This window comes from Flavobacterium johnsoniae (assembly GCF_030388325.1).
Taxonomy (GTDB): Bacteria; Bacteroidota; Bacteroidia; order Flavobacteriales; family Flavobacteriaceae; genus Flavobacterium; species Flavobacterium johnsoniae_C.
Map to the genome: position 1 here is coordinate 3,863,994 of NZ_CP103794.1, position 115,343 is coordinate 3,979,336.

Sequence of the window (115,343 nt, forward strand, 5' to 3'; positions counted from 1 at the left end):
ACATGTAACCGTATAATAATCTCAAATTTGCAAAACGTTGCCATTCGTCGCCTGGCATTTTATAAATAAGCGATTGCTTTCCGTAAACGACTTCATCATGAGAAAACGGAAGCATAAAGTTTTCAGTAAAAGCGTAAGTCATAGAAAAAGTCAAATCGTTTTGATGGTATTTTCTATAAACTGTATCTTTTTGAAAGTATTTCAAAGTATCGTGCATCCATCCCATCATCCATTTCATTCCGAAACCTAAACCACCAAAAGAAGTTGGTCTTGAAACCATCGGAAACGAAGTGCTTTCTTCGGCAATTGTTTGAACCCCATGAAAATTAGCGTAGATTACTTCATTAAATTCTTTAAGAAAGCTTATTGAATCTAGATTTTCTCTTCCACCATAAATATTAGCTTCCCATTCACCATCTTTTCTAGAATAATCAAGATATAACATCGAAGCAACGGCATCAACTCTTAATCCGTCAACGTGGTAATTTTGAAGCCAAAAAACAGCGTTACTAATTAAAAAAGCTCTAACCTCATTTCTTCCGTAATTAAACACAAGACTTTTCCAATCAGGATGATATCCTTTTCTACGGTCCGGATGTTCATATAAATGTGAGCCATCGAAATAACCTAAACCGTGTGCATCATCAGGAAAATGCGAAGGAACCCAATCGAGAATTACACCTATTCCTTCCTGATGTAATTTATCTACAAGAAGCATAAAATCTTGCGGTTTTCCAAAACGAGAAGTTGGAGCAAAATAACCAGTTAATTGATATCCCCAAGAAGGATCATAAGGATATTCCATCACTGGCATAAATTCTACATGAGTAAAACCCGTTTCTTTAACGTATTTTACTAAGTCATCTGCCAATTCTAAATAGCTTAAAAAACGATTATGTTCTGCTCGTTTCCAAGATCCTAAATGCACTTCGTAAACAGAATACGGTTTATCTAAACCGTTTTTATCTTTACGGTTTTGCATCCAATTTTCATCTTTCCATTTATAATCTAAATCCCAAACTACAGAAGCTGTATGTGGTGGTTTTTCGCAATATAAAGCGAAAGGATCAGCTTTTTCTGTAACTACACCATTTATGCTAGATTGAATTTTATATTTATAAAGAGCACCTTTTGAAATTTCTGGAATAAATCCTTCCCAAATTCCAGATGAATCCCAGCGAACATTCAAAACATGCTCTCCACTATTCCAATAATTAAAATCGCCCACAACAGAAACAGAATGCGCCGTTGGAGCCCAAACTGCAAAATAAACGCCCTTTACTCCATTAACTTCAGTTAAATGCGCACCTAATTTTTCGTATAATTTAAAATGTTTGCCAGCTTTAAATAAATCAATATCAAAGTCGGTAAAGAGAGAATGTGCGATTACTTTAGTCATGTTAGGTTTTTAAGGCAAAAATTAAAATTGAAATTGAAAATTTATTCTATTCTGAAATTATCTGACAAGGTTACTCCTTTTTTGATAACTACAATTCCGTCTTTAATACTATATAATTCGTTTGTAAAGTTATCTAAATGTTTTCCTCCAGAAATATGTACATTATTTCCAATTCGGACATTTTTATCAATTAAGGCATTATTGATGTAGCAATTTTCACCAATTCCTACGTGAATTTTACTGACACTGCTTTCTTGATTTAATTCATCTAAATCTTGGTAAAAATCGTTACCCATTACGTAACAATTTTCTAAAACAGTTCCTTCTCCAATTCTAGAACGAATTCCAATTACAGAACTTTTAATTTCTTTCGCATTAATAATACAACCTTCAGAAATTAACGATTGATTAATAATTGAATTTCTGAATTTTGACGGAGGAAGTAATCTTGGTCTAGTAAAAATTTTATTTTCGTTATCAAATAAATTGAATTCTGGAATATCAGCCGTTAAACCAATATTTGCTTCAAAAAACGATTCGATATTTCCAATATCAGTCCAATATCCCTCATATTGATAACTTAAAATTTTATGTTTTCCAACGGCTTGCGGAATGATTTCTTTTCCGAAATCTTTCGTTTCCTGATTGCCCATTAATTCTTCCAATAATGGTTTGTTGAAAATATAAATTCCCATCGAAGCAAGGTATTTTTTCCCTTTTTCTTGCATGTGTTCACTCACTTCAGATTCCCATTCAGGCAACAATGAAGCATCTGGTTTTTCGATAAAAGCATGAATATTATTTTCATGATCTGTTTTAAGAATACCAAATTCTGGAGCGTCTTTAGCGTTAACAGGCAAAGTTGCAATAGAAATTTCGGCATCGGCAGCAATATGAGCTTCTAACATTTCATTAAAATCCATTTGATACAATTGATCTCCCGAAAGAATTAACGCATGATCAAAATCGTGTTTTAAGAAATGTGACATACACTGTCTAACAGCATCTGCCGTTCCCTGAAACCAAGTCGGATTATCTGGAGTTTGTTCTGCCGCTAAAATATCAACAAAAGATTGACTAAAAATGCTGAAATTAAACGTGTTTTTGATATGTGCATTTAATGAAGCCGAATTAAACTGTGTTAAAACAAATATTTTAAAAATATCAGAGTTAATACAGTTTGAAATCGGAATATCAACCAAACGGTATTTTCCTCCAATCGGCACAGCAGGTTTTGATCTTGTTTCTGTTAATGGGAACAAGCGCGATCCTTGTCCTCCTCCTAAAATAATGGCAACTACATTTTTCTTTTTAAATTTCATTTTGGCTGAATTATTAAGTTGTATATTTCGATATATTCTTGGCACACTCTTTCCCAGGAATGATCTGCTGACATTCCTCTTTTTAAAACTTTATTGAAATTTTCTTTATCATTATACAATTTTACTGCACGATTTATAGAATAAGTAATATCTGCAACCGAAGCTTGATCGTGACAAATTCCGTTTCCATCGTCTCCATAATCTACAATAGTATCTCTCAGACCTCCAGTTCTTCGCACGATAGGAATAGTTCCGTAACGCATTGCATACATTTGGTTTAAACCACAAGGTTCAACTCTTGAAGGCATTAAAATGTAATCCGAACCTGCGTAAATTAAATGAGCTAAATCTTCATTATAGCCTATAAAAACGTTATAATTTCCTTTATAATCATTTCTTAACTGTGTTAATTGAGATTCTATTTCTGAATTTCCTGAGCCTAAAATCAGAATATTAATTTCTTCAAAATTTTCAGACAAAGCTAAAGCTGAAGCATGTGGCAATAAATCGCCTCCTTTTTCTTCAAACAATCGTCCAATAAAACTAAACAAAGGTTTTGAAGAATCTAAATCAAATTGCTCGCACAGTTTTTCCTTATTCTTTGCTTTTCCTACTTCAAAATTTTCTATAGAATAATTTTCAGCAATCATTTTATCTTTCAACGGATTCCAAACTTCAATATCGATTCCATTCAAAATTCCTCTAGATTTATTTCGAACAGAATTAAATAAAGACTCTAAACCATTAGCATACAGATTAATTTCATTCAGATAGCTTGGCGAAACCGTCGTTACAGCATTGGCACATTTTACTCCAACAGCCAACGAATTAATTGAATTATTCCACTCTAAAAATCCAACATGTTTCAAATCAAATTCTGGCAAATAATACAATTTATCAAAACCAAACCAACCTTGATATAACCCGTTATGAATTGTAATAACCGTTTTTACATCTTTCAGGCTTTCATATTTATAAGCAAATTGTAATAAAAACGGAACTAAACCTGTATGATGATCATGACAATTTATAACATCAGGAACTTTATTTCTGGCAATAATCCAATCTAAAGCAGCAATTTGAAAAGACAGAAATCGTTCAATATCATCTTCATATCCATAAACATTCGGTCTATCAAATAATTCATTAATTTCTATCAGATATAATTCATAACCTAATTTATCGGTAGTTTCTTTTAAAACACTGAACGGAAAAACAAAATTCCCAAGTTTAATTGTCCCCCAATGAACACATTCAAAATCATTTTCCTTTCGAAATTTCGTATCATAACAAGGAACGACTACTCTTACATCGTGACCAGCATTACTCTGGTATTTAGGCAAAGCACCAACAACATCTGCAAGTCCGCCAACCTTTGCCATTGGATAACATTCTGCACTAATATGAAATATCTCCATTCAAAATTAATTTAGGATACTTTTTAAGAAGCGATTATTAAAATACTACTTTTATGTTTTTTAAATTTAGCAAAAAAACAAGCAGAGTTTTGCTCCAAAATAAGTTTTATCGAAATGGCAAAAAAGACAACCAATCCTACTAAATCATTAAAAATTCCAGCAATAATTATAGTATCTGCGAAAATATGCGCATTTATTTCTACAAAATTAGCTACACAATTTGCTGCAAAAATCTTTACAACGCCAATAAAACATAAAGTTCCAAAGCGTGAATATGAAATGGATTCTAAAAGCGTAAAGAAGACAATTTATGTTCCAAGCATTGATAAAAGTGTTATTACCTATTTGTACGGCGAAAGCAAACAAAAAATACTATTAGTTCATGGATGGTCTGGAAGAGGAACTCAGTTATTTAAAATAGCAGATGAACTTTTACAAAAAGGATATTCAACAGTTAGTTTCGACGCTCCAGCTCACGGAAAATCTGAAGGAAAAACTACAATTATGTCTGAATTTATAGCTTCAATTTTAGAAATTGAAAGACAATTTGGACCTTTTGAAATCGCAATCGGACATTCATTGGGAGGAATGTCTGTTTTAAACGCCATAAAAGACGGACTTGTTGTAGATAAAGCTGTAATTATAGGAAGTGGTGATATTGTACAAGACATTTTGGATGAGTTTGTTTTTAAATTAGGTTTGAAAAAAGAAATAAGTCAAAATCTGAGAGATTTCTTCGAAAATAAATATCAAGTAAAAATGGATGATTTTTCAGCATATCGTGCGGCAAAAAAAATTGAAAATCCTGTTTTAGTAATACATGATAATGATGATCCAGAAGTTTCAGTAAAAGCAGGAATTCATATAAATGAAAATCTTAAAAACGGAAGTTTATTTTTAACCACTGGACTGGGACATAGAAAAATTCTAGGAAATCAAAATGTTATTAAAAGAATTCTTGATTTTATCAAAAATCAGTAACTTTACTTACATAAAAAATTGATTTACAAAAACTTATAAGTAAATAAAAAATGGATTTATTTGGAGAAACATTAGATTGGGAAACTAAATTGAAACCCATTTTAAAAAAATATAAAGGAAAGAAACATCCTCTCGAATACCATAGCACTTATCAATTATTAGTGATGGTAATTCTTTCTGCACAAGATTCTGATGCTAATATTAATAACATCGCTCCTATTTTATTTGAAAAATATCCAACTTTAAATACACTTTCAAAAGCTGATTTTGAAACTTTACTTCCTTATATTAGCAAAGTTCGTAATCACGCTACAAAAGCCAAATGGATTTTAGAAATTGCTCAAACTATTAAACAAGACAAAGATATTCCATTAACAATGTTAGGATTAACGTCTCTAAAAGGTGTAGGAAGAAAGTCTGCAAATGTTATTTTAAGAGAAACCAATAAACCTGCAGAAGGAATTATTGCCGATTTACATGTAATTCGTGTCGCGCCAAGAATCGGAATTATTAAAGAGAGCAAAGATGGAAATAAAGCAGAAAAAGATTTAATGCTGGCGCTACCTAAAAACATATGGTCAGAAATTGGAATGGCAATTTCTTTTTTAGGAAGAGAAACTTGCAGGCCAAAACCAAAATGCACAGAATGTCTTTTAACAGATATATGTTTATATTATGCAAACGAAGTAGCGTAGCAATTTATTTTCTTCTAGTATCTATCAAATAAATTACTTTCCAAGATTCCTTTTCTTTAAACAATGTAAAAGCATTAACTCCAGAATGACTTAATTTATCGTTGATATAAAACTCATATGGAGTCCAGACATGTGCCATTGAACCATTAATTTGAATTGAATAACTCAATATTTTCTCTTGAAATTTCATATTCGAAGGAATTGAAGCTATTGATTTATAAAATTCCTTTAAACTTTCTTCATTCAATTTATTTCCTTTGATACTATTCTCACTAATCGATTGCAAAATCATTTTATCTGAACACACAGATTTCATTTTTGTCGAATCTTTTTGATGAAATCCCTCAAAAAAGAGTTCAATAGTTTTTTGAACTTCTTGTTTTTGAGCATTAGAATTTAATCCTAAGAAAATAAAAAAGATTAATATATAAAATTTCATAGAAATAATTTTAAACATTAAATTGAGAAAGATGATGATCTAAATGTTTAGCAAACATATTATTCCATTCTTTTGAAGTTAATTTTCCAAACGAAAGAGATTCCTTTCCTTCGAATTCTTTTTCTCCGAGTTGTTGTGTTCTGTTTATATAATCAATAAGTCTACTTTTTTCAAGTTCAAAATCACGATTATTGCTAATAATAAATTGAGGTGCAGTTCTAATATTCCTAGGATAAGGAATTGCGTTTACTACTTTATTTTTAATAAATGACTTTAAAACGAATCGTAAAAAACTATTAGGTTTTGGATGAACATCATCGTAAACCATTTCATACATAACATTACAATGAGCAAGCATTTGATCTACAGACATTTTACCCCAAATTGGCTGAGAATCATTTTTCAATTGATTAATGCGATCAACAAACTCTTTAGAATCGTCTGTAGAAAAAATATTTTTCATAGTTAAAGAATAATCGATATACGAAAAGTAAAATTATAAAATTTAATGAGTGATGTAGTTTTTTTGGGCAAAAAAAAAACTTCAACTAGCAAAAGCTAATTGAAGTTTTTAGTACTCAGAGCGGGACTTGAACCCGCACGAACATTGCTGTTCACTGGATTTTAAGTCCAGCGTGTCTACCAATTTCACCATCCGAGCATTATGTGGTACCTCCAGGGATCGAACCAGGGACACATGGATTTTCAGTCCATTGCTCTACCATCTGAGCTAAGGTACCTTATTACTTATATTGCTATAAGTAATGATTAGAATAAAAAACCCCGTTATACAAACAGGGTTTTCAAAAGAAAGGCGACGACATACTCTCCCACATGACTGCAGTACCATCTGCGCAGGCGGGCTTAACTTCTCTGTTCGGGATGGGAAGAGGTGAGCCCCGCCGCAATAACCACCTTAAGGTCATTCGCTGCAAGCAGCTTTTTAATTAATAATTGATAATTGACAATTAATAATTAAAACAATATTTTAACATACTGAGATAAAGAAACAAATAAGTGTTTTTAGAAAGTTCTCTCCTCCCGATTGCTCGGGAGGAAAAGGGTGTGCATAAGCTTACGGATTATTAGTACTACTCGACTGTGACATTACTGCCTTTACATCTGTAGCCTATCAACGTGGTCATCTTCCACGATCCTTAAAAGAAATCTCATCTTGTGGTGGGTTTCGCGCTTATATGCTTTCAGCGCTTATCCCTTCCCAACGTAGCTACTCTGCGGTGCCCCTGGCGGGACAACAGATACACTAGAGGTTAGTCCAATTCGGTCCTCTCGTACTAGAATCAGATCCACTCAAATTTCTAACGCCCGCAGTAGATAGAGACCGAACTGTCTCACGACGTTCTGAACCCAGCTCGCGTGCCACTTTAATGGGCGAACAGCCCAACCCTTGGGACCTTCTCCAGCCCCAGGATGTGACGAGCCGACATCGAGGTGCCAAACCCCCCGTCGATATGAGCTCTTGGGGGAGATCAGCCTGTTATCCCCGGCGTACCTTTTATCCTTTGAGCGATGGCCCTTCCATGCGGAACCACCGGATCACTATGCTCTACTTTCGTACCTGATCGACCTGTATGTCTCTCAGTCAAGCTCCCTTATGCCATTGCACTCTACGCACGGTTACCAAGCGTACTGAGGGAACCTTTAGAAGCCTCCGTTACTCTTTTGGAGGCGACCACCCCAGTCAAACTACCCACCAAGCACTGTCCCCCACATCGCGGGGTTAGGCCTCAGATAAACAAAGGGTTGTATTTCAACAATGACTCCACAACGCCTGGCGACGCCGCTTCAAAGTCTCCAACCTATCCTACACATCATTTATCCAAGGTCAATACTAAGCTATAGTAAAGGTGCACAGGGTCTTTTCGTCCCACTGCGGGTAAACGGCATCTTCACCGTTACTACAATTTCACCGAGCTCATGGCTGAGACAGTGTCCAGATCGTTACACCATTCGTGCAGGTCGGAACTTACCCGACAAGGAATTTCGCTACCTTAGGACCGTTATAGTTACGGCCGCCGTTTACTGGGGCTTCAATTCAATGCTTCTCCGAAGATAACATCTCCTCTTAACCTTCCAGCACCGGGCAGGTGTCAGGCCCTATACTTCATCTTACGATTTTGCAGAGCCCTGTGTTTTTGATAAACAGTCGCCTGGACCTCTTCACTGCGGCCCCGATTGCTCGGGGCGACCTTTCTCCCGAAGTTACAGGTCTATTTTGCCTAATTCCTTAGCCATGAATCTCTCGAGCACCTTAGGATTCTCTCCTCAACTACCTGTGTCGGTTTACGGTACTGGTTCTTATTGCCTGAAGTTTAGAGGTTTTTCTTGGAAGCCCTTAGGCGCACTATCTCTTTGTCCGAAGACTCCGAGTACTATCGCATTTCACCAAACTCTCCGGATTTGCCTAGAGAGCCTATAGCTAGGTGCTTTAACGAACTATTCCGTCAGTTCGCGGCGCTTTCATCACTCCGTCACCCCATCACAGCAATAAGAAGTACGGGAATATTAACCCGTTGGCCATCGACTGTCCCTTTCGGGTTCGCCTTAGGACCAGACTAACCCACAGCTGATTAGCATAGCTGTGGAAACCTTAGTTTTTCGGTGTGCGGGTTTCTCGCCCGCATTATCGTTACTTATGCCTACATTTTCTTTTCTGACCGGTCCAGCATACCTTACGATACACCTTCTGCCCTGTCAGAATGCTCCCCTACCACTTTGCATTGCTGCAAAATCCATAGCTTCGGTAATATGTTTATGCCCGATTATTATCCATGCTCGTCCGCTCGACTAGTGAGCTGTTACGCACTCTTTAAATGAATGGCTGCTTCCAAGCCAACATCCTAGCTGTCTGGGCAGACAAACCTCGTTCTTTCAACTTAACATATATTTGGGGACCTTAGCTGATGGTCTGGGTTCTTTCCCTCTCGGACTTGGACCTTAGCACCCAAGCCCTCACTGCTGTGAAACATTATATAGCATTCGGAGTTTGTCAGGAATTGGTAGGCGGTGAAGCCCCCGCATCCAATCAGTAGCTCTACCTCTATATAACTGTCATCAGCGCTGCACCTAAATGCATTTCGGGGAGTACGAGCTATTTCCGAGTTTGATTGGCCTTTCACCCCTACCCACAGGTCATCCGAAGACTTTTCAACGTCAACCGGTTCGGTCCTCCACTGTGTGTTACCACAGCTTCAACCTGCCCATGGGTAGATCACACGGTTTCGCGTCTAACACTGCCGACTAAAGCGCCCTATTCAGACTCGCTTTCGCTGCGGATCCATGGCTTAACCACTTATCCTTGCCGGCAACGTTAACTCGTAGGCTCATTATGCAAAAGGCACGCCGTCACCCCACGAAAGGGCTCCGACCGCTTGTAAGCGCATGGTTTCAGGATCTATTTCACTCCGTTATTCACGGTTCTTTTCACCTTTCCCTCACGGTACTGGTTCACTATCGGTCTCTCAGGAGTATTTAGCCTTAGCGGATGGTCCCGCCAAATTCAGACAGGGTTTCACGTGCCCCGCCCTACTCAGGATACCACTATCTATTATGCTCGTTACCCATACGGGGCTGTCACCCTCTATGGCGCTCCTTTCCAGAAGCTTCCGGTTCCTTGCACATAAAATGCCGTGGTCCTACAACCCCAGCTATGCCGTAACATAACTGGTTTGGGCTAATCCGCGTTCGCTCGCCACTACTTACGGAATCACTTTTGTTTTCTTCTCCTCCGCCTACTTAGATGTTTCAGTTCAGCGGGTTTGCCCACCTATCGGTGTGCTATGCCTTCAGCATAGCGGGTTGCCCCATTCGGATATCTGCGGATCGATCTGTGTGTGCCAGTCCCCGCAGCTTTTCGCAGCTTATCACGTCCTTCTTCGCCTCTGAGAGCCTAGGCATTCCCCATGCGCCCTTATTTTGCTTATTGCACCAATCATAAAATCAATTATGACCGTTTTTTTTGTTTTTCCTATCTGTTAGAATCAGAAAAACGCTTTCTACTTTCTTATTATTTTCTTATCTCAATATGTCAATGAACTTTTTTCCTTTCGGAACTGTGGAGAATAACGGAGTCGAACCGTTGACCTCCTGCGTGCAAGGCAGGCGCTCTAGCCAGCTGAGCTAATCCCCCATTTTGAATCTTAGATTTTAGAATTCAGATTTTAGATTTCTAATTCTTCTCTAATTTCCTTTGGTGAATCCCAGCTTCCAGAATTTCCTTCAAATCAAGCCAAATAGTAGTCCCGGGCAGACTCGAACTGCCGACCCCTACATTATCAGTGTAGTACTCTAACCAGCTGAGCTACGAGACTCTGTTTTACTTAATTTTCATCATTTTTTTAAATTAACAGCAAGAGTAATGCAATCACGATTCCAAACCTACCGTCCGGCATCTTATTTCCCAATCGTGCCTTGCGGCTAACGGATTGGGCTCTAGAAAGGAGGTGTTCCAGCCGCACCTTCCGGTACGGCTACCTTGTTACGACTTAGCCCTAGTTACCAGTTTTACCCTAGGCAGCTCCTTGCGGTCACCGACTTCAGGCACCCCCAGCTTCCATGGCTTGACGGGCGGTGTGTACAAGGCCCGGGAACGTATTCACCGGATCATGGCTGATATCCGATTACTAGCGATTCCAGCTTCACGGAGTCGAGTTGCAGACTCCGATCCGAACTGTGACCGGCTTTATAGATTCGCTCCTGGTCGCCCAGTGGCTGCTCTCTGTACCGGCCATTGTAGCACGTGTGTAGCCCAAGGCGTAAGGGCCGTGATGATTTGACGTCATCCCCACCTTCCTCACAGTTTGCACTGGCAGTCTTGTTAGAGTTCCCGACATGACTCGCTGGCAACTAACAACAGGGGTTGCGCTCGTTATAGGACTTAACCTGACACCTCACGGCACGAGCTGACGACAACCATGCAGCACCTTGTAAACTGTCTTGCGAAAGATCTGTTTCCAAATCGGTCAGTCTGCATTTAAGCCTTGGTAAGGTTCCTCGCGTATCATCGAATTAAACCACATGCTCCACCGCTTGTGCGGGCCCCCGTCAATTCCTTTGAGTTTCAAACTTGCGTTCGTACTCCCCAGGTGGGATACTTATCACTTTCGCTTAGCCACTGAAGTTGCCCCCAACAGCTAGTATCCATCGTTTACGGCGTGGACTACCAGGGTATCTAATCCTGTTCGCTACCCACGCTTTCGTCCATCAGCGTCAATCGATTGGTAGTAACCTGCCTTCGCAATTGGTATTCCATGTAATCTCTAAGCATTTCACCGCTACACTACATATTCTAGTTACTTCCCAATAATTCAAGTCCTGCAGTATCAATGGCCGTTCCACCGTTGAGCGATGGGCTTTCACCACTGACTTACAAGACCGCCTACGGACCCTTTAAACCCAATGATTCCGGATAACGCTTGGATCCTCCGTATTACCGCGGCTGCTGGCACGGAGTTAGCCGATCCTTATTCTTACGGTACCGTCAAGCTCCTTCACGAAGGAGTGTTTCTTCCCGTACAAAAGCAGTTTACAATCCATAGGACCGTCATCCTGCACGCGGCATGGCTGGTTCAGGCTTGCGCCCATTGACCAATATTCCTCACTGCTGCCTCCCGTAGGAGTCTGGTCCGTGTCTCAGTACCAGTGTGGGGGATCTCCCTCTCAGGACCCCTACCCATCGTCGCCTTGGTAAGCCGTTACCTTACCAACTAGCTAATGGGACGCATGCTCATCTTTCACCGTTGTGACTTTAATTATAAGATGATGCCATCCTATAATGCTATGAGGTATTAATCCAAATTTCTCTGGGCTATCCCTCTGTGAAAGGCAGATTGCATACGCGTTACGCACCCGTGCGCCGGTCTCAGATTCCGAAGAATCCTACCCCTCGACTTGCATGTGTTAAGCCTGCCGCTAGCGTTCATCCTGAGCCAGGATCAAACTCTTCATCGTATATTTTTATATTATTATGCGATGCTTTTCCAGTCGGTTCTTTTCGAATCTCTCGATTCCATTACTCTTATTTTTTCTGTTTTGAAATCTCTTTCAAAACGGCTGTCAATTCAATATGTCTACGAACGTGTCTTCTTTTGTTTTTCGCTTATCTCTCAAAGCGGGTGCAAAACTAAAACTTCTTTTTATTTCCTGCAAGAAAAAATTCAAAAAATTTGAAACTTTTTTTTCGTTTCCCTTTTCCCATTTTCCCTTCCAATCTATCAATGAACCTTCCCTGTTTTGCGGGGTGCAAATGTAAAACCCTTTTTCTTTTCCTGCAAGCTTTTCCGAATCTTTTTTTTTTCGAAAATCTCTTCCCTTTCGATTCTTATCCCTTTGCAGTATTTCGATGAGCGTCTTGCTGATTGCGGGTGCAAAAGTAGAACCTTTTTCCAGTTATACAACACTTTTGCACCTCTTTTTTTCGCCTTTTCTCAAATTATTTTTTAACTTATTGATAACGGCTTCTTTACGTTTCGAAGTTTTTCCATCCTTTGTGGCGTTTTTCTGAATCCGCATGCACTTTTGGTTATTTTCCGGGTTTTCCCGACAGCGGTTCTGGGGATTTCCCAACCTTTAAGGCTCTTTTATCAGGAAAGCCTAAATCCTGAAATGCGCTTTTAATCCCTATCTGCTCCCGAAATGGATCTTCAAGCCTCTTTTTCCGCTGATGCTTCTTCCCAAGACGCGATCCATAGCCCCGATAGTCCCGAAGCTTCGGGAGGAAATCCTTTTTGCGGCGGGGTTCGCCCCAAAAAGATTGCAGCGCATAGCGGGAAACAGCTCCTTATAAACATTAAACCAATCAAAATCTTTCCTTTTCTGTTTTCCATATGCTTTGCGCATAAGACGCACTGCCGTGCGCCTCTACGGAAAATCGGAATTTAATTCTGTCCTTATATATATGTATAAAAAGAAAACCGACAGGTTTTTCAAATCTGTCGGGTTTTATACTATATATAATGTAGAAACTTATTTTAGTTGATTCCTTTTATTCCTTCGTGAGTTGGAATCACTTGTTTTATTGTTCCATCTGGATTGAACTCAAATTTATCGATGCAAACTTCACGATGAAAACCTCCAGCACTTCCCATTTTTATTCCTGTTGGGTATGAGAAACGATGATACGTAAAATACCATTCGTCTTTGTTTGGAATTTGCAATACAGAATTATGTCCTGTTGCATAAATTCCTTCTTCTGGTTTTGCTCGAATCACTATATTATTCTCTGGAATTTCTAAAGGCCCTGTCGGAGAATTCGAAATTGCATATCTAACTTTATACTTTGGACTTCTTGTGTCGTCTTCACTCCAAAAGAAATAATATTTTCCGTTTCTGTAAATAACATAAGTTCCTTCGCGGAAAGAATTATTAACGGCTATAATTTTTTGCGTGTTTGGTTTTAAAGAAATCATATCTGAATTTAATTCAGCAACAGCCATATACATATTTCCCCAGTACAAATAGCTTTTTCCAGTTTTTGGATCTGTAAAAACATCTGGATCTATTTCTTGTCCGTCGTTAATTCCTTCTGGCCTTTTAGCTACTATTTCTTTTCCGCCGTCCTTAAACGGTCCGGTTGGATTATCTGAAACCGCTACACCAATTTTTTGTGCTGCAGTAAAATAATAGAAATACTTATATTTTCCTTTTATCTTCTTTTCTACAATACAAGGTGCCCACGCATTTCTATTTCCCCAAGACACATCTTTTTTAAGATCTAAAATGATTCCTTCATCTTTCCAATCGACTAAATTATCAGATGAAAATGTTTTAAAATAATATCCTGACCAATCATTAAATCCATCGCTGGTTGGATATATATAATATTTTTTGGTTTTGTTTGAATATAAAATTTCAGGATCTGCATAGTAGCCTTCGAGAACTGGATTATTCTTGATTTTTGGAAGTTGGCTTGGTAATCCCCATTTCTGAGTGATTCTTTTTAACTCAGAACGCGTTATTGGCAAAATAGTTCCATGACGTGGTTTGAAGTCCATTGAAATATCCTCGTCAATAACGGTGAAATTTTCTAAGTCTTTTGTTTTGGTGAACTGATATTTTCCTTTCGAATACATATCATACATTAAAATATAATCTTCTGAATTATTGAGTTTAAAAATACTTGATCCTTCTACATTCTCTTTTGTTTGCTGTAGATAATTATCATTTTCTTTCCAGTTTCCAGAAGTCAAATCGGTTGTAGTGGCAGTTTTGATGCCAGCAGTTGAAGATTCTGTCTTATAAAAAAGATGATAAATTCCATCTTTCAGAATTATATCTCCGTCTATACAAGCGCCTTTAGATTTAGGAACAAACAATAATTTTGGAGCACTTTCTAAAGCTGTGAAGTTTTCATTCGCGTAAGCGTAATAAATTTTATCGGGTTCTGAACCGTGTTGCATACTAAAATAAATCATGTATTTACCTGCTTTTGCATCATAAATTGTTTGTGGTGCCCAAACTCTTTTCAAATTTCCATTTCCAGGAAATGCTGTCTGAATATTAACAACCGTACTTTTCCAATTTACTAAATCTGTACTTTTAAGCAGAACCATTGCACGATTGCTGTCCCAACCTTTTGAAGAAGTCATATCGGTTAAAACCATATAAAAAATTTTACCATCTTCTCCGCGTAATATATGAGGATCACGAACTCCGCCTGTCGAACTGATTGTTTTACTTTCTAAAACTGGCTTGTTGTTATTTAATGCATAATAATGGTATCCATCTGTGCTTACAGCAAAATTAACTGCTTCTTCTTCTATTTTATTTCCTATAAAATAAACGAACAAATATGCTGTTAAATCTTTCTCTGCAACTGATGGCGGAACTCCTTTTACTGAATTTTGGGCTTGTAAAAAAGTTGAAATTACTAACAATATTACAAGACTAAATTTTATTTTTTTCATTTTATAAAGTTTAATACTATTCTATTTTCTAAAATAATAGAACAGCTTATTTTTTGGTTTTAATACGAATCACAGTAAAGGAATAAGGTGGCAACTCTTTTGAAAAGGCTTCTTTTACCGAAATCATTTGGTTCACTGGTCTTGCATCTGTTTTTTCTGGATTTCCAGTTAATACAGTATAACTAGCATTTTCACCAATCATTAAATTAGATATTTCGATTGAAGGCATAACTGCAACTGGAAGTACATTCACCAATTTAACAATCAAATCTCCCGAAGAACTTTCTTTTAAAACAGATACTCCAATACGTTTATTTGCTTCACTATTGTCTGAAGCTTTTATACTTTTCTCGATATAAATATCGCCTGCGTTTTGACCATAAAGTTTCTGAACGAAATAATTGACAGTTGGTTTCACCTCAGTTCCATTAAAATAAATGAGATCTGGATTCCATTGCGTATGTTTTTCTCTGGCTAGCAAAGGTGCGTAAGAAGCCATTGAAACTACATCTCCATTTCGCTCAATTCCTATTAGGTACAATGCTTCTGCCAAAGCGTTATAAAATTTATTGCCCCATGATGCATATTCTCCTAGATATACTTTAGATTTTGAACGATCATAACTATCGTAAAAATCCTGATTATTGATAAACCATCCTGGAGACTGATAATAATGCTCATCTACAAGCGGCAGTTTTAAATCATCGGCAATTTTCCAGCCTTCTCTATAATCTGTTCCTTCAAAGAATGGTCCGACTGTTCCAATAATCATAATCTCAGGATATTTTTGCTGTACTGCTTTTACTATCATTCGATAGCGTTCTTCGAAAACATCACTGATTAAATCCTCATTTCCAATTCCGATGTATTTTAAATTGAAAGGTTTTGGATGTCCAGCTTCGGTGCGTTTTTTACCCCAAACTGTATTGACACTTCCATTGGCATATTCGATTAAATCTAAAATATCTTTAATGTAATCGTCCATTTCTTCTATTGGAATTCCAAATTGCTGTCCAGAACCTCCGTCTGATGAATTCTGACAAGGAACTCCAGCGGCTAAAACCGGAACGGCTTCAGCTCCTAAATCTTCGCAAAATTGAAAATATTCAAAATAGCCTAATCCCATTGATTGATGATAGCCCCAAATATTGCGCATCGGAACTCTGCTTTCTAGCGGGCCAATTGTGTTTTTCCATTTATAAATATTATGCAATCCATCTCCGTGTGCCACACAACCGCCAGGAAAACGAACAAATTTTGGATGCATGTCTGCAATCGTTTCTGCTAAATCTAAACGAAGTCCGTTTTTGCGATTTTTGAATGTTTGCTGCGGAAAAAGCGAAACCATATCTACTAACGTTTCGCCATTTGTGCTGATTTCTAAATGAGCATCATTTACAGTTTTAGAAGGTTTTAAAACGAGATTAAATTTCTTCCATGAATTATTTGGCGTAAATGTCGCTTCTGCTAAAGTTTCTCCGTTTGGTGTTTTTAAACGAACAATTGCTTTTGCTCCTTTTGCAAAAACACTAAAATCATATTTTTCATTGGCTTTAAGTGCAATTCCATCAAAACCTGAATTAGTAATACTTCCGTTTTTTATTACGGCATAGTTTGGATTGTTAGCATGAATTGGATTGTCTTTTTCAACTTCAAAATTACCGCTCCAAGCCATTTTGGAATTCCATTTTTCATTACTTCCTTTTTTATCATGAAGCGAATATTCGAAATCACGATTCTGAATCAGTTCGCCATATAAACCGCCATCTGCTGCGTAATTGATGTCTTCAAAAAAAACACCTGTAAGCATATTGCTGATTTTTTTTGAGTTCTGACCATCTATTTGAATTGTAGCTTTAACAGGTTTTAAACCTAAAAAAAGCAAACTATCACTTTTTGGAGAAGTATTGTTTTGCTTATCTCTAAACTTAACCGATTCCATATTTTTAATCATGTTTTCGACTAAACTCCATTCAACTTTATGAATTGTTCCTTGTAAAATCTCACCTTGAAATTGAATCTCACTTTTTAATTTCAACTCAGAACCATTAGCATCAGTTACAGCAGAAGAATAATTTTTAAAATCTTTTGTGGCTGAAGAATAATTTTTACCGCTTTCGCTAAAGTGAACCAGATATTTTCCATCTTTCTGACTAACTTGAACATTTAGAATTACTGATTTATCTTGCCCTTTTCCAACAAAATTCTTCATACCCTGAATATAATTTTGTCTTCCCCAATTTATAAGATCTTTACTTTCTGAATGAGCAAAAACGTTATCTCTCACACTCCAAAAGCAATGAAAAATTCCAGCATTATCACGAATCAAAAAAGCTTCAGACATACTTTTACCCGTTGCTCCCCAGCTTCCAAAATCTGATTTTAAGAAACTAAATTCTGGACCAATCGCAAACCAGTTTTTCTGATCTGTACTCCACGCAAAATGAAGTCCGTTTTTGCCATTATTTTTTAAAGTGGAATAAGCAAACAAATACACTTTATCTGGATTTTTCTCTTTTGTTTTAATACTAAATCCAAACATTCCAAAAGTAATAGCAAAAAGTAACATCAGTTTTAAAATGCGGCAAAGCAAAAAACGTTTCATTATTTTTTGCTTTTTAATTGATACAGAACCGAACTATGCGATTTTAAATCTGCATTTATTTCTTTTGAAGTTGTTTTTGATTTTTCACCTGTCCACATATTCAAAACTTCAGCTGAACCTGAAATTCCAAGATCAGAAAGATTTACTGTTACTTTTTGAGTGTCCTTATCTGAAATATTAAACAAAGCAAGATATACACTTCCGTCTTTAGCATTTTTTGAAGTCACAGCAATTTTTCCGTCTTTTTGGAAAAGCTGTTTTACATCTTTACTTTCATTATGCATTTTTACAACATCTTTATTTGTTAGTAGTGAAAGAGTAAAAGCATCATTACTTGGTAAATCTCCACCAAAAAACAATGGCGATTTGAAGATATTGAAAAATGTAATTAAAGTATATTGTTCGTCTTTGGTTAAACGAGTCATACGATCATTTCCGCGTTCACCTCTTATTGAAATACGTCCCAACGGAATCATATCACAATCTGGCCAAGTTCCCGGCGCAATGTGAGGATACCATCTTTGAGCAACATCCATTAAATGTGTTATATGTGGCCAAGTATCCCAAACATCATCAACCATACGCCACATATTAGCGTGCGAAGTTACGTGAGAAGCTGCAGAAATTGGCGTTTCACCAGGCGAAGTACTCAAGACAATTTTACGTCCGCATTTATCAATGGCATTTCTAATTAAATTAATTTCTCCTTCATGATAAGGTCTTGATAAATCATCGATTTTGATAAAATCTACTCCCCATTGCGCATATAATTCGAATATAGAATCATAATATTCCTGCGCTCCTGGCTTGTCAGCCAAAATTGTATAGTTATCTCTTAACCATTCGCATTGTAAAGCTGTCGTATAAATTTGATCTGCAGTAATTCCTTTAGTTCCTTTAATCGGCATTTTGTCTTCAACCGCTTTCTTAGGAATACCACGCATAATATGAATTCCGAACTTCAATCCTTTTTTATGAATATAATCTGCTAAAGGCTTAAAACCCTGTCCGTCTTTTGCAGATGGAAATCGGTTAACGGCTGGCAAATATCTTCCGTATTGATCTATAACATAACGTGGATCTGTTTGATTGTAACCTCCAGCTTTATCATTTTCTACAAACCATCTGATATCAACAACAACATATTCCCAACCGAACTTTTTGAGTTCTTTTGCCATGTAATCGGCATTGGATTTTACTTCGTGTTCTTCTACAGTTGGTCCATAACAATCCCAGCTGTTCCAGCCCATTGGCGGAGTCTGTGCCCATTGTTTAAATTCTTCTTTTTGAAATGTTTTGGTTTGTGCATTAGATAAGACAGATATAAAAAATGTCCCTATCATAATAGTAAGTAAGTTTGTTTTTTTCATTGTGGTTAATTTTATGTGTAAAATTTACATTTAAAAATAATAAAAAAAAATACCCCCTTCTACATTTTTGTTTATTAATAATATTGAAGGGGGGAAATTTATCTAATTTTGTTTTTTGCTTTAATCATTCTTGCCTATTAATTTTACAGAATGCATTCAGCTTTAAACTATATTTTTTATTCATTATAAGCTTCGATAGTATAAGAAGTTCCTTTTTTTGTTTCAAATACAGCAGTATAACCAATTGACGATTTTTTGCTTTGAATATTTAACTTTTGAATTCTAAATGGTTTTGCTGATCTAATTTGGCAAGTTCCACCTACATTAGACACAATTTTACTTTGACTCATTTTTCCGTCCTCCCAATTTATATCGACTGTAAAATTACCTTTTGCTGTAATGCCTTTAATTTCACCGTCTTTCCAAGCATCTGGAAGAGCAGGCAGTAAATGAATTTCCTTATTCTGACTTTGCATCAGCATTTCGATCACACCGGCTGTTCCCGCAAAATTTCCATCAATTTGAAAAGGTGGATGTGCATCAAAAAGATTTGGATAACAACCTCCATGTCTACTATAATTAGGGTCATTATCTTTTGTTAATCTTAATTGATTTTTGAATAATTGATAAGCATGATTCCCATCTAAAAGTCTCGCCCACATATTTACTTTCCAAGCCAAACTCCAACCAGTTCCATCGTCGCCTCTTAATTCTAAAGTTTTTTTTGCTGCGTTAGCTAATTCTGGAGTTTTAAGTGGTGAAATTAAATTAGCTGGATGCAACGCATAAAGATGTGAGGTATGTCTATGATGCGGATCTTCTTCTTCAAAATCCTTGTACCATTCTAACAATTGTCCTTTTTTACCAATTTGAAAAGGAAGTAATTCATTTGCAACTTTGTCTACTTTTTGTCTGAATTCTGAATCAATATTTAAAACTTTTGAAGCTTCGACTGTATTTTCAAACAAATCTTTAATAATTCCGATATCCATTGTAGAAGCGGTTGTTACTGTACCTTTCTTTTTTCCATCATAATAAAACATATTTTCTGGCGAAGTCGAAGGCATCGTTACCAAATGACCATTTTGATCTTTCTGAAGCCAGTCTAAACTAAACTCAGCTGCACCTTTTATAATTGGATATACTTTTTTCAAATAGGCTTTATCTCCAGTATATTGATAATGTTCCCATAAATGTCTGCTTAACCAATTGGCTCCCATATACCAGTTTGCCCACATAGGATCTCCTTTTCCGAAATCGCCAACAGGATTTGTCATTGCCCAGATGTCTGAGTTATGGTGTAAAACCCAGCCGTTGGCATGGTAATAACTTTTGGCAGTTTCTGTTCCTGTTATAGAAGCATTTTTAATGTATTCGTCAAGCGGAAAAAATAATTCAGACAAACTTGCCGATTCTACTGACCAATAATTCATCTGTAAATTAATGTTTGTCGTATAGTTACTGCTCCAAGGAGCACGAAGTTTGTTGTTCCAAATTCCTTGTAAGTTGGCTGGCGCATTGTGTGTACGCGAAGAAGAAATCAACAGATAACGCCCGAACTGAAAAAATAAAGCTTCCAATCCAGCATCTTTTTCTCCTTTTGCATATTGTTCTAATCTTATATCTGTTGGCAGATTAGATTTATTAGTTTCTTTTTCATTTAATTTTAAAGAAACTCTATTAAAGAATTTTTGAAAATCTGTAATATGTTCCTTTAATAAACTGTCATATTTTTTAGCAATTGCTTTTTTAATCGGAGCTTCTGCGAATTTATGTTCGTCTTTTCCTTGACTATCCGGACATTTATCAAATCCGTTGAAGCTTGTTGCTGCCGAAACGAAAAGTAAAATTTCAGATGCATTTTTTATTACTAAATTATTTCCTTCAACGCTTATTTCGCCGTCTTTTACTATTGGTTTAATAATCAATTCGAAACGCATTCCTCTGCATCCAGATGCATCTTCATAAACAACTGGTTCTTTGTTGTAATCAATATAATTTGGATCTGAATGTGAAGGTGCTTTTCCTTTCAAAACCAAAGATTTATCTTTTATTGATTTTTGATTTTTTAAAAGACTAGAAGCGTCAATTGTAAAAGAAAGTTTTTTCAATTGATCTGCCGAAAGCTTAATTACAATACATTGCGCTGGTGCCGAAGCAAATATTTCTCTTTTATAATTAACTCCGTTTACACTAAAATTGGTTATTGCTAATCCTGTTTCAATATCAAGACTTCTATTATAAGATTCTATTTTTTGACCATTAAAATCTTGTTTTAAAATAAGATCTCCCAAAGGCATAAAACTTTCGCTATAAGGCCCCTGCATATTTTTAGTCAGATTATAAGCTTTTTCAAAATCTTCATTTTTCAAAGCTTCTCTAATTAAAGTAAGATTTTGAAAAGCATCAGGATTAACGTTTTTCTGCACAGGTCCGCCACTCCATAAAGTAGCCTCATTTAGCTGAATTAATTCTGAATCTACTCTTCCAAAAACCATTGCGCCAAGTGTTCCATTCCCTACAGGTAACGCTTCTGTCCATTCGACAGCAGGCTGCTTATATTGCAGTTTTAAATCTTGTTGTGCAAAAACAGAAAATCCTGTTAATGTTAACAATAATAAAAGGCTTTTTTTGAGAGAATGATATGGCATGTATTTTATTTTTATAAGAATAAATGATTAGATTGTTTTCAGTTTTAAAACCGTAACAGAATAAGCAGGAAGACTCAATTCTTGTTTTCCTTTTGTAACTTTATATTCACTTTGTTTTGGAGTGATTTTTTTAGGGTCTGCAAAAGTATTTTCATCTTGTAAATTTGCACTTACCAGTCTAATTATGCTTCCTTTTGATCCTAATTTTGCTCCTTTTAAATCAATACTCACTTCAGAAGCTGTTGCAGCTGTATTTACTAATTTCACTATGATTTCTTTGCTGTTATCATCTTTCACAGCCGAAGCATATAAATTATTCTGCCCAATCAAAGCTTTGCCATCTTGAGTAATACTTAATAAATCTGTTCCTTTATTAGTTGAGAATAATTGCTGTACATAATAGTTTGCAGAACCATAAGATTGTAAGTTATTGAACCAAATCATATCTGGTGTCCATTGCCATGCATCTTCATGTGCCATTAAAGGAGCATAAGAAGTTAAATGAACGACTTCTGCATTTCTTTCTAAACCTGTCATAAAAGCAGCTTCAGAAAATGCACATTCCCAATTGTTTCTATTGTTCGGATTTGCACCCGAAACACTTTGTGCTGCATATTCTCCAGCAAAAATCTTTGGTCCTTTTCTATCGTAATTATCATAACGTCCAGCATTTTCTCTAAACCATTTTGGACTTTCGTAATAATGTTCGTCAACCAATTCTGCATTTAATTTTTTAAGTTCTTTCATTGCATAATCAAAATGCTCACCGCTTGGAGAAGGACCGCTTCCAGATACAATAATAATATTTGGATATTTTGCTTTAATTGCTTTTTCAAAAACTTTAAATCTTTCAATGTAAGCCTCGCCCCATTGCTCATTTCCTACTCCAATATATTTTAAATTGAATGGTTTTGGATGTCCCATATTAGATCGGATTTTTCCCCAATTGGTCGTAACTGCTCCATTTGCAAATTCAATTAAATCTAAAGCATCTTGCACATATGGATCCAGCTCGTCCATAGAAGCCAATTCTCCAGTATTGTATTGACACGCCATTCCGCAACTTAAAATTGGAAGCGGTTCTGCGCCAATATCTTCAGAAAGCTGGAAATATTCAAAAAACCCTAATCCAAAACTTTGAAAATAATCTGGAGTCTGTTTGTGGTTGAATTCTACATTCCAACGATTCATCATCGTTTTTCTTTCCTCAACATTTCCAACCGATTTTTTCCATTGATAACGATCTGATAAAGTTCTTCCTTCTACAATACAACCGCCTGGAAAACGCAAGAAACCAGGTTTCACATCATATAAAAGCTGTACCAAATCTTTTCGAAGTCCATTTTTTCTATTCTTCCATGTATCTTCAGGAAAAAGCGAAATCATATCCAAATCAATAATTCCTGTTCCTTCAAAAGTAATTTTCAACTTTGCTTTGGCTTCTGTCTGAGTGGCTGTAAATTGTGCAGTATAATTTGCCCATTGGTCAGATTTTGGAACAATATTCGTTTCTCCAAGCACTTTTTGATCTTTATCAATAAGCTGAAAAACAATCTTTTTGATTGCTCCATTATGGTTGGCAGCTTTTAATGAAAGATTGTATTTCGCATCTTTCTTCACTCCCATTCCTCGGAATCCTTCATTAATTAAAGTATAACCTTTATCATTATTGATTTCTACTCTGCAAAAATTAGTATTATTTGCCGCTACGTTAATTGGAAGCGCAATACCTGATTCTTTGTTTAAAGATCTTCTAGTATTAGGTTGTTCCCATCCCATTAAAGGTTTATCAAATTCAAAAGATCTGTTTTTAATCATTTCGGCGTAAAGTCCCCCATCTGCGGCAAAATTGATATCTTCAAAAAACAAACCGAACATTGTTGGTTCAATTTTAGTAATGGTTTTGGAAGCATCAACTTCTAAAGTATTTTTTTGAGCATTTCCATAAATACTACTAAGCAGTAAACCTCCTATGAATAATGTTGAAATTACGTTTCTTTTCATTTTACTTATTTTATATTGAGAATATACTTGCAATATATTAATTAATCTTTTTAAAGTTTATTTCAAAAGTTTGAAAAGCATCACATCAAAAAACTTTATTGTGACTTTTACACTTATATTTTTTTCAAAGAATAAATTACTTTTTAACTGCTTCATATTTATTTGGAAAAGCTGCTTCTCCATCTAAATTGATTACTTTCAAAACATCCACATTTTTACTTTCTACGGCATATTTAAAGTATTCAGGTTTGTTTTTCCCCCATTGAACCGTGCAATTCTGAACTTTAATGCTTTCGGCAGTATCAAAATAAAATCCAGAAGTACTTCCTTTTACAAAACCTTCCACATTTGCTGGGCGTCTGTCATATAATCCACCAGGAAAAGAAGTGGTTTTATCCATAAAAACACTTACATTTTCAAAAACGATATTCTTGATTTTGTCTTTAGATTCTCCACTCACAAAAACTCCATTTTCTCCCGTACATTGAATATTAGAAAAATAAATATTCTTGATTTCTCCAACTTTCCCTTCTGTCGCTCCTTTTGGAAAACGCCAATTGGCATCTTTATGATTTCCTTTTGCTCTGCTAAAAGCCGTAACGTAAATCGGTTCTGCTTTTCCCCACCAAGTATCGGTATTCAATTTGCTTTCGATAATTATGTTAGAAAAAATTACATCGCTCACTGTTCCTTCATCACGATTCTGAATTCCTAACGCACGATTACTATTTTTAATAATACAATTATTGAAAACAACTTGTCTGATTGCGTCCATATTTTCTGAACCAATTTTAATCGCACAACTGCTGCTCGTCATAGTGCAATTGGTAACGGTAATATTTTCGCAAGCACCAAATTCTTCAAATTCTCTTCTGTTTTTTAGGCATATACAATCGTCGCCGCTTTCAATGTAACAATCGCTGATTCTCACATTTTTAGAATGATCCAAATCGATTCCGTCACTGTTGCGGACTTTTAAGCTATTTAATAAAGTAATTCCGCTGATTACAACATCATTACAGCCAATTAAATGCACAGTCCAATAGGCCGAATTTCCGATATGAACATCTTTGATTCTGATATTTTTTCCTCCAATAATAGTTAAAACGTGTGGTCTTGGATCTAAAACATTGAACGGTTTTAAAACATAAGCATCATCTTCTTCTGCGCCCATAAAAGAAATTCCGTTTCCATCAATTTTTCCGCTTCCGCTAATGGTAAAATCTTCTATATTTTCTCCTCCAATCCAAATAGTTCCCTCTCCAGGATTTGTTCTAAAAGCGCTTTTCGTATACAGTTTTTCATCTGGACTTGCCAATAGTTTTGCACCAGCTTCGATATGTAAATCTACTTTTGATTTTACATCAATTGGTCCTGATAGAAAAGTAAAGGGTGCGGGAATTAAAACTCTTCCGCCTGTTTTACTACAAGCGTCAATTGCTTTTTGAATTGCAACAGCATCATTGGTTTTTCCGTCTCCTTTTGCGCCGTATTTTTTAATATCGTAGATCTTTTGTGCAGTCGCAGTCAGGGAAATACAAAAAATAAGTATCGCGATTATAGATTTCTTTTTCATGTTTTTTATTTTTTTTAATGCCACAAAGACTCAAAGGCACTAAGTTTTTTTAATTTTTTTTAATCTCGCAAAGACGCAGAGTCGCAAAGTTTTCTATTTAAGTTTTTTTGAATAAAACTTTGCGTCTTTGCGCCTTTGCGAGCAATTTTCGGCAGTATATAATAAACTACCTAGCTGGTAATTCAAACTTATTTTGCTCTGGTTCTATTTTTCTTTTTAAAGATTCACTATCCAAATTACTTGATGAAACATCTTTAAAAACAATCTGATTGATTTTATCTGAAGGAACATCAATAGCTTTCATTGTTAGATTTTTTACATCATCAAAAACAAAAGCTGGACGGAAATCTTCTTTATCTAAAACCAATTTTATATTCTTCATTTCGATTCCGTTTACGTGACGAACGTAAAATCCCCAAGAAGGCAATTCACCAAACATGGTAAATTCAGGGTAACCGTTTATATTCTCTTTTACATCTTTTAATCGACTTAAAGGATGATACGCCATTCCTTTTGAAGCTCTTCCTGGATAAATGATTTCAATATTTTCTAAAGTCACATTTTCTATCAAATGCCCCGGAATTCCAGCAATTGAAGAAGGAAACGGATTATGAAAATAATCTACTTCTGGTCCGCGCATATCGTAATCTATATCAGGGCGACCAAACGGAACTTGCACTTTTACATTTTTAACCGATACATTTTTAATATAACCCGGTTTATCTCCATTTCTGTGACCTAAACGGATTAATAAGGCATTTCCAGTATTTACGGCCGTAATATCAGAAACTTTAATATTCTCAATTTCTGCTCCATCAACAGACTCAATTGCAACTGCCGATCTGAAAGTATCAAAAACTTTGATATTTTCAATTGTTACATTTTTGAAACTTCCATAAGAACCTGTACCAAATTTCACTGCATTGGCACTTGATCTAATCGTACAATTTCCAATGTAAATATTGTTATTATGCAATCCCGGAACTTCCGATTTTAAGCAAATTCCGTCGTCGGCAGCATTAACGTTGCAATTTGTTATTCGGGCATTTTCGCAACCATCAAGATCAATTCCGTCATTATTCCAATACGCTCTGCTTTCCACTTTCATAAAATCAATGACAATATTTTTGCATTCTCTAAAACACATTGTCCAACCTGGACTGTTTTTCAAAGTAATTTGAGTCATGGTAATCGAATCGCACTTTACAAACGAAATCAGTTTTCCCCTTCCGTCTTCTGGACGCATTCTTCTATAATTGTATTTTGGATCAATTCTAACTCCTGTATGATGAAGAGAATCAATTGCTAAAGCCAGTTCTCTCCCTTGTCCGTCAATTATTCCCTTTCCGTTTACAGTAATATTTTTGGATTCATTAGCAATAATCAAAGCTCTAATTCCTTCGTATTTTGGATAATCGTCAGGATTGGTGCTTCCTAATAAAGTAGCGCCTTCTTCAAAAAATAATTCCACATCATTTTTTAAAACGATGCTTCCGGACAGAAATGTTCCTTTAGAAAAAACAACTTTTCCTCCTTTACTTTTATTTGCAGCATCAATTGCTTTTTGAATTGCTTTTGTGTTTAACGTCTTTCCATCTCCAACAGCGCCGTATTTTTTAATATCAAAAATCTTTTGCGCCGAAACAGTTAAGGACACGCAAAAAATAAAAAGTGCGATTATAAAATTTCTTTTCATTTCTATTTTACTTTTTTAATCTCGCAAAGGCGCAGAGTCGCTAAGTTTTTTAAGACTTTTCTTTTTAATAAACTTTGCACTTTTGCGTCTTTGCGAGCAATTTTCAATTTAATCTTTTCAAATTTACTTTGAGCCTTAGCGTCTTTGTGGCAAAATAAAATTTACCAGAAAACAGTATACAAAGCCACTAATATTCCGCTGATAATAAACGAACCTACAATAAATTCTGAAGATACTTTAAACATCGATTTATCAACTTCTATTTTATGAATTTCGGCTTCTTCTTCAGAAACTGGATTTGCCAAACTGATACCAATCATGATAAATACAATTATAAAGAAAACTATGGTCATTCTATCTAAGAAAGGATAATCTGGAAAAGCGCCTTCTGTCCACATTGGCAAGAATTTCAATATTGCTGCCAATGGCACAGTTAATAATGCTCCGGCAAGTCCTGCTGCTGGAGTAGTTTTTTTCCAGAACATTCCTAATAAGAAAATTGCTAAAACTCCTGGTGAAAAGAATCCAACATATTCTTGAATAAATTGATACGCTTGATCTAATGATTTTAATGCTGGAGCTACAAAAGCTGCAATAATCATACAAACCACAACGCACCATCTTCCTGTACGAACCAGTTTTTTTTCTGATGCTTGAGAATTAAAATATTTTTTATAAATATCTAAAGAAAAGATAGTCGAAATACTATTTGCTTTTCCTGCTAAAGAAGCCACAATTGCGGCTGTTAAAGCCGCTAAAGCAACACCTTTTAATCCAGCTGGAAGTAAATTCATTAAAGTCGGATAAGCATGATCTGGTTTTAAAACTCCCGCTGCATCAACCATTTCTTGTTGAAACATTCCATTTTCATGCATTACAAACATGGCAATACCTGGAAGAACAGCAATAATTGGAACTAATAATTTTAAGAAAGCAGCAAATAGAATTCCTTTTCGAGCTGTTTTCAAATCGGCTCCTAAAGCTCTTTGAACGATATATTGATTGCAACCCCAATATGCTAGATTGTTAATTAACATTCCACCTACTATAACTGACATTCCAGGCAATTCATTATAATGCGGATTTGATTCATCTAAAATCATGTGCAAATGTCCTGGCGCTTCTTGAGCAATTATAGAAAGTCCTTTTAGAATATCATTTCCAAAACCAAATTGATCTGAAAGCAATGTCAATGCCAAATAAGTCGTTACTAATCCTCCTAAAATTAGCACAATAACTTGAAACATATCCGTATATCCGATAACTTTCATTCCACCCAAAGTAACGATTACAGAGAATAAACTCAAACCAATAACACAAAACTGAAAACTAACAGGCGCTATGGAAGAAATAGCCAAAGCACCTAAATAAATAATTGAAGTAAGATTAACAAAAACATAGATTAACAGCCAGATAATAGCCATAATTGTACTTACGGTTCCACTATATCTTTTGGCTAAAAACTGTGGCATTGTAAATATCTTATTCTTCAAATAAACAGGTAAAATAAACATTGCCACAATAATCAATGTTGCGGCAGACATCCATTCGTAAGAAGCAATGGCAAGACCAATGGCAAAACCAGAACCGCTCATTCCGATAAAGTGTTCTGCAGAAATATTAGAAGCAATTAATGACGCTCCAATTGCCCACCAAGTCAATGATCCTTCGGCTAAAAAATATTCGTTGGAACTAGTTGCTGCAGTTTTTTTGCTTCTGTAAATATACATTCCATAGCTGGTAACAATGACAAAGTAGATAAAGAAAACAATATAATCTGCGGTTTGTAATACATTCATAATAGTGTGGTTATTGTGTGGTTAGATAGTAAGATGTATTTTAAAATTTAATCGATGCTAAATTTTAAGAAACCATTTCTTTTTATAGAGAAAATAAAGTAATAAAAGCTGTATTAATGTAACTGATAAAGCAGAAAAAATCGCCATGTAAGAGACGTAAAATTTATAAGTCCGCCAAAAACGTAATCTGCCGTATGTTTAAAATCGACTAAACCCTCGGCGGCAATGTAAATTAAAATCGAATTTGAGCCGATTAAAATTAAAGGGAAAGCCCATTTCTGGAAACCGAAATAATCAATTATCAAATAAAAAAATACAAAAAACAAAATACTAAATCCGCCAACAAAACAAACAAAAGAACTTGTCCATAAATGTTTATTGATTGGAAAATTAATATCCCAAATCAAACCTGCAATAATCAGAACTGTAGCCGTTAAAGCCATTAAAAGCAATTTCACTTTTATAGAAAACGGACATTTAGCTTTTAAAAATGTTCCGATAAAAACACCCAATAAAGCGGTTGCTATAGCAGGAATTGTAGAAAATATTCCTTCTGGATCATAAACTGTACTATGCAATCTTCCTGGCAAAAGCAAACGGTCAATATATCCTTCTAAAGAACCTTCTTTCGTTAAAACTCCTGCTCCAAAATCAGGAACTGGAATCCATTTCATGGCTACATAATAACCAATTAGAATTCCGAAAAACCAGATTAGCTGTTTTTTAAAATCAAAATTTAAATAAATGATTCCAGCAAAAAACCAAGCCAATCCAATTCTACCTAATACACTTGCAAAACGAGTATGATCGAAACCATCAAATCGTAACAATCCATTTACCACAAATCCGAGAACTAGTAAAATGCAAGTTCTTCTCAGCATTGACAAATAGATTTTTCGCTTTTCGTATGAAGGCAATTGTTGCGGTGTTTTTACTCCTGCCAAAGTCATTTTCTTTTCAAAAGAATAAGGCATAGAAACTCCCGCTACAAATAGAAATACTGGAAAAATCATATCATAAAATGTAATTCCATTCCATTCTGCATGATGCAATTGCGATGACATCCAAATAAATATAGGAATTGGCGCCGCTTTGGCAAGAGCGTGAATAATATGTTCTCCGCTCATAATCCAAAACATCACAAATCCGCGCAAGGCATCTAAAGAAATTAATCTTCCATTTGTAGAGTTATTCATTTTTATAGTATTCAGTGGTCAGTTGATAGTTTTTTTTAGTCTTCTTTTCAGTATTCAGTCACAGTCGCAGTTTTCAGTTCTAACTGTGACTGAAAACCGAGACTGAAAACTGAAACTAAACTTATTTAAGTTAAAGTGGTTTAATAATAAATTTTTAATTTTCAGTCGCAGTCTCAGTATCCAGTGTAAACTGAGACCGCAAACTGAAAACTTATTCAATTGGTTTTATAACAAATCCGTAGTTGTATTCACTTTTCGTTAATACATATTGTTCGTGTGGCGGTAATCCCCAACTATTGTCGCCGCCTACGCCGCGTTGCGTTAAGTCTACACAAACTACTACTTCTTCTCTCGGAGTGATATCACTGGAATGGATATTCTTTTTAGAAATTCCTCCGTCAAAATCACTCGGATAATTGTTCAAAGTACTTATACCTAAAGGTTGCAGACCTTTTATTTCCAAGCCATTTCCTGAATTGCTTGATAATTTAAACCAGCGTATATCTGTCTTGTATCCATTTTCTTGTGGGCGTGTATAAGGCACATATTGGTCTGCAACTTTACTAGTATAAATTCCTTTGAATGATGCTGTTTTTCTATCCGGATAATTTTCTAATGGTCCTCTTCCGTAATAATCTAGATTCTCTAAGGTGTTTTTTAAAGTGAAAATCATTCCGAAGCGAGGCAATTCAGGTACAGCATTCGCACCTTTTTTATAAGCAACCTGTATTTCTAAATCTCCATTATTTCCTAGCGAATATTTAATTGTATAATCAGAAGCAACATCGTTTAGTTTTAATTTCGAAACGATATATTTTTTTCCGTTTTCTTCTGTTTGCTGAATGCTTTCTAAAGAAGTATTTTTTCCAGCTGTTCTCCAAACATTCGTTCTAATCTGCATTTTGTTTCCGATGTCATTATCGGTTGGAGCTCTCCAGAAATTAGGTTCTGGATATTGTTTGAAATATTCTTCGCCTTTTAAACTGTAATAAGAAATCAATCCTGTCGATTTGCTGATTTTCACTACAACATTATCTGAAGTCAATACAAACTGATCTTTCTCATCCTGAATTTTAGCTGAATTTACTTTTTCAGATTTTTGGAAATATTTACCATCTTCAATTACAAATTGTTCTTTCGCAATTTCAAAATTATCAGGAAGCAATTCAGAACTTGTTTTCGTGTAAGCAAAAACATTCAATAAATATTCTGTTCCTTCTTTCGATTCAATTTTTGGCAAATCAAGTTTAAATTGTTTTTTTGTTTTTGGATCTAACGCAACATTAATTTTTCCTTCTTTAATTACTTTTCCATTTTCTAAAACTTCGTATCTAAAGCCGTATTTATTCAAATTTGTAAATCCGAAATCATTATTAATTTCGATTATTCCATTTTTGATATCAACTGCTTTGAATAAAATATTCTGATAAACTTTTTTTACTTCGAATGCTCCAACGTGCGGCGTTCTATCAGCATAAACTAATCCGTTATGACAGAAATTTTCATCGTTTAGATAATTCTGGCTTCCCATATCGCCTCCGTAAGCCCAATATTTTCTTCCAGCTTCATCGGTTCTTAAATAACCTTGATCTACCCAATCCCAGATAAAACCGCCTTGCATATTTTTGCTTCCGCGAATGATATCCCAATATTCCTGAAAATTTCCGCTGCTGTTTCCCATCGCATGCGAATACTCACACATAATATACGGACGAGTCACTTCTTTGCGCGCCGCATATTCCTTCATATATTCTATCGTTGGATACATTGGGCAAACGATATCGGTATTTTCGTTTTCTTTTGCTTGTTCGAACTGAACCAAACGGCTATTATCTCTTTTTTTAATCCATTTGTAAGCTTCGTGAAAAACAGGTCCGTTGGCACTTTCATTACCCAATGACCAAATAATTACCGATGGCATATTTTTATCTCTTTCAACTAGACTATAAATTCGGTCTAAATGTGCTTCTCTCCATTCTGGAAGATAACCTGGATTCGTTTTTGGATTCATCCATTTTAAAGGCTGACCTTCTACTCCCATTCCATGACTTTCTATATTAGCTTCATCGACCAAAAACAAACCGTATTTGTTACAAAGTTTAACCCATAAAATATTGTTCGGATAATGACTGCAACGAACTGAATTGATATTCAATTGCTTCATCATTTTGATATCTTTCATCATCGTTGCTTCGTCCTGATAATGTCCAGTTTCTGGATTATGTTCATGAATATTTACTCCATGAACCATCAATCGAACTCCGTTTACTAATAATTGTCCGCCTTTTAATTCTACTTTTCTGAATCCAATTTGCGTTGAAACCGTTTCTACAATTTCATTTTTTGAATTTTTTAAGGTCAAAACCAACGTGTATAAATTTGGCGTTTCACTGCTCCATAATTTCGGACTTGAAACATTTTGAGAAAAATTTAAAGTCTGAATTTTAGAAGCTTCAAAATTGACATTAAACTCTTTGCTAAAAACATTTTTCCCAGAAGCATCAACCAATTTCGCAACCAACTTTTGATTGTTAACTGAAGTTGAAGTCAGGTTTTTCAAACTAACATCAACACTCAGACTTCCGTTTTTGTATTTCGCATCTAAATCTGGTTTAGCAAAGAAGTCTGAAATACGAACATCTTGAGTACTATACAAATACACATTTCTGTCAATTCCAGAAAGTCGCCACATGTCTTGATCTTCTAGATACGAACCGTCGCTCCATCTGTAAACTTCAACAGCCAAATTATTTTTTCCAGATTTTAAATATTTAGAAATATCAAATTCTGCTGGACTTTTGGTGTTTTCGGTGTAACCAACTTTTTCGCCATTTACCCAAATGTACATAGCTGAAGTTCCTGCTTCAAAATGAAGAAAAACGTGACGGTTTTTCCAATTATCTGGCAATACAAAATCTTTTTTATAAGATCCAACAGGATTATCCCAATGATTAATAAAGGGTGGATTTTTCTCAAAAGGATATGTAATATTGGTATAAATTGGCACACCATATCCGTTTAACTCCCAATTAGAAGGCACTTGAAGTTCTTTCCAGTGTAAAGTGCTAAAATCCGTTTTATAAAAATCCTTCGGACGCTGATCTGGTGTTGGCGACCAAGAAAATTTCCATTTCCCATTTAAAGAAAAATACCAAGGTGAATTTTCATATTTATCGATTATCGCCGAATTTTCGTCTGCGTAAGGAAGAAAAGCAGCTCGTGCTGGTTCTCTATTAATCTGAAATACAAGAGGATTCTCCCAATCGTTACGCTCTTTTTCTTGAGCAGTAACAATAGTTCCACAAAGTAAAAGCAGGCTTAATAAAAGTATTTTGGTTTTGATTATATGCATTATTTTGGTTTTTGATAGCTGGCAATTATTTTTTTTCAACACATAGAAACATAGTTTATTTTTTTCTTAAAAAAGATTAATGAAAAAAACCAGTTTCTAACACATAGCCCCAAAGTTTGTCATTCCGAGGAACGAGACCCGAGCGATAGCGAACAGGCGAAGCAAATCTTCGTAAGTAGCTCTACAAAGATTGTGGATTCTGATTGAGGAGTTTCTCGCGAAGATTCCTCGTTCCTCGGAATGACAAGATTGTGTGGACTATCTTTGTTTAAACAAATGAAGCCTTTTAAAACTTCAATTTTTCTGGCAAATATTTAGCAACTAATTCTTTATAATAAGGAAGTAATGCTTTTACATCTGGTTTAACTGGTGCTTTTGTGTATAAATCATAAGGATTGAACTTTCTAACCCAATCAAACATTTCGATGTCTTTCTCATTCATTAGGTGAGAATAAGCATTTTCTTTGTGTTGAGAATAGAACGAATGATAACGTATCATGTACAAAGCTGGATCTGGAAGATAATCTTTCATAATCTGATACAGATATTCATCGTGTCCCCAGCTCATTTTTACATTTTCTAATCCGCAGTTTTCTGTATAAACGCCAAATTTTGTATTGAATCTTTCGTCTGTATAATCTGGATTTTCCTTAAAAAATTCAGGATAAACAATCTTATCCGAATACGCGCATCCAACAGGAAATGTATCTCCAACAACTGCCCATTGAGGTTCTCCAAACAAACATAAAACTTTACCTAAATCGTGGATAAAACCCGTCAACACAAACCAATCCGGATGACCGTCTGCACGAATTGCTTCTGAAGTCTGCAAAAGATGTTGTGTCTGATCTAAGTCAATATCTGGGTCGCTATCGTCTACAAGCGTGTTCAAAAACTCAACAGCTTCCCAGATTGACATTTCTTTTCTATTAAATTGCAGAAAATCTTGTTCTTTACTGCACACAAAGTCATAAGTTTGATACGTGTGGTTTATTCTGTAAAACTCTTTAACTGTTTCTACTCTTTCCGAATCGACATAATTTCTGAATTCTTCTTTCTGCTTTTCTTTTACATCTTCATTTTCTTCAGAAGGATCAGGATATCGCATTAACAAATCGTCTTCCCACTCATCTAAATTATTCAACGGATTGTCTGTATCTATATGCTTTTTCATAATTCTAAATAGTTAAAAGTTATAAGACAAAAATAGAATTACATATATGGTTCAAAATGGATTAATAAATCAAAAACATGGATAATTTCGAATATTGTAGGATTTTTACATTATTAAAATTCAAAATGACAAAATTGTAGACAAAAAAACTTTGTCAAAGTTTAAAACTTTGACAAAGTTCAATCAAATAAAAATTCGTGAAAATTAGTGTAATTCGTGGCAACAAATAAATTAAATCAATTTACTTGGCGGGAAACCAAACTGTTTTTTAAAGCATCGGCTAAAATATAACGGATCATTAAAACCAACCAAATTCGTTACTTCAGAAACATTATATTTTTTAGTTTTAAGCAATTCTGCAGATTTTTTTAATCGAATTGTTCTAATGAATTCGTTTGGAGCCAAATCAGTCAATTCTTTGATTTTTCTGTATAATTTAGAAGAACTAACGCCCAATTTATCACAAAGAAAATCCGTAGAAAGATCTACTTCACTCAAATTATCATTAATCAAATTTGTGATTTTCTCCATAAATTCTTCATCAATAGGAGAATGCGTTAGCATACTAACTTTACTTTCTACTTCTCCAGAGAATTTTTGCTTGAGTTCTAACCTCGATTTGACAATATTTTCGATAACCGTTTTAAGCAATAAAGGCTCAAAAGGTTTCGCTAAATAACCATCAGCACCCATTTCATAACCTTTTACTTTGTCATTATTTTCGCCAAGCGCGGTTAACATCACAACCGGAATATGACTGATAAATTCATCATTTTTAAGTTCGCGAACAAATTCCAAACCATCCATAACTGGCATCATAACATCGGCAACACATAAAATAGGTTTTATCTGGCGGCAAAGTCTCAAACCTTCTTCACCATTTTCGGCATCGTAAACTTTATAATAATCAGAGAGATAATCAACCAAGTATTTTCTCAGTTCGCTATTGTCTTCAATAACCAATATTTTTTCTTTCATATCGGTATTCTGAATAATTTTCTTAGCCGCTTTTTCTGGAATAAGCATACTTAGATTATCATTTTTTAAAGCATATTCAAACACTTCTTTATGTTCGTAAGCAGAACGATCAATCGGAATTTCGACTCTAAACGTACTTCCTTTTCCTGCTGTGCTTTCTACAGAAATAATTCCTTTATGAATAGCAACCAAAGACTTTACCAAAGATAACCCAATTCCAGATCCTGTATTATTGTCTTTACTATTTGAAGCCTGATAAAAACGCTTGAAGATTTTATCCATACTTTTTAACGGAATCCCAATTCCATCATCAGCTACTTCAATAACCAAAACATCTTCTACAGTATCTTTTAGTCTGATATACAAATCGACATTTCCGTTTTTATTGGTAAACTTTAAAGCGTTTGATAACAGGTTATAAAGAATCTTATCGTATTTATCATTGTCAATCCAGCCGTTTATTTCTTCATCTTCAACTATAAAATTGAGCTTAATTTTTTTGTTATAAGCCATTTCTTTAAACGAATCGAAAATATTCTTCGAATACGATAAAATATCCGTTTTAGTCACTTTTAGTTTCAATTCTCCCGATTGTGCTTTTCTAAAATCTAAAACCTGATTTACAAGATTTAATAATCTGCTTGCATTTTGATAAATCAAGTTATATCTGCTTTTTTCGTAATCTGTTGCATTGCTGTTTTCGTCTAATAACTGTTTCGCTGGACCTAAAATCAGCGTTAAAGGCGTTCTTAATTCGTGCGAAATATTAGTAAAGAAACGTAGTTTTTCATTGTTTAATTTAACATCGTGTTCTCTGTTTACCTTTTCTGTAAGAAGCTCTTGTTTAAGACGAATACGGTTTTTAATTTCTTTTCTTATAAAATAAAAGATACCAAACAAAAGTGCAAAAAACAGTAAAAACGAAGTCGGCGTAAGCCAAAACGGAGGCAGAATTTTTATTTTATAAGAAACCGTTTTACTCCAATATCCGTCGCTATTGCTTGATCTGATTTTAAAAGTATAATTTCCTGGATAAAGGTTGGTATATTGTACAGTTCTCGATGTACTATTTGCTGTAATCCAATGTTTATCAAAACCTTCCAACATATATTGAAACTTATTCAGTTTTTCATTTGCGAAAGACGGAGCCGAAAACTGAAGCGAAAAATTACGATTTTTATGCGTGAGCTCTATTTCTTTTCCATAATTCAAATCTTTTGAAAGCGGAATTTCTCCATTGATTTCCATTTCTGGAAAAACCTCTTCGTTCTGAATTTTAAATTCTGAAATAACAGGCAAAGGCGACCAATTATTTCTTTTCATCGCTGGCGGCGAAAAAGAAATAATTCCGTTCTTTCCTCCAAGAAAAATATTAGAATTATTAAAATAAAAGAAACCACTTGAACTAAAAACGTCCAATCTGTTTCCACTATTTACATGATAAATGCTGATGTCTTTTAAATTCGATTTAACGAAAGCAATATTGTTATTGTTTATATTCAGCCAAAGATTTCCGTTTGCATCAGATAAAATATCTGTAATCCATTTGCCCGAAAGTTCTTTTAGGTTTTTAACTGGTTCAAATTCATTCTTTTTAGAATTGTACAAACACAAACCAAATCGTGTTGAAGCCCAAATTTTACCTTTTACATCAACTAAAACATCACTTACATTTTCGTCATGCGGCACGCCTTTTTCTTTAATAAAAAGTGACGAATAGGTTTCTATTTTCCCCGAATTGATGTTGTATTTTACAACTCCGGTTTCTGTAGCAAACCAAACATTATTTTTGGCGTCTCTTTCGATAGCATTAATCTGAAAACCAGGTAAAAGTTCACTAGAACTCTGTACTTGCAAAGTTTTCGTATTTAAAATGACAGCACCTTCCCCAAAAGAACCCACAATCATCAAATCGTTTCCAATTTTACTGAATGCAAAAACGGGTGATTTTTCAAATCCAACTTTAATTTCTCTAGAAGAATTTGTGCTATAATTGTAGACCAAAACATTTCCATCCCAAAGACCGCAATAAAAAATCTTCCCGTCATCAGAATAAATGCTGGCAATGTCTTTTCCTGTATTATGTAAAGGAGTTGAACCTTTTGTATTTGAAATAAAAAGTCCGTTGTGGTAAGTCGCAACAATTATTTTTTCATCGTAGGTTTTTGCAAAACCTCTAATTCGAGGTGCTTGATTTCCAATTGAACGCGAAATATCTTTGTTTAAAGTAAATTGATTTTCGTAAGGATCATACTTATCTAAACCATCTTCTGTTCCGATCCATAAAACTCCCGATTTATCAAAATAAAGTGCCGAAATTAAATTATCGACAAGCGAAGTATCATCAGATAAAATAGAATAATACCATTTGTAATTTCCTTTTTGAATGTCTTCTAACTGATCACAAACCAATAATCCGCCTAGAGTTCCAACCCAATATTTGCCGTCTGGTGCACGTGCAACAGATAAAAAATACGGACCTAAAGCTCCTCTAACTTGTTTGTTTTCAATATATAAATTAACAAACTGATTAGTTGCTTTGTTTAATTTATACAAACCTTCACGAGTTCCAACAAAAATATCTTGTTTTGCATCTTCGTAAATAAAATTGATATACGGATTTTTTACGTTTGAATTTGGAACCGAAAGTGTGTAATTGTTAATTCTAACAATCGCTCCTTTTGCATCCATCGTAATTTTTGCTACACCTGATTTTTCATAACTTCCTATCCAAATATTGCCACTTTTGTCTTCAAAAATTTCTTTAACGTACTCAAAACCTTTCAGCTTAATTTTTTCGAATCGGTTTTCTTTCAAGAAAAACAAATAAATTCCTTTTGTTTTGGTTCCTACCCAAACCCTTTTAAATTTATCTACATAAACCGCTCGAACTTCATCGTCTGGCAAACTGTTTGGATCATCTTTTTTATGAAAAAAAGTGGTAAAGACATGCGTATCCATTTTAAAAAGAGTTAGACCTTTTCGGGTTCCAATCCATAAATGGTTAGAATTTTCATCTAATTCTAAAGCAGTAATATCGTCGTTATATAATTTGTTTTTCCCCGGCGTAGAACTCATGTAGTTTTTGAACTGATAACCGTCAAAACGATTTAATCCGGAGAATGTACCAAACCACATAAAACCTTTTTTATCCTGCACAATATGGCGTACAGAATTATGAGATAATCCGTTATTATCATTATAATGCGCAAATTTTATATTCTGTGAATAAGAAGAATAAAAAACAGCAAACAATAATAATAGTAAATGGAATTTTGGTCTCATGGAAATAAATTATAAATGCAATTTAAACTTTTTGATTTAATAAATAACGAAATTATTTAACAGATAAATTATCAATTTTATTATTTTTCAAATCAATTTTAAAATGATCGGAAGGCTTACCATTCATGGTTTTCCAAAATATTTCTGCCCATAAAACCAATTTCGGATCATTTGATTTTTTCAAATGCTTGCAGATCAAATCATATTGCTTTAATTTCTTTTTTCCTATTTCATTAAAAGCAAGTTCATCGGCACTTTTAAGACGGTAAAAATCTAAAATCATATCAAATCCAGTCCAAAGTTCAAAATCAGAAATTGTCAAAGAATTTGCCTTTAAATCTTTATCTATTTCAGATTGGTTTTTATTCAATTCTAATAAATCTCTACCAGAAAGTTTTTCAATCGATTTTAATAAATCTACAGGAAAATCTTCAGGCAAGAATCGCAAACGAACTAATTCTTTTAGATGCCAATTTGTAAATGCTGCATAATCTTTGGCTTTTAGAATTTCTTTATTCCAAATATCTTTATTTTTAATTTCCTCCAAATGAGTATATTCTTCTTCGTAAAAAGGAAACAAACTATTGAAATTACTGACATTGCCAATTACGATAGTTTCTACTTCAAATTCAGAATCAGAATGAATTGTCAATATTTTGTAAGCTGGCATATACGCCGCGAGCGACGGTGTCTGAATATTAAACAGCGTGTTTCCGTTTGCGGACGTTCTTACGCCAGTGTCGTTAATGTGCATATGTCCGCCAAAATGAATCTGAATTCCAGCATCTGCAAATTGTTGTGCTACTTCTTCATCTGGAACCCGTTGCAACTGCATTTTATTTGCTCCAAAAAGCTGTTTTAACTCTGGTGAAGCATCATCATTAAATTCAACCATCGGATAATGACTAAAAGCGATCAATATTTTCCCTTTTTTCTTAGCTTCTACTGATACTTTTTTTATCCAATTTAAAAGATGGCTTTTATAAATCAGAACGTTATTGTAACCTGTATTTGCACCAGAAAAATCATGCGGATTATTTGGCTCTCCTGATAGTTTTTCGTTTGGCACATATGCATTGGCATCAATTCCTAAAAGCCAAACTCCTTTAACAGGCTCAACCAGATAACTTGCATCTGGAAGATACAAATTGGTGTTTTTAATTAAATACGTTCTTTTTTCTAAAACAGATTCTTTTTGAGCTTTTTCAAAATTATATTGTTCGTAAGTATAGTTTGAAAATGGCGTTTCCCAATACAAATCGGTCTTTTTTGGAAAAAAACCAAAATCACGCATTTCGTTAATGGTTTCTTTATAACCCCAATTTTTTATATCTTTTGTAATAATAGGTTCCAAATCACTTTTTACTTTCTCCAAATTATTTCTAGAACTGCTTATAATTTGCTCCTTTCCTCCTTTTCCTAAAAAATCAGTTTTGGTGGCATCTTGAGAAAATGGTCTTACAACATCATGATTTCCAGTGGTAATAAAAAATGAAATTCCGTATTTTTTTGAATATTCGTTGAGTATTTTTCTCAATCCGCGAACATGAACTGGCTGTCCGTCATCGCTGAAATCACCAGGAAGAGCAACTTGTTTGATGTTTCTTTTTACGATGTCGTTTAATGCTTCTAAAAAAGCGAAGTAATTTTCATTGAAGATTCTCGTAGAATGCAATTGTGCATTCATTGTTCTGATATTGGCATATTCGCCCGTTTTCGGATTTTTGATTCCTTTGTAATCGTTATCCTCAAATTTGGCAAAAATGTCCTGTAAATGAACATCGGCTATAAAAGCAATTTGAACTTCTTTTTTAGTAATCTGCTGTGATTTGCAGAGATATGAAGAAAATAGTAATACTATTATAGCCGATATTCTAAACATGTATTTTATTTTAATTTTTATGATTATCCTTTATTTGTCCCATTTTTAAAAATACAAAACCTATAAAATCAGACGCGGATTAAACAGATTCGCTAACGCGAAGACGTGGATAGAAACGGATTTTTTTTAATCTTTTTAAAAAATATAAATAGATTATCCGTTTTAATCCGCGTCTTTACGAAGTAAATCCGTTCAATCCGCGTCCTTACTAAAAGATAATTCTATTACTTTTTAATGTAAGCTTCTAATTTATCTAAAGTGTTTAATTCTGTTTCTCTCGCACTAGAAGATATAATGGTTGTTTCTAATTTTTTTGCTGGTTTTGAAATCAATAAATATTGTGTTCCGTCATCTGTCGTTTTCTCATAATCTTTTGGATTATACATAATTGCTGCACCAACTTCTACAATTTCTGCCGCAACGTCTTCAGGATGTTTTCCCCAAACTGCAATATAATTTGTTCCTTTTTTTGTTGCACAATCTTTAAAGTAATTTACTCCAGTTGCAAATTGTACTTTTTCTCCGTTTAAAGAAACAGCTTCTACTTTTGCTTCTCTTTTACCAGAAAATACCGTTACGCGAACTAAAATATCCACTTTTTTCCCTTTGTAAGGCACTCCTCTTGAAATCATCTCCATCCAAGAAGTTGTATCTGTTTTACCAACGCGAGCCAAACGATTTGTTACTGGATTTAAAGGCACAACTTTCTCTCCGTCCCAAAGTTTTACACCGCCTAGTCCTACAGTTGATGCTACTTTATAATAATCGGCTCCCCAACCTTCTTTTTGCTGTTGCGGCGTCGGATACCAATTTGCTTTTCTTAATTCTAAACCTGGTTTTGCTTTAGAATAAACATCAATCGCTACTTTATCGCTGAAATAAATTCTCAAAGCCATCCATTCATTTTCTACAGCTGGACCGTGATGTCCGATTGTTTTATATAAATCTCCTGATTCTGAGCCAATATCTGTTAGATATGTAATTTTATCAGACTTCATATACAAACTGTTGTCTGTATTATTTTGTCCAAAACAAATGCAGCAAAAAAGTAAAGAGGTTACGATAGATAATTTCATAATTTAAAATATTATAGTTTAAGTGTAATTCCTGTAAATTTAAAAACAACTTTCAACAATTTACCAAGAATTCTGCCTAATGTTCAGAAATTATCAATTTATACTTAAAATGTGAAAATTCTTTAATCAATATTCTTTCTCTTTTTTATTTGCTAATGTTTTGAGGACAATTATTTTTAAACACATAGAAACATAGATTCTAATACTTGTAAAAAGGCGTTTCACTTGCATGAACAAACATAGCTATGTATGAGAAACTAGCTTCTTTTTATCTTCTTTTTGAGCAATCAAAAACTATGTTTCTATTTGTTTAAAATAAATCTGTTTTTTTATTTATCTATAACTTTTACTAATGTTGGATTGATGCCTAACGGATTCTTGATTATTTTACAGATTAAAGGAAATTCAGGATTTTTTACAATCCACATTTCTGTTTCATCGATTTGTGCAATTACGTGTAAAGTTTCGACAGTCTTTCCGTCAATAGAAATACTGCTTTTATCATTATTTTTATCTAAAACGTAAGTTGTATTATTGTATACAAATGAATTATTTTTTACTAAATTTTGATAAGCCGATCTCGAAATCATGAAAAAAGTTTCAGTTGGTTTTAAATTTAAAACTGGTGCATATTCACCCTGATTAAAACTCAATTCTGTTCCATTTTTTACAGCTTCTGGAAGCATTACAATACTGCTTTTTACACCTCTAGTTTCTAGTTTAAAAGTTAAACCGTCGCCTGCTGTTTCTGCTTTAAGCGAAAGCGTTCTGGTTTGACCATGAAGCTTGCAAACGTAATTTAGCTCTGTATTATTTTTTATTGTTGGAATGTAATTCTGTGCTATTGCTTTCTGATAAACAACGCAGAAAAGAATCATTAAAAATATATTTTTCATCTTGCTTATCATTTTATTTTGCTGGCGGTAAAATTGTTGTTCCCCATTTTGAAGGCTTAGAATCCATTTCAAGAACAAGTTCTCCACCGTTATTAATATCTTCATGTAAAATCCAAGCTTGATTAAAAGGTTTTCCATTCAAAAAAGCTGCTTTTATATATTTGTTTTTATCGCTCATTTTTTTAGTTGTGATTTTGAAACTTTTACCATTTTCTAATTTCATAACTGTTTCTTTAATCAGCGGAGTATTAATCAAGTAATAAGGCTGTCCAGCGTTAGGATATAATCCCATCATGTGGAAAGCCAACCAAGAAGACATTGCGCCAGAATCATCATTTCCTGGCAAACCTTCGCGAGAAGTGTTGAAACTGTTTTTTATAATTGTTCTGATTCTGTCGCTGCTTAAATATGGTTTTCCAATCCAGTGATATAAACAAGGTGTAAGGAATGAAGGTTCGTTGGCAACATTAAATAAATCATTGTCAAAGAAAGTGTTCAATCTATTTTCAAATGCTTTTTCTCCACCTGATTTTTTTACCAATTCTGGAATATCGTGCGGAAGACTAAATGAATATTCCCAAGAAGTTCCTTCATAAAAGAAAACACACCAATGGCAAACATACCAAGGCGATTCGATAATTACAGGCGTATATTTAAAAGTCGGTTTCTGGATTTTCGATTCACCAAAAACAACATCATCCAACCAGTTTCCAGCGGCATCTTTTGGCATAATAAAACCTTTTGCTCCATTATTTTCATAATCTGCACGCCATAAATTCTGCCAGTTTTCGGCTTGTTTCATATATTGATTGTACAAATCTGTCTTTCCCAATCCTTTGGCAACAACAGCAATATTATAGTCATTGTATGAATAATCGATAGTTCGGTTTCCAGCACGATCTGTACCGTACGGAACGTATCCTAATTTCAAATAATCTATCAATCCTCCTCTTCCTTCTTTTTCTTCATTACCTCCAGGAGGAACTGTTGCATCTTTAAGCATTGCTTGAAGTGCTAATTCATAATCTATTCCTTTTAAGTTTTTTACAAAAGCATCAGCCAAAACAACTTCAGCATTTGAACCTCCTTGTGTTCTTCCGTTATCGTTTCCGCTTCTTCCTTCTGGCAAGTAGCCTTCGCGCTTGTAAATATTTAACATGGCGTTGATAATATCAACTTTTCGCTTAGAATCTATCAATGTAATTAATGGACTAGAAGTTCTAAATGTGTCCCAAATAGTATAAAAATCATCGTAATAAGGCTCATCATTTGTCCATAACGGATTTTCTCCTGTACGGTCAACAGGCATAATCATGGTGTGATACAAACCGGTGTAGAACATTTTTTTATATTCTTCTGAAGTGTCTGCAGAAAGCTGAATTCTATTTAATAAATTTTCCCATTTATTTTCTAATGCTACTAAAACATTATCGAAATTCCAATGCGGAATTTCAACCTCAATATTGTTTTTTGCTTTTAATTCACTTAAAAAAGAAATTCCGATTTTTACATTTAATTCCTCTTTTCCAGAATTTCCAAAAGAAAGTAAAGCTGCTGTTTTCTTTCCAGAATCAAACTGCGCTTTTTGATTGTTATAAAATTTTCCGTCTTTAAAAGTTACAAATTTTGCAATTGGCTGATCGAAAGTTGCCCAGAAATAAACAGTATAAGCGCGACCGTTATTCCATCCGCCTCTAATTCTGCTGTAGCCTCTAACTTCTGTATCAGAAACAATTTCGATTTGCGAGCCTACAAATTGCTGTGCTTCTCTAGCGTCTGGAATTTTTTCTTCACCAAGAAAAAAACCTGGATCTATTTTTAATTCTTTAGATGTGTTTTTTGGGTACGTAAAACGATAAAACGACACTTTTTCTCCTGTCGTTATTTCTGTTTTAATTTTATTTTCTTTAAAAACAGTTTCATAATAACCTAGTTTAACATTTTCTTCTGCTCTAAACGAAGTCTGATCCATTTTATCTAAAGCTCCAGAAAAAGGCATAATCTGAATATTTCCGTATTTTGGACCTCCTCCAGTTCCGCTTACGTGCACTTGGCTAAAACCTGTAACTTCTTTCGGAATTGGCAACCAGCCACTGTTTGGGCTTGAAGTACAATCTGGACTTGGTTTTACCATTCCGTAAGGACAAGACGGACCAATAAAAACTCTCCCAACTCCTTCTGAACCAATCATCGGATCAACATATTGATGAACTTTTGATTGTGCATAATTTTCGATTGCAACAAGAAAGCTAATCGCTAAGAAAATGATAGACTTTGGATTTTTCATTTAATGTTATTTTCTTTAATATTAGGGGTTTGATGTATTTGACATTTCTAAAACTAATTCTCCGCCATTTGTAATATCTTGATGCGAAAGAGTAAAATTCTGAACTTCTTTATTGTTGAATTTTAAATCTTTGATGTAAACATTTTCTACGCTATTATTTTGCGCTTTAATTACAAATGTTTTTCCAGAATAATATTTCGGATTCAGATCAATAGTTATTTTATTGAAGATTGGACTTCCGATTTGATAAACGGCATCTTTGTCTGTTCCTCCATTCATTTGAAATAAACCTAATTTTAGCAAAACATTCAAACTTCCCATTAATCCTTGATCTTCATCTCCATTATAACCTGTTGCAGGCGATAATCCGCTGAAAGTTTCTTTGACTACATTTCTTGTCCAATATTGTGTTAAATCTGGTCTTCCTAAAACGGTAAAAATATTAGAAGTTTGCATCGAAGGCTGATTTCCAAAATTTACTGGAATCCTACTAAACTCTGGATGCAATTCTGCATCGTGCGATGTTCCAGAAGTATATTTTTGATTTTTAGCCGTTTCAAATTGTGCATTTAATTTTAAAATGGCTTTTTCTTTTCCACCCATTAATTCTGCTAAACTAAGAATATCATGCGGTACAAACCATGTTGATTGCGCTCCGTTTGATTCAATAAATCCATTTTCATATTGATACGGATCATAATTTTCTCTCCATTTTCCTTTTACATCTTTTGGACGCATCCAGCCAATTGTTGCATCAAAAACATTTTGATAGTTTTTTGATCTCTTTATAAAATAATTATAATCTTCATTATTATTTAGTTTTTTAGCCAATTGAGCCAAAGTCCAATCTTGATAAGCGTATTCTAAAGTCTGACTTGCACCGTCTTCATGGCTTCCAAAATTGCCATCAGGAAGCGGATACGGCACATATCCTTTTTCTAAATAATATTTTAGTCCACCGCCAATACTTGTATTGTGTTCGTAACCCGCTTTTGCCATTATTCCGCCTTCCATATGACCTTTTTTTAATGCCACATAAATAGCTTCTAAATCGTCTTTTACAATTCCTTTTTGAATAGCGCTTACAATAAAAGGCGTTGCAGAAGCTCCCGTCATTACATACGTATCATTTCCTCCAGATGGTCCACGCGGAATTGAACCTCCGTCTTTATAATACTGCATCAGCGAATACACAAACTCTTCCATAATCTCAGGATAAACCAATCCCCATAGATTATTAATCGTCCATTGCGCTCCCCAAAATGCATCCGAATTATAATGATTGAATTTCGGTTTTCCGTCGGCGTTTAAAGGTAAATGTCCTATCCTGAACGTGTCCCCAGTATTATCAGGATAGGATCCATTTGCATCACTGATCTTTTTTCTCCCTTGCAGAGCATGCCATAAATCAGTGTAAAATCTTCTTTGATCGGTTTCTGTTCCGCCTTCAATTTTTATTCTTCCTAATAAATTGCTCCATTCGTTTCTGGAATCAGCAACAGTTTTATCAAAATCCCAATGTGTTAATTCGGTTTCGATATTGTTATTGGCGTTTTCAATAGAAGTATAAGAAATACCGACTTTCATCAATACTTTATCTTTAGTTTTAGCAAAATGAATCAAATAATTTCCTGTTGCATTATCTCTTTCTAAAGAAGTAATTGGCTGATTGGTTTTAACTTTAAAAAATACCGTTAATGGTTTTGGACGCCTAAAATTTGTACTTAAAACTAAAGATCCAGAAAGTTCAAAATCATTGTTTTTTTCTAATTTTCCATCCGTATTATCACATGGTCCTAAAACAGTATTCAAATTAAAAAGTACCGCCTTTTGAGCATTCGCAGGAAAAGTATATTTATGAAAACCAACTCTTGCCGTACTTGTTAATTCTGCTGTTATTTGATATCTGTCTAGTTTTAAAGAATGATATCCAGGTGTAATAATCTCTTTTTGATGATTAAATTTGGAATAAAAATCTTTGAAAACAATTGCCTTGTTTTCATTTGAAACTGTAACAGGCATTATAGATACACCAGACATTTGCCATTCGTGAACGTGACTAAAACCTTTAACTGTATCGGTTGTATATTTATAACCGCCTCCCCAATCGCCTTTAATTTCTGTATCTGGACTCAAATTTACCATTCCAAACGGACGGCTCGCAGATGAAAAGTAAAACCATCTTGAGTTTTCAGTGTCCAACAACGGGTAAACCATATCTGAGATTTGTTTCTTTTTTAGAGAAATTGATTTTTGAGCGTTGCATGACATTAAAAAAATAAGAGTTAAACTTATTACGATACGTCCTATTTTAAAGATTTTATTGAATTCCATGTATGTGAGGCAATATTAGTTTAAAAAGTTTTTTTCAATGTTTACTTATCATTAAATCGAAAACAAAAGGCAGTAGAAATGCTAGAGAATTATTGATGTTAACATAATCTCTAATTAATTTAACAGAATGTTACAAAGCTTAATTTTCAATCTTGAGACCAAAACAAGATGCTATTAAGCTTTGTTTCATTCAAAAAAAATAAACTGAACTGATTCTCACGAGCAACTGAAAAAACCAGCTTTCTTTTGTAAAAAAAGGAGAAGATTTTTGACTCTCCTCTCCTTTTAAAATTAAATTACAAATGTGTACTTAACTAAATTCTTATTTTTAATATCCAGTATTTTGAGTAAGAGCTGGATTTAATACCATTGCATTTGTTGGAATTGGGAAAACACGACGGTAAACATCTGTATTTGTTTTGTACCCCCATTGTCCTTCATATTTTCCAAAACGGATCATATCGTTTCTGTGCCATGCTTCCCAAGTAAATTCACGGCTTCTTTCTTTGTAAAGATCTTCTAAAGTTACACCGCTCAAAGCTGCAGAAGTAGTACGGTTAGAACGTACCATATTTACTAATGCATCTGCACTTTGTCCTAATGTAACTGGTCCTCCACGAAGGATTGATTCTGCTTTCATTAAAAGGATATCTGAATAACGCAAGAAAGGAACGTCGTTCTTTTGGTTACGGTTTGTAGAAGTTGCATCTGGATAGAATTTAATATTTCTATATCCCATATTCCAAGCAATTTCATCATTTCCAAGATCCATTAAAGCAACGCTTTGACGAAGGATAATATCTGGCGTTAAATTTACTTGATATGTGTAAGTAGCACCACCGTCAGAACCTGTGTAAAATTGATCGTATCCTTTTTTAGTTGTTGTAACCATTACTGGCGTAACACCATCATTCATGTATTGAAGACCTGTAAGCCATTGTCTGTTACGAATATCATTTACATCATTAAAGTAAGCGTAAAATTCTGGAAGCGTACTTCTTGGTGCACTTGGAGTGTACGGAAGACCAAATTTAGCTCTTTCCGAACGAGGCACATCATAACGTGCGTGATACATCTGACCATTGAAACCAACTGTTACTGCCGCTGGATCGTAAGGAACTGCAAAGATGAATTCTTTCATTGCTGGTCCGTTTGTTGGATAAAACATCTGAAGATAAGTCGCTCTTGGTTCAACAGCATATAAGCCAGAATTAATAACTTCATCACAAGCTGCAATACATTCGTTGTAACGTGCAGTTCCTGTATATATGTTTGCATTCAAATACAATTTAGCCAACATTGCATTAGCTGTTTGTTTGTTTGGTCTTCCGTAAGTAGTAACACCAGATGCTGGATTTAAATTAGGAACTGCGCTTTTTAATTCTTTTTCGATAAAATTGAAAACTTCTGCTCTTGGCGTTTTAGCGTGAGAAGTAAAATCTCCGTACAAAGTATCTAAAGGAACATCACCGTAACTATCCATTAACATGAAATAAGAAATGGCACGCATTGTTTTTAATTCTGAAATCAACGTTTTTTTGTCTGCACCTTCTGGCATTGTTTGTCTTAAGATAGAAATCGCTTGATTGCTTGTTCCAATCACTTTAGATGACCAATCCCAAAGACTTCCGATGATTCCGTTATCTGCATTCCAATCATGGTAATGCATTGCAATATAGTTTCTGTTATCAAACCAGTTACCTCCTCTTGCAGGCAGAATAGCTTCGTCTGTAGACAAAGATTGCGACCACCACCAAGCAAATGAGAACTCACCACGAAAGGCTGCATAAACTGGACCTGTTGTCTGAATATATTGTGTTGGATTTTGAGGAAATACTTCTGGTGTTAATTGAGTTGTAATAGGCACTTCTAGATCGTCGCAAGACCATACTAAACCAGCTAAAAGCACTGGAAGACCTAAATATTTTAATATCTTTTTCATAATTTTTGAATTTAATTTTTAGAAGCTAACGTTTAAACCGAACATATACGTTCTAGTTTTTGGATAGAAGTTATTAGAATCTACACCTGGAGCAGTTCCTCCTTGTTCAACCTCTGGGTCAATACCTGTGTACTTCGTAATAACAAACACATTGTTAATCGTTTGGTAAATACGTACACTGCTGATGTACCTTCCAACTTTACCAAAATTATATCCTAAAGTCATGTTGTCTAATCTTAAATAACTACCGTCTTCAATAAAACGATCAGAATATTTATAAGAGTTAAGGTCGTTTGGTGACTCATTTCCTGCGTCAACTAAAATATTATTGGTCATTGCTGTACTTGGTCTGAAAAGATCGGCACGAGTTGCATTGAAAATTTTGTTACCAAATACTCCTCTGAAGAAAATGCTTAAATCAAATTTTTTGTATTGAAAGTTATTTCCCCATCCAAGTAATAATTTTGGCTGTGCACTTCCTGCGTAATGATAATCTACTCCAATTTGAGGTGTAGTTGTCAAATTACCGTTTTTGTCATAATACTGAGAAACTCCATCAGCATTTTTTCCTGCATATTTCAATGTAAAGAATTGTCCTAATGGTTTTCCTTCTTTGAAAATTTGTAAAGTACTTCCTGTTTGTCCGCCTCCATCTGGCTGAACTCTTCGAATAGAATCTCCACCAACGAAGAATGGGCTAGTTAATTTTACGATTTCATTTTTATTATGCGCTAAGTTCAAATTAGTCGTCCAGCTGAAATCTGCTGTTTTAACAGGAGTTGTGCTTAAACTAAGTTCGATACCTTTATTAGACATAGTTCCTCCGTTTGCTACAATAGAACCTACTGGTACCAATACTGGATTAACATTATAGTTGAAGATCATATCTGTTGTTTTTTTGTCGTAAACATCAATAGATCCCGTTACTTTTCCTTTTAACAGAGAGAAATCAAGTCCAATGTTTGCAGTAGCCGTTTTTTCCCATTTCAAATCTGGATTAGCTGCTTGGTTTGGTCCGTAAGCACCAATCTGCTGTCCGTTATAATAGAAAGTTCCTAAACTACCAGAAATAAATTGCGCTGTGTAAGCATTAAATCCAGAAGAGTTTCCTGTAACTCCCCAGCTTCCTCTTAATTTCAAATCACTAAAAAATTCTTGATTCTGCATGAAGCTTTCTTTGTCAATTCTCCAAGCACCACCCACAGAAGGGAAATATCCCCATTGGTTGTTAGCTCCAAACATTGATCCACCATCTCGTCTGATAGATCCTTGTAAAAGATATTTATCTTTATAATTGTAGTTTAAACGCGCGAAGTAAGCAATTAAACGTGTTTTTTGATATGCTTTACTATCTCCAAAATTCACTACATAACCATTCACAGAAGTGTAATTACTTAAAGCAAGGTTATTGTATCCTACATTATCAACCGGGAAATTTGTTGTAGTTGCTTGAAACCCGTCTCCTAATGTATTTTCTTGCCAAGAATAACCTAAAACAGCTTTTACTTTATGAGATCCAAAAGTTCTATCCCAAGTAAAGAAACTCTCGATAATATTATTTCTAGTTTCGTAAGAATTTCTCAAAGCAGAACCATTTACACCAAAATTAACCAATGTTTTTGTCAAAGGTGGATCTGGGTTGTTGTAAAAGTTCGCACTATTATATTGCGAATAATAGCTATCATAGAATTCTCCGTGTGAAGACGTTAATCTTTGGTGTGCTAAATTTAAGTTATAAGTAATTCCAAATGGAAGTTTTACTTCTGCTGTAAGATTACCAACAAGGTTATTTGTTGTAGTTTCATCTGTTCCATGTTCAATCAAAGCAACTGGGTTAAAATATCCTGGGCTAATGAAGTTTTCGAAAAAACTTCCGTCGGCATTTCTAACTGGAGAAACTGGTAAATAACTTGCTGCTTGCAGAAGTACCGTATTACGTTGTGGTACGTTTTGGTAATCTGTTTTAGAATTTGTTACATTTAATCCAAATTTCACTTTATCATCAAAAGCAAATTGTTCAACAGATAAACGTGCAATGATACGAGAGAAATCACTTTTCTGCATTACTCCTTCTCTGTTAAGAGATGTAATACTTGCTGTATAGTTTCCGTGATCTCCACCACCGCTCATAGATAAATTATGGCTGGTAGACATTGCGCGACCTGGTCTCATAATTTCTTTTAACCAGTTTGTGTTTGCGCCTTTATCATTTTCTGGAGTAAAGTTCAAATTGTTTTTAGTTGTAAAAGCTCTCAACTGATCTGCATTCATCATATCCAGATTATTAGAAACTTCTTCAAAACCAACATATCCATTGTATGCAATTTGCGTTCTACCTTTACTACCTTTTTTAGTAGTTACCATGATAACTCCATTTGCAGCACGGTTACCATAAATTGCCGTTGCAGCGGCATCTTTTAAAACATCGATTGAAGCGATATCGTCTGGTGAAATTACCGAAATATCAACTCCCGGAATACCATCGATTACATAAAATGGTCCTTGAGAACTATTTAATGTCGAAACTCCACGCATCACTACAGAAGCTGTTTTTGTTGGATCACCGCTTGAAGAGATATTCAAACCAGAAACTTTACCTTGTAAAAGCTGTCCAACATCACTAATTGCTCCTTTGTTCAGTTCTTCTGCTTTAATAGAAGTTACAGAAGTAGTAAGGTTTTTACGGCTTCCTTTTCCGTATCCAACTACAACAACTTGTTCAAGATTGTTTGTAGTAGATTGTAATTTAATTGAATAATTAGATTTTGTTCCGTCTAATTTTAAAGTTTGATCATCAAACCCAATAAAAGAAATGACTAATACTGCATTTTTGTTTGAAACTGAAAATCTAAATTTTCCATCAAAATCTGTTGTTACAGTATTTGTTGTACCCTTTTCGAGTATGTTCGCGGCTGGCAGAGGAATACCTTTGTCATCTAAAACTACACCGGACACTTCTGTTTTTTGTGCCCAAGTATTAATTGAGAAGCCAAAGAAAAAGGCTAATAATAAAAGTTTAAGTTTTTCCATTTTGATATTGGTTAATTGGTTAAATAGTATTGACGAAATTACTGTTAAAGAAATGTTAGCAAATGGACAAGTTATTCATAAACATGGATAATTTCAATAAAGTCAATGACAGCAAGGCTTTTCAAAGTTATTTTTATAATTTTCTATAATTAAATACGTATTAATTAATCGATTTCGTAGTTTTTCATTTCATATTTTTTGGTGTAGTTTAAGGTTATAGTTTAAGTATTAAGTTAAATTTTGTTTATATACGGATTAATTATCAAGGAAGTCTTTTTTTAATTGTTTTCTGTCCAATTAATTTCCCAATTTTTAATTAATTCTCTTTCTTTTGTTTCATCAAATGATGTGTTATTTTCTGCTGATTTTTGTAAAGCTTCTAAAAACATTTTCCATCTTGGCCAATAAAAACCTTTATACATTCCGTGCCAAGATCTAGACGCATAATCATTCAAATGGCCTTCTCCGCCCCAAAGTGTAATTAATGTTTTAGCATTTTTTGCATACAATTTAGAAACTGCTGGTGAACTTGCATAATCTGAAGCCGATTTTACCCATTGGTCTAAACTATTTAATGGTTGCGCCGACATTAAGTTATCAATATCCAAAGCTTGTTTTTCTATTTTTTTAAATAATTGATCTCCTTTTGCAATATCTTTTTTCTGATACGCAGCCACGCATTCCATTAAATCCTCATCTATACATAAAGAATAATAATGCCTGTAAACATCGATTAAATCGTATTGGATAAAATTGTTATTATCATATTTTTTAGCTTCTTTAGCTAAAATATCCAAAGCTTCTTTTAGTTTCTTCTTATCTCCCGGATTTCCTTTAAATGCTGTAATAGTTGCGGTTGGACGTTTAAACAATAAATACGCTCCAGCTCTATCATTCCACCAACGAGTTTCCCAATATTTGACATTATAAACTGATTCTAATAATAATTGCCAAGCTTGAAAAATTGGTTTAGAAACCATCTTCTGCTCATATCTAGCATTCAAATATTTTGTTAGCCAATCTTTTACAGGCTGTTCTCCTTTGCTCCACGGAAGATCATAAATATATTCGTATACAATAGAATTATTATTCAAGCCTTCTGGCATTGCGCCGTAACCGACAACATTTCCTTTTTTCGGATTTTTCAATAAACTCGTTAATTCGTTTTTATAGAAATTCAAATCTCCATAAACTGGATTAGATCCTCCATAATTATGTACATATCCGTAAGTCCATTGTTTACCATAAAATGCTTCCTGATTTTCCCAAACTTTATAACGGTCATTTGCATAATCCTGAACCATTAAACGGTCGTTTGGCACTTTACTTAAAAATGCACTTGTCGCTTCTTTTGTCCAAAATTCTTTATTATCTCCAAAAAGCCAGCCTTGCATTACCCAAACAGCGCCTGGAGCGGCTTCATTAATTGTTTCATAAATAGCACTTCCATAATTTGCCAATTCTTCGTATTTATTGTGTTCAGAAACTGGAGGTTCAATTTCGTTAAATGAATCTGCCAAATAGAAATTAGATTTCCCGTACATTTTAGTGTAAATTTCAATAAAACGTTTTCCGATTTTTTTAAATAACGGGTCTTTTGAATCTACGAGAAAAGTACTTGCAAAACCTCCTCCTGACCAAGATTTTAATTCTGTTATTTTGGCTTCAGGATGTTTTTCGGCGAAAGCCTTAGGAACATAACCGCTAAAAGCAGGCACAACCGGATGCATGTCTAAAGCTCGCATTCTTTCTAAAATCTTCCTTTGAAGTTCTTGTTTTTTAGTAAACCATTCTTTTGGTAAAGGTCCTTCCAATCTATTAATGTTTCCCATACGTTGCCATGGCAAATAAGCCGGGCCAGCAAAATGCGCTTCTAATTGACTATCTGTTAAACCGTATTCTTTCCATAATTCTTGCCACGCTGCTTCCTGACCTTCCATTGCTGTTGGAAGATTTATTCCGTGCAAAGCCATCCAATCTATTTCCTGTTCCCAACGATTCCAGTCCCACCAAGGAGTTGTATAGCCAAAAGTACAAGCGTTTAAATATTCTCTGTATTCAAAAGGCGTGTTTCCTTTTTTGGAATATTTTGGCCAAGTTTTAGGCAAATTCACTTTGTTTCCTTCCCAACTTACTAACGCAGCTCCAATATCTCGAAGAAAATTATAAGCCGCATAACAGATTGCCGTGTTGTTTGAACCTTTAATTTTTACAAGATTTGCCGTTGTTTCTACTTCAAACCAATCTTTATGTTCTGATTTATTTTCAATAATAGTTAATTCAAATTCATTAACACGATTACCAATAAGTCTTTCTAATACAGCAGCCGCATTTTTTGTTTTTTCGTCATTCTTAGAGTATCCTTTTAAGGAACCGAAAAATAACAACGACAGAAATAGCATAGCGAATCTGAGGCAATTATAGTTTTTGATTTTAAAATTCATTCTTTTCATATTCTCGTATTTAATAAATTATAACATTGCATTTCTAAACAAAAAATAAGGGAGATTAAATGATGAATTAATCTCCCGAACTAATAAAAACTAACAAAATATTTACTAATCAACAACCTTTTACTTTTTGTTTTTATTACCTACTTTCAAAAAATATCTCTCCATATTTAATTAGAGTAAAATGCAATAAAAGTAAACCGTGTTTGGATCGAAAATAAAATTACTGCTATTGTTTATTCTAATAATGGACAGATTAATCAAAAGAATAGACATATTATACATGATGGCTCAACTTCAGGTTTATCTAGACTTTATTTGTTTTTATTTATTATTTGAAGCTTACTTTTGCACAAAAACAAAAAAAAGAGCCTGAAAAAATCAGGCTCTTTGCTATTAAAATCTATTATTTAAAGATCAATTAAATAGAATGGAATGATCTTTTTGGATTAATTCGGATGAGTTAAGTTTTTTGGCAGTAAAAGTTTTGCCTTCAGATTTTTTCACATCACCATAATATTGCATGCTGAAAGCAACATCATTTTGAGTTGAAGCAAGAACGCCATCTTTATAAATACTCGCTGTACCTTTTCCTGTAAAACTAACTTTATACTTCTGACCGTTTTCGGTAACTTTAAAAGTGCCGCTCAAAGGTCTTATGCTAACTCCATTTGAAACAGACAAATCTCCTTTTCCTGAATTAATATTTTTACCCAGAATGGATTGTCCCCATTTTGTAAAAGTATACGCAGTTGCTTCCGAATATCCCGCAAAATTATAATCTCCTTTTGCTAAATTATTTTGAAGAGAAGAAAACAATTCAAAATATACAACTGCTCCATCTTCTTTTTCAGAAATTGATTTAGAACGTAACGAAAAATCAATATTGTAAGCATTTCCTCTAATACCATAATTTTCAAGATAGCCTTGAGATAAAGCCACCGTTTGACTTCCGATTTTTAAATAACCTTTATTTGAATTAGTATCTTGATTACTTTCATCATCACTTGAACAAGATGACAATAAAGTAATGAAAAACAGCACTAATAATTTTATACTATTATTCATATCTATGATGATTTAATTTTTAAACTGATCAATTTTTAAAATTCGGAACGAATAAAAAACTCCTTCCGAATTTTGAATTTATTTTACAATTATTCTTGTTGAATCTCCTGTTTTTAAACTTTTAATGAAATAACTTCCAGAAGCCAAATCAGAAACAGAAATTTCCATTTCAGAACCAATAAGATCTACTTGTTTTACCAGAAGTCCGCTCATGCTGAAAATAGCCAGACGATCAAATTCTGTACTTGATTGCAAGGTTAGTTTTCCTGTTGTAATAGTTGGAAATGCTAAAAATTCGCCAAGTTTCTTCCAACGTCCGTAAAGTGTAAAATTCTCTGTCTGCTTATTTGTAAAACCTGTTATTTCTTTTCCGTATAAGGCATCAGCGTACCAACCTAGAAAACGATAACCTGTACATTGCGCCATTTCTAATGTAAAAGCAGTTCCACTTTGCACGCTTGTTTTATTTGGATTAGTCGCTCCAGATGGCATATTTAAATAAGAAATAGTATAAAATGTCGGCTGAATTACCTCATCAGGTTTATTATTACCGCCAACGCCCCAAAAAGCATAAAATGTTTGATTTCCTGTTGCAGAAACGGCAATTTCTTTAATCGTATTTGGTGTTGTTGAAGAAGCAGACCAACCATAGAAAGTATAATCTTTTAAAGCTGGAATTGGCAATGTTAATGCCGTTCCTTCTGTATATTCTACAGGATTTAAGCCCGATATAGCTTTTCCATCAATAGAATTTAAATACGAAACACCCGATTTTACAATTGGTTTTGGATCAGGTTTATTATTTCCGCCTTCTCCCCAAAAAGCATAAAAAGTTTGATCTCCCGTTGCTGTTACTGCAATTGTTTTAATTAATCCTGGAGTTGTTGCAGAAGCAGACCAACCGAAGAACGTATAACCTTCTAATTTTGGTGTTTTTAAGTTTGTCAAAGCTCCTTCCATATATTCTGTCGGAGAAAGTGTTATAGCCTTTCCGTCAATAGCATTTATATAACTTATTTTAGAAAACTTCGCGTCTGCTTTTAACCATCGTGGATCTCCCAAAGCATTTCCGTCTGAAGAAGCTTTGGCTAATGGAGAATCTTTAGAAAAACTAAAATTTCCTTGAATTGGGTTTGGAAACACAAGCACTGTCATTCCTAAGCCTGTTAGTGTCTTAACATTTGTTTCGGTAACCGTAACTGTTCCTTTAACTACTTGAGAAGAAACACCAACTAGAAGATTATTTTCTAAAACTAATTTTCCTGCACCATTTGCACTATTAGAATTGAACAGATAAATAGGTTTAGGATTATCACGCTCATCTTGCATAATAATATTTTTGAAAGAATAAGCCGAAGCACTATTATATTGATTATCTACAAACACAAAACCATTTCCAGCCTGATTGCCTGAATTATAAATTGTATTGCTTTCAAAAGTTATATTTATAGTTTCGTTTGCGGTATTTTTATTTTGCAGCGTTATAAAATTATTTCCCTTTTCATAATTAAAAATCGTTGATTTCTTAACCGAAATTGAATTGACAATTCGAGAATCTGCCAAAATAAAACTGCTTCCTGTAGCTGCAGTTCCGTCAATAATACAGTTTTCTAAAACAACTTTTGAAATAGGTTTTTCGCTAGTTCCTTCCGTTAGCAATAAACTTTGTTTGATTCCTTTTATAGAAGCATTTTTGATTTCGAAACCAGCTATTGAAGCGCCTTTTTTAAGTTGTAATACATTTGATCCAGCATTTGTCAGATCAAAATCAACACCGTCAAAACTGAAGCTTCCTGAGAAGATTTCAGGATTTTCTGAGTAGAAAGATCCCGCGAAAACTGGTTTTGCACCAGCATCTGGAACAAATGTATATTTATGGTTTTTAACTGCTAAATCTGCCGTTGTAGTATAAGTACCGCTTGCCATAATAAATTTTGAACCATTTTCAGCAGCATTGTATTTTTCTACAAAGTTTTGCGGATTTACATATACATCTAAACTTCCATTTTGGTTTGAAACAAGATTGTCTACAATACTATTGATGTATACTTCAACATTTGTATACCTTCCGTCAATTGTTTTTAAGTTACCATCGGCAGAACTTGCAGGATTTAGTCCTTTTTCAGTTTCCCATTTATCAGGCATACCGTCACCATCTGTATCTACAGGCGCTTCTCCAGAAGGTAATACTGGCCAACCGCCTGTTGCTGAAGGCGTGTCAATATAACCGTTTGTACTTCCATTACCGCCATTCATAATACTAGCTGTGCCAGAACGAGTATCGTCTACGGCTCTTTTGTCTACAGCATCTCGGTATAAATTTGAACCCGCATTTTCTAAAACCAATTCGTAGGCTTTTGTAGCGCTGTGCGTTGTAATTTCACCAAATGCATGTGGCGCACTAATTTTTAATGCAGCTTTATCAGCATCGCTCACAGGAAGCTGACTTCCATGAAACTGACTGTAAACTCCATACGTCCAGTTGTCTTGAGTTGCTCTTTCTGATCCTACAACATAATTTCCGTCGACGAAATATTTACCCCAAATTCCATACAATGGCGAAGTTGTATCTAAACTTCTTCCTGTTGATAAAATACGTTCTTTGGTAGAATTTGATGTTCCAGGTCCTGGTTTCCAATAATTATTTACCAGATTTACATTCATGGCATCTCCACCGTAACAGCTATTTCCTCCCCAATTATAAATTACGTTGTTACGAATATCAACTAAATCTGTTTTGGCAAAAATATCATTTGCGTATTCTCCCAATCTCGGATTACGGCTATCATGATGCGCTAATAAATTGTGATGAAAGGAAGCATTTTTACCTCCCCAAACACCTCCATATCCGTGAGCACCTTTTGCATGAACCGAATTTCTAAGACTTTCAGAAATAATACACCATTGCAGCGTAAAATTTTCATTTTGATAGAAAGAAACGCACTCGTCTGTTGACCAGCTCATCGAACAGTGATCTACAATTATATTCTTTTGAAAACGTCCGCCTAAAGCATCATTTTCAACATCATGAGTATCTCCCATTCTAAAACGCAAATAACGAAGAATGACGTTATTTCCTCTTACTTTTACATTGTAATCTTTCAAGGTTATTCCACCGCCTGGCGCTGTTTGTCCAGCAATTGTGATATTATCTGTTATGTTTAACTCACTTTTCAATTCAATATTTCCAGACACTTTAAAAACAACAATTCTCGGACCAGCCTGACCAATTGCATCACGAAGCGATCCTGCTCCAGAATCATTTAAATTGGTAACATAAATCAACTTTCCGCCGCGTCCGCCTGTAACATATTTACCGTAGCCTTCTGCACCCGGAAATGCAGGAACTGGATCATTATTACCATTAGTAGCTTCTTTCTTCACTTCGATTTTTCCTTCACCATTAAAGAATTCAGGATTAGTCGTTTTATCATAAACTCCTTCTTTAAATTCTACACCGTTAATGGTTAGTTTTTGAACATTTAAAACCGTATTCAATGAAGCTTTTCCATTTTCTGTAATAGTCAAATTTAAAGTTGAACCCGCAGCACGTTCATGGCTAAAAACAATATAATTGTCCTGACCAATTTTTATCATTCCTGAACCAAATGCATTTGCTGATGCCCCTTCGATTACAGTTGGATAATTTAATGTTGGGAATTTGGTGCTTTTTTGTGTTAAATCCCAAATTCCGATAAATTCGCTATTATCTCCTTTTAGCAATAGAGTTCCCGTGTTAGCATTTACTCCCTGACCGGTATTCAATGGAGAAACTGTACCATTTCCAGAAATTGGACCGCTTAAAGTCATTATCGTTTGATTGGCAATTCCTGAAATCATTTCGAATTTTACATTTCCAGAAATAACTACAGGCGCTTCTAAAGTCATTCCTGCTCCACTTGTGTTATAATAAACTCGTGTTCCGTCTTTAAAAATTAAATTTCCTGTTGCTTTATGCGCGCCTCTTAATCGAAGTGTTCCTGCGCCAGAAAAAATAATATCAGCAGGAAAAACAGTTGCCGTAGTTTCAATTTCTTTTGTACTAGAGACCAATTTTCCTGCAACAGGCATCACCGCAGGATTAAAATTCGCAGCATTATCCCAGTTTTTATTTACGGCAGCTGTAAACTCATAATCATAATCTGTTGGAGGTGCAACTTCATCAGGTTTATTATTTCCTGCAGTTCCCCAAAAAGCATATAATGTCTGATTTCCTTTAGTTGTAGCAACAAGTTCTTTCAGCGAATTTGCAACAGTCGCAGAAGTTGACCATCCGAAAAAAGTATAACCTGCTAATGTTGGTACTGGCAATGTCAACGCTGTACCTTCTGTATATTCTACTGGAGTTAATGCTGTTAAAGCTGTATTATCTATTGAATTAAAATAAGCAATTGTCGATTTTGCATTTCCTCCATTAATAGCCATATTAATAGCACTCACATCACTTAGTCCGCCATATTCATTTGCTGCTTGTATGGTATATGCAAACGTACCAGCAGTTGTAGCGCTGTCTACGTAAGTAGCTTCTGTAGTAATGGCAAGAATTTTTCCGTCTTTACTAATTACATAACACATCGCATACGGATTTTCATCCCATTTTAATGTATTAGCTGCTGAAACAACAAGATTTGAAGGTTTCATAACTTGTTCTACAACTCTACGCGGATCCCATTTATCTGTACCGCTTAATACATTTTCTATTGTAAATTCGTCAGCCTGAGCTTTAGTCAAAACTGGATTATAATTTCCTGTCTGAGCAACGCCATTTACTGTAAAAGTATTGGTTCTATTATCCGTATTAACGGCAATTCCGTTCCCGTTTAAACTATTATATTCTGCAAAAAGTGCCGGTAGCGTTCCCATACTTGCCCAACCTAATGTATTGGGTTCGTTGATCATTTTTGTATTCAGATAAACTGCTCTTGGTGCATTTTGCCAAGGACGACCCAAGTAATAACTTGTTGAAGCCGTAATGGTATTGTTATTAAAAATATAACCATACTTTGTAGCTGTGTCATGATTTGGAGCAACAATATATCCAGATGCAACAGAAACCAGATTACATTCTTCAAACCAATGCGTTCCGCCTCCACAGATAAAATCGACATCTCCTTCGATAGTAGATTTATAATAAAAACTTCTATTTCCTCCTGTAACCTGAGTATCTTGTTTACTTCTTAATCGGACTCCATTATAAACGTTTCGATCTCCGGCAGGATTCAAGGCAGGTCTTTGTCCAGAAGTCGTAATTCCGTCTTTGTGTTCTATGGTTACATTTTCCATATACAAATCGTTTGCTTCTATAGAAAGAACCGCATTTTTGATTCCCCAACCTGGATTTCCTTGCAGAATTACTTTGTCTTTTGATTGTGCAATCAATGAAACATTATTTTTTCCAGACGGAAGTTTCAATACAATATCTTGCGGATTTGTACCATCTCCACCTAAATTATACGTTCCGTTTGTAATTAAAACCAAAAATCTAGAAGCCGAATTATTTGGTGCTGCACTAAAAGCTTCTGCTATAGTTTTGACATATTTTTTTGAAGCAATCTGTTGATCTGTAGCATTGGCATCTACAATTAAATCAAAATTGCGTTTTACTGGAATTGGTTTTTCCATTGTTTTGAATGACAAACTAAGAGCTGCTCCATCATTACCAGAAAGATCTTTAACAAATCCTGCTGGTATAGTAAAAGTATATTGTTTATTATATTCTAATCCGAAATAACTGAATTTTACTGTTCTGTTTACAAATTCGGCAGTTACATTCTTTCCATTTAAAACTGCGTTTCCTGTTCCTAACTGAACTTGTTCATTATAATTAAGAATAATATTTCCGTTAGCTCCAACCGAACTTGCAGAAGCTGCTGGAAACGAAGATTCAAGAACTGGAGCAACCGTATCGGCAACCAAAACCTCATCAGCTTTAATCATTAAATTAGAAAGAATTGTTGCCGTCACATCAACTGCAGAACCATGTTTTGGACCGTTAATATTAGGAAACCATCTCAAATATATTTTTTCTTTTCCTTCAGCTTCAGCTGGAAGAATTCCACCGATACTGGTTATAGTATTTGTATTTATTGTAGTTAATGCCGAAACATTTACAAAGTTTACACCATCTAACGAATATTGAAAAGTCCATTCATCGCAACCATAATAATAGCCCATTAATCCAGAAGCTACATTAATGTTTTTGTAACCAACGGTTGAAAGTGTCGTCATAAAGTAATAGAAATTACCTCTTTCGGTATTCCAAACACAAAAACCATTTTTTCCGCCTCTGTTTTGAAGTCTTACGTTTGGAGCAAAAACATTGTCTGCTACATTATACGCAAATAACTGCGGTTTGTTTTCTATTTTAGAATACAACTCAGCAACTCTAGGATTGGCATATTGATCATTTTTGAATGTCCAACCAGCAATAAAATTCTGATTCGCATAAGTTCCTGTAACAGTTTTATTTTCATTCATTACAACAGAAGTGCTTAATGAAGTAGAACCATCAGACCAATTGCTAAATTTTATAATATCATTTTCTACAGCCGTAACCATTACGTTTGTTCCGCTCTCGTAAACCGAAAATGCACCATCTTTTCCTGCTGGCGAAATTGTATAATCTCCTAAACCAAACGCACCGTTTACATTTACATTTAGTGTATAAGTAGGAACTGCTTCGAATTGTGCAATCAAAACAGCATCTGCATTAGCAATATGCGTATATGGATTGGCAGTTGAAACCACAACGCCTTTATCGTCTACCCATTGTTTGAAATTGTATCCAAAATTTTTATTGGCAGTCAATTTTATTTCTGTTCCTTTAACAAAAGTCGTTCCTGCCGGATTAAGCGTAACCGTTCCAGATGAAGCCGGATTAACACTTACCGCTAGTTTTTGTGTAACTGCATTCGGATTATCAGTAACTTTTTCTAAATAATCAAGATTAAATAAATATCCTGTATTTGATGGATGCTTAAAAAGTAATACCAAGTCAAAAGTTCCCGTTGTGGGCTGAATGGCAGCAGAAAATTTCTTATAATCTGTAAAACTTGTGCTTCCTGAAACAGTCGCGGTTCCAATTAGCGTTCCTGTATCAGAACCTAATCTCAATTCTATAGTTCCTCCCGTTGCACCAGCCGCGGCTATATCAAAACGAGTAACAAATTCAGTAAAATTAACTGCATTAAATTTAATCCAAGTATTGTTTTTAATATAACCTACGTTTCCTCCTCCCGAAAGAGAAGCGTTGGTTTCTGCTCGTGCTCCCGAAGCCTGATTAAAAGTTTCAGCTTCAATTTTCTCAATGGTCTGAGAAAACCCCATTACTGTAAACAGTATGAGGAATAGATGAATAAAAAATTGTTTTTTCATTTGGTTTAATATTGGTTTTAGTTAGTAATAGTTTTCAAAAGAGTTTTTTCTGTTTTTCAAACCCTTTTAATAGTTTATATAAATTTTTAGTTTAACTCTTTCATTCCTTCAAAAACTAATCTTGCCACTTCTACAGCGCCTTTAGTTTGAAAATGTGTATTGTCTTTTTGCCCATCTGGATATGCTTCATATTTTCCTGCGGGAATATTCATAAAATAATTTTCGCTTACATAAGACTGACCTTTCTTCGTGAAAAAATCCATTGATTTTTGATTCAAATCAATAAACATTACGTTTAATTCTTTCGCGACATCTTTTACGGCTTGCGGATATTGGCCATGAATATTTTGCAGTTTTCCGTCCTTCCAAGGAAAATTTCTAGCAACGGGCGTAATAAGAATTGGTTTTACGCCTTTCGATCTGGCTTGTTCAATAAACAATCTTAGAAACTCTTTGTAGCCTTCAAGGTTTACATATCTCTCTGGTCGGTCTTCGGCAGCATCGTTATGACCAAATTGCATTAAAACTAAATCTCCTTTTTTCAGGTTTTCATAAACCGAACGCCATCTTCCTTCCTGAAAAAAAGTTCTAGTACTTCTGCCACCTCTGGCTCTATCGTCTACAAAAGCGCTGTCAGTTTTAATTAGTTTATTAATTTTCTTGAGACTGTCTTTGACCAAAAATTGCTGAAAAACCTGTCCCCAACCTGTAACAGGATATCTGGTTTTCATATAATCTTTTCCTTCTTCGTAATTATTAGCATAATCTGCAACGGTCGAATCGCCAATTAAATAAACCGTAGTTTTCGATTTGGGTTTGATGAAAGACATAATGGCAAATGCTAAAGCCATACAGAAAATTGAAATAATAAATCTTGATTTCATGATTCTTTATTTAAAAACGTTCGTTAAAAATGTATCTATATATTGAATTGTCGGTTCGAACCAAGGGTTGAAAAGACAAAAGGTATGAGGTGAATTTTCAAATTCGTGAACTTCAGAATAGATTCCGTTTTCAGTCAAAATCTTTCTAAAGTCGTCTCTTCCTGCGTGCATTCGAGCAATCGAACTGTTTATAAACAATGTTGGCGGAGTTGCTTTAGCTGCATAACTTAACGGCGAAGCAGTTTCCCAAAGTTTCGGATTGTCTTTTTTGGAATAACCAAACCAATACGTTCCTGCCGAAATATTTTTGTCATCGTTACCTTCACTACTTTCTGGGTGTACAAACGATAACGTTCCGTCAATATCAATTATAGCATTTACTTGAGATTTAGAATTTGAATTGGTTATTGTTCCTTCAAACAAAGGCATATTTCCTGTTACGCCCATAAAAACAGCTAATTCTCCGCCTGCTGAAAATCCTAGAGTTACAATTTTATTAGAGTCAATATGATACTTTTCTGCATTTTCTCTTACCCAACGAATGGAAGCTTTGATATCATAAACCGCCGCAGGAAAAAGCGCTTCTGTAGAAAGCCTGTATTCGGGCGTAAAACAGACATAACCCAAACTTGCGAGTTTTTGTGCCATTTGATAATGCTGTTCTTTACTGCCAGAACGCCATCCACCTCCGTGTATAATGATAATTGCGGTCTGTTTTTCTTTTTTATTTTTATTAAAGAAAACATCCAATTTCATTTTTCGCGTGCCATAACTTTGGTAAACGATGTTGTTTTTCTGCTCCACAAAATCAAAATGCATTGCGGGAACTAAAGCCGTATTTGGAAAATATTTTAATGTTTTTTTGAATGCGCTTTTGTTATTAAAAGAAGTATCTCTGACTTGAGTAATTCCAGTCAAATACTGTGCATCCAAATTTTGAAAAAATAAGATGAAAACCCAAATAAATAATACTTCTAATTTTCTATTCTGAAACTTCATTTTTCTATTTATTTAATTTGTTTTAACTCCTAAAAACATAATTTCCTAAAAATTCAATTAGGTTTCCAATCTTTAAAAATGGCTTTTACAGAATATTCTTTTTTAAATTGTTCTACCGAAAGTTGATGCGACCAGTTTACTCTTGATTCTGTATTTCCTCCAATTCCAGAAGATTGATATTCGGCATAATAAGCCGTTTTTTCTGCTTCAGGTTTTCCCCAATTATGCCATCCTTGCGGTTTTATGTGCAAATCCATTTCACATTTTATAAATGCAGTTCGCGCGTAATTTCTCCAAGGTCTTCCTAAAAAATAAGAGTTAACTTTTGAATTTGTGGTGAGTTTGCAATTCAGAAATACAAAACCATACAAATTAGATTCTGGAGTATTAGCAGCGGTTATGTACGAACCTCCTTTTTTTGCGAAGATTTCGCATTGATCAAAAACGACTGTAGAACCTCCAAAAATAAAATCTGTTGTTCCTTCGATATAACAATTTTTATAATATTGTCTGCTAAAACCTTCACGCGGATATAAAGTGTCTTGAAAACCTAAAAACTTACAATTTTCGAAGATTACTCGATCGCCATCGACTCTAACAGCAACAGCTTGTCCGACTGGTCCAGAGGAATTTTCAAAAGTTATATTCTGCGCCTTAAAACCATTTCCTGTAACAATAAAACTTGCCGAATTGGAAGTTCCGATTGTGCCGCCTGTTCCATTAGATTTTGAAGCAAAATCATCATAAGTAAGAATTACATTTTCTTTGCTTTCTCCAATTAACGTGACATTGTTCTTATTTAAAGGAAGCTCCAGTTTTTCTTTGTAAATTCCATTCTTTACAAAAATTTTAGTTTGAGATGTTTTAAATAAAGGCACTGCATTAAACGCTTCTTGAACCGTTTTGAAATCGCCATTCCCGTTTCCATCTACTATAATATCGTATGACTTAAAATCGCTTAGAATTTCCTTTGTTTCATTTCGTGTCGAATTACCTCTAAAAGAATAATTGATAAAGAAAAGAGATGCCATTAAAAAATTGAATATTACCATTTGTATTTCTTTATTAGTCAAACACTTTTACCTCATCTTTTATAGATTCTAAGACTTTTACATCTTTATTCAGAATCATTTTCTTTCCCTTCGTTTTTAATGAAATATCTTTTGTTTCCAAACCTCCAATCCAAAACATCTGATTTTCTCCTGAAGATTTAAGACCGTCTAAACTCACATTCTGACTATTTGAAAAACTCACAGCAATTCCAGGTTTATCTAATCTTAGATCAAGGTTTTTAAAAGCAATTTTGCTGGCATAATTTAGCTGAACTCCAACATCAGATCGGATAATCATATTTTGAAATTCAATATTAGAAACTGGCATTTCTGGAATTCCCATAATTTTTAAAGCCTGTGCAGCACCGTTTACATAAATGTTTTTAAAATACATATTTTTAAAAACCGGCGTTTCGTCAGATACTGGTTCTTTTGAAACAGTTACTTCACCTGTATTTTTATCTTCAGATAAAGATTTTCCAAAATAATAGAGATTAAAATTTATGGCATCAGTTGGAATATTATTCATACGAATATCTTCCATCCATATATTTTCTACGACACCGCCGCGTCCGCGAACCGATTTAAAGCGAAGTCCGCAATCAGTTCCGTTAAAAGTCAGATTTTTAGCAAATATGTTTCGAACTCCTCCAGACATTTCGCTTCCAATGGTAAAACCGCCATGTGCATGATAAACCACGCAATCTGTAATTACGAAAAATTCTGTTGGTCTTCCGCGATCTCTTCCTTCTTTATCTTTTCCTGATTTAATGCAAATCGCATCGTCGCCAACATCAAAACGGCAATTGGTTACGGTTCCAATTCTACAAGATTCTAAATCCAAACCGTCACCATTTTGAGAATACCAAGGGTTACGAATAGTTAAATTGCGTAAAGTAAGATGTTCGCACATTAACGGATTTACATTCCAAGCTGGAGAATTCTGAAAAGTAACACCGTCCAAAAGCAGTTTTTTACAATTTACCAAACTTACCATAACTGGACGAAGCGCTTCTTTATAAGGCTCCATATTTTCTATGGTTTCCTTTTTAGGAAGTTTGCCTTTCTCTTCATTACCAATATAAGCGCCTTTTGAAGGATACCATATTTTACCGTCTTTAGACAAAACACCTCCAGATTTTACCAATTCATCCCATTGCCCCGCAGTCATTTTTCCGATTTTAACAGGTCTCCAAACAGCTCCATTTCCATCAAAAATACCTTGTCCAGTAATCGCAATATTTTCTAAATCAATTCCCATAATTGGCGATTCACAGCGAATGACTTTACTTCCTTCAAAATAAGATTCGATCAATTTATACTGTTTTAAATCGCTTGTAAAAGAGATAAAAGCACCATTTTGAGTATGAAGATTTACATTACTTTTTAGTTTTATTGGTCCCGTTGTCCAAAGTCCTGCTGGAATCACCACAACTCCTCCGCCCGATTGAGAGCATTTTTCTAGTGCCGAATTAATAGCGTTAGTGCAAAGCTGTTCGGTATTAGGAACTGCTCCGAAATCAACAATATTTAAAGTATCAGTTTTGAATTTCGGAATCTGAACTTCTGGCATTTTAAATGGAAGTTTCATTTCCGATTTTATCTTTTTCTCTGAAACATTAACCACGCCTTCTTTTTTGTTTGCACAAGAAAAAAGAGTAAAGAGGATTACTGTAGAAAGAATTGTTGTTTTAATTTTTATCATAACCAATTGTAATTTGAAGCCTTATTTTTTGTCTAAATGTTTTTGCAATTCGATACCAGCCATTATATAAGGACCGACCGCTTTTGCATCGTTATCTCTGATAGGTTCTGAAATATAATATTCAAACGAACCGTTTCTATCTTCTGGATTTTTTCCTCCTAATCCCGCAACAGCACAACATTTGGTTATAGAAATTGTTCCTTCTGCATTTTCTTTGATGAACTCTTTCTGAATTCCTTTAAATCCTTTTTGTGCCGATTTAAGAAAATTTTTATCTACATATCCTTTGTTGTAGGCTTTCGCAAAAGAATAAACGAACATAGTCGAGCAGGTCGATTCTAAATAATTTCCTTTTCTTGCTGGCTGATCCATTACTTGCCACCAAACTCCAGAATTAGAATCTTGAGCTTTGAGAACCGCTTTAAATACTTTCTGAACAATCTTTATTAAGTCTTTTCTTTTCGGATGATTTTCTGGAACGAAATCTAAAATATCGACCAAAGCCATACAATACCAGCCTTGCGCACGACCCCAAATATGTGCAGAAGTTCCCGTAGTTTTATTTGCCCAGAATTGTGCACGTTTTTCATCATAACCATGAAAATTCAAACCCGTTTCTTCATCAAAAGTGTGTTTTTGGATTAATTCTGCTTGTAAAATGGCATCGTCTATTGCTTTTGGAACATTAAAAACTAATCCATATTCTGCTGAAAAAGGATCTGCCATATAAACGCCGTCCAACCACATTTGCCACGGATAACTTTTTTTATGCCAATAACCTCCATCAGAATTTCTCGGATGATTTTCTAATTGTTTATGCAATACATCCATTGCGGTTTTATAACGCTGGTCATTTGTTTTTTCATAAATTTCAAAAAGAATCTTTCCAGAATTAATTAAGTCAAGACTGTATTTTTCCAATTCGTAACCACCTTGAATATCTCCATCTTTGTCAATAAGCTGTTCGGCATAAGAAAGTCCGTAATCCCAATATTTTTGGTCTTTGGTATAATCATACAATTTCTGATTTGCCAATGTCACCAAGCCATTTGTATAGTTCCATTTCGGAAATTTTACACCGTCTAAAAACACAGGATTTGGAACACGTTTCTGGTCTGAATCTGCCATTTTCTTCGCCCAGAAAATTGGCAATAACTCCTTTTTATCTGATTTAGATTGTCCGAAAGAAATCAAACCAATAAACAGAGCGAGAAAGCTATATTTAATTTTGTGTACCATAATTTCTTAATTTTCTTCAACTCTAAACCAATCGTAATCGGCATAACTGCTGTCGTTAATCGCTTTTGATCCAGTTGCAAAAAGTCCAATTTTTGCACCAACCCACCTTCCGGCACTTGGCTTAAAAGATTCTCCAAGTTTTTTGAAATTCTTTCCATCAATACTGTAATAGAAAGTAACTTTAGCATCAAAAGGTTCTTTGTTTTGAACCATTTCTACTTTGGCATGTAAACTCACTTCTTTTTTATTTACAGGAATTGAAGCTACTTCTTTCTCTAGTTCTTTAGAAGTTCTCGCGCTTTTCAAAACACGCTGCACTAAATTTAGATTACCCATTTTATCCTGTTCAATTGCGATGTAGGCGTAATCTTCACCAAAGACAATCAGACCTGAACTGCTAACTCCAGCTTCTGGGTTATTTTCGAAAACCAATTTTGTTGTTGCAGTAAAATTGGCACCTGGAAATTTTTGCAATAAAAGATTAGGCATCATCCACATTGATTTTATTCCTTCTTTTCTCGGAATACAATTCAAGCGCATAAATCCAAGATTGGCAGAAGACCAGCCCCAATGTTCCGCAGGATTCTGATTGGCTTGCCATTGCCATTGTAAACCTAGTTTGTGGCTATTAAATTCATCCGAAGAAATAAGTGGCGTTGCTGGATAAGTTTTCCCGACATTTGGTTTTGTGTATTCCATAACAGGTTCTCCAATGCCATCTTTATTTGTATCTTTTCCCATAATTGGCCAGCCGTCTTTCCAAGTTACAGGCTGCAAGTGCACAACTCGTCCATAAGCCCATCTGTCTTGAAAATGTAAGAACCAGCCTTCTCCATTTGGAGTTTCAACATAACCGCCTTGATGCGGACCATTTACAGGAGAATCGCCTTGGTTCAACACAACTTTAAACTCGTATGGTCCCCAAACATTTTTAGAACGCATAGCCAATTGCCATCCTGGTTTTACGCCTCCCGCAGGAGCCATTATCCAGTAATAGTTGTCTTTTTTATATATTTTAGAGCCTTCAACAGTAGTGTGTCCTTTATGTCCGTCGAAAACTAAAGCAGGATTTCCAATCAATTTTGTTCCGTCGGGAGCAAGTTCTGATAACATTAAAACCGTTTTTACATTAGCACGGCTTCCAGCGAAAGCGTAAGATAAATAGGCTTTACCGTCTTCATCCCAAAACGGACAAGTATCGATAATTCCTTTTGCTTCTTTTACTAAAACAGGTTCTTCCCAAATACCTGCAGGATTTTTAGTTTTTACCATAAAAATTCCAAAGTCTGGATCTCCCCAATAAATAAAATATTCACCATTGTGATAACGAATTGATGGCGCCCAAACAGCATCACCATGTCTAACAGTTCTGTAATGTTCTATAGGAAATAAATTTTGCAATGCATATCCAATCAATTCCCAGTTTACAAGATCTTTAGAATGAAGAATAGGAAGCCCTGGCACACTATTAAAACTAGAAGCCGTCATGTAATAGCCATCTTCTCCGACACAAACATCAGGATCAGAATAATCTACATGTAAAATTGGGTTTTTATATTTTCCATTTCCCAAATCAGCGTTCCAGCCTTGTCCAGCTGCTCCTAAATAGCAAAATAATCCTAAAGTCAGCAGTAATTGTTTGAATTTCATTGTATTGATTTTTATTATATAATTCACATCGTTAAAAGATTACAGGATAATGTATTTTCTTTTAAAGTTTAGTTTCCTTGCAATCAAGTAAAACTCAGTACATAGAAGTATCCTCAACCACAAGGATACTTCATGAAAGTACTGAAACCACTTAATTAACAAAACTTAAGAAAACTTAAGGCAACCATCTCGTATCTCCTACTCTATTGGTAACAATTGGCGAATTTGGATCTTTAATCATCAGATTTCCATTTGCAGGATCAGCAAATATGTTCTGTGCACTAACTCCCAATTCTGTTCCTTGTATAGCAGAAGCTCCTAATAAATAATTTGTTGTTGTATAATTATTACCGTATGTAGTTGTTGTATTGGCTCCAATTGCCTGAATCACTTTACCGCAGGCAGATGCCAACAATACATTTTTAAAGATCAAAGTAGATCCTACCGCAGACGGAATATTAATTAACGCTCTGTTATAAGCATAATCGTAAATCGTAATATTTTGATATTCTAAATGAATTGGATAAGCCGATGTACCGTAATCCCAAAGGTTTTTAAAGTTCCTATTCTGATCTGTTGTCTGATAGTAATCTCTCATAAAAGTACAATTAGAGAAAACCGCTTTCTTCACATTATCTGCTCCAGCAGAACCAAAAGCAAATGTTCCATAAGGTCCTGTGTGTCCTCCAACTTGATCAAACGTACAGTAACTCATATCAAAATTTCCGATTTCTTTGTATTTACCATTTCCTTGATGTCTCCAGAAACCACGCTTGAAGTAATTGAAAACACAGTTGTAGAATGTAATCTGATCTATTTTCCAAGCTGTACCACTATTAAAGAAATAACTTGCATCGATAGTTTGATAGAAACGAATGTTTTCAAAAGCAAGAGAAGATAAATAAGATCCTTCTGCAATATTCCAGTTTCCGTTCATTTCAATCTGCGGACGTTCACCTTGTGTTCCTCCAGTAAGTTTAAATCCTTTTGAGATTGTAAACGGAGTAATTTTAAACAATGAACCTGCCTCTAAGAAATATTCTGTTCCTTCTGGAATAGTTGGATCGTCATTATTAGTTCTCAAGATTGCATCTAAATCCATTCCTTTTGTAATGATAATTGTAGATGCTGACGGTCCGGCAGAACGGAAAGAAACCTGATTGTATGGTTTATCATAACGTCTTGGTTTATTATTATCAAAGATGTTTAGATTGTATAAAGTATTTTTTTCTAAACCGGCAACTTTAGCTTCTCCTTTGCTTATTTCCTCTGCAGTTAGCTTACGTCCGATAGAAGGAAGTTCTGCCGATTGTGCAGGCGCAACAGAAATACTATCAACTGGATTTTTAGAAGAAACCGCCCAAGTTACTGTAACATCTGTTTCGGTAATATTTACTCTTTCTACTGGATTTAAAATTGCATCAAAAGGCGGACGATCTTCTGTAAGCGCATTTGTATATGACCATTGCGAATTGTGTTCTCCGTTAACATGATTAGATCTTACTCTGATATAAAACTGTGTTTTATACGGAATATCATCCATTAAAATCTGTGTTTGAGTTGTTGTGTACGATTTGTACAAACTTTTATAATAGTTGTCTAAATGCAACTCTACGGTGTAAGATGCTGCGTCGTTAACTTTGTACCAAACTACGGCAATCGAGTTGCTTCTTACCAAAGGAGCGGTAAGAACGAATTTTGGCTGAAATAAATCTTCTACAGGTTTATAACGAAATTCATAATTGTCGCAAGATTGCAGTATTGCTCCAAAAACAATTATTCCGATGAGGGATAATATATAAATTAGTTTCTTTGAATTTTTCATGATTGATTCAATTAAAAATTAAAACCATAATAATTTTGAATGGCTCCACGGTGATCTGTAATCACTTTTGATGGATAAGGACACAAATAACGCAACGGATTGTTTGGTGAAACCGACGACGAATTATTATAATTTATAAATCCTCTAAAACTCCATTTAATCTCATTTATCGGTTCGTAACTCGCAGTATCATTATTTAATGAATACCAGCTTATCGCGAATGGATGTACGGTATAACCCGCTGGATTTGCCGTCAGGATTTGATTGATTCCCTGTATATCTAGAATTTTTCTGCCTGAATTGACAGGATCGTTAATAAGTTTGTAATACAGATTTCCTGGAACTTGATCTATTCCTGGAACATAAGCTCCGTTAGCTACGCGTCCCCAGTTAAACAATTTATAATATTGATTGTAAACCACTTCACTATATTTATTCCAGCGAGCTAAATCGAACTTACGCTTGCTTTCTCCTCCAAATTCCCATTTACGTTCGTCCATAATGGCTTTAAAGAATAATTCTGGTGAACTTTTGGACTGTACATAATTATCTACTTTATCTGCCCAATCCGCTTGTGCGAAAGCTCTTCTTCTAACACGTCTTAGACATTCTTTAGCATCTTCACGCGGACCAAAACGTTCGTTTACTGCTTCGGCGTACATTAACAATACATCAGCAAAACGCATCCAAGAATAATTTACTCCAGTTCCTTTTTCACTAGTACCTCCCAAAGGACTTGTCATGTAAAGTTTAGACCATTTTCCAACTGCTAAACGAGCGATGCCCAAACGCATTTCTTGATTTAAATTTAGATCGTAACCATAAGGTGCACAAGTAACATCTCTTCTTAAATCTTTATTATCGAATGAAAAAAGATATTCACCGCATAAACTAAGCATTCCTGAAGCTGATCCGTAAGAATGATTTCCTTGAGCAATCGGAATTCCTGCGAAATAACCATATTCTCCAGAAGAGTTTTTTAGCATCGGAATAGAGAAAATAACATCATCATTAACTGGAGTTTCCCAATTGTTTTGTTTAATCCAAAATTCTCTAAAACCTAATTTTAAATCATGTTGTCTTCCTAAAATTACTTTTTCTAAATACTGAATAGCAACGTCATAATATTGTTCGTAGTTTTTTCCTCTTTCCATATGTCCAATACTTGCAGGATTATTTTCGTCTGGGCGAAGTGTCCATCCTCCACGAGTAAGAGCCAACAAACCAATAAGCCCTTGATTAAAACTTCTAGAAGCACGTTCTACACCATAATCCAATTCACTAGCATTTTTCATTAAAGGCTCAACTGACTTTAAGTCATCGATAAGGAATTCTAAAATGGTATTTCTGTCTGTAACTCCAACTGCAAAATTTTCATCTCCAGTAGAAGATTTTGTTCTAAAAACAACGTCTCCCCAAATACGAATCATATCCAAATAAACCATTGCACGAATTGTTTTTACTTCTCCGTACATCTGCGTTACATTCGAAGGCTGTGTTTTAGGATCAGCTTTATACAAATCAGAACTTTCGATTCCTTCTAAAACATCATTCGCCATGTTGATAATTTTATACATGGCGCTCCAAGTCGAATTTAGAGTTGTCCAATATGGTTTTGGATCATAACAAGCAATATCAGAGCCGTTTCCGTTTACTGTATTGGTAGCAACACCAGACATTTCTACATCGGTATTGGTATTAAAAACAAAAGCAACGCGGTTAGAATAAGCATCTTCTGCCAACATTAGTGTGTATACACCTGCAACTGCAGATTGCATGTCTTTTTCTGATTTAAAAACTTCTGCTTGAGTAAAGCCCGATCCAGGCTGTACGTCTAAATAATCTTCGCAAGCTGTAAAAGTCAGCGCAAAAATCAGCAGGAAACTTAATACTATCTTTTTCATCATTTTGTGATTTAATTCGTTTAATTAAAATGACAGCTGTACTCCAAAAGCATAATTACGTGTTCTCGGATAAGCATTATAATCAATGTTTGGTGTAAGACCTGTTTCTAAATTGATGTCTGGATCATATCCTGAATAGTTTGTCCAAACAAATAAGTTACTTCCTGTAGCATACAATCTTACTCGGCTTAAACCAATTGCTTTACTTTGCTGTTTCGGAATCGTGTAACCAATACTTAATGTGTTTAATCTTAAGAAAGAACCATCTTCAACCGCATAAGACATCGCAATCGGACGTCCAATACTTACTGGATTCCACATCGTCGCGTTTTCATTTTGTTTAGCCAACTGTTCTGGAGAATAACGAAGATCGTTCCCCATGTCATCGTAATTTCTCCAACGATTATTTAATCCTACTTCCATTCCGAAATTGTTTTGGTTATTTTGGAAGAAAGATGTCATCATGATTTTGTTGGCATTGTAAACATCAAAACCATACATGAAATTGAAGAATGCTGTTAAATCGAAATTTTTCCAAACGGCATTTACACCAAAACCTCCAGAAAAATCAGGATTTGTATCTCCGATTACTTTTCTGTCTTTATCGCCAATTACATAACTATTTGGATCAGATGGATCAACAGGAGTCAGTTTTTTAAACTTCGCACTTCCAGGAACTGGTTCTCCCGAAAGGTTTTTAGAATTGGCAACTCCGTCTTTTAGTTTCCATACTCGTGTTACAGCGTCAAAAGATTCAAAATCATCCATTGTGTAGAAACCATCGTTTACAAAACCGTAAATCAAACCTTTTGTTCCTCCAACATATGCACGATAATCATCATCATTTAATAATTGTGTTCCTGCCCAACCAGAACTTAAAATCCATTCTTGTTCACCGCTTGCCAGTTTGTCAATTTTATTTTTGTTGTAACCGATGTTAAAAGTCAAATCAACCTGAAAATCTTTTTTCTTAATTACACTTCCGTTAAGAGCCAATTCGACACCTTTATTAGAAGTCTGTCCAACGTTTGTCATCATTTTGGTAAAACCAGAAACCGAAGCAATATCAGAAGGCACCAATAAATCTTTTACTTTGTTGTAATAGAAATCAAGTGTTCCTGTTAATCTTTCTTTGAAAAAACCAAAATCAAGACCTACGTTAGCAGTATAAGTCGTTTCCCATTTTACGTTCGGATTGTTCAGATACTGACTGTTGTAAAAATTATAATAGTATTGATTTTCTTCTCCCCAACCCACAGAACGATCTCTAGAAACACCGTAATATTTTGCGTATAAATCGGCTTTTATTCTGTCATTTCCAGAAGCTCCATAACTCAAACGAAGTTTAAGGTTTGAAACTGTTTCACTTTCTTTTAGGAAGCTTTCGTTTGAGATTCTCCATGCAAAAGCTCCTGCTGGGAAAACTCCCCATCTATTATCTGGACCAAACTTTGTAGAACCGTCGGTACGAACCGTAAACGTAAATAAATAACGATCATCATAACCGTAATTTGCTCTTCCGAAGAAAGATGAAATTCTATTTGGAGATTCTGCTAGAGAACCGTTATCAAAAGGAGTTCCTAAAGCCAAATTATCTAAAGCTTTTTGTCCTGAAATATCATCAGGAAAATAGCGCGAACGATAAAATTTAGCCGTAGATTCTTGATCTTTTATCTCCTGCCCAATCATTAACTGAAAATCGTGACGCTCATTTAATTTGAATCCGTAGTTTAATACGTTATTCAACTGCCATCTCGGAGATTGTGTCATTGACCAATAAACTACTGGCAGATTATTGTTGTCAGTTGCTACACGAGTATCTGTTCCCCAAAAACGCCCATCTTCTTGATATTTGTATTCGTAACCAAATGAAGAACGCAATGTCAATCCTTTTTTGATTGTCCATGTCAATGCTCCAGTTGTATTGAAGATTCTTGTTATACGTTTACGATAATTTTTTTCTGCTTCTTCAAGCGGATTAAAACGAGGTTTTATTTGATAATCTTCCGGATCAAAATAAGTATTATCATCTGGCAAAGTCATATAATCTTCTAAACCTCCAGTTGGTGCTTCGCGTAAAGCTCTAAGCAAACTCACTCCTTCTGTTCCAGATCCATCAATTGTTTGATTGGTTAAACGGGTTTGATATTCGAAAGTTAGATTATCTGTTAACTTCGAATTCATAATCAAATAAACATAATTCTGACGCATTCCTGTTCCTACTAATGCTCCGGGCTGATCCTGATTTACAAAAGTGAATTTGAATTTCGTTTTTTCGCTTCCGCCATTTACATTTATATCAGTATATCGCGCAATTGGGTTGGTTCCAAAAATTTCATTCTGCCAATCGATACCTTTATTTCCTTTATAAATATAAAGTTCGCTGGCTTTTCCATACTGATTATAAAATCCCGTTGGATTAGAACTTCCTTTACGTGCATTTTCATACTGCAACATCACAAACTCATACGGATCCATAACATCCATGTGTTTTGCAAGAGTTTTAATTTGTGTATAGTTGTGAATGTTTACCGAAACTTTTCCTGCTTTTGGAACTTTAGTCGTAACTATAATTACACCGTTAGCTCCTCGAGCGCCATAAACAGCTGTAGAAGCCGCATCTTTTAAAACCTCTACAGATTCAATATCTGTTGGAGGAATATCATTAAGATTGGCAACCTCAAATCCGTCAACCAAGATTAAAGGCGAATTGTCTTCAGTAATAGATCCACCTCCACGAATTCTAATCTTTACCTCTGCTCCTGGCGAACCATCTACAGTTGTAACCTGAACTCCTGGAAGTCTTCCCGTTAAAGCCTCAGCAACGTTTGCTGCTGGCACTTTTGCTAATTCAGTTCCTTTTATACTAGCAATCGCTCCAGTTAAGTTTTTACGTTTTTGAGTTCCGTAACCAATAACTACAACTTCATTTAGTTCGCTATTAGATTCTTTCATTAAAACTGTAATTCCAGAAGTGCGACCTTTTACGGCTACAGACTCATCATTCAAACCAATAAATTTGACAATTAAAACTGCCGTTTCAGGATCAGCTACAGCGATACTGAATTTTCCATCAAAATCGGTTACTGTATTGGTGTTTTCATTTTTTACTATAATTGTTGCGCCAGGAATACCTCCTAGATTATCCCTTACTGTACCGCTTACAGTAACACGCTTCTGAGCATTAGCACTAAATGTCAAAAACAAAAAGGCTAGAATGCTCCAGATATATTTTTTTATCTTCATAACTAGAATATTTCTTTTATTATTTTAAAAGCCAGAATTGGGTTTTGCGAGGAACAGCAAGATGCTATTATGACAATAAATCATACTGCGTGTTCCCGCCTTTATGAAATCCATCAAGGCCGATAATTATATTTTGTAAGTGTCTGAGTATTTAGAAAAACAGATATTTTTAAAGCGTGTTCAAGTAAAAATCAGCGTTTGTTACTTTGTTGGCTTCAATTGCAAAAGTTCCTTCCACTTCTTTTGTCTTGACAACCTGCATGTTCTGATCTAAACATTCGATTTTAATTCGAACATTATTAGAAGCGTCGCCAGTTTGAAATAAAATAAAATCTTCTGCGTAATTGATTCCGCCGCTGGTTGTGGCTTTACTTCTTGTTACAAACATATCTTCTTTGATAAATGTTCCGTCCACAACTTTGTAACCGCTTCTTTTTACAGAAATAGTAGTTTTAATTGTTGTATAACTTCTATCCGCATTTACATCCAGAGATTTCAAACGAAGTATTCCCGTTCGAGTCAGAATGTTCAAAATAAGCGGCTGATCAAAAGGCGAAGCATAAGGCACAGCGTCTGAAAGATTCACATGCTGATTTGCCAAAGCCGGTTGCGGAACAATAAGATCGTTCAGATTTGTTGGAGAAGGAATCATCTGCTCTGGATAATCTGATGCTACAAATTTGTACTTTCCATCATTTAAAGAAAATGGATAAAGCGAACTGTAATTGGCAAAATACTCTCCATTGTCTTTGTAAACAAAAAGCGGTCTGGTAGAAATACCAACATTCAAATTCCACGGCACATCATTTAATTGAAAATCTAATAGTTTTACTGTAGAACTTTCATATCTAAAATCGTCGCTTGAGCAAGAACTTAATACAGAAAGCAATATGCCTGCTCCAAATATTAGGTGTTTAATGATTTTCATAATAGCTAAATTTTAAAAATGAAGACTATTTTGCTTTTCATACTTTCTACAGCTACCGACTATAGATTTTGGTTTTGAGAATTGAGTAAAAAATTTGGTTTGGTTCATAATTTTGGTTTTTAAGTTAGTTAGTAAAATCAATTAAGATTATGAAGCAAATCTAGATATAGCGTATTGTAAAGAGGGGGAAATATTGCTTTTCAAAAAGGGGCAAATTGCTATTTCAGGGGTACAAATCAATTATATCATATCTTTTTCCTACTTTTTTTATTAGATGCAAAAAAAATATCATAAATAAAAACAAATTTACTAATCGCTCATTTTAAGATTTATAGAATCCATTTCAATAAAAAAGCCTCATTAATTAAATGAGGCTTTTTTGAGAAAAACAAACAAATATCTTAACGAAATTGTCGTCTATATTCAGCTGGCGTATAATTGTATTTAGCTCTAAAACATTTTCCGAAATATTTTAAATCGTTAAAACCAACTTCAAAGCCAATTTCTTTAATTAATAAATCATCATTTTTTAGAAGTTCAGCTGCTTCAGCCAAACGTAAATCTCGAATAAAAACAACTGGAGAAACGCCTGTAACACTTTTTAGTTTATTGAAAAAACTGGCACGTGACATGCACATTAATTTCCCTAATTCATCGACAGAAAAATCAGAATTTGACATATTTTCTTTAACTAATTCAATAACCTGAAATATAAACTTTTGGTCTTTATTTGAAATCTGAAGCGGTTCTTCTTTTGAAATATCGATTGTGTTTCCTGTCGAAAATAACTGCTGAAGACGCAAACGCTGTTCTAAAACATTTTTGACTTTTGCTTTTAATAAACTCACATTAAAAGGTTTTGTCATATAATCATCGGCGCCATACTCTAAACCTTCCAATTTACTTTCTATAGAAGATTTTGCACTGAGAAGAATAACCGGAATATGACTAGTCGAAAAATTATCTCTAATTAGTTTCAGCATTTCTATTCCGTCTTTTTCTGGCATCATAATATCGCTGATAATAAAATCTGGCAATAATTCTTCTGCTTTAGAATAACCTTCATCACCGTTTTCTGCAGTATAAATCGTGTAATCGTTGTCTAAAACAGAAACAATAAAACGCTGTAATTCTGGATCATCTTCTACAATTAGTCCGACGAGATTTTCTCTTTTGGTTTCTTCATGCGGTAGAATTTCTTCTTCATTTTCTAAAGCAATTTCATCAAAAAAATGTGCTTCATTTTCCTCCAATAAAATATCTACATTCTCTTTAAAATGCTGATATCCTTTTAGAAATGCAACCTGAAAACTACTTCCTTTTCCAGCTGTACTATCAACCAAAACTTCTGCGCCAAGTTTGTCTGCCAAATCTTTTACAATAGAAAGTCCCAAACCTGTACTTGGATTCAATGGATTTTCATTATAATTTGAAAAACGAACAAACAATCTTTTTTGAATCGTTGGACTAATTCCTGGTCCGTTGTCACTAACTTTAAGCAATATATGTTTTTCTGATTCTTCAACAGAAACTTCAATAACATCTCCTTTATGGCAATATTTAAAAGCATTAGAAAGAAGATTAATGAGAATTTTATCCAAACTATCTGGATCTGCCCAAATATTTAGGTTAGAAGAACTTGTGTTTACTTTGAGTTTAATATCATTTTGAATACTCATTTCCTGAAAATCTTCGCAAATTTTGGTTGCAAAATCACTCAAATTTATTTCGCGAACTGCCAATTTCTTGTCTTGAATTCTTCTCAAATCTAAAATCTGATTAACTAAATTCAACAATTTATTACTGCTTTTTTCAATAACGCGAAGTTGGCTTTTTACCGAATCTTTTATTTCATCGTCTGAAAGCATTACTTCTAAAGGAGCCGCAATCATAGTCAGCGGAGTTCTGATTTCATGTGAAATGTCGGTAAAAAATTTCAGCTTTAATTCGCCCATTTGTTTCTCTACTCGAACGTCATTACGCAGTTTTACAATCGTAATAATGGCTCTTTTAATAAGTAAAAACAAACCAGCAGCAATTAACAGATAACAGAAATAAGCCAAATTTGTACCCCAAACAGACGGACGAATAGTAATTTTAATCTGTCTTTCATTATCCATCCATAAATTATGACCATTTGTAGAAGACACCAAAAGCGTGTAATTTCCTCGTCCTAAATTGGTATAATTAATTGATTGTCCTCCTTTTATAAAATTCCATTGTTTATCAATTCCTTCCAGTTTATAGCGATAAACAATATTTTCGCTTTTAAGATAATCTAATGCCGAAATCTGAACTCTGAAAAAATTCTGATTGTGTTCTAAGGTAACTTCTTCCAGTAAATCTGGGTTTTTAGGCGTTTCTGGATTTAATTCGTGTAATTCTTTATTGTTTACCAAAAATCCAGAAATCGCTAAATAAGGTTTAAAAGTAAAAGGCTTTATAGCTTCTGGTTTGAAACAAATAACGCCGTTTGAATATCCTACAGCAATTTCTCCATTGGCAAGTTCACATTTTGTAGCCTCAGAAAATATCTCAGTTCCGATAATCGATTTTAGTTCTGGAAAAGTTTCTGCGCTATTATTTTTAGGATCAAAACGCACCATCTGGTTATCGCTCATCAACCAAATTTTTCCTTTTTTATCTTCTTGAATTGCAACTACTCCTTCAACAGGAAAAGAAACCATTTCATTCCAAATCGATTTAACGTTTAGTTTTCCTTTTTTATCCAAATCAGCTAATATTAAGCCCATTCCGTTGGTTGCCAACGCCATTTGGTTATCGTGCGTAATTAGAATATCTAAAATATCATTGCCTGAAACCTGAGAATATTCATTGAATTTAACCTTACTTGTCGACTTATTTTCTTCTGCAAAAGAGAATAATTTATAAGAGGAAATAAAAAATATTTTATGGTCTTTATTTTCAACTATCGAACGAACTTTGTCAGCCGTTTTTATAGGATAGTTTTTTAATTCATTTTTAAAATTAACAAAACGAATTCCGTTATTAGATTCACGAATAATATTGACGCCGCCACCCCAAGTTGCAATATAAATCTCTCCGTTTGAAGCTTGAAAAATTTTAAAAATATCATCAGAATTTATACTGTAATTATCCTTTTCATCGTATTTATAATGAATAACCTTATATCGAAACGATTGGTTGGTTGGCAGTAAACAAAACAAACCATTTCCTCTTGTACCAATCCAAATTCTGCCTTTGGTATCTTGAAGCATGCTGTAAATATCTGCTCCCCAAGCTGGACCTGATTGAGACAATGTTCCGTCTGAACCTAAAAATCCTATTTTTCTTTTTTGAGAATCAAACAAAGCAATTTTCTCTTTACGACTGCCAACCCAAAGATTGCCTTTGTTATCTTTCATCAAGCTTCTTACATTGTGTTTATGATGATCGCTTGAAGAATCTAGATTTAAGGTAGAAAAATTGCTATTGCTAAAATTAACCAAATCTAAACCTTGTTTGAAAGAACAAAACCAAAGATTTCCCAATCTGTCAAACATGGCCGTGTGCATCAAATCTGAAACTGATTCTTTAGATTCGTTAATACAGCGAATTATTGAACTCAATTTGTCATTCTTCTCATCCCAATAAGAAAATGGCGCATTATTAGACTGAATCCAAACGGTTCCGTTAGGCGAAGTAAGCAGAAAGCTTTTTCTTTCTCCGGCACCAGTTGCAGAATCACTATAATCAACTTTCATCAATTTTATTTTTCCCGTAACAAGATCAAATTGATAAACTCCAGAACCTAAAATCTCAAACCAAAATTGTCGAGATCGTGTTGAACCTAAATAAGCGAATTTTTTATTTGGAAAACCAGCCAAAGTATTACTGTTGTAAGCAGTAAGTTTTCCTGTTTTTATATCATAAAAATAGAAACTTTGTCCGCTGGTAATGATAAGAATTTTGTTGCTGCCAACAAGTTCTGTCTGGATAATATCTTCTTTTACGCCGAGTTCAAAATCAAAAAAAGTACTTGATTTTTTATTATATCGGGTAAATTTCCCTTCATTTCCTCCAAACCACAGATCTTCTTTTGTTTCCATAAAAGAATGAAACAAATACGATTTTCCGTTAAAAAAGAAATGTTGAGGTTCTGAACTTCCTTTATTCAATCTGCAAATTCCGCCATCTGTAAAAAACCAAGTTGTTCCTAATGCATCTTCAAAAACATCATGAATCTTGCCGCATTTTTGCGTTGGATCAAATGCTATTTTTCGAACTTTTTTATTGGCTTCAAAAGCGATTAAATAGTTTTTATCTTCAGGAAACAGCCAAACTCTTCCTGAAGGCATTACTTTAAAATCGACAAATGCAATATTCGAAGATTTTAAAGCTCCGTTTTCAATTGGATAATGAAAACTAAGCTGACGTGTATCGAAGTAATAAATATCATTTTTTTCAGATTGAATCCAAATTCGTCCGTTTTTATCAAATCTAAATTTAAAAACGCGATTCGAAATTAGATTTAAAGAACTGTTTTGTTTTACTCTGAATTTTTGAAAAGTACTTCCATCATATCGAATCAAACCATTGAAAGTTGAAAGCCAGATAAATCCTTTCTGATCTTGCTGAATGTCAAGAATACGCGATTGTCTCAACTTTAAATCATTTGCAAAATGAGTTAGAGTTCCTGAAGGCTGAGAAAAGCACACGCTGGTGAAACAGTAAAAAAAGATGATAAGTAGATTTCTCTTCATTTAAGACTTTATAAAATTAAGCAGATTACAAAAATATCAAAATTCCATTGCCAACCTAAAACTACCTTCATTTCGAGCAAAATACCACCTTAAAAATAGCGATTTGTCTACCTTCTTAAAGTTAAGCAAAAACGATAAGCATTGCGCAAAGCTTTATAACATACTTTAAATAGCGATTTATACCAATTTGAAAATCACAAAGATTTTAGTTTTGTCAATTAAGAAAAAGAGTCGGCAATAAAGGAAGAATTATCTAAAGCTGATTTCTTTTTATCACTATAAACAATCTAGAACTATCTAATTATTCTTTCCTGAAAATTAAACCCGATTTGTATTGTTGTTTTTTTTCAAGACAATAAATCAAAAAATATTAAATTTAACAATACCAAAAAACCTATGAAAAAAAAATCTGCTATAATTATTGCGTTGCATTTTTTTGCTTTAACCACTTTTGCGCAAGAAAACTATCCGTATAAAAATCCCAATTTACCAACAGAACAGCGCGTTAATGATTTGGTTTCGAGAATGTCCTTAGACGAAAAAATCAATCAATTAATGGATTCTTCGCCAGCAATCGATCGTTTGGGTGTTCCAGAATATAATTGGTGGAACGAATCGCTTCATGGCGTTGCAAGAGCTGGATTTGCAACAGTTTTTCCGCAATCTATTTCAATTGCATCTTCTTGGGATCGCCAATTGGTATTGGATGTTGCTACTGCCATTTCTGATGAAGCTCGTGCGAAACATCACGAATATTTAAGAAGAGGACAACACGGCATGTATCAAGGATTGACATTTTGGTCGCCAAATGTCAATATTTTTCGTGATCCGCGTTGGGGGCGCGGTCACGAAACTTATGGAGAAGATCCTTTTCTAACCAGTCAATTAGGTTTGAATTATGTAAATGGACTTCAAGGAAATAACGAAAAATACCTGAAAGTAGTTGCTACAGCAAAACATTACGCAGTTCATTCTGGACCAGAACCATCTCGCCATTTTTTTGATGCCAACACAAGCGATAGAGATCTTTATGAAACCTATCTTCCTGCTTTTCGCACTTTGGTCAAAGACGGACATGTTTATTCTGTAATGGGAGCTTACAATCGTTTTAGAGGAGAATCTTGCAGTGCGAGTCCATTTCTTTTTAATATCCTTAGAAATGTTTGGGGATTTGACGGTTATATCGTTTCTGACTGTGGTGCGGTGACAGATATTTGGAAATATCATAAAATTACCACTGATGCTGCAAGCGCTTCGGCTTTGGCGGTAAAAGATGGTTTAGACTTGGAATGCGGAAGCAGCTTTAAAGCCTTAAAAGAAGCCGTTTACCGCAAATTGATTAATGAATCTGATATTGACATTGCTGTAAAACGTTTATTTACAGCAAGATTTAAACTAGGAATGTTCGATCCAGATGAAATTGTTCCTTACGCTCAAATTCCATTTTCTGACAACAATAATGCGGCGCATGACTATCTTGCTAGAATTGCTTCACAAAAAAGTATTGTGCTTTTGAAAAATCAAAATCATACATTACCGCTTTCTAAAGAAATTAAAACTGTTGCGGTAATTGGACCAAATGCTAACGATATTCAATCTCTTTGGGGAAATTATAGCGGTGTTCCAAGCAATCCTGTAACGGTGCTTAAAGGAATTCAAAACAAATTGGAACCCAATGCAAAAGTTTTATACGCAAAAGGAACCGATTTAGCGAAAGGTGTTCCTGCAATGAAAATTATTCCGTCTATTTATTTTCAAAATGAAAACGGAACTCAAGGTTTAATTGGAGAATATTATAACAATTCTGATTGGAATGGATCGCCTTTGTTTACAAGAACAGATGACAAAATAGATTTTCATTGGGATATTGACACTCCTGATCCTCGCTTAAAAATGGGCAATTACAGTGTAAAATGGACTGGCTTTCTTACTGTTCCGAAAACTGGCACGTACAACATCTCAGAATGGTCAAAACCATTTATGACCGTTGAGATTGAAGGCGGCAAAAGTACTGGTGGAAAAAATAATCATCATCCGCGTTTTCGTCCTCAAAAAATACATTTAGAAGCTGGAAAAAAATATAAAATCGAAGTAAAATATCAGAATTTTTACGGTGATGCCATTGCTCAATTGTTATGGGCAGAACCAGAAGAAAACTTAATTACAGAAGCCGTAAATACAGCAAATCAGGCTGATGCAGTAATTCTTGTTTTAGGTTTAAATGAACGTTTAGAAGGTGAAGAAATGAAAGTCGAAGCCGACGGTTTTAATGGCGGCGACCGCACAAGTCTTGATCTTCCATCGAATCAGGAAGAGCTTATGAAAGCGGTTAAAGCAACTGGAAAACCTGTCATTTTAGTTTTAATTAATGGAAGCGCGCTTTCTGTAAATTGGGCAAATGAAAACTTGCCTGCAATTTTAACAGCAGGATATCCAGGTCAGCAAGGCGGAAATGCAATTGCAGACGTTCTTTTTGGCGATTATAATCCCGCGGGAAGACTTCCTGTTACGTATTACAAATCGGTAGATCAGTTGCCTAAGTTTGAAAATTATGATATGGAAGGAAGAACTTATCGCTATTTTCATAAAACACCTTTATATCCGTTCGGATTTGGTTTAAGTTATACCAATTTTCAATATTCTAATTTACAACTTCCTGCGAGTTTAGCTTCTGAAACAGATTTTAAAGTTTCTGTTGACGTAACCAACACAGGAGAACGCGACGGAGATGAAGTTGCCGAATTATACTTGAAAGACGAAAAAGCCTCTACTCCACGCCCAATTTGGCAGTTAGAAGGTTTTGAACGAATTCATCTTAAAAAAGGAGAAAAGAAAACAGTTACTTTTACCATTACTCCAAGGCAATTATCTCTTATTGACAAGAAAAAACAGCGTGTTATAGAACCTGGATGGTTTACTATTTCCGTTGGAGGAAAACAGCCTGATGGTTCGAATGATATACAAACTGGAAGAATAAATTTTACTGGTAAAACAGTTTCTCTTGAAAAGTAAACTTTTTAAAATTAATCATTAAAGAGCTTCAATATTTTGAAGCTCTTTTTTTTAAGAAGAATAAAAATCTCAATTAAGGTTAACGACAAATATCAAATAAGACTTTTTTTGTGTTTTGGATTGAATAGCATCGCCGTACATAAACAGTTTTTTCGTGATTTACTTTCCAAAATTGGACAATTAATACAGGTTTTACAACCGTCCCAAAAAGCTTCATCAATTGGAAGTTCTGAATAAGTAACAGGCTCAAATTCGAGTTCATGGTTCATTTTCATCACGGCCAAACCAGTAGTAAGGCTAAATATACTTGCATCTGGATATTTTTGACGGCTTAAATCGAAAATTTTTCTTTTTATTCGTTTTGCTAAACCTGTATGCCTAAATTCTGGCGCAACTATTAATCCTGAATTAGAAACAAAAAGATCATTATCCCAAGACGAAATAAAGGCAAAGCCCGCCCACCTACCGTCTAATGCAAAAGCAATAACTGCTTCTCCTAACTGCATTTTATTCTCGAGTAATTCAATAGATCGACCAGAAATTCCAGTACCTCTCGCTAATGCAGATGAATGTGTTACTTCTGCTATTTCTCTAATCCAAGAAGTATGGCTAATGTTTGCTATTTCTATATAAAAATCTTCTTCTGTACTTAGCTTATTATCATCTTTTAATAGTCCAGAAAGTCCTTTTTTTTCGAAAGATGATATCTTTTTTAGTTGAGTTGTCATAATTAAATAAATTATCAATTTTGTGTAAGCTTTTTTTAAATTTCAAGCACAAAATCAATACACAACTTAAAGACCAAAAAACATAACTAATTGTTTTAAAGAAACTTAATACTATTTTAGATTTTAAAAACCTATCAAATTGATAATTTTACTATCAATTTGATTCTTAAATTCTTCCAATTAATTTTAAACATTTCACTTTTGTAAAACTAGAAAACTAATAAACTTCTATTTCTCCAATTTTTAATACAGATTCTGCAGTTTTACTTTCAAAATAAAATCTAATTTTAGATGATTTTACTTTATCAAAAACAATATCATTTTTAGTATTTGCAATCAATTTATTTGAGTTTGCAACTTTTTTCCATTGCCCATTTTTTTCTAAAATTCCTACGCTGCAAGTTTGATCAATAAAGTTTTTATCTTTTTTATCTACAAATGACAAAATTGTTTTGTAGAATTCTTTTTCTGATCCAAAATCAATTTCAATCCAATTTTCTTTCTCTGCAAAAATTTTATTTTCATAATAATTTCTCACATTGTCAAAATACCAAATTCTGCCATCGTTTAATTTATTTAAATCTTTTGAATCTGAATTGGATGTAGCCACTTTCGGAAAATCTTTTTCTCTAATATTTACCCCCAAATTTAGTTCTTCTTTTGAAGGCTGATCTATGTTTTTATTGGTAGAAAGATTAATTATTTTCTTTTCTAAAGTTGAAGGTTTCACAACCATTTTCCCATCTACATAAACAGACAATCCTTTTCCTTTTTTGTAATGATTTCCACTTTTATCATATAAAATAGTCAGGTTTTGACCGTGATAACGAACGTTTTCTAAACAGAAATATGTCAAATTATCTTCTACAAGCGGATTGATTTCTAATTTATTGCCTTGTGTAGGTCTGATGCCGCACAAACCCGTAATAATTAAATCGTTAAATTCCGAATGATTATAATGCTCGCTTCTTTGGTCAAAATCGGCAATTGCGCCTTTTTCATCTGGATAATAATTTTCTAGAATATTCAATTTTCCATTTTTATAATGCTGATTAGCATATTGTTTCAAAATTTCCCAATAATCCTTTTTAGTAATCTCTTTTTGATTGTAATTATTTAGGAGATTTGCCATTCCCAACAAAACTTGAGTTGTTTGATACGGCCAACTTGGCCCGTTCCATTGGCATTCTTTTGCTCCATTTGGACCAAATCGATATTGTTTCATATAATATTGATAGGAAGGTTCAACGGTTCTTAATCCGTATGCACCTCCAAAATGCTCTGGAGAACGCAAACGCGACCAAGCCGAATTGTATTTCTGATTATCATCTGGCAAGTTGTAAACCCAAGGAACAAAACCAACCAGTTCGCGTCCGCGAATAAAATCCCAATATTTTACAAATTCATTATTAACTTTAAATCGATCTGTAAAATGCCTTAAAGTCGGATTCCACAATTTCTCCTGAAAATTTTGTTTTTGTTCTAATGCTTTTTGCTGATATTTTTCAGCCAATTTTAAATCGTCATTCAATAAAGCAATTTTAGAAATCGCCAAAGCATTTGCATACATATAACTATTTATCGAAGGACGAAATCCGTCGCCGCCAGTAAATCCGTCAGTTCCACCGCTCGCATCTATGGAAGAAATTGTGTTTTCTGTGGCATCCATAACAGGTTCGACAAAATAGAGTTTTTTTGAAGCATCATAATGATCTTGCCAATCTGCATCAATTTTCATCATCGACGGCAATTGTTTTGTAATAAAATCTTTGTCTTGATTAATTAAATAATTGGCATAAGTTGCATCTGCAATCGATTCGGTATAACGGCGATTGTTTCCGCCATGCTGATACATAAAATCAATGTAATTATTTAGATATAAACGATCTTTAAGCCATCTTCCTTCATAAATATGAAAAACTGTCGCTGCATTTAAGGTATTGTAAGGCTTGTGATCCCAACTCATTGCATTTAGAAACTCTGTTACAACATAACCATAATCGCCAATATTTCTGAGATGCGCTTTGTAAACTTCCCAACGATAATAATAAACGTCTTCTATTTCTTTATCTGAAATTTCAAAAAATGGAATATTTTTCTCGTACCAATCGCTATCATTTCCATAGTGAGAAATACTTTTTTTATTAGAATCTATAAAATGAGTTTCGTTTTTTTGAGCCAAAATCGGCAAAGAAATCAGTAAAGAAAACAGGAGAAAATAATGTCTCATAAATTAAAAATCTTTCTTTGTTAAATTGTTTATATAGCAACAAATAAAGAGATTATAATTTTTTAAGACTGGACAAAAAATTTCATTCTTTCTCGAATTAGTCTCAATTCAGAGATTTTAATTGAAAAGACTTCTATTAATGTCTATTTTTTTTAAACACATAGTCCCGAAGCTTCGGGATAGTTTTGCTTTGTGTGCAAAAGGCGTTTCACTTGTTTAAACAAACATAGTTGGTGTCTCTCGTATTCAGAGCAGTTTGTCATTCCGAGGAACGAGGAATCTCCGCAAGTAGCTCCGTAATCATAGTCGATAATCTTTGTCGAGCTTCTCGTGGAGATTCCTCGTTCCTCGGAATGACAACTTTGAGGCTATGTGTTAGAAACTAGTTTCTTTTCATCACCTTTTCAAACAAAAAAATCTATCCCGAAGCTTCGGGACTATGTATTAAAAAAAATCTCAGCGTTTCATTTAATTATTCTTCACATCAAAAGAATTAAAAATTCCGAAACTGGTTTCTCCTTTAGCAACAATTCCAATTCTATATCCCATTCCCCATGGCGCATATTTATCTGGATTAAAACTCAAAGCTTCAATTTTTATCCAATCCGAATTTTTCTCTTTATAATAAAATTCCAGCGTTTTGGCTTTTTCTAAAACATTCATTTTCAATTCTACTTCACCAGAAAAACTTTTATCAATCTGTTTTAAAACTTGATATTCATTTTCTAAATTATTAAAAATCTTAATTCCGTTTTTAGAAACCGAGACGCCAATTCCACCCAATTCTCCAGGCCAAGTACTTTTGTAAATGGCTCCGCCCAAAGCAATTCCAGTTTCTGTATTGGTAATTTGCAAAGAAGTTTTTACTGTAAAATCAACCGATTTAATGTATTGACCTAAAAAAGTTCCAAGATTATGATTCTCATTTGAGGCTTTCAATTCTAAACCATTTTTAAAACTCAATTCTGGTCTTTCTTTTTTTGAAGGCCATTGCCAAGCCAAATTCAGTTTTTGATCTTTTTGAAAATTATCATTAAAATCCAATTCTGATTTTGGTCGATTTGCCGTGATATTATTTCGTAAAACTGGCCAACCATCTTCGCCCGCAACCAATTCTTCTATTACTCCTTCGCGTCCAACATAAACATCATAATCCATATTAAAAGCATGATACAGCATAAACAATCTGCCTTCTTCGGTCGTAATAACTGTTCCGTGACCTGGACATCTCCATTTTTCATTGCTAACCATAATTGGGTTTTGCGGATATTTTTCCCAAACACCACTTTCTAAGCTTTTAGTTCTTGCAATTCCTGTTTTATAATTACATCTCGCGTCGCAACAACCGCCAACGGCGTATAAACTATAAATATAATCTCCGAATTTAAAAAAACATGCACCTTCAACAAGCGCCGTTTCCCAAGGCTGACTGTTGGTATAAACTTTCTTTTTTGTTCCTAGTAATTCAGTTCTAGTTTCGTTGATTTCTTGCATCCAAATCCACGATTCTTTGCCGCAACCGTTACCGTCATTTTTCCAGAAAGCATATATTTTGCCGTTATCTTCCATTTCAAAAGCATCAATCGCACCGCAATCATCTTCTATAATTACTGGACCATTATCGATAAATTTACCGGTTTCTATTTTAGAAGCATCAATCCAAGCTGTTCCGCATTGCAATCCCGGATTTCCTTTTGTATTTCTATTGTGAGCCGTGTAATATGCGTAAATTTTATTCTGTTTTTTATCGTAAGCCAATTCCGAAGCCCAAAAATTATTTTCGCCCCATTGGTCTTTCATGTCTTTAAATCCGTTTGGAAAAACATGATTAATAAGTGTCCAATTTTTCAAATCTGTCGATTTATAAATCGTAAAATAAGGAGCCCATTCATTGGTAGTTGAAGTTGCGTAATATATATTTCCAACTCTAATAATCGAAGGATCTGGATTATCGCCAGGCAATGCCGGATTGACTAATTCTAAAGGTTTTGGATTGGTTGTTATAATTTGCTTTTTACTGCCGCATGAAAATAAAAGCAAAGCAATGAATATGTAGAGTATATTTTTCATTATATTTTTCATTATATTTTTTTAATTGTTGAGTGTGTTTTTAAACACATAGAAACATAGATTTTTTTTGCTTTTGAAAACGTTATGGAAAGAAAATAGTTTCTAAGATATTGTCGATACTAGATAACTTTGTCAAAGTTTTGAACTTTGACAAAGTTTGACGTAAAGTCACTTACTCGAAACTATGTTTGTTTAAATAAGTAAAACGCCTCTTCAACGTTTGCAAAATCTATGTTTCTATGTGTTTAAAAAACACTCAAATGTTATTTATTGTTTTTGAATAGTAGGCCAATCATCATTTTTCCATTTTAACTTTAAGTTGGATAAATACCAAGATTTTCCGTCTTTGGTATTATTTCCTTGATAGAAAAGCCAATATTGTCCTTTTTGATCTTTGAAAATATCTGGATGACCCGATTCTGCCGAATTCCATGTTCCAGATTTTCCGTTTTCTAGAAAAGGTTTCACGCCATTTCGTTCCCAATGAATTCCGTCTGTGCTTCTTGCAATGCCAATTTGCTGTGGCCCGTTGTTGTAAGCGCCAGCATAAAACATATATAAATATTTTCCTTTTTTGACGCAGGAAGCGCCTTCAACGCAGTTTTTTTCCCAATCTAAGGTGGGTTCCATTACAGAATTATTGGTTAATTGCGTCCAGTCTTTTTTATCGAAATTGGTTTTGATTGGTGCCGATGCAACTCCTTGTTTCTGAATTTTATAAGACGTATCTCGAGTAGCAAAATACAGAAAATACTTTCCTTGAAATTCTATCACTTCAGCATCAATCGCACGTCCGCAAGTCCAGTCTCCTGTTGGACTGAAAATTGGATTGGATTGATTTCTTGTAAAATGAATTCCGTCTGTTGAATAAGCATGACAAATGGCGTCTTTTAAGCCATTTCCATACGTTTGATAAAACAAATGAATCGTATCGTTTCGTACTAAAGCACCTGGTGCGCAGAGTCCGTTTTTCTCATATTCTGCTCCAGAATTAATTTCGCCTTCTTTTCTCCAGTCTTTTAGATTATCGCTTTTTGCAATCCCAATATGCCAGCCCGAAATTTCTTTTCCCGGAATCGAATAATACATCCAATAGCTTTTCTTGAAAAAAACTATTTTCGGATCTTTAGCAACTGGGTTTCCAGACGACGTATCTGTAAAATACATTTCGGGCTTTTCTTGAGCGAAAGAAGAAATCGTAAATGCAAAAAAAACAAAGATTAAGAGTATATTTTTCATTTGTATAATTTTAAAAAATTCTTTTTAGTTCAATTCCGTTCAAAATAGTTTTTCCAGTTTTTTGTTTAAAATCTACTTGAATTCCTTTACCGTCTTTTACGAAAATTGTAGTTTTTATATCAACTGCTTTTTCTGGTTCGAGATAATTATTATTTCCAAAATTTTCTAGAAAAAGCTGTTCATTAACCAAAACATCAAAAACTCTGAATGCTTTTTCTTCTTTCTGATTTTTCTCTGTTAAATTATAAGCCAGAGCTTCTCTGGTATTTCCTGAAATAAGTTCGGCAAAATATAAAGTCAATTCGTATTTTCCGTCTGGAACATCAAATTTAAAAGCTTCAATTCCTTCTCTTTGTGTTTGATAAATTGGATCATTTTCAGTTCCTTTTATCAATTTATTTGTTCCGTATGGAATTAGCGGATTTCCAGACATTTTATAAATTTCACCGCCAACATAACCCCAACTCCCTTTTGTATATGCTTTTTCTGGAAGCCAATTTTGCTGTGTCAGTTCATCTGTATATTGTCTTTGATCTCCTAAATTAACTCTAATATTTTCGAAAGGATATTTTGTGCTGTTTAAATTCGGTGCATAAATGGTGAAATGAATTGACGCAAAATCTTTTACACTTTCGTTTGAAGTCGAAAACGCTTCTACAAAATTATTTCCATTTTTGAACGGAACTTTAAAAATCGTTGAACCTTCTTTTATCTTTTGACTTCCTAAACTTTGCCCATTAATTTTTAAAGTAACTTCTTTTTCATTCGAAAAAACTTCTAAATCTTGATAAAAAACAGATTCATTTTCTAAACTCAAAACTCCAGAACGATTTGTCCAGTTTTTCGAACCAATGCTTACAACTGGCTTTTTCAGCAATCTAGCCTGATAAAAATAATACGCATCTTTCGGAATTCTGTCCCAAGAAATAATTCCTTTATTATTCATATGCGGCCAACTTTCGGCTCTTCCTTCCGAATTAAATTCAACTAAATTCCAAATTGTACCTCCCGCAACGTAATCGATATTTTCAATAGCATTTAAATAATGTTTATGATAAAGCATCGCATAATCCATTGTTTTATCAAACTTCTGCGGATTATCAGCACGCATTCTTCTATCGGCATCGGCACCAAATTCTGTAATTACCAAAGGTTTGTCTGGCAATAATTTATGATGTTTTTCAAGAAAAGTTTCTAAACCGCTAAAAACGCCATCGTACCAACCGTAATATAAATTCCATCCCACAATCATTGGAATTTTTGTTAACCCGACCGAATTGTACAAGTCAAAATTTCCATGATTGGGAAGCATTGTATAACGAGTTGGATCTTCCTCTCTGGTTGCATTTTCCAGTTTTTGTGCCAAAGCAGCGACATTTTTATAATACGTTTGTCTTTCAGCCGATTTTTCATCGTATCTCGGACGTAGCAAAACTTCGTTCATATTTGCCCAAACAATCACACTCGGATGATTAAAATTCTGGCGAATCATTTCGCGCTGCATTTCAATACTATTATCTTCAAAAGCTTTCGTTTCTGTAATTCGGTTTACTTCTGGAGTTTCTACCATTGCCAAAAGTCCGATTCTATCACAAGCTTCTAGAACCGAAGGATCTTGTGGATAATGCGCGATGCGAACAAAATTGCCTCCCATATCTTTAATGAGTTGCATATCTTTTTCTGCCAAAGCATCTGGCAACGCATTAGCCAAATCTTTATAATCTTGATGTCGATTTGCTCCAATTAATTTTGTTGGTTTTCCGTTTAAGAAAAAGCCTTTATCTCCGCTAAAAGAAAACCATCTAAAACCAATTGGTGCAGAAAATAAATCTAATTGCTCTTTAGTTTTTTTATCCGAAATAACAGCAACCAATTTATACAAATAAGGTTCATCTGGTGACCATAATTTTGGGTTTTGAATTGGCTTTGAAAGCTGTGAAAACGCTGTTTTAGAGTTTGGGTTCAAATTTAAACTAAAACTTAAAGTAGAAACTTCTATATTATTTTTATCCAATAATTTAGTTGTAATAATTATTTCTTTTGAAAGTTTGGAGTTATTTTCAATATTTCCTTCAAGTTTAAATTTAGATAAAGTACTTGAAACTTCTGGAGTTGTAATAAATATCCCTTCAGAAGCATAGTTTGTCATATCAAAATGAACGTCGTTTGTTGCAATTAAATAAACATCGCGATAAATTCCTCCGTAGAATGTAAAATCAGCATCCAAAGGCGGAATATTTTCGTTATAACTGTTATCTACTTTTACTACAATTTGGTTTCCTTTTTCAGGATTTTCGAATTGAAGAAATTCATTTATAGGAAAACTAAAAGCGGTGTATCCGCCAATATGCGAACCTACTTTTTTTCCGTTAATAAATACCTCAGTAGTCTGACTTGAACCTTCAAAATACAGATAAACCGATTTGTTTTTCCAATCTGGATTTACAAAAAGAGTTTTCTTATACCAGCCTTCGCCACGATAATATCCCCATTGGTCGTCCATGACATCCAATTTATTCCAGCTATGCGGTAAATTGACATCTTCCCAAATCACAGTTTTGGAATTTTCTAAATCAGCCAAACTTAATTTCCCTTTGTAAAATTGCCAATTCGAATTAATGGATTGCTTTATTTTTTCCTGACCAAATCCAGCCACGAAACAAAATAGACTTAAAAACAGTAAAATCTTTCTTTTAATCATTTACATTTAATTTTCTGGTTTTACCAATCTGCAATCAAATAATCCGCCCGCTGTATTTTCCGGATCGGCAGCAAATTGAATTGTAATCTGGCTTTTGTTTTTTAATAAGTTAGAAGGTATTTTGTACGTTTCATCATAAAACGAATTTGGCTTTTTAGCCTTTAAAACCTCTTTTGCAATTTCTACATTATCAACTAAAATTCTAAAGGATCTTTTTCCGCCATCACTTCCAAAATAAGTGCAAATAAGATTCGCTTCTGCGCTATTTTTGGTATTCATTATAAAACTAAAATAACCGCCATCGCGCGCGTCTCTCCAGCGCATATTTTGAAATTCTCCTGTAAAAGTATTTTTACCTTCAAACTGATGATCACGTTCTGGTTGCATTTCGCCAATTCTAAGATGATCTAAAGTTCTGGCTTCTAGCGCTTCTTCTTCCAATCGCTGTTTCTCAAAAACTTCTTTTTGGATTTTCCATTCGTCTGTCGAAAACTTATCCCAATATACCATATACCTATTGTTAGTTATAGAATACAAAGGCATTAAAGGTGTTTTTTGTGTATTATCTAAAGAAAATCTAAGCTTATTTTGATCACTTATATTAATCCAATTATTGATATCATTTTCATTCGAAACCAAAACTGGAATTTCTCTTGCCTTTATCGTATTCGTTCCTAATTCTCCAGCCAAAACTACTGGACCATAAAGCATTGCTACTTTATTTTGATTGTCTGGCATTTCTTGCTTATGAAGATGCATTGGCATTGTATATTCAATTATATCGCCTTTTTTGAGTGTATTCGAAATCACAAAATAACTTCCCGCATTTAGAGTTCCTTCAATTTTTTTCCCGTTAATTTTTACTGAAGCATTAGAAGTCCATTCAGGAACACGCAAATAGATTTTATTTTTGAAATTTCCTTCTTCAATAGTAAAAGTCACTTTATCATTTTCAGGAAAATTTCCAGTTTGTTTGATTTTCAATCCTTTTTCTTTCCAATTTAAAACTGATGGAATAAATAAATTAATGTACAAATCGCCCTCGCTTCCTTTTGCATAAATGGCTTCGCCGTATTTAGCGTGATTTTCCATTCCCGTTCCAGTGCAGCACCAAAAAGAATCGTCTGGAGTTCCAAAAATCTTTTTTTCTCCAGATTTTAGCGGAAAGTAATATAAAACCATCCCGTTTTCTGGATTTAATGACGGCAAAATATGATTGTAAATCACACGTTCGTAATAATCCATAAATGAAGATGATGGATTTAATTTATATAAATGCTCAGTCAATTTAAGCATATTATACGAATTGCAAGTTTCTGTAGTATTTGTACTTAACTGATTAGCCAATTTATCACGTTCACCAAAATGCTCATAATTACTGTTTCCACCAATTACATACGAATGGTGATTTACCACTTCTTTCCAGAAAAAATCTGAAACGGTATGCATTTTTGGATTTCCTGTTAATTCGTAATCTCTTGCCGTTCCAATCACTTTCGGGATTTGTGTATTAGCATGCAATCCAGCCAATTGATCTTTTTGGTTTTCTAGCGGAATTAAAACTTTTTCATGATAAAATCGTTGAGATAAATCCAAATATTTTTTGTTTCCAGTAATTGCATACACATTTGCCAAAGCTTCGTTCATTCCGCCATGTTCACAATCCAGCATTTTCTGAAATTGTTCTTTCGTTAGATTTTTAAATTTCACGTCAATCCAATCTGAAAAAGCAACGGCAATTTCTTTGGCTTTATTATTTCCTGTATACGTATAAGCATCAACCAAACCTGCCAAAACCTTATGCTGCGTATACCAAGGCACCCAACCTCCGTTTAAATCAAATCCTTGCGAGCGAATATTTCCAGCGGCAACTTCATCAAAAATTTTATCTCCGTCTGGAATTGCGCCGATATATCCCGTTCCTTTCTTTTTCTGGCATTCAGACAATTCACTTACAATATAATCTGCACGATCCTTAAATCTATTATCTCCAGTTGCTGCGTACATCAACGAAACTGCTGTAAGGTAATGTCCTAAAGAATGTCCCGAAATTCCTCTTGCCTCCCAGCCTCCGTAAATTTTGCCTTTCGGTGAAAGCCCCGAAAATTCCCTAAATCTCGAAAGCAGACGATCTGGTTCTAGTGCCAAAAGATAAGCGCCATCTTTATCCATTGCATTTTTGAATTTGCTGTCTAAAAGACGTACTTCGTTTAACTGAAATAAATCGGCCTTGTATTTTGCTTTATCTTTTACGGCAAAACCTTGCTGTGCTTGAATTCCGTTACATGCGAGAATGATTGCTAAGGTTTTAAATAAGCTTTTTTTCATGTTTTAATAAAATAAATATCCTTTAAACTTCGAAATATCTGAAGACAATTTTAATCCATATATTGCTCCAGCGGTGTGATTTTCTGGAACTTTGAAAGTAATTTTAAGCTTCTTTTTTCCTTTCAAATTCTCTGGCAATTCAAAGCTTTTCTCATAATATTGCAAAGGCAGTTTTTCGCCTAAATCTTCTGTGCTTAAAAGCTGATCATCGGCATAAATCGAAATTCCGTTTCCGTTTGAAGCGCTTCCCCAGAATGTTACAGTCAGAAATTGCTTTGAAGCTTTTTCATTTGATTTTATTTCATACGAGAAACTTTCATTTTTTGAAATACTTCTTCCGTAACGATTGTTTTCCCAAAAATGCCTGCTATCTTTTTCTAAAATTCGGGTCGAATTACCAGCTATTAATTTATGATTTTTTTCGTCTGATTCTGAAGAAACATCAATTTCATCGCTTACAACTTTCTGACGTTCAGTAATTTCTTCTTTCGAAAACATTTTTAAATAAACCGAATAACGCTGATGATGTATTTTATAAAACGGAATTAAAGTGATCTCGTTAGATTTACCATTCAAAATCCCTGCGCCTTTTGTTTTAAACTCTAGTTTTTTTCCTTCAACAGGAACAATCCATTTATTAATATCTGTTTCTGAAGATAATAAAGACGGAATATCATTTTGAGGCGTAACCCAAGAATTATACTGCATAGCATAACTTACCAAATCACTTCCTGGCATTTTATCTTTTCCTAAAGCTGCCGCCATTACTAGCGGGCCTCTCATAATAGTAACTAAATTAGGTTCGTCTTTAGATCTTTCGATCCAGAAATTTTGAGGCATTTCAATTTTAATTTTGTCTCCTTTTTTCCAATTGTTTGAAAGTTCAATGGTTTCGCCTGGTTTTCCTTTAAAAGAAACTTCTTTATCATTAATCCAAACCTTTGCTTTTCCTGCCCAAGAAGGATAACGAACAATCAATTTATTGCTAAAAGATTTATTCTCATTGATTTCTAAATGGATAATATCTTCTTCTGGAAAATTTGTTTTCAAGTTGATTTCCAATCCTTTTTCTTCCCATTTTAAAGTCGTCGGAATAAATAAATTTACAAATAAATCATTGTTGTTATGAAAGAAAACCGATTCACCATATTTCGCATGATTTTCCATTCCGGTTCCCACACAACACCAAACTTTCTCCAAATTATAACCATCGCTGTACGATTTAAATCCGCCCGGCATTAGAGAAGTATAATATGTCACGCCGCCAGAATCAGGATCTTGCGAAGCCAAAATGTGATTGTAGAGTGCTCTTTCAAAATAATCTAAATGTTTCAAATCTCCCGAAACTTCAAAAGCTGTTCTGGCTGTTTTCAGCATATTGTAAGTCGCACAAGTTTCATCAGATGTAAAACCTAAACCTTTTGTTTCGTCGCCGGGCTGAACGTAACGCTCGTAACGTCCGCTTCCGCCAATAACGTGATTGTGGCTTGTATACATTTGATCCAAGAAATTAAAAGTCGCGTCTTTGCTGACTTTATTTCCGTCCAATTGATATTGTCTTGCCGTTCCTGCAAAAGTCGGAACTTGCATATTAACGTGTCTTCCGTACAAAACATCATTTCCTAAAGCGGTATTTAAAATCACTTTTTGATGGTTGAATTTCATCGAAGCTTGCATGTATCTTTTATCGCCCGTAAATGCATACAAATCGGCTAAAACTTCATTCATACCGCCGTGTTCAATATCGAGCATATCATCAAATAAGTCTGGATTGGCTTTTAATGCAAAATCAGCAATTCTAGAACCTTCATTTTTAAATAATTCGAAAGCAATTTCGCTATTGCAATAAATATAGCAATCTCTGTAAGCTGCCAAATCTTTGTGAACGACGTACCAAAAATTCCCCATTCCGCCCCAAGGATAATTGGTTTCATCTCCTCCGTCTAACGTAATTTTTCCGTTTGACAGATCGTGCAATGGATTATCCCAATTTTTTCTTCCTAGAATATAATTCTGATCGGGATTATTTTTATTGATAATTTCAATTGATTCTTTTAAAGAAGCCATCATATAATCGACTCTTTTCTTGTATTCTAAATCACCCGTTTGTGCATACATTAAAGCGATTCCTGAAATATAGTGCGGCATTTCGCCCGGTCTGGTGTTTTTTGGCTGATTTGAGCCTTGATAATCTTCAAGTAAAGGAAGATTGGCTCTTTTTCGATATCCGTTTAGCATTCGATTTACATCCATTCCTAAAAGGTATTTTTGGTCAACTTTCATTGCATGATAAAACGGACTATTTTCTAATAATCTGGTATCATTTAATGGAAAATCTTTCCAAACAATCGGACCTGTTTCTTTGACAATATATTTGTTTTTTTCTTGTGCCGAAATGCTAAAAGCACTCGAAAGCAAAAGTGCCGTAATAAGATTCTTTTTCATCAAAATTTATATTTAACAGTTTTGTGAGATTGGGGTTCTTTATGAAATTGAAAACGCTCGTTTTTAGAGCTCTCAAAACTTCAAATAAATTAAAATTAGCTCCAATTTATCCGTCTTATTTTCCCATTTTTTAGTCCTTTTGTACCAAAAAAGACATTTTTTAAAGTATTTCATCATTTATATTTCTTACTGCTTTATTCTTTCCGAAAACCGCATTGTAGAAGGTTTTTTCAATAAAAAAATTATAGATTTTATACTGTAAAAATTCAATCAAAAAGTTTCAGTCGCTTCTTTTTATCAAATTGGAATTAAAATCGATTAAAAAACAAAATCCGCAAGTCGAAACTCACGGATTCAGTTTAAAAAAAGTGGTTTTATTTTTAATTCAGAATGATTTTTTGGGTCGAAATTTTACTTCCCGTTTTAACTTTCATGATGTAAATCCCTTTTGGAAGATCATTTAAATCTAAATTGATCGAATTATCAATTCCATAAGATTTGTCATAAATCTGTTTTCCGTTCATACCGTAAACTTGAATCTGTATTTCTTCTTGCGGATTTGAAACCAAAACATTCACAAGTCCTTTTGTCGGATTTGGATACACCGTTATTTTAATTTCATTGTTTTGAATCTCAACTTCATCAACAGCCAAAACTTCTTCTGCTTTTCCTGGTTTTCCTAAAACGCCTTGTCCATTGTCTAATTTTACAAAAGTCCATTGTTGTGTCGTTTGTTCATTAGAATCTAATTGTCCTAATTGTGCACCATTTGTTGTGCTAGAACCTGGAATTTCTAACGCTTTTCCGCTTAGACGGTTTATCATTTTAAAATAATTTCCAGAAACGGGAACAATACTCCATTGCTGATTACTCGTATTGGCATAATCTCTTTGAGTTGCCAAAGCGCCATTTGCTGTAGATGAACCAGCGATTCCAATAGTTTTATTAGAATGTAAAGCGGTGATTTTGTAGTAACCGCCAGAAGTCAACTCCAACTGAAACTTCTGATTCGTTCCGCCCAAATCATCCCATTGTGAAACGGCTGCATCGTTATTTTGCGAAACTCCAGCAATATCAATTACTTTTCCGCTATTACGGTTTACGATTTTGTAAATTCCTTTAGAAACTGGAGTTGTGGCATCGCCAATTTTCTCAAAATTCCATTGCTGATTACTTAAATCGGCATAATCATTTTGGGTAACCAAACTTCCGTTTATCGTTCCAGCTCCCGTAACTTCCAAACATTTACCGCTGTGATTGTTAACCAATTTGAAAGAACCATTGCTTAAACTCACAATTCCCCATTGCTGATTTCCGCCGTGTACATAATCCCATTGTCCAACCGATGCATCATTCGCGGTAGACGAACCTAAAACATCAACCGCTTTATTGCTGTGAACGGCGTAAATTGCGTAAGTTCCGTTTCCAATCGCCTCAACTCTAAATTTTTGATTTGCTCCGCCAACATAATCCCATTGACTGAATAAAGCACCATTATCATTTGATACTCCATTCACATTCAAACTTTTACCAGAATGACGAGCGGTGATTTTATAAATTCCTCCTGAAATAATATCAGAATCGTCTCCAGGTCTTGCGCCATTATAAGAATTCAGAACATCAATTTTATCAATATTGACACCGTTTGTTGCTCCTAAAATTTTGATTGTATTCGCTCCCTTGTTTAAATCTAAAGGTGCTTCAATATAATTTTGAGAAAATGCCGTTGCTAAACCTGTATCCATGAATTCAACATTTCCAATATTTACTCCATTCAACTCTAAAACCTGTAATATTTTAGCGCCTGAATTTGCATAATAAATACGAATTACTTTTTCTCCTTTATAATCAGAATTGACATTAAAAGTAACTGAAGCACTAGAAGATGTTAACCCTGTAATATAATTTGTACCGCTCGCGGTTGCTGATGTTGCCGAAGTAACTCCGCCCGCTAAAACCGCACTTTCTGCTTCATAAGTTGTTATCGGAATTGTCGGAACTTCTGTAATTACAATATCATCGATATTACACCATTTGCTTGCATTTGTGGTTGGAACCGCATGAAGTCCAACATTTAAAGAAGTATTTGTAGCCCCTGTTTTTATATAAAGATATTTGTATGGAAAAGCTGTTAAACCATTTAAAACCGAAGCATAAACATAAGTACCTCCATAATTTTCGGCAAACAGACGCGCTTCTCTTCCTGCCGCACTATTGATTCTGCCTTCTATTTTATAAGTTGTATTGGGTTTTAAACCTGTAATTGTCTGATACAATTTTGCTTCAGCCGTATTTGAATCTGTAATTACAGTTCCTTTAAATAACCCTGTTGCTGCTAAACTAGCTTTTGTTGTTGCATTATATTGTTTTTCAGCCCAAATGGTATTGCTACTTCCAGCCGAATTCCAAGTATTCCAGTTGGTTAAATCGCCTTTTTCGAAGTCATAATTTGCAGAAGAAATTTTAGCAATACTCGTTTCATTTTTAATAATGTATGAACTTCCCGTTACAATTCCGTCATTTGCGCGTAAAATTCGTTCTGCATTTCTTTGAAATTGTGCAGCCAAATCTGTGAATTTACTATCTCTCGGAAAGTCTTTGTGCATGTGCAATCCGTGAGCTGTATCGTTGATCCAAACTCCTGTTCCGTTTTTGTAAATATGATCTATAAATTCCTGTGGAGTTCCTGCCATTCCTTTAATGATTCCCATCATTCCGCAGACATTTGCAGCGGTACAATCACCGTCACCACCAGCTAATGAGCAGATTTTCAAAGTTTCCATATAATCATTTTGTCCATATAAAATGGCTAAAAATCCCGTTCCGTGGTTTGGATCGCTTAAAAGCATGATTTTATCATAACCAACAGCGTAAAAATTACGGTATTTTTCTGTCCATAATTCACGAACTGCAGCACGCCAATCGTTAGGGTATTTTTGATGCAAAGCTACGGCAACATCATACATACCTCGAATCCAGCTATTTCCTGGAACAACTTCCATCGATTTTTGAAGCACCACTCTCGCATCGGTTTCAAAATAAGCAATTGCGTGTGCAGCTGCCCAATATTGTCCCCAAGTCAATGCTTCTCCTTGTCCTGACATACTTGAAAATTTCTCTACATATTCAGCCGCTTTGTAAGGCAATCCGGGAAAATTTGCGCCCATCATTTCGTGTTCGATATAACATTCTGGAAGCCAATGACCGTTGTTGCCATTTTCTCTTTTTCCGAATAAAGGCGCGATTAGATTTTTGCTTGACAATAAACCAAGCGCATCTGCGGTTCCTCCAAAATCTCTCAAATCATGATCAATCCATTCTTTTCTAATATCTTGATACGTTACAGAAGGACCAAATTTTTCTAAAATATGTTGATTAAAAACTTCAACATGCTGATCGTCATCAGAATAAATTTTACCGTCTTCATAATTAGAAAAATAATTGAATTCGTCTTTTGTAGTTCCTCCTAAAGTTCCATTCAATAAAATAAACCAACTGTCTGGAAGTCCTAAAAGTGGTTCAACTGGCTGTTTTACCGTTGCGCCTGCCTGATAAAATCCGTCGGGAGTATTGTAAACTTTTAAGTATTCATAACCTGTTACAACTCCGCCGCAGCTTCCAATTAACATAGCTAATGTTTTGTCGTAATACTGTGCTTTTGTGATTGTTTTTGTTTGCGCTGAAATCAAATTGATTGTCAGTAAAAAAACAAATACAAATGTGAAAATTCTAAAATTTGATTGTCTGTTTTCTTTTCGGGAAAGGTGGTTCTTTTCACGAAAAAGAAAAGACAGATTAAAAAGTAATCTTCTTTTCATAATGGTTTTTATTTGGGTTAATAGATTAGTAAATAGACTTCTAAGGTAATTTTTAACCCAAAAAACAAGTATTCGAATTGTCTCACAATGACGACTTTTCGTACCAAAAACAATAAATTCTTATTTCTTTAATGATTTCCTGAATCAACTAAAAAAATCGCAAACGATAACCTAACTATTTGCTTTTTCAAGATAAAATGAAAGGCAATTTCATTATTGGGAAAGCTTCAGAGAAGCGAAATATTTATAGCAAAACATATACAACAAAAATATAAAGCTCCGGAGGAGCGACACGAATTTAAATTATAAAAAATATGCCGCTCCTCCGGAGATTTATTCCGTTCGTGTTATTTAAATTCTATAAATATTTTACCCCGCTGGGGTCTTTGGAATAATTTTAAACACAATAAAAAAACCTCGCAAAATAATTTACGAGGCACTCCAAAAAATAAAATAATAAAAAAATTAAAATCTTCTGATTTCCTTTAATAGTTAAAATTCAAATTGAGATTATTTCACCAACGGAAAAGCTACAATTCTCAATTTTGTAAAACCAATTGGAACTAAAGTAATCGTTTCCTGAACGTTATTTACATTTCCTTTGTAAACGCCGTCTCTTCCTGAAACGGGAAGATAAGCCAAGCCATTAACTGCTTTCCAATCTGGAATTTGTTTTGATTTTATCGAAAGTTCAATTGGTGCGTTTGCTAAATTCCATTTAAAATTTTCTTTCAAACCCAATTGTTTAACTTCGACATCTTTATCTAGGTTTTTAACTGATTCTTCCAATAAACCGTAATTCCAATTTGAAGTTGAGCTTAATGTAAAATATTCTCCTTCTTCTTTTTGAGTATCTTTTGACCAATTTTCATTCATTTTTAAAGCATAAACCAATGGTCCTCTTTCGATTACCTTCGAATTATCTGCCCAAGAAGAAGCATTTACTTTCATTGGAAGTTTTAAAGTTAATTTGTCTTTATTGTTCCATTTTCTATCTAAAGTTACAATTCCGTCTTTTGCTGTAAAATCAACTTTTTGATTATTGATGAAAATCTCAGCGTTTGTACACCAACTTGGAATTCTCAATTGAAAAGGAAACTGAACTGCTTTTTTCATTTCCATTTGAAAATCAATGTTTTCATTGAAAGGATATTGTGTATTTTCTGTAATTGTAATTTTTTCATTTTGAGTTCCAACAGTCGTGGAAAGAACATTCGGACTGTAGATTAAAGCTGCAATTCCGTTGTTTTTATTTCGATACCATAAATGCTGTGTAAATTTTGTCCAGCCTTGATGCATGTTGGCGTAACAGCAAGTATAACCGCTTCGAGCTCCTAAAACATTATTCATTTGACGGTCAAAAGGAAGTGAAAAAGCGTAAACACCACGCTGAATTTCAATCTGATTTGCCATCTGAAAATATTGTTTTTCATTATAAGAATCAGTAGTTTGCGAAGGCATTGCATTGAAAGTAGCTCTTTCTAAAGCATCCATATACGAAGTTTCTCCCGTAATTCCGATAATATCTTCTAGCGAATACATGGCTTCTACAATGGCGCAAAGTTCTGTTCCTTGTGTTGGCGCATTTCCGTGTAGATCTTCATCGGCAGAAAAAATTCCGTTTGGAAGTCCGTGAAGTGTCATTAAATCATTAAAACCTGTTTTTAGATTTTTCAAATAAGTTGAATCTCCGGTTCTTAAATAGTTTTCTGCTGGTTCTTTTAATGCCATTGCAACGTTTACGCCGTGTCTTCGCATCCAATGTTCTCCATTTGGATTTACCGCTGCGGCAATTACCCAATCTCTATTTCCCAGCCATTTACTCCATTCAAAAGATTGCTGTTTTATTTTTTCGGCCAAAGCCAAAAGATTTTTGTCTTTGTTAATCGTATAAAGCCATTGTACAATCTGAATATTTTCGCTTCCGCGTGAAGCCGACCAGTCCGTCCATTTTCCAATTGGAGATTTATCTAAAGTTTTCATCTGATAATCGAAAAATTTTGTCATAAAAGGCAAAACTCTCTTATCATTTGTTGCGGTATAATATTGCTGAATCACTTTTAGCATGACCATTTTTGGCCACCAATCTTCTCCTTTATCACTATTTTGAACATCGACTTTATTTCCCGTTTCACGTTCCCATTTTGTAATTGGTCCAAAATATCCAGAAGGACGCTGATTGTCAATTGTCCAGTTGATATATTTTAAAACTTTTTCCTTCAAAGCTTTATCATCAATTTGATACGCCAACGGAACAGCGCCATCTAACCAATATGGCGTTTCTTCCCAGCCATCTCCTTTTCCGCCAAGCCAACCGTTATCATCTTGGATTTTTTTATAAGTTTCATCAATATGTCCAGTCGAATTATGAGACATTACCAAAAGCTGATCTTTTAACCAACCGGAAGGTTTTATTTGTCCAAGCGGAATTTCATCAAAAACTCGATCTACATAGGCTGGCGTTTTTGTCTGCGCATTTGAAATCGCACAAAAACAGGCAAATACCAAAAAAGGAACAATTTTATTTTTCATTTTTTTTCTTCTAAAATTATAAAAAAATAGCTTCTGGAATTAGCTCACAATTCCAGAAGCTTCACTAATTAAGCTAACCAACCAAAAAGTTAACTAAAACTAACATAAAACATTAATATCCTGGATTTTGTACCAGTTTTGAATTCTTTTGCAATTCCTGTTGCGGAATCGGATAGATTTTCAAATAATCTTTATTTGTTTTTTGATGCGCAAACCAAGATTTTGTAAAGAAAGCTCCGAAACGAATCATATCCTGACGACGACGACCTTCTTGGTTGAATTCCCAAGCCAATTCGTCTAAAAATCTTCCGTATTGAATGTCTGCTCCACCTTCTACAGTTACTGTCATTTTATTATCGGTAACGCCATAATTGTAAACGCTTCCCAATAATAATTGTGCTCCAGTAACATTTGCTTTTGATGGATTACTGCTAAAACTTCTTGCTCTAACTTGAGAAACAATTGTTGCCGCACCTCCAGAATTTCCTGTACGTAACAGCGATTCTGCTTTCATCATTAAAACATCTGTATATCTGAAGAAAGGCACATCATTATTCATGTTTTGCTGAATACCCAATTCGATAGAATATTTATTGATTTGATATCCGTCTAATTGCTGGCATAAATCAATATTTGGCATTGTATTTCTTAAGATGAATGGTTTTCCTGCATCAGATCCGTAACCAGCTGTAAGCGGTTTTCCGTCATATCCTGATTGCAATCCATATCTAAAACCGTAAATTAAACGGTCATCTTGCGGATCGAAAGAGTTGATGAATTGAGGTAAAACGCCCATTCCGCCCCAGCCTCCAACATTGGAGTTATATGTAGCACGTTGAGAATCCCAAGAACCTAACATCCAAAATTGCAATCCTCCAGCTTTTACTTCATCGTAAGGAATTGCCCAAATAGTTTCAGGAGAATTTTCATTTTTCGGACTAAAAGCATCTCTAACCGTTGCCGCTAGCGCAAATTTTCCAGAAGCAATAATAATATCTGATTCTTGAATACATTCATTATACATTGGAGTTCCTGTATAAACTTCTGCATTTAGATACATTTTTGCCAAAAGCGCGTGCGCACCCCATTGTGTAAAACGTCCGTAAGTTGAAACTCCAACTGTCTGACTTAAAGACGGCATCGATTCTTTGACTTCATTAATAATAAAATCAAAAACCTGCTTACGTGTTTTTTGTTCAGGTAAAAAACCTGGCTCTACAATAAAACTGGTTTGAACAGGAACATTTCCGAACAAATCACAAAGCACGTAATAGTAACTTGCACGAACCATTCTGATTTCGGCAATCAATTGTTCTTTTCCTTGAGAAACCGGAATTTGTCCGCTTTCTACTTGGTATATAATTTTATTAGCTTGAGCAATTCCGCCGTAGGCTTGATTCCAAACCGTTTGCAACTGAGGCTGAAGTGAAGTCCAAATATGCTGATGAACCTGTTTGTAAATTCCGCCATCTACCCAACCGTTCGGGCGTCCTGGATAAATGATTTCGTCTGCAGCTGTTTCCTGCATTTCCCACCAACCTGGTCTGTTGGCGTATAAAGTTCTCCATTGCGTATAAGCTGGTCCAATCAAAGAAGCCAAATCGCCTTCTGATGGATTAAACTGATCGTTTGCAATTGTACTGTACACATTATCATCTAATTCTGTACATGAATTAAACATAAAAAGAGAACATGCCAGTATTGAAAGTATTGTTTTATTTTTCATGATCTTTTAATTAAAATGTAGCGCTAATTCCTAAAGTGTACGTACGCGTAGTTGGATATTTATCTCTATAATCGTTTCCTGGAGTTACTCCTTCTGGCGATAATTCTGGATCTAAACCTTTGTATTTTGTAAATAAGAAAGTGTTTAAAGTTGATCCGTAAATTCTGAAAGAATCAAAGAATTTGAATGTATTTCCTTTGAAAGTATATCCTAAAACAATGTTGTCAATTTTCCAGTAATTTCCATTTTCGATGTAATAAGAATTGTATTTTTCAGATTCTGTTAAAACTGCTTTTCCAAAAACTGGATCTAAAGCCGTTTTTAATCTGTTACGTTCAACGTTTCCGTTTTGTTCATAAAACATACGGTCAAAGTTTAAGATTTCGTAATCAAAAGCGCCACGCATTGTAACTGTAAAATCTAGGTTTTTATATTTTACTGTATTATTGAAAGCTACATTGTATTTTGGAATACCGTTTCCTAAAACCTGACGGTCGTCATTTGTGATTTTTCCGTCTTTATTTAAATCATCATAAACCCATTTTCCTTGGTCTGTAATATCGATAACTTTAAATCCGTAAAAATTTCCGACTGGCTGCCCTACTTGTAAACGGTGTGTACTTTGCTGAATTGGCTCTCCTGTTGAACCGAAATCTGCATAATCATTTGCTGATTTGTAACGAGGATCATCACTAAAAGAAACAAATTTATTTTCGTTGTAAGATCCGTTGATTTGCGCATTCCAAGTCACATTTGCATTTTGAATTACATTATAACCTAATGAAACCTCGATTCCTTTGTTATCCATAACTCCGGCGTTTGCAAAAGTAGTTCCCACTAAATTTGGCGGTTGAGGCACTGGGAAATTGAATAATAATCCGTCTGTTCTTCTTTTATAAACATCGATTGTTCCTGTAAATCTGCTATTGAATAATCCGAAATCAAGACCAATATTTGTTTCTTTTTTCTCTTCCCAAGTCAATCCAGGATTTGGATTTTGGAAAGGAGAAAGTGTCTGCACAAAATTTCCATTATAATAAAATGAATTATTTACACCAGAAAGTCCCAATTGAGAAAGTCCCAAATAATAACCTCCAGGCGCTGCTCCCGTGATTCCGTAACCAGCTCTAATTTTCAAGTTATTAACCCAAGTAACATTTTTAAGAAATTCTTCTCTATCTAATCTCCATCCTCCAGATACAGCCCAGAAAGTTCCCCAAGGATTATCTGAACCAATAAATTTAGAAGAACCTTCACGACGAACAGTTCCGCTTAAAAGATATTTACCAGCATAATCATAATTTAAACGAGCAAAACCACCGATTAAGTTGTATGAGTTTTTGTAGCTTGTCGCAAATGGAGCTCCATTTAAATACGTTAATTTTCCTGTTGGACCAAAGTTTGTCGCCGCACCCATATTGTTGTACGTAAAATAATCTGTAGCAAAATTGTACGCATATTGCGAACTGCTTTCATATTCTGTATCAAAATAACTGTAACCAACTAAACCGGTAATATGATGTCCTGAACCAAACGTTTTTTCGTATTGAGTTGTAAAATCTAACGTTTGGTCAATAAATTCTTCAGAACCTTTATTTGCATAACCATTTAAACCTCCTAAAAGATTTGAAGAGTGGAATTTATTTTCATAATAACCTCTAGTAGTATTACTTGTAACGCGTCCCATACTTAAATTGAACGTTAAGCCATCAATAGGTTTAAAAATTAAACCTAAGTTAGAACGTGTTCTGTGTGTTTTACGTTCTCCTAAACTGTTTTTTAAATCAGCAACTGGATTAACAAAAATCGCAAAGTTCTCATAATAATCTCCTGCATAATTTGCTCCTTCAGGTTTTAAAACTGGTGCAGTTGGATTTGCAATAAGAGCATTTCTGTAAATTACTCCGTTAAAACTGCTTCCAACACTGTTTACATTCAGAACATTATCCTGATTGTTGATTCCTAAAGTTACTTGCAGTTTATCATCAAACATTTTATGATTTACGTTGATGTTTGTGTACAAACTATTATTGTCAGATCCCATCATAATGCCTTCAAAAGCACGATAATTTACAGAACCGTAATAATTGGTTTTGTTGTTTCCTCCTCTTATCGAAAGATCATAAGTTGTACTGATGTTTCCTTGTGTAATTTCATCAATCCAGTTTGTGCTTGCGCCTTTATCTGAAGCTGCTGGAATAATTCCTTTTTTAATAGCATCTCGATATTCATCAGCAGTTAAAAAATTTGGAGATTTTACAATTGTCTGTGTAGAAGTAGTTTGTTGGAAACTAATTTCAGGTTTCATATCTTTTTTAGTTCCTTTTTTGGTTGTAATCAATAATACACCATTATTGGCTCTTGTACCGTAAATAGCCGCAGCAGAACCATCTTTTAGAATATCGATAGTTTCAATATCTTCTGGAGCAAAATCTTTTAATCCGCCTGGAATTCCGTCAATTAAAATAAGCGGTGGCGTTGGATTACTAATACTTGAAGTTCCTCTTAAGAAAATGGAACTTCCAGAATCTGGATTTCCGCTGCTGCTTGTTACTGTTAAACCTGCCACTTTACCTTGCAAAAGCTGTCCGACATCTTTTACTGGAGCTTGCACAAAATCTTCTCTTGTTACGTGAGCAACGGCGCTGGTTAAATCACCTTTTTTCTGAGTTCCGTAACCTACAACCACAATTTCATTCAATTTCGCAGCTTCTTCTACTAATTTTACGGTTATGTTTTTTTGGTTGTTAATAGTAATTTCTTTGCTTTGGTAACCGATAAAACTGATAACTAAAATTCCGTTTGATGGCGCTTTGATAGAAAAATTTCCATCAAAATCTGTAGACGCTGTAGTTTTGGTTCCTTTTACTAAAACATTTGCTCCTGGTAATGAGAGACTGTTCGAATCAGTGATTTTTCCTGAGATTGAAATTTCATTCTGAGCATAACCGCTGGCAGCACAGAACAAAATGGTAATAAAAAGCGATAAAGCCCTAAAAAAGCTCAAGCGCTGTAATCTAATACTGTTTTTCATTGATTTTTCATTTTGGTTAAATAATAAAAATTAATAGTTAGTAAAAATTGCATCATATAATAATTTTAAACACAATAAATTATGATATGTGAATTAATGATCCAAATAGACTAAATTAACCACTAAAGTCTTGGACCTTTTGTTTCAATTCTTAAGCAAAACTATTCATTTGATGTTCCAACCTCCAAAAACCAGTAAATTGGGATAAATAGTCACTTTTATGAGACGAATTGAACATATTTGAGAATCCATTTTACGATTCTAAGTACTATATTTAAAACAAATTAAATCGTGTGAAAAATAAATTATCAGTCGTATTGTTTTTATTGGTGAGTTGTCTTACAAACGCTCAGAATTACTATTTCAGGCATTATCAAGTCGAAAATGGTTTGTCTAATAATTCTGTTTTAACTTCTCTTCAGGATAAAAAAGGTTTTATGTGGTTTGGGACAAAAGATGGTTTGAATCGTTTTGACGGATACGCATTCAAATTGTTCCAAAATGATCCAAACGACCCTAAAACATTAGGCAGTAATTTTATTCAATGCCTGCATCAATTAAATAATACGATTTGGGTTGGAACTGATAATGGGCTTTTCAAATACGATCAAAATGATGAAAGTTTTGAGCTTCTTGAAACAACTATCAATAAATCAATTCAAGCAATTGAAGACGATAAACAAAATAATCTTTGGTACATTGCCAACGGAATTTTATATAAATATTCGCTTCAAACCAAAGAGAATTTCACTTATGAACCGCAGAAAAATTTCAACGCTATAACGCTTACCAAAGATGCGCAAGGTTCTATTTGGTTTGCAACTTATAATAATCTGTTTAAATACGACAAAAAAAATAATTCGTTTGTAAAATTTGAAATTACAGCACCTTTTACCAATGGTTTGCCTTTTATTATCAACATTATAAAATCGTATACTTCAAATGAGATTTTAATTGGAACCCAAAATCATGGCGCGCTTGTTTTTAATTTGAAAGATGGCAGTATTAAACGTCTTTTTGTTTACAGCGAAAAATCACTTTACATTAGAAATTTCATCAAAAATGGAAATGACGAATTATGGATGTCTTCAGAAAATGGCGTTCATATTTATAATTTAAAAAACAAATCGTATGCTGTTCTTCGCAAAAGTTATAATAATCCTTACTCGCTTTCTGACAACGCTGTTCATTCTTTAACCATTGATAATGAAGGCGGAATATGGATTGGAACTTATTTTGGTGGCGTTAATTATTTTCCAAAACAATACACTTCATTCAAAAAATATTTTCATGTTGTGGGAGAAAATTCCATCAGCGGAAATGTAATTCGAGAAATTCACAAAGACGATTATAATAATTTATGGATCGGAACAGAAGATGGCGGTTTGAATAAACTAAGTCCGAATACTGAAAATTTTCAAAACTTCAAATCTGACGGAAGTTCACAGAGTATTTCATACAATAATATCCACGCTATTCTTCCTATAAAAGATAAACTCTGGATTGGCACTTTCGAACATGGTTTGGATGTTATGGATATTAAAACTTCAAGAGTTGTAAAACATTATTCTACAGGTCAAAATGGCGGATTAAAGAGTAATTTTATTTATAAATTATATCAAACAAAATCTAAAGATTTATTGGCTTTATCGGCTTTAGGAATTCAGAAATTTGATGCACAAAAAGATCAATTTATAGAATTTTCGCCTTATCCTGAAGGTTATTTTTTCACTTCTTTTCTGGAAGATAAATCAGGGAATTTATGGGCTGGAACTTATCGCGACGGACTTTTTTGCTATAATCCGAAAACGAAACAAAAAGTGTTCTACAAAAACGATCGAAAAAACAATAACAGCTTGAGCAGCAATGCCATAAACTATATTTTTCAAGACAGTAAAAACAACATTTGGATTGCGACAGAAAACGGTTTGAATTTATTTGATGTAAAAACAAATGCTTTTAAAAGATTTACCAAAAAAGACTTTTTGCCAAGCAATTTAATTTTTACCATTCTCGAAGATTCAAAAAACAATTTATGGATTTCGACTTCTAAAGGTTTGGTTGAATTTAATGTAAAAGCCAATAAAATGACGGTTTACACCAAAGCAAATGGTTTATTAAACGATCAATTTAATTATAGTTCTGGTTTTAAAAGCAATAATGGAACGATGTATTTTGGAAGCGTTTACGGACTGATTAGTTTTAATCCGGATACTTTTCAGAAAGACAAATCTAAAACGCCAATTTTAATTACAGGACTAAAAATCAACAACATAGAAGTTGACGTCAATAAAAATGATTCGCCTTTATCGCAATCTATTACACTAACCGACAAATTAGAATTAAAAAATAATCAATCTTCTTTTAGCATTGAATTTGGTTCTTTAAACTACAATTCTTCCGATATGACGCAATATTGGTATAAAATGGAAGGAATTAGTGACGAATGGATTCCGCTTGGCAAAAAGCATCAAGTCTTTTTTACGGAACTTCCTTCGGGAAAATATACTTTTAAGGTAAAATCATACAATAGCAATAAACTTTATAATGATGAAACTGCAACTTTAGAAATCAGGATTTTACCGCCATTTTACGCTAGTACATTGGCTTATATTCTATATTTTGCTTTAGGATTTGCGTTGGTTTATTATGCTTTGAGATATTATCATCAATACATTCAACAGAAAAATGACCAAAAAATTAAATACCTGAATAATCAAAAAGAAAAAGAAATCTATAATGCTAAAATTGAGTTTTTTACCAATATTGCGCATGAAATCAGAACGCCTTTGACATTGATCAAAAGTCCGCTAGATAAAGTTCTTAAAAAAGCCAAACAAATGCCCGAAATTTATGGCGATTTGAGTATTATGGAGAAAAATACTTCTCGTTTATTGCATTTGGTTTCGCAACTTTTAGACTTTAGAAAAACAGAAACGGAAGAAGTAAAACTGACTTTTGTAAAAGTGAATATTAACGAGTTAATGCAAAATACTTATGTTCGTTTTAGTCAAGTTATTAAAGAGAAAAATATTGATATTGAATTAAACTTAAGCTCAGAAACAATCTATGCTTATGTTGATGAAGAAGCACTAAAAAAAATAGCTGGAAATGTACTTAACAATGCTATAAAATATTGCAGAAAAACGATAATTGTCAATTTAGAAAAAGACGATGCTTATTTTAAAATTGCCATAAAAAGTGATGGAATTCGAATTCCAGAAAACTTGAAAAATAAGATTTTTGAACCTTTTTTTAGAGCACCAGAAACTATCAACATTACTGGAACCGGAATTGGATTATCATTATCTCATTCGCTTGCAGAACTTCACTCGGGAACTTTAAAGTTGGATACTGCCGAAAAACAATACAATAGTTTTGTTTTGGTCTTGCCTATTCATCAAGAAAAACATTTTGACTTTTATCAAAACGATGAAAAACAAAAACGCAAAAACAAAGAAGAAGAATTAATTGATGAAATGGCAAATACCAAAACTACAATTCTGGTTGTAGAAGATAATGTTGATTTACTTGAATTTATTGCTAATGATTTAGAAGAAACTTATCACGTTTTAAGAGCAAAAAATGCGCATGAAGCTTACGATTTTATAGAAAACAATACAATACAGTTAATTGTGAGCGATGTAATGATGCCTGAAATTAGTGGTTTTGAACTTTGTAGAAAAATTAAAACTGATTTACAGTCCAGTCATATTCCTGTAATTTTGCTTACCGCGAAAGACAATCTGAATTCTAAAATTGAAGGACTTGAAGTTGGCGCTGATGCTTATATCAGTAAACCTTTTTCTATGGAGTATCTAAAAGCGCAGGTCGAAAACTTGATTGAAAACCGAAGAAACTTAATGGACTTTTACTCGAGTTCTCCTCTTTCTCATTTAAAAAGTGTGGCACATAGTCAGATCGATGAAACTTTCATTAAAAAATTGGATGAAATTATCAATGAAAATTTATCGAATACGGAATTAAGCGTAGAAATTTTGGCCGAAAAAATGGCTATGAGCCGTTCTACTTTTTATAGAAAAATAAAAGAAATAACCAATTTGAATCCGAACGAACTTATCAATATTGCGCGATTAAAAAAAGCGGCAGAATTGCTTAGT

53 protein-coding genes, 4 tRNA genes and 3 rRNA genes (2 of these 60 cut by a window edge) are annotated in these 115,343 nt (G+C 34.3%); 4 read left to right on the forward strand and 56 right to left on the reverse strand.

From position 1 onward, the window contains the following. The 3 genes in view from glgB to NYQ10_RS16975 are tightly spaced (at most 41 nt apart) and all read right to left on the reverse strand, a layout consistent with a single transcriptional unit that may run on beyond the window. On the reverse strand, window positions 1-1,399 hold the 5' portion of the coding sequence (glgB, locus tag NYQ10_RS16965; protein WP_289877409.1) for a 1,4-alpha-glucan branching protein GlgB. 506 nt of this gene lie to the left of the window's left edge; only the first 1,399 of its 1,905 coding nucleotides appear in the window; it begins with the start codon at window positions 1,397-1,399; the stop codon falls past the left edge of the window. Between the two features lie 41 nt (window positions 1,400-1,440). Then, window positions 1,441-2,721: a glucose-1-phosphate adenylyltransferase gene (locus tag NYQ10_RS16970; RefSeq protein WP_289877410.1), complete on the reverse strand. Its 1,281-nt coding sequence runs from the start codon at window positions 2,719-2,721 to the stop codon at window positions 1,441-1,443. Further along, entirely contained in the window at window positions 2,718-4,139 is a 1,422-nt protein-coding gene (locus NYQ10_RS16975) for a glycogen synthase (protein ID WP_289877411.1), read from the reverse strand. Before NYQ10_RS16975 ends, NYQ10_RS16970 begins: the two co-directional genes overlap by 4 nt. A gap of 114 nt (window positions 4,140-4,253) precedes the next feature. Between NYQ10_RS16975 and NYQ10_RS16980 the strand changes: the two genes are divergently transcribed. Beyond that, window positions 4,254-5,120, forward strand: coding sequence for an alpha/beta hydrolase (locus NYQ10_RS16980; RefSeq protein ID WP_289877413.1), 867 nt, complete (start codon window positions 4,254-4,256; stop codon window positions 5,118-5,120). Between the two features lie 50 nt (window positions 5,121-5,170). Beyond that, window positions 5,171-5,815, forward strand: coding sequence for an endonuclease III domain-containing protein (locus NYQ10_RS16985; protein ID WP_289877414.1), 645 nt, complete (start codon window positions 5,171-5,173; stop codon window positions 5,813-5,815). Window positions 5,816-5,819: 4 nt separating this feature from the next. Here NYQ10_RS16985 and NYQ10_RS16990 read toward each other — a convergent pair whose 3' ends face one another. From NYQ10_RS16990 to NYQ10_RS17195, 42 genes are all read right to left on the reverse strand, one after another. Beyond that, window positions 5,820-6,254, reverse strand: coding sequence for a nuclear transport factor 2 family protein (locus NYQ10_RS16990; RefSeq protein WP_289877415.1), 435 nt, complete (start codon window positions 6,252-6,254; stop codon window positions 5,820-5,822). 10 nt (window positions 6,255-6,264) lie between these two features. After that, window positions 6,265-6,717 (reverse strand): DUF1569 domain-containing protein, encoded by a 453-nt coding sequence (locus NYQ10_RS16995; RefSeq protein WP_289877417.1) that lies wholly within the window; start codon window positions 6,715-6,717, stop codon window positions 6,265-6,267. Window positions 6,718-6,829: 112 nt separating this feature from the next. After that, window positions 6,830-6,915 (reverse strand) — tRNA-Leu (locus NYQ10_RS17000). Between the two features lie 6 nt (window positions 6,916-6,921). After that, a tRNA-Phe gene (locus NYQ10_RS17005) sits at window positions 6,922-6,994 on the reverse strand. Window positions 6,995-7,063: 69 nt separating this feature from the next. Next, window positions 7,064-7,173: ribosomal RNA gene (gene rrf, locus NYQ10_RS17010) — 5S ribosomal RNA — on the reverse strand. Between the two features lie 146 nt (window positions 7,174-7,319). Then, a 23S ribosomal RNA gene (locus tag NYQ10_RS17015) occupies window positions 7,320-10,201 on the reverse strand. A gap of 129 nt (window positions 10,202-10,330) precedes the next feature. Continuing rightward, window positions 10,331-10,404, reverse strand: a tRNA-Ala gene (locus tag NYQ10_RS17020). Window positions 10,405-10,511: 107 nt separating this feature from the next. Next, window positions 10,512-10,585: transfer RNA gene (locus NYQ10_RS17025), tRNA-Ile, on the reverse strand. A 125-nt stretch (window positions 10,586-10,710) separates the two neighbouring features. Further along, window positions 10,711-12,224 (reverse strand): 16S ribosomal RNA (locus NYQ10_RS17030). The 16S, 23S and 5S rRNA genes sit together here with 4 tRNA genes alongside, the layout of an rRNA operon. A 1,019-nt stretch (window positions 12,225-13,243) precedes the next feature. Beyond that, window positions 13,244-15,178, reverse strand: a complete 1,935-nt coding sequence (locus tag NYQ10_RS17035; protein WP_289877418.1) for a family 43 glycosylhydrolase — start codon at window positions 15,176-15,178, stop codon at window positions 13,244-13,246. Window positions 15,179-15,224: 46 nt separating this feature from the next. Next, window positions 15,225-17,783 (reverse strand): alpha-L-arabinofuranosidase C-terminal domain-containing protein, encoded by a 2,559-nt coding sequence (locus tag NYQ10_RS17040; RefSeq protein ID WP_289877419.1) that lies wholly within the window; start codon window positions 17,781-17,783, stop codon window positions 15,225-15,227. After that, window positions 17,783-19,153 carry a glycoside hydrolase family 27 protein gene (locus tag NYQ10_RS17045; RefSeq protein WP_289877420.1) on the reverse strand — a complete coding sequence of 457 codons (1,371 nt, stop codon included), beginning with the start codon at window positions 19,151-19,153 and terminating at the stop codon, window positions 17,783-17,785. Before NYQ10_RS17045 ends, NYQ10_RS17040 begins: the two co-directional genes overlap by 1 nt. Window positions 19,154-19,329: 176 nt before the next feature. Further along, the gene (locus tag NYQ10_RS17050; protein ID WP_289877421.1) at window positions 19,330-21,804 is read right to left on the reverse strand and encodes a glycoside hydrolase family 95 protein; all 2,475 of its coding nucleotides are present in this window, start codon (window positions 21,802-21,804) and stop codon (window positions 19,330-19,332) included. Window positions 21,805-21,831: 27 nt separating this feature from the next. Further along, entirely contained in the window at window positions 21,832-23,808 is a 1,977-nt protein-coding gene (locus tag NYQ10_RS17055; RefSeq protein WP_289877422.1) for an alpha-L-arabinofuranosidase C-terminal domain-containing protein, read from the reverse strand. Window positions 23,809-23,944: 136 nt separating this feature from the next. Beyond that, entirely contained in the window at window positions 23,945-25,384 is a 1,440-nt protein-coding gene (locus NYQ10_RS17060) for a glycoside hydrolase family 28 protein (protein WP_289877423.1), read from the reverse strand. 166 nt (window positions 25,385-25,550) lie between these two features. Next, window positions 25,551-27,080, reverse strand: a complete 1,530-nt coding sequence (locus tag NYQ10_RS17065) for a glycoside hydrolase family 28 protein (protein ID WP_289877424.1) — start codon at window positions 27,078-27,080, stop codon at window positions 25,551-25,553. Between the two features lie 161 nt (window positions 27,081-27,241). Then, window positions 27,242-28,879 (reverse strand): sodium/sugar symporter, encoded by a 1,638-nt coding sequence (locus NYQ10_RS17070; RefSeq protein ID WP_289877425.1) that lies wholly within the window; start codon window positions 28,877-28,879, stop codon window positions 27,242-27,244. Window positions 28,880-28,992: 113 nt separating this feature from the next. Next, window positions 28,993-30,075, reverse strand: a complete 1,083-nt coding sequence (locus NYQ10_RS17075; RefSeq protein WP_289877426.1) for an acyltransferase family protein — start codon at window positions 30,073-30,075, stop codon at window positions 28,993-28,995. Window positions 30,076-30,286: 211 nt separating this feature from the next. Continuing rightward, window positions 30,287-33,427, reverse strand: coding sequence for a glycoside hydrolase family 2 TIM barrel-domain containing protein (locus NYQ10_RS17080; protein ID WP_289877427.1), 3,141 nt, complete (start codon window positions 33,425-33,427; stop codon window positions 30,287-30,289). A 286-nt stretch (window positions 33,428-33,713) separates the two neighbouring features. After that, a complete protein-coding gene (locus tag NYQ10_RS17085; protein WP_276173412.1) occupies window positions 33,714-34,601 on the reverse strand; it encodes an inositol oxygenase family protein in 888 nt (295 codons plus the stop codon). 231 nt (window positions 34,602-34,832) lie between these two features. Further along, on the reverse strand, window positions 34,833-38,864 hold the full coding sequence (locus NYQ10_RS17090; RefSeq protein ID WP_289877428.1) for a hybrid sensor histidine kinase/response regulator transcription factor: 4,032 nt from the start codon (window positions 38,862-38,864) through the stop codon (window positions 34,833-34,835). Between the two features lie 52 nt (window positions 38,865-38,916). Then, window positions 38,917-40,746 carry a metallophosphoesterase family protein gene (locus NYQ10_RS17095; RefSeq protein WP_289877429.1) on the reverse strand — a complete coding sequence of 610 codons (1,830 nt, stop codon included), beginning with the start codon at window positions 40,744-40,746 and terminating at the stop codon, window positions 38,917-38,919. A gap of 224 nt (window positions 40,747-40,970) precedes the next feature. Continuing rightward, a complete protein-coding gene (locus tag NYQ10_RS17100; protein ID WP_289877430.1) occupies window positions 40,971-41,822 on the reverse strand; it encodes a DUF4861 family protein in 852 nt (283 codons plus the stop codon). 329 nt (window positions 41,823-42,151) lie between these two features. Next, window positions 42,152-42,718: a hypothetical protein gene (locus NYQ10_RS17105; protein WP_289877431.1), complete on the reverse strand. Its 567-nt coding sequence runs from the start codon at window positions 42,716-42,718 to the stop codon at window positions 42,152-42,154. 13 nt (window positions 42,719-42,731) lie between these two features. Continuing rightward, on the reverse strand, window positions 42,732-45,005 hold the full coding sequence (locus NYQ10_RS17110; protein WP_289877432.1) for a GH92 family glycosyl hydrolase: 2,274 nt from the start codon (window positions 45,003-45,005) through the stop codon (window positions 42,732-42,734). Between the two features lie 21 nt (window positions 45,006-45,026). Further along, on the reverse strand, window positions 45,027-47,339 hold the full coding sequence (locus tag NYQ10_RS17115) for a GH92 family glycosyl hydrolase (protein ID WP_289877433.1): 2,313 nt from the start codon (window positions 47,337-47,339) through the stop codon (window positions 45,027-45,029). Window positions 47,340-47,667: 328 nt separating this feature from the next. Next, window positions 47,668-49,281, reverse strand: coding sequence for a RagB/SusD family nutrient uptake outer membrane protein (locus NYQ10_RS17120; RefSeq protein WP_289877434.1), 1,614 nt, complete (start codon window positions 49,279-49,281; stop codon window positions 47,668-47,670). Between the two features lie 18 nt (window positions 49,282-49,299). Continuing rightward, the gene (locus NYQ10_RS17125) at window positions 49,300-52,311 is read right to left on the reverse strand and encodes a SusC/RagA family TonB-linked outer membrane protein (protein WP_289877435.1); all 3,012 of its coding nucleotides are present in this window, start codon (window positions 52,309-52,311) and stop codon (window positions 49,300-49,302) included. 278 nt (window positions 52,312-52,589) lie between these two features. Then, entirely contained in the window at window positions 52,590-54,764 is a 2,175-nt protein-coding gene (locus NYQ10_RS17130) for an alpha-N-acetylglucosaminidase (RefSeq protein ID WP_289877436.1), read from the reverse strand. A 414-nt stretch (window positions 54,765-55,178) separates the two neighbouring features. Beyond that, a complete protein-coding gene (locus NYQ10_RS17135; RefSeq protein ID WP_289877437.1) occupies window positions 55,179-55,829 on the reverse strand; it encodes a hypothetical protein in 651 nt (216 codons plus the stop codon). A 78-nt stretch (window positions 55,830-55,907) separates the two neighbouring features. Next, window positions 55,908-63,203: a pectinesterase family protein gene (locus NYQ10_RS17140; protein ID WP_289877438.1), complete on the reverse strand. Its 7,296-nt coding sequence runs from the start codon at window positions 63,201-63,203 to the stop codon at window positions 55,908-55,910. 86 nt (window positions 63,204-63,289) lie between these two features. Then, window positions 63,290-64,087, reverse strand: coding sequence for a rhamnogalacturonan acetylesterase (locus NYQ10_RS17145; protein WP_289877439.1), 798 nt, complete (start codon window positions 64,085-64,087; stop codon window positions 63,290-63,292). Window positions 64,088-64,093: 6 nt separating this feature from the next. Beyond that, on the reverse strand, window positions 64,094-65,086 hold the full coding sequence (locus tag NYQ10_RS17150) for an alpha/beta hydrolase (protein WP_289877440.1): 993 nt from the start codon (window positions 65,084-65,086) through the stop codon (window positions 64,094-64,096). Window positions 65,087-65,139: 53 nt separating this feature from the next. Further along, window positions 65,140-66,138, reverse strand: coding sequence for a pectinesterase family protein (locus NYQ10_RS17155; RefSeq protein WP_289877441.1), 999 nt, complete (start codon window positions 66,136-66,138; stop codon window positions 65,140-65,142). A 13-nt stretch (window positions 66,139-66,151) separates the two neighbouring features. Beyond that, the gene (locus NYQ10_RS17160; protein WP_289877442.1) at window positions 66,152-67,843 is read right to left on the reverse strand and encodes a glycoside hydrolase family 28 protein; all 1,692 of its coding nucleotides are present in this window, start codon (window positions 67,841-67,843) and stop codon (window positions 66,152-66,154) included. Between the two features lie 21 nt (window positions 67,844-67,864). Further along, the gene (locus tag NYQ10_RS17165; RefSeq protein ID WP_289877443.1) at window positions 67,865-69,082 is read right to left on the reverse strand and encodes a glycoside hydrolase family 88/105 protein; all 1,218 of its coding nucleotides are present in this window, start codon (window positions 69,080-69,082) and stop codon (window positions 67,865-67,867) included. Window positions 69,083-69,088: 6 nt separating this feature from the next. After that, window positions 69,089-70,732: a glycoside hydrolase family 43 protein gene (locus tag NYQ10_RS17170; RefSeq protein WP_289877444.1), complete on the reverse strand. Its 1,644-nt coding sequence runs from the start codon at window positions 70,730-70,732 to the stop codon at window positions 69,089-69,091. 175 nt (window positions 70,733-70,907) lie between these two features. Beyond that, window positions 70,908-72,557: a DUF5123 domain-containing protein gene (locus NYQ10_RS17175; protein ID WP_289877445.1), complete on the reverse strand. Its 1,650-nt coding sequence runs from the start codon at window positions 72,555-72,557 to the stop codon at window positions 70,908-70,910. An 11-nt stretch (window positions 72,558-72,568) separates the two neighbouring features. Continuing rightward, window positions 72,569-74,461: a RagB/SusD family nutrient uptake outer membrane protein gene (locus NYQ10_RS17180; protein WP_289877446.1), complete on the reverse strand. Its 1,893-nt coding sequence runs from the start codon at window positions 74,459-74,461 to the stop codon at window positions 72,569-72,571. Window positions 74,462-74,485: 24 nt separating this feature from the next. After that, the gene (locus NYQ10_RS17185) at window positions 74,486-77,707 is read right to left on the reverse strand and encodes a SusC/RagA family TonB-linked outer membrane protein (RefSeq protein ID WP_289877447.1); all 3,222 of its coding nucleotides are present in this window, start codon (window positions 77,705-77,707) and stop codon (window positions 74,486-74,488) included. A 169-nt stretch (window positions 77,708-77,876) separates the two neighbouring features. Continuing rightward, window positions 77,877-78,635 carry a hypothetical protein gene (locus NYQ10_RS17190; RefSeq protein WP_289877448.1) on the reverse strand — a complete coding sequence of 253 codons (759 nt, stop codon included), beginning with the start codon at window positions 78,633-78,635 and terminating at the stop codon, window positions 77,877-77,879. A gap of 401 nt (window positions 78,636-79,036) precedes the next feature. Continuing rightward, window positions 79,037-83,359 (reverse strand): hybrid sensor histidine kinase/response regulator transcription factor, encoded by a 4,323-nt coding sequence (locus NYQ10_RS17195; RefSeq protein ID WP_289877449.1) that lies wholly within the window; start codon window positions 83,357-83,359, stop codon window positions 79,037-79,039. Window positions 83,360-83,755: 396 nt separating this feature from the next. On the opposite strand from NYQ10_RS17195, the gene NYQ10_RS17200 reads away from it, so the two are divergent. Then, window positions 83,756-86,371, forward strand: coding sequence for a beta-glucosidase (locus tag NYQ10_RS17200; RefSeq protein WP_289877450.1), 2,616 nt, complete (start codon window positions 83,756-83,758; stop codon window positions 86,369-86,371). Between the two features lie 92 nt (window positions 86,372-86,463). On the opposite strand, the gene NYQ10_RS17205 is transcribed toward NYQ10_RS17200, so the two are convergent. The 11 genes from NYQ10_RS17205 to NYQ10_RS17255 all read right to left on the reverse strand — a co-directional run bounded on the left by NYQ10_RS17205 (window position 86,464) and on the right by NYQ10_RS17255 (window position 111,222). Further along, window positions 86,464-87,099: a GNAT family N-acetyltransferase gene (locus NYQ10_RS17205; RefSeq protein ID WP_289877451.1), complete on the reverse strand. Its 636-nt coding sequence runs from the start codon at window positions 87,097-87,099 to the stop codon at window positions 86,464-86,466. A gap of 217 nt (window positions 87,100-87,316) precedes the next feature. After that, window positions 87,317-89,329 (reverse strand): MGH1-like glycoside hydrolase domain-containing protein, encoded by a 2,013-nt coding sequence (locus tag NYQ10_RS17210; RefSeq protein WP_289877452.1) that lies wholly within the window; start codon window positions 89,327-89,329, stop codon window positions 87,317-87,319. A 468-nt stretch (window positions 89,330-89,797) separates the two neighbouring features. Further along, on the reverse strand, window positions 89,798-91,399 hold the full coding sequence (locus tag NYQ10_RS17215) for a family 43 glycosylhydrolase (protein ID WP_289877453.1): 1,602 nt from the start codon (window positions 91,397-91,399) through the stop codon (window positions 89,798-89,800). Between the two features lie 267 nt (window positions 91,400-91,666). Then, on the reverse strand, window positions 91,667-92,638 hold the full coding sequence (locus NYQ10_RS17220; RefSeq protein ID WP_289877454.1) for a family 43 glycosylhydrolase: 972 nt from the start codon (window positions 92,636-92,638) through the stop codon (window positions 91,667-91,669). Window positions 92,639-92,648: 10 nt separating this feature from the next. Continuing rightward, window positions 92,649-95,339, reverse strand: coding sequence for a glycoside hydrolase family 2 TIM barrel-domain containing protein (locus NYQ10_RS17225; RefSeq protein ID WP_289877455.1), 2,691 nt, complete (start codon window positions 95,337-95,339; stop codon window positions 92,649-92,651). A gap of 6 nt (window positions 95,340-95,345) precedes the next feature. Further along, window positions 95,346-97,667, reverse strand: coding sequence for a glycoside hydrolase family 127 protein (locus NYQ10_RS17230; protein ID WP_289877456.1), 2,322 nt, complete (start codon window positions 97,665-97,667; stop codon window positions 95,346-95,348). 3 nt (window positions 97,668-97,670) lie between these two features. Beyond that, window positions 97,671-100,112, reverse strand: a complete 2,442-nt coding sequence (locus NYQ10_RS17235; RefSeq protein ID WP_289877457.1) for a beta-L-arabinofuranosidase domain-containing protein — start codon at window positions 100,110-100,112, stop codon at window positions 97,671-97,673. A 380-nt stretch (window positions 100,113-100,492) separates the two neighbouring features. Then, a complete protein-coding gene (locus NYQ10_RS17240) occupies window positions 100,493-103,930 on the reverse strand; it encodes an RICIN domain-containing protein (protein ID WP_289877458.1) in 3,438 nt (1,145 codons plus the stop codon). A 510-nt stretch (window positions 103,931-104,440) separates the two neighbouring features. Next, entirely contained in the window at window positions 104,441-106,462 is a 2,022-nt protein-coding gene (locus NYQ10_RS17245) for a beta-L-arabinofuranosidase domain-containing protein (RefSeq protein WP_289877459.1), read from the reverse strand. Window positions 106,463-106,574: 112 nt separating this feature from the next. Continuing rightward, window positions 106,575-108,188, reverse strand: a complete 1,614-nt coding sequence (locus tag NYQ10_RS17250) for a RagB/SusD family nutrient uptake outer membrane protein (RefSeq protein ID WP_289877460.1) — start codon at window positions 108,186-108,188, stop codon at window positions 106,575-106,577. A gap of 10 nt (window positions 108,189-108,198) precedes the next feature. Then, entirely contained in the window at window positions 108,199-111,222 is a 3,024-nt protein-coding gene (locus tag NYQ10_RS17255; RefSeq protein ID WP_289877461.1) for a SusC/RagA family TonB-linked outer membrane protein, read from the reverse strand. A 293-nt stretch (window positions 111,223-111,515) separates the two neighbouring features. Here NYQ10_RS17255 and NYQ10_RS17260 point away from each other — a divergent pair, with 293 nt between their 5' ends. Next, window positions 111,516-115,343 carry the 5' portion of a hybrid sensor histidine kinase/response regulator gene (locus NYQ10_RS17260; protein ID WP_289877462.1) on the forward strand. Its footprint extends 138 nt past the window's final position, so 3,828 of the gene's 3,966 nt are visible here — the first part of the coding sequence; the start codon lies at window positions 111,516-111,518; its stop codon lies off the right edge, out of view.

Excerpts from the sequence above, each read along its gene's own strand:
- NYQ10_RS17210 (WP_289877452.1), bottom strand. The coding sequence starts at position 89,329 with ATGAGACATTATTTTCTCCTGTTTTCTTTACTGATTTCTTTGCCGATT.
- NYQ10_RS17245 (WP_289877459.1), bottom strand. The coding sequence starts at position 106,462 with ATGAAAAATAAAATTGTTCCTTTTTTGGTATTTGCCTGTTTTTGTGCG.
- NYQ10_RS17205 (WP_289877451.1), bottom strand. The coding sequence starts at position 87,099 with ATGACAACTCAACTAAAAAAGATATCATCTTTCGAAAAAAAAGGACTT.
- NYQ10_RS17250 (WP_289877460.1), bottom strand. The coding sequence starts at position 108,188 with ATGAAAAATAAAACAATACTTTCAATACTGGCATGTTCTCTTTTTATG.
- NYQ10_RS17105 (WP_289877431.1), bottom strand. The coding sequence starts at position 42,718 with ATGAAAAATATATTTTTAATGATTCTTTTCTGCGTTGTTTATCAGAAA.
- NYQ10_RS17170 (WP_289877444.1), bottom strand. The coding sequence starts at position 70,732 with ATGAAATTCAAACAATTACTGCTGACTTTAGGATTATTTTGCTATTTA.
- NYQ10_RS17220 (WP_289877454.1), bottom strand. The coding sequence starts at position 92,638 with ATGAAAAATATACTCTTAATCTTTGTTTTTTTTGCATTTACGATTTCT.
- NYQ10_RS17115 (WP_289877433.1), bottom strand. The coding sequence starts at position 47,339 with ATGGAATTCAATAAAATCTTTAAAATAGGACGTATCGTAATAAGTTTA.
- NYQ10_RS17080 (WP_289877427.1), bottom strand. The coding sequence starts at position 33,427 with ATGCATATAATCAAAACCAAAATACTTTTATTAAGCCTGCTTTTACTT.
- NYQ10_RS17225 (WP_289877455.1), bottom strand. The coding sequence starts at position 95,339 with ATGATTAAAAGAAAGATTTTACTGTTTTTAAGTCTATTTTGTTTCGTG.
- NYQ10_RS17190 (WP_289877448.1), bottom strand. The coding sequence starts at position 78,635 with ATGAAAATCATTAAACACCTAATATTTGGAGCAGGCATATTGCTTTCT.
- NYQ10_RS17200 (WP_289877450.1), top strand. The coding sequence starts at position 83,756 with ATGAAAAAAAAATCTGCTATAATTATTGCGTTGCATTTTTTTGCTTTA.
- NYQ10_RS17065 (WP_289877424.1), bottom strand. The coding sequence starts at position 27,080 with ATGAAAAGAAATTTTATAATCGCACTTTTTATTTTTTGCGTGTCCTTA.
- NYQ10_RS16990 (WP_289877415.1), bottom strand. The coding sequence starts at position 6,254 with ATGAAATTTTATATATTAATCTTTTTTATTTTCTTAGGATTAAATTCT.
- NYQ10_RS16985 (WP_289877414.1), top strand. The coding sequence starts at position 5,171 with ATGGATTTATTTGGAGAAACATTAGATTGGGAAACTAAATTGAAACCC.
- NYQ10_RS17040 (WP_289877419.1), bottom strand. The coding sequence starts at position 17,783 with ATGAAACGTTTTTTGCTTTGCCGCATTTTAAAACTGATGTTACTTTTT.
- NYQ10_RS17095 (WP_289877429.1), bottom strand. The coding sequence starts at position 40,746 with ATGTTTAGAATATCGGCTATAATAGTATTACTATTTTCTTCATATCTC.
- NYQ10_RS17070 (WP_289877425.1), bottom strand. The coding sequence starts at position 28,879 with ATGAATGTATTACAAACCGCAGATTATATTGTTTTCTTTATCTACTTT.
- NYQ10_RS17090 (WP_289877428.1), bottom strand. The coding sequence starts at position 38,864 with ATGAGACCAAAATTCCATTTACTATTATTATTGTTTGCTGTTTTTTAT.
- NYQ10_RS17180 (WP_289877446.1), bottom strand. The coding sequence starts at position 74,461 with ATGAAAAAGATAGTATTAAGTTTCCTGCTGATTTTTGCGCTGACTTTT.
- NYQ10_RS17130 (WP_289877436.1), bottom strand. The coding sequence starts at position 54,764 with ATGAAAAGAATGAATTTTAAAATCAAAAACTATAATTGCCTCAGATTC.
- NYQ10_RS17150 (WP_289877440.1), bottom strand. The coding sequence starts at position 65,086 with ATGAAGTTTCAGAATAGAAAATTAGAAGTATTATTTATTTGGGTTTTC.
- NYQ10_RS17045 (WP_289877420.1), bottom strand. The coding sequence starts at position 19,153 with ATGAAAAAAACAAACTTACTTACTATTATGATAGGGACATTTTTTATA.
- NYQ10_RS16975 (WP_289877411.1), bottom strand. The coding sequence starts at position 4,139 with ATGGAGATATTTCATATTAGTGCAGAATGTTATCCAATGGCAAAGGTT.
- NYQ10_RS17135 (WP_289877437.1), bottom strand. The coding sequence starts at position 55,829 with ATGAATAATAGTATAAAATTATTAGTGCTGTTTTTCATTACTTTATTG.
- NYQ10_RS17125 (WP_289877435.1), bottom strand. The coding sequence starts at position 52,311 with ATGGAAAAACTTAAACTTTTATTATTAGCCTTTTTCTTTGGCTTCTCA.
- NYQ10_RS16995 (WP_289877417.1), bottom strand. The coding sequence starts at position 6,717 with ATGAAAAATATTTTTTCTACAGACGATTCTAAAGAGTTTGTTGATCGC.
- NYQ10_RS17085 (WP_276173412.1), bottom strand. The coding sequence starts at position 34,601 with ATGAAAAAGCATATAGATACAGACAATCCGTTGAATAATTTAGATGAG.
- NYQ10_RS17165 (WP_289877443.1), bottom strand. The coding sequence starts at position 69,082 with ATGGTACACAAAATTAAATATAGCTTTCTCGCTCTGTTTATTGGTTTG.
- NYQ10_RS17110 (WP_289877432.1), bottom strand. The coding sequence starts at position 45,005 with ATGAAAAATCCAAAGTCTATCATTTTCTTAGCGATTAGCTTTCTTGTT.
- NYQ10_RS17140 (WP_289877438.1), bottom strand. The coding sequence starts at position 63,203 with ATGAAAAAACAATTTTTTATTCATCTATTCCTCATACTGTTTACAGTA.
- NYQ10_RS17050 (WP_289877421.1), bottom strand. The coding sequence starts at position 21,804 with ATGCCATATCATTCTCTCAAAAAAAGCCTTTTATTATTGTTAACATTA.
- NYQ10_RS17235 (WP_289877457.1), bottom strand. The coding sequence starts at position 100,112 with ATGAAAAAGAATCTTATTACGGCACTTTTGCTTTCGAGTGCTTTTAGC.
- NYQ10_RS17195 (WP_289877449.1), bottom strand. The coding sequence starts at position 83,359 with ATGAAGAGAAATCTACTTATCATCTTTTTTTACTGTTTCACCAGCGTG.
- NYQ10_RS17145 (WP_289877439.1), bottom strand. The coding sequence starts at position 64,087 with ATGAAATCAAGATTTATTATTTCAATTTTCTGTATGGCTTTAGCATTT.
- NYQ10_RS17055 (WP_289877422.1), bottom strand. The coding sequence starts at position 23,808 with ATGAAAAGAAACGTAATTTCAACATTATTCATAGGAGGTTTACTGCTT.
- NYQ10_RS17175 (WP_289877445.1), bottom strand. The coding sequence starts at position 72,557 with ATGAAAAATTCAAAGAAACTAATTTATATATTATCCCTCATCGGAATA.
- NYQ10_RS17255 (WP_289877461.1), bottom strand. The coding sequence starts at position 111,222 with ATGAAAAACAGTATTAGATTACAGCGCTTGAGCTTTTTTAGGGCTTTA.
- NYQ10_RS17060 (WP_289877423.1), bottom strand. The coding sequence starts at position 25,384 with ATGAAAAAGAAATCTATAATCGCGATACTTATTTTTTGTATTTCCCTG.
- NYQ10_RS16980 (WP_289877413.1), top strand. The coding sequence starts at position 4,254 with ATGGCAAAAAAGACAACCAATCCTACTAAATCATTAAAAATTCCAGCA.
- NYQ10_RS16970 (WP_289877410.1), bottom strand. The coding sequence starts at position 2,721 with ATGAAATTTAAAAAGAAAAATGTAGTTGCCATTATTTTAGGAGGAGGA.
- NYQ10_RS17120 (WP_289877434.1), bottom strand. The coding sequence starts at position 49,281 with ATGAAAAAGATATTAAAATATTTAGGTCTTCCAGTGCTTTTAGCTGGT.
- NYQ10_RS17160 (WP_289877442.1), bottom strand. The coding sequence starts at position 67,843 with ATGATAAAAATTAAAACAACAATTCTTTCTACAGTAATCCTCTTTACT.
- NYQ10_RS17155 (WP_289877441.1), bottom strand. The coding sequence starts at position 66,138 with ATGGTAATATTCAATTTTTTAATGGCATCTCTTTTCTTTATCAATTAT.
- NYQ10_RS17075 (WP_289877426.1), bottom strand. The coding sequence starts at position 30,075 with ATGAATAACTCTACAAATGGAAGATTAATTTCTTTAGATGCCTTGCGC.
- NYQ10_RS17215 (WP_289877453.1), bottom strand. The coding sequence starts at position 91,399 with ATGAAAAATATACTCTACATATTCATTGCTTTGCTTTTATTTTCATGC.
- NYQ10_RS17035 (WP_289877418.1), bottom strand. The coding sequence starts at position 15,178 with ATGAAAAAAATAAAATTTAGTCTTGTAATATTGTTAGTAATTTCAACT.
- NYQ10_RS17230 (WP_289877456.1), bottom strand. The coding sequence starts at position 97,667 with ATGAAAAAAAGCTTATTTAAAACCTTAGCAATCATTCTCGCATGTAAC.
- NYQ10_RS17100 (WP_289877430.1), bottom strand. The coding sequence starts at position 41,822 with ATGAAATTATCTATCGTAACCTCTTTACTTTTTTGCTGCATTTGTTTT.
- NYQ10_RS17185 (WP_289877447.1), bottom strand. The coding sequence starts at position 77,707 with ATGAAGATAAAAAAATATATCTGGAGCATTCTAGCCTTTTTGTTTTTG.
- NYQ10_RS17240 (WP_289877458.1), bottom strand. The coding sequence starts at position 103,930 with ATGAAAAGAAGATTACTTTTTAATCTGTCTTTTCTTTTTCGTGAAAAG.